Origin of the sequence: Kribbella sp. NPDC026611 (assembly GCF_040638345.1) — a bacterium.
GTDB lineage: Bacteria > Actinomycetota > Actinomycetes > Propionibacteriales > Kribbellaceae > Kribbella.
The window spans coordinates 972072-1084476 of record NZ_JBEZYC010000002.1; the positions used below are offsets into that span (position 1 = coordinate 972072).

The window sequence follows — 112405 nt, forward strand, 5'->3', positions numbered from 1 at the left end:
GGTGGCTGGGATTGGCTGGGCGGCTTATGACGCTGCTCGCGTGCTGGACGATACCGGGCTGGCAAAGCGTGCACTTGTCGTCCTTCGAGGGGCACTGGCTGGGCGGCAGGAGTTGTCGAACGAGCTGATTGCTGGGCGTTCCGGGCTGGTTGTAGCGGCGTTGTCCACGCAGGACGACGAGCTGCTGGAGAGTGCTGTGCGGCTCGGTGAGCAGCTCTTGGTTGACGAGGAGCCGGCCGGAAACGAGCCGCGATGGTGTGGGCTCGGTCATGGGCGGTCCGGGCCGTTGCTCGCCTGCGCGGACCTGGCGCGGTTGACCGGAGACCAGCGGTACGTCGACGCGATGCTCGAGCAGTGGCGCGCCGAGCGAGCGTGGTTCGGTACGGCGGGATGGCCGGACCTGCGCGAGTTCGACCGCGCGGCGCTGAGCTCCGGCGTACGGCCGACGTACCCGGATATGTGGTGCCACGGCAGCATCGGAATCGGGCTGGCCAGGCTCGCCGCCTGGAAGTCGACCGGGCAGCCCGGGCTCTTGGCGGACGCGACCGCCGCGCTCCATCACGCCGAGCTCGCGACGGCTGCGTTGTTGCAGTCGGTCCCCGGGGGCTACGCGGCCAACTTCTCCCTTTGCCACGGCGCCGCCGGACTGATCGAGCTGTTCATCGTGGCAGCGAACACGCTGAACGATCCGTCCTGGCTCTCCGCGGCCGCCGCAGTGGTATCGACCGGTCGGGTCCACCAAGAACTGGGACACGCCTGGCGCTGCGGGGTCGAGCCCGGAGCCGAAGTACCCGGCCTGATGCTCGGCCTCGCCGGTACCGGCGCCGCGCTCCTCCGGCTCGCCCAAGCAATGGACGAGCGCCCGACGATGCCTTCGCCGCTGGTGCTCGGCGCCGACGATCGACGTACGCTCGACGCATGACTGACGAGAGCGGCCGGCTGAACCGGGTGATCGTGAAGATCGCGCCCCACGCGACGGCAGCTGCGATCGCTTCCGAACTGGTCGCAGCGGTCGACGGCTCCGAGCTCGTCCGCGTCTCGCCGTCCGGCCGCGTGGTCCTGTCGCTGCCCACATCCTCGGACGCCGCCGAGGTAGCGGCCCGACTCTCGGAGCGCGACGACGTCACGTACGCCGAAGCCGACGTAGTGGACCGCGCGCAGCCTGACGCTTGATCAACAGGACAGCGCGGGGAGCAGACGGGTGAGGGCCGCAGTCGGCGGGACGCCGAGCTCGCGGTTCAGCAGCTTGGCGTAGCGGTGGTAGTGGCGGACCGCTTCGTTGACATTGCCTTCGGCCAGGTGGAGCTCGATGACCTCCGCATGTGCAGATTCGCGCAACGGCTCGGCCTCAACGGCGACCATCGCAGCCTCGAGCGACGCGGCGTACCGTCCGGCGAGCCGGAGGGACCTGCAGAGTACGTCGAGAGCATGCAGCCGCAGTTGCCGATATCGCTCGCGAGACGCCAGCACCCAGTCGTCGTACCAACCGTCGAGCAGATCACGCGACAGCTCGTCGGGCGAGAGATCCGCCCCGTCGCCCTCGCACAACCGCCGCACCCGCGGCACCATCTCGCGGAAGTCGACCCGCACCCCGTCGGCCAGCCACAGATCACTCGCCGACCCGTCGAGCAACCGAGCCGCCCGATGACAGCGCCACAAGGCCGTCCGCAACCGCGCGTGCGCCCGCACCTCACTGATATCGGGCCAGATCGACGCCGCGACAAACGTCCGATTGACCGCCCGCCCCTGCCACGCAACGAACGCAATGACCCGCTGCTCAACCGGATTGAGCACCACCGGCACGCCGTCACAAGCCACCCCGAAACACCCCAGCAACACCACACACCGCTCCGGCGCCACAAATCCCCCCAAGGCCGCCGCACCCCTCCGACCACCTCAGGATCTGGCCCCCGTCACACAGTGTCAAGAACCCGTCCCAACGGTTCGTTGGCCGGGAAAGATGCGTAAGGCAACTATCAGAGCCGGATTCACAGCGCCGGTCCGGCCGGGGTGAACCTCGGGTGGGTAGCCTGGGGCCCGCGCCAGCCTGTCAGTAGTCGGGGGGTACGGCGTCATCAACATTGGTGATTTCGTCGTCCGGGGAGGGACCGAGCATGTCGATCGTGAGTCCCGTCTTCGTGGCGCGGGGGCCGGAAACGGCCGCGATCGAGGCGGCGTACGCCCAGGCGGTACGGCGTGAGCCGGCCACCGTGCTCGTGTCCGGCGAGGCCGGGATCGGCAAGTCCCGACTCGTCGGCACCGCGACGGCCGGCCTGCCCGGCGACCCGCTGGTCCTCACCGGCGGCTGTCTCGAGCTCGGGTCCGACGAGACGCCGTACGTCCCGTTCGCCGGTATCTTCCGTCGGCTGGTCGACCACCTCGGCCGCGACCGCGTGCACGAGCTGCTGCCGCTGGATCGATCTGCCATCGCCGCCTGGTTGCCCGGGTTCGCGCCGCCGGACATCCCCTTCGGCCGGACCCGGCTGTTCGAGGAGCTCCTGCTCCTCATCGGCGAGGTCGCGCGCGACCGACCGGTCGTTCTCGTGGTCGAGGACCTGCAGTGGGCCGACGCCTCCAGCCGTGAGCTCTTCGTCTACCTCACCCGGAACCTGACCAGCCTCCCGGTTCTGCTGATCGGCACGATCCGTAGCGGCACACTGCCCGAGACGCATCCGAACCGGCGGATCATCGCCGAGCTCGGCCGCCGCGCCGACGTCACCGAGCTCCGCCTCGCCGCGCTGGACGTGGCCGCGGTCGCGGACCTGGTCGCCGCGATCGAGGGCAGCCGCCCGGATCCGGTCCGGGTCCGCGAGATCCATCACCGCAGCAGCGGGAACCCGCTCTTCGTCGAAGCCTTGAGCACCAGCGGTACGACGATGCCGGACACCCTCCGGGCCATGCTCCGGCACCGGGTCAGCGAGCTGCCTCAGACGGCGCAGGAGGTCCTCGCGATCGTGGCGGTGGCGTCCACGGACGTCGCCGAGGACCTGCTGTGTGCGGTGGTCGGTCGCGCGGAGATCGACGTACGGAACGATCTGCGGCGGCTGATCGCGCACGACCAGATCGTCGTCCGCGATCTGAGGTTCGGTTTGCGGCACGACCTGATCCGCCAGGTCGTGTACGACGAACTGCTGCCGGGCGAGCGTCGCGAGTACCACACGCGCTGGGCGGAGCAGTTGGGCAACGATCCGGAGGCGGCCGGTGTCGTCGCCGCGCACTGGGCCGCGGCGGGCCGCCCCGAACTAGCCCTTCCCGCGGCGTGGGGCTCAGCGCAAGAGGCCGGTCGGCGGTACGCCTACGACGAGCAACTCCACTCGCTGGAGCGCGTTCTGGATCTGTGGGACAGCGCCGACCTCGGCGTCGATCGCGTCACCGTGCACGAGCAAGCGGCGCTCGCGGCGTTCTCCGCCGGACGGTCGGCGGACGGCCTCCGGCATGCGACCGCTGCCCTCGACGGGCTCGACGATGCGAACCGCCGAGCGCGGTTGCTGTCCTTGCGCGGCCGGACGCAGAACCGCATCGACGCTCGCGGCGACACGGACATCGAGGCCGCGCTGGCCCTGGTGCCACCCGGCCGCGACGACGCGCTGCGGGCGGGCATCTTGTCCGACCTGGCGTTCGTCCGGCTCGTGGCAGAGCAGCCCGAGCGGGTGTCCGATGTCGTCGCGGAGGCCCTCGAGATCGCCGAACGCCTGGACGACGACGCGCTGCGCGCTCCGGCCCTGCTGGCGGAGGGATTTTGCCTCGCCGCCGGCGGCGAGGTCGACCAGGCGCAGCAGCAGTACGCCGCCAGCCGCCGGGCCGCCGAACGCGCCGGCGACCGCGAGACGTTGCTGACCGCCTACCAGTGGGAGGCTGCTTCCCTCGGATTCGCCGGCCGGTACGCCGACTCGTTGCACATCGCCGCGCAGGGATATCAACTCGCCCAGCGGTCGGGACTGGAGCGGACCCGCGGGGCGATGCTTGCCAACAACTGCGCCCGCATGCTGGCGCGGCTCGGGCGGTGGGACGAGGCGGAGCAGCTCATGGAGGGCACGCTGGCGAGCGACCCGCCGCCGTACTACGCGGCGGGCATGTGGGAGGTGATCGCCTCGATCGCCGTCCAGCGCGGCGACCTCGACAGGTACGACGAGGTCGCGGCGCGGCGTGCGAAGTACCTGAAGGAGTATCCGGGTGCGGTCGCGGTGCAGCTCGACGCCGACCTGACCGCGATCACCCGGTTCCTGGCCGGTGGCGACCTCGATCGGGCCGACGAGCTCGTCGGCGCCCGGCTGGCCGATCCGGTCGAGCTCAACGGGAACACGTCGATGTGGCTCTGGCTCGCGGTGCACGGGGCACAGGTCGTCCGCGCCCGGATTGCCGCGGCGCCGCGCGACCGGAACGTCGTGGCGGCGGCAGCCGAGCGGATGGCGGAGCTGAGCGCCATCATGGAGCGGTTCCGGCAGGACTCCCCGGAGGGCACCGTCCTCCAGCTCATGTTCGACGCGCTGTCCGGCCCCGGCGACCTGCCGGCCTGGGACCGGGTGGCGGCCGCGTGGCGGGACGCGGGGAACCCGTACCAGCTCGCGTCCGCGCTGATCTGCGGCGCCGAGTCAGCGCTTGCCTCCAGCAACCAGTACGGCGCCCGGCTGCGGCTGAACGAAGCCCACGAGCTGGCCACCAGGCTCGGCGCCAAGGGTCTGGTACGCCGGATCGAGCAGCTCACCGCGCGGGTTCACCTCGACGACGCGCCGGTTGCCGTCGACAACGACTTCGGTCTGACCCGGCGCGAGCTCGACGTCCTTGCGGCGTTGACGCGGGGGCTGTCGAACGCCGACATCGCCGCCGAGCTGTTCATCTCGACGAACACCGTCGCGACCCACGTCGCGCGGATCCTGACCAAGCTCGGCGTCAGCAGCCGCACCCAAGCCGCCACCACCGCCCACCGCACCGGCCTCATCACACCGTGAGCATCTGTTAGAACGCCCAGGCCACCATCCGCGGGAACTCCTCCCGCCAGAACGGGTCGCCGTGGTCGCCGACCCGCTCGGTGAGGACAACCTCCGCGTCGGCGTCCTGCAGTGCGTCCCGCCAGCGGGCGGCGTTCTCCATGAACCACGGCTCGAGCGTGCCGGCCAGGAGGTAGGTGCGCGGCAGCGCGCTCGGCAACTCTTCGGGCGGTTGGTAGCCGCCACCCGGTGACGCGGCGAAGACCGCGCCGAAGATGTCTGGGTGCCGCATGCCCATCGCCAAGGAGAGCTCGGCGCTCGCCGACACCCCACACACCGCGGTCCTTTCAGCGGGGAGCGCGACGCCGAAACGCGACTGCACCCAGCCGCGGACGTCCTCGACGAAGAACCGCTCGTGCGCCGCGAACCGTTCGGCGTCGAACGACGGCGAGTACTCGTGGATGCGCGCCATCTCGTCCGGATCGTCCGTGCGGTAGGCGCCGACCACCATCGTCGGCGGAACGTCGGCCGCCTCCAGATCCGGACCCCATTGCGAGATCAACTGCCCGTCACCGGCGTACACCACCACCTCCGGTGGGACCGGCGGCACGTACACCCGCACCTGCCGGCCACCGTCGTACTCGAACGTCTCGGTTACGAACTCACCGTCCATCACCCCATCCAACCACTACCCGGCGTCCTGATAGGCGGGTAAGCCAAGGAGGTCGTCGACGGTGGTGAAGTCGTAGCCCTGGTCGCGGAGGCGTGGGACGAGCAGTTTGACGGCCGCGACGGTCGCGGCCCGGTCGCCGCCTTTGCCGTCGAACCCGTCGTGAAAGATGGTGATCGAGCCAGGGCGGGTGGTGCGAAGCGCTTGCCGGGCGATGCGTTCTGGGCTGGGTTGAGCGACCTCGAGCAGGTGGCAGAACTCGCCGGAGATCACCTGGAGTCCGTGCTGTTTCAGCAGGCCGGGGAGGGCGGGGATCCGCAGCAGCCAGGGTGGTCGGTAGAGCGCCGGGCGGATCCCGAGCTCGGCGAAGGCCGCCATGCCCTGGCCCAGCTCGGCGGCGAGCGTGCGTTGCCGCAGGTACTGCGTGAACTCGTGGGTGTGACCGTGCAGGCCGACCACGTGCCCGGCGTCGACGAGCCGCTTGGTCACCTCGGGGTGACGCTGGACCGCGCGGCCGACCTGGAAGAAGGTGGCCGGGATGCCTTCGCGCTCGAGGTAGTCCGCGAGCTCCGAGGTGTACGGCTCGTTCGGTCCGTCGTCGAAGGTGAGCGCAACCTGGCGGCGGTCGGCAGGCCCGCGGTACGGGAACGGGCCGATCGTCTGCGAGTACGGCGACATCATGAACCAGTACGCCGTACCGACGGCCGCGGCCGCCAGCGCCGGGGGTGCGAGGCGGCGCGCCCTCATCGTTTCGCCACCCACGAATTCTCGACCAGCTCGGCCCCCACGAGCGTCAGCGCGACGATCGCTGCCAGCCAGGCCAGGCCGACCAGCCGCGCGCGGAACCGCGGCCGGTCGGAGTTCCGGAAGGCGGGTGCCGTGCCGATCAGCGGTCGGCCGGTGACGCGGTTCAAGGTGACAGCGAGCGCGTAGTAGAAGAACCACGACACCACGAGGTTGTACACCAGCCCGCGCGTCAACCGCCGCGCCGAGGTGAAGGTGGGATTCGTCCGGTCGAAGGTCACCCGGCCGCGAGCTCGCAACTGACAGAGCAACCCGAGCTCGTCAGCCCCTTGCGTGCCTCTCAGGTCGTACCCCGACCACGCGTCCTTGCGGAACGCGATGTTGGTCGCGGTGACGTAGAGGACGCGCCCAGTCAGCCGGTACACGAAGTGCACCAGCTCGAACAGAATGCCGGCATACACCCGGCCCCACCACGGGCCACCGACATACCGGCAGGGACCCGCCACCGCCACTCGATCAGGCTCCCGCCGAAAGCTCTGGTCGATCCGGGACAGCCAGCCGGCGTCGAAGACCGTGTCCGCATCGCTCGACACCACGATCTCACCCCGGGCCGCCACACTCCCCCGATGCCGAGCCGGACAGACACCCGGCTGCGCCTCCGCGACGACGACCGCACCGTGCTGCCGGGCGATCTCCGCCGTACCGTCGGTGCAGTTGTTGTCAACCACAACCACTTCGTACTCACCCGCGAAGTCCTGCAGCGCGAGCGAGCGCAGGCAGTCTCCGATGAACCGCTCCTCGTTGTATGCCGGGATCACCACAGTGAACCTGGGCGCACGATCCACGCTCATCTCGCGCGTCCTTCCGTAGGGCTCCAACCAGACCTGGCCACGAACACGACCAGCGTGCCGCCCGGATGCTGGCTTGGGTGAACCCCACCCCAACAACAGGCAAAACCGTCAAGGCGGAACCGCGATACTAACGACATGCCCCCACGCTAGAAACCCACCCCCCAACCAACGATGGTGCTAGCTCCCGTATTCGGAGTTGGGTTAACCCCCCAACGCCGGCGTTCGTCGGCGGCGCTCCACCGGCTGGGCGGTGTGCGACGGTAAGATCACACGTATGGCGAACGAGTCGATTCCTGCTACGCGGTTGATTCCGCGGCGGCTTCCGGTGGGGCGGCTCGGGGTGTCGGTGGTGGCCGAGCTCGTGGACCTGATTGTGACCGGGCGGTTGAAGGAGGGCGATCTGCTGCCGCCGGAAGGGCCGCTGAGCGAGCACTTCGGCGTCAGCCGGACGGTGTTGCGTGAGTCGGTGAAGCGGCTCGAGGAGAAGGGTCTGGTGACCGTCTCGCAGGGTCGGGGCACGCAGGTGCGGGCGCCGGGCTACTGGAACATGCTCGATCCGGTGGTGCTGTCGGCCTTGATCGACAACGACGAGAGCCTCGGCGTCCTCGACGAGCTGACGATCGTGCGCGCGAGCCTCGAGTCGGCGATGGCCAAAGCTGTCGCCGGCGCTCACACCGCGGAAGAGCTCAGGCGGCTCGAGAACGCGTTGACAGCCATGCGGGAGAGCGAGTCGGAAACGGACTCGTTCCGGCAGGCGGACGTGATCTTCCACTACGCGGTGATGGAGATCTCCGGCAACCGGCTGGCGGAGAACATCGCCAAGCAGGTCTACAAACGGGCCGTCGAGTCCAGCCGGTACCAGGGCATCAACCCGCCCGACGCGGTAGCGGTCACGCTCAAGGAGCACGAAGCGATCGTGAAGGCGATCGCGCGCAAGGACGGCGCGGCCGCCGAGAAGGCGATGCACGACCACATCCACGGGTCGTGGGAGCGCCGCCGGCTGTCCGACCACGCTCCCCGACCGCGCGGGCGCAAGCGGAGTCAGAAAAAGCAGTAGACCTCGGCAGCGTTGCCGCCGAACACCCGCGCCCGCTCCGCCGCCGACAGCCCACTGAACAAGCTGTCCGCAGCGGCCTTCCAGGCCACTGCTCCCCCGCCGAGTTCCGCCAGCGGCCAGTCGGACCCGTACAGCAGGCGATCCGGCCCGAACGCCTCGAGCGCGATCAGCACCCGATCGGCAAGATCCTCGGCACGCCAGGACCCCGGCGCCAGACCGGACACAAGACCCGACACCTTCGCGACGACGTTCGGTCGGCGAGCGAGCTCCCGCAGGCCGGCTGCCCACGCCGTGGTGTCCTCCCCGGGAGGCGGCGGACCACCCAGGTGATCGAGGATGAACTGCAGCTCCTCGTGACGACCGCTCACCAGCGCCGCCTGAGACAGTTGCCAATCGCGGACGACGAGGTCGAAGCAGAGCCCCTCGCGATCGAGTACGGCGAAGCCCTGCGCAACATCGTCCCGCAACAACCACTCCGGATCTGGATCGATGTGCGCCAGATGCCGCACGCCCACAACGGGTACGGCAGCAGGTCGGTGGATCCGCTCGAGCTGCGCAGCGACGTCCGCGGTGAGATCGACCCACCCGACGACGCCCGCGACCACCGACGAATCCAGTTGGGCCAGCCGGACGCTCTCTTCCAGGCTGTTGCTCGACTGGACGACGATCGCACGATCGAGACCTGTCGAGGCGAGCATCTCCTTCAGGTCGGCCGTGCCGAAGTCGCGCGCGATCGGCGCCATGGTCCGCGGATCGATCCAGTCCTGCGGGTCCAGCGCCCGGTCCCACAGGTGCACGTGCGCGTCGATCCCCAGGCTCATTCGAGGTGCCACACTTCGTCGATGGGCTGCCACAAAGCGCCCGGATTGCGCTCTTCGGCGATCCGCACCTGGCACGGATCGGTGTGCGTCCACCACTCCTGCGAGACCGGGTCGTCCGCGATCCGTCGCATGTCGGCGTCGTGGTCGTCGCCGACGTACTCGTAGTACGCGAACAAGATGTCGCCGAAGACGAAGATGCTGTAGTTGCGAATGTTGCACTCGACGAGCTTCTGCTCGACGCCCGGCCAGACCGCGCTGTGCAACGTCAGGTACTCCTCGCGCTTCTCGGGCCGCACCCCGACGACGAACGCCCGGCGTTCCGGCGGGCGCGTCACGAGACCGGCCTCAGCGGTACGGCGGGAACGTCGATCACGTCCGGCTCGGCCACGAGCCGCAATGCAGCGCGCCCGGGCCGGATGTGTGGACCTGCCGGTCCCGGATCGGCCGCGGCGGAACCTGCCGGTGACAGCTGCGACTCGTGCACCACGATGCCGATCCCGGGGCGGTCGCCCAGGATGATCCCGCCGTCGTCGAACTCCTGGTCGACGTCCAGACCGACCGGGAAGTGCAGGTCCTGGACCTCGTAGGTCAGCAGGTTCGGTACGGCGGCGGCCGCGTGGGCGATCGGGTTCGTGTTGTACGCGACCGGGCTCACCGGGAGGTCGTGACCGTGCGCCAGCGTCGCCACCCGGAGGAAGTGGGTGATTCCCCACACGTTGCCCACCTGGACGATGTCGACGGCCTTGGCGTCGAGCAGCGGACGGTACTGCTCGAGGCCGGTGAGGTTCTCGCCGCTGGCAATGGCCGCACGCACCTTCCCGCGCAGGGCGGCCATTCCGGCAGCGTCCCAGCGCCGTAGCGGCTCCTCCACCCAGGTGAGGTCCATCCGCTCCTCGATGGCCGCCACGTACCGGGTCGCCTGCGCCTGGTTCCACGACTCGTTGGCGTCGAACATGAGCGCGGGCCGGCGGGAGTTCCGGCTGAGCACGTCCCGGACGATCTCCAGCCGGGGCAGGTCACGGTCCAGGTCACGGCCGCCCTTGAGCTTGCCCGCCTTGAACCCGCGGGCCGCGAACCGGCCGTACAGCTCGCCGAGCTCCTCGTCGGTCAGACCGTACTCGAGGCCGGAGGCGTAGCCGGGGACGAAGCGTTCGCGCGCCCCGAGGGTCCGCCAGAGCGGCTCGTCGGCCGCCTTGGCCTTGAGGTCCCACAGCGCCGTGTCGACGGCTCCGATCGTGCCGAACACCGGTCCCGAATGACCGGTTTTGAACACCCAGTCGAGCATTCGGTCATAAAGCGCCACAACCGATCGTGGGTCCTCACCCTCGACGGCCGGAAAGACGCGGGCGATGTCGGCGTGCGGGCCGACACCGACTCCTTCGATCCCGGCGTCGGTCTCTATGACGAGCACGGGGACCGGAGTGGTGTTGCCGCTCTGTACGCCGTTGACGTCGCCGGTGACTCTGCCCCAGTCGTGCACCGTGGTCAGGCTGCGATAGCCAGTGATCTTCATAGGTGGTTCTCCTTGAGTGCCGGAACAGTCATTCCTTGGTCCCTCCCGCTGTCATTCCCGCAACCAGGAAGCGTTGGGAGAAGAGGAAGACGATCAGTACCGGCAGGATCGACACGATCGTCGCCAGCGCCAGGGTGGGCAACTGGATGGAGTCCGATCCTGCCGAACTGGGGTTGAACGCGGGGGTCGCGGCCAGCAGCGACGTGAGTCCGACCTGCACGGGGTAGCCGTCACTGGAGGGCAGCATCACGAACGGCAGGAAGAAGTTGTTCCAGTTCTGCACGAAGCTGAAGAAGGCGACCAGGGCAACGATCGGCGCGGCCAGCGGCAGCGCGACCCGGGAGAAGACCTGCAACTCGCTGCACCCGTCGATGCGGGCCGCCGCGAGCAGGTCCCGGGGGATGCTCGTCGAGAAGTAGATGTAGGTCAGGTAGACGCCGAACGGGAAGAACGACATCGGCAGGATCACCGACAGCGGACTGCCGATCAGGCCGACGCTGTTCAGCTCCAGGAAGATCGGCAGCACCAGCGCGGTGCTGGGGATGAGCATCACGACCAGGGTCAGCACCAGGAGTGCCCGGCGCAGCTTGAACTCGGTGAGCGCGAGCGCGTAGCCGGCGGGGATGCCCGCGACGAGCGTGATCACCAGCGCGCCGACGGCATAGACCGCCGAGTTGCCGATCCAGGTCGTGACCGCGCCGTCCTGGAAGTCGAACAACTGGTTCCAGTTGGCGACGAAGTCACCCCACGAACCCACCGAGAACGGGTTCGAGACGGTCAGCGCCTTGGCGGACTTGGTGACCGCGAAGAGCAGCCAGACGATCGGGATCGCGAAGAACAGGACGAACAGCGTCACCACGACGCCCGCGATCGAGCGCCCGCTCCACCCGCGGAGGTTCGCGCGGCGGCGTTCACTGGAGAGAGCCGACATATTCATTCCTTGTCGAAGAGGCCGCCGCGGGTCACGAACACCCAGGACAGCAGGAGCGCGACGACCAGCAGGATCAGGGAGATGGCGGCCGCACCGTTGAAGTCGTTCTGCTGGAACGCGTACTGGTAGGCGAGCTGGTTCAGCGAGTAGTCGTTGGGGACCACTGCATTGCTGGCCTGGCTGAGCAACTGCGGCTCGACGAACAGCTGCGTGCCGGCCGCGAGGGACATGACGCCCATGTACGCGATCCACTTGCGGAGCATCGGCAGCTGGATCCGCAGCGCGATCTGTATGGCGCTCGCGCCGTCGACCTGGGCCGCCTCGAGCATCTCCGTGCTGATGTTGTTCAGCGCGCCGTACATGATGACGATCCAGCCACCGGCTCCGGTCCAGAACGCGATGATCGCGAAGATCGCCGGCAGGTTCCCGGGCTGGATGACCGCGACGAAGCTGTCGAACCCGAGCCCCCGGAGCAACCCGCTGACCGGACTGGCGGTGGGGTCGAGGACGAACAGCCAGAGCAGCACACTGGACGCGCCGGCGAGAGCGCCTGGGAGGTAGTAGACAAACCGCAGAGCTGTGCTCGCCCAACGGACCCGTACGGCGTGGACGATCAAGGCCAGACCCACGACGAAGACCACGAGCCCGACGAGCCAGATGACGAGGTAGATGGTCACGTGGAGCACGGCCGGCCAGAACCTGAAGTCCCCGACGACCTTCGTGAAGTTGCCGAGGCCGGCGAATCCGCCGTCCGCGTTGGTGAACGCGAGCACCACGGCGTACAGCGAAGGGACCACCCCGAAGGCCAGGGCGAGCAGTGCGTAGAGCGAGACGAAGACGTAGCCGATCGGCGTTCGGCCGGGTGCTCGTCCGTCGGGCCGAGCCGGCCGCCGGCGCTCGGGGGCGCCGGCGGTCAGCTGGTCGCTCGGTGGAGCGATGGTCATGTCAGTTCACCGAGTATCCGTTGACCTTGGCCTGGTTCTCGATTGCCTGCTGCCACGTCGGCAGCAGCTCGACGATCGACTTGCCACCGGTGATCGCCGTCGTCATCGTCTTCGCCCAGATCGCTTCCTGGCTGAAGACGCCGTAGCCCCAGCCGTCCCACACCTGTGAGGCCGCGGTGACGATCGGCTGCAGCGAGGTCGCGAAGTACTTGGCGGACTCCTGCTTCGCGACCCACTTCTCCGCCGCTGGTGCGTACGCGGGGTACCCCGGTGCGACGTTCACCTGGTAGTCGTCGGCGGTCGTGACGAACTGGACGAACTTCTCGGCCGCGGCGAGGTTCTTGGAGTGGCTGGAGATGAACCAGGTGCCGCCACCCACGTTGCCGGTGACAGCCTTGTCCTCACCCTTCCACGGCAGCGGCGCGGCGATGCCGAGCTGGCCGGCCGGCACGTTCAGGGACTGCGGGTTGTTGAAGATCGCCCCGGCGTACCAGGCCGGGCCGGGCATCATCAGCACCTTGCCGGCGTACTTCTTCACGAACTCCGGGGTGAAGACGCTCACGACGGGGACGGTGCCGTTCCCGCGGAGCGTGTCGAGCATCCCGGCCGCCCGCTTGCACTCCGTGGAGTCCGTCTTGACCGTGACCGCCTTGGGTCCGGTGATGCCGTTGGCCTGGCACTTGCTGGCCCACATGAAGACCTCTGGCGTCCAGGCGTCGCCGGCGGTGCCGATGATGTAGCCGGGATGCTGCTTGGCCACCTTCTCCCCGAGCGCCTGGTACTCCTCCCAGGTGGTCGGGACGGCGTACCCGAACTGGTCCAGCAGCTTCTTGTTGTACCAGAGCACGGCCTGGGCGAGGTCGTTGCGGACGCAGTACACATGGCCGTCCACCGTGCACGGGTTGAGCGAGCCTTGAGTGAACTTCGCGAGCGTGTCACCAGGAACCAGACCTTTGTCCAGCACGGCCGCGAAGGCGTCCTTACCACCACTCTTCTGACTGGCCCACGCCGCGTCGTTGTTCTGCGTGGAGAACACGACGTCGGGCCAGCCGCTGCCGGCCCGGTCGAACAGCTGCGTCTTCGTCCGGAACGAATTCGACCCGTTCGCCGACCCGTCGTAGGCGACGACCTGGATCTTCGTGTCCGGGTTGGCCTTCTGGAACGCCTTCGCAGCGGCCTGCCGGTCCGCGTCCACCCAGACGGTGATCGTCGACGACGTGTCCTGCTTGGCTTCGGGGAAGCCGTACGACCCGGCCGCGGAGCTGGTACCGCTTCCGCATCCGGCGAGAGCCAGGACCGCGGTGACTGCGCAGGCCCCGGCGACGCCCAGCGCCGACCTGCGGCGGCGAACCCCGTTGTGGATTCCGACCATGAGATGTCCTTGTCTTGGCGACTCCGTTGACGAGCCGGTGTGGATCTTGAGGGCAGACTATAGAGCATACGTATGACGTTTCACCATGGCTGCGAGCGCACGAAAATGCGCGCTGCGACGGGTCAGCGGGCGAGCCAGCCGCCGTCGACCGGAAGGATCGCCCCGGTGACGTAGCGGGCGGCGTCCGAGGCCAGGTAGACGGCCGCGCCGGCGACGTCCTCCGCCGTACCCCATCGGCCCGCAGGGATCCGCTCGAGGATGGCGCGTGAGCGGTCGGGGTCGTCCTGGAGCGCCTGCGTGTTGTCGGTGGCGATGTAGCCGGGAGCGATGCCGTTCACCGTCACGCCGCGACCCGCCCACTCGTTGGACAGCGCGCGGACCAGCCCCGCCGCACCGGACTTGGCGGCTGCGTAGCCCGGCACGTTGATACCGCCCTGGAACGACAACAGCGAAGCGGTGAAGACGATCCGTCCGTACTCCGCCTGCACCATCCGCCGCCCGAGGATCTGACTGAGCACGAACGCGCTGGTGAGATCGACCTCGAGCACCTCGTCGAACCAGTCGAGCGGATGCTCCGCGGCCGGCGCGCGGCGGATGGTTCCGGCGTTGTTGACCAGCACGTCCACCCGGCGATCGTCCGCGGCGAGCGTCTCGGCGAACTCGATCACCTGGGTGCGGTCGGCAAAGTCCACGCGGTACCCCGTGAAGTGGCGACCGAGCTGACGCACGCGGTCCCCGATCGCGGACGACGCGGGGTCGAGAGTGGCCGAAACCCCGACGATGTCGGCACCGGCAGCCGCCAGCGCCTCGGCGACAGCGAAACCGATGCCCCGCTTCGCGCCCGTCACCACCGCGAGACGCCCAGTCAGATCGAACGCGTTCATGAGGCGTTCAGCTCGACGAGCAGCTTCATCGCGCGGCCGGTCTCGAGGACGCCGAACGCCTCCTGAACCTCGGCCAGCGGTACGACACCGGTCACCAGTCGCTCCGCCGGTATGGTGCCATCGGCAACGAGTTCCGCGGCGCGCTCGAAGTCCCGCCGCTGGTAGACCCGCGCCCCGAGGATCCGCAGCTCCCTCCAGAACACCCGGTGCAGGTCCAGCGGGCGCGGTTGCGAATGGATGGCCACCACCACGAGGGTCCCGCGAACCTTGACCAGATCGGTGGCAGCCCGAACGGCGGCGGCAGCGCCCGAGACCTCGAAGACGACGTCGGCGCCCGCCCCACTTGTCCACTCTTCCACCCAGGCGGTCTGATCCACCGCCGAAGGGTCCAGCGTCGCGAGTCCGAGTTCTGCCGCGGTGGCCCGGCGGGCAGCGTCGATCTCCGCGATCACGACGTCAGCACCGAACGCGGCGGCGACGGTCGCGATCAACACACCGATCGGGCCTGCCCCGATGACGACGGCCTTGTCTCCCGGCGCAAGCTCTGACCGCCGTACGTCGTGGACCGCGACCGCTACCGGCTCCACCAGCGCGGCATCTCGCAGCGACACCTCGGACGGCAGTCGCACCAGGGTCGACGCCGGCACGTTCCAGTACTGCTGCAGAGCCCCAGGGCTGTCGATTCCGATGAAGTCCAGGTGCTGGCAGATGTGCTCGTTCCCGGCACGGCAGGCGGGACAGCTGCCGTCCCAGACGAGCGGCATCACGGTCACCGGCTCCCCGACCGACCAGCCGTCCACGCCGGCACCGACCTCGGCGATCGTGCCCGACATCTCGTGCCCGATGGTCGCCGGCGTGCGGACGCGGCCGTCCAGGTCGCCGTGGAACACGTGCAGGTCGGTGCCACAGATGCCGACATACGCCACCGCGATACGGACCTCGCCCGCGCGCAGCTCGGCCGGTGCCCGCTCCTCGAGCGTCATCGTCCGGTCACCCACATAGTTCACCGCGAACATCCCTGTTTCCTCCTCGCTGCAGAACCGCAAACATAATACGTATGCTGAAAACATGTCCAGACCCCCACTTGCCACCAGGCCGCTGCGCAGCGGCCACCACCTCACCGAGCTCGGGCTGGGTGCGGCCCAGTTCGGCAACCTGTTCATGGAAACGACCGACGAGCAGGCGACCCGCGCCGTCACGGCAGCGCTCGACGAGGGGATCCGCTACTTCGACACCGCACCGCACTACGGCCTGGGTCTCTCCGAACACCGGCTCGGACATGCACTGGACGGCCTCACCGCCGACGTTCTCGTCTCGTCGAAGGTGGGGCGTCTGCTGGTCGACAGCCCGGAGACGGCCGACCGGCTCGACGACGACGGGTTCGTCGTACCTGCGGCCAAGAGACGCGTCTGGGACTTCAGCCGGGACGGGATCCTCCGTTCCGTGGAGCAGTCGCTGGCCAGGCTTGGTACGGATCGGCTCGACATCGCCTACCTGCACGATCCGGACGACCATTGGGACGCGGCCGCGTCCAGCGGGGTCGCAGCCCTGGTGCAGCTGCGGGATCAGGGCGTTGTCGGTGCGATCGGCGCCGGCATGAACCAGTCGGCGATGCTGGCCGAGTTCGTCCGGCGGACGGACGTCGACGTGGTCATGGTCGCCGGACGGTTCACCCTGCTCGACCAGTCGGCCCTTGCCGACCTGCTGCCGATCGCGCACGAGCGCGGTGTCGGTGTTGTCGCCGCGGCGGTCTACAACTCCGGCCTCCTCAGTACGGCGACACCGGACAGCTCGGCGTACTACGACTATGGACGCGCACCGACCGCCGTCGTCGACCGAGCCGAACGTGTCGCCGAGACCTGCGAACGGCATGGCGTAAGCCTTCCCGCGGCAGCGATCCAGTACCCCCTGCGTCATCCCGCGATCGTCTCCGTGGTCACCGGGATGCGCACCGAGGAACACGTTCGGAGTACCGCGATCCGCTACCAGCAAGAGATCCCGGAGTCGCTGTGGGAAGAACTCGACGCGAACGGCCTCGCTCCCGACCCGGCCCGGACGAAGTAGGCGTACGACCTCTTGTCGCAAACATCATACGTATGCTAACTCTGTTCCGGGGTATCGACGCCCCCTTCAACAGGAAGCGATCGAACATGACATTGACGTCTGCATCGCGACGCTCGATGACCACACCCGGGTTCCGCAGATCGGCAGTCCTCGCGCTGCTCGGCGCCGGCGCCGTCATCGCCTCGGCCCTCAGCCCGCTGAGTGCGCAGGCCTCGCCCGCGACGATGTACTACGCAGCGCCGGACGGCAAGGACTCCGGACACTGCAGCCAGGCCAAGCCGTGTTCGCTGGAGCGGGCGCAGAAGGTGATCCGGCCGGCCGTGAAGCACGGGGACGTGACCGTACAACTTGCCGATGGCAACTACCGCCTCGCTGCTCCGCTCCGGTTCGGGGCCGAGGACAGCGGCGGCGACCACACTGTCCGCTGGACTGCCGCGCCGGACACTCATCCCGTCATCACCGGCGCTTCGCAGGTCACCGGCTGGGCAAAGTCCGACGCCGGACCGGGGATCTGGGAGGCGAGCACCCCGACCGGACTCGACACCCGTCAGCTGTACGTGAACGGTGTGATCGCGCCGCGTGCGTCCATCCGGCTCGCCAACGCCGACGTCACGCCCACGGCAACGGGCCTCACCCTCAAGAACCCTGCCCTGAGCTACCTCGCGAACCTTCCGGACCAGTCCCGGATCGAGTTCGAGTCGCTGGGTGACTTCACCAACCGGTACTCGCCGGTCCAGAGCATCAGCGCGACCGAGATCACGATGGCGCAGCCGGCCTGGAACAACAACACCTGGGGCTGGGACACGGTCCAGCGGTCCTTCCTGGCGGGGCCGAGCTGGTACCTCGACAACTCGCTGAGCTTCCTCACCCAGGTCGGTCAGTGGTACCTCGACCCGACCGGCGGCAAGCTCTACTACAAGCCGGCCGACGGCGTGGACCCGAACCAGCTCGACGTCGAGCTCCCGCGGCTGCAGTCGCTCATCAGCGTTGGGGGCACCTACGACCAGCCGGTCACCGGGCTCACCTTCGAGGGCATCCAGTTCTCCGGGACGTCGTGGCTCGGCCCGTCCGTCGACGGGTATGCCGACCAGCAGAACGGCCTGTTCATCAAGGGCACCTACGACTACCGCCCCGCCGACGCCTTCACGAGCTGCTCGCGCGGTTGTGAGATGTTCGAACGGGCGCGCACCAGCTGGTACCAGGAACCCGCCGCGGTGCAGGTGTCGGCCGCCAGCCGCATCTCGTTCTCCGGGAACACGTTCACCAACCTCGGCCAGTCGGCGCTCGGGATCGGCAACGACGCGAACGCCACCGTGACCGGGGTCGGCCTCGGCGCCAGCGATATCGATGTCGTCGGCAACCGCTTCGTGGAGAACAGCGGGCACGGCGTCGCGGTCGGCGGCGTACTGCCCGACGCGCACCACCCGAGCGACCCGCGGATGACCAACCAGGACGTCCTGATCGAGAACAACACGATCAACCGGGTCGGAGTGGACTACAAGGACAACAGCGGCATCCTCAGCACCTACGTCACCGGCGCCCGGATCCTCCACAACGAGGTCTCCAACGTCCCGTACGACGGCATCGACACCGGCTACGGCTGGGGTATCAACGACGCGGGCGGGTCGAACGACTACGTCGACCGCGGCTACTACAACTGGAACCCCAAGTACTCGACGCCGACCACGCTCAAGGACACCCAGGTCGAGGGCAACCTCGTCCACAACACGAAGGCACGCTTCGCCGACGGCGGCTCGGTCTACAACCTGTCGGCGAACCCCGGCGCAGTGGTCAGCAAGAACTACCTGTTCAACATCTCCGGTGTCGGGCTGTACCTCGACGAGGGTTCACGCTCGATGACGTACGAGAACAACGTGGTCCAGGGCGGTTCGTTCGTCTTCACCAACGCGGGCAGCCTGCGCAACAACACCAGCGACAACGTCATCCAGAACAACTGGTACAACTCCGGTGGAGTCTCCGCGCCGAACGCCGCGGCCCACAACAACAAGCTGATCAACAACGTGAAGATCAGCGGCGCCAACTGGCCCGCCGGCGCGCGTGACGTGATCTGTGCCGCGGGGGTCGCACCGCAGTACCGGACGTCGCTCAACGCCAACCAGTTCGGCTTCACCGGCTGCTCGGTCCCTGCTCCGGTCGCCTCCGGGTTCGCCACCACCGGGGCGTCCGCGGTCAGCTCGTACACCGGCCAGAACGACGGGGTGTTCGGGATCGCGGCCGCCGGCGCCGACGTCTGGGGCGCGGGCGGTCAGCACGACGACCAGTTCGCCTCGATCTACCGGGCGGGCTCGTTCGGTCCGCAGGCGAGCGTCTCCACGCGGGTGGTTTCGATCAATGACGCCAACGTGTGGGCCAAGTCCGGAATCATGGTCCGCAACGACCTCACGAAGGCCGGATCCTCCGCCGGGTACGCAGTCGTCGCCGCCACCGCCCGCAACGGCGTCGTCTTCGAGTGGGACGCCAACGGCGACGGCTACCTGGACACCGACGCCCGCGCGTCGGTCGACAACTACCGCCCTGTCTGGGTGCAACTCACCCGATCCGGTACGTCGTACAGCGCCGCGTACTCCTACGACGGCAAGAACTACGTCCCGATCGGAACCTCGGTCACCCTGCCCTCGGCCGCCACCCAACAGGACGCCGGAATCTTCTCCACCTCACACGACGTCACCCAGTCCGCCATTAACCAGTTCGACGCGGTGACCTTCACCAGCTGACCCCCAACCACCACCGCAGGCCTTCCGCTCCCCGCGCGGAAGGCCTGCTGGCGTTGAAATGGTCGTATGAAGCAAGCAAATGCTGAGTTTGCTGCCGGAATTGCCGGGTACCCGAAGTTTTTCTGGCACTTGGTGGTGAAGGAAATGCGAGTACTGCGCGGATTCGGCGGCGCCGGGATCTTTCTCGTGGCTACCCTGCTCATGCTGGTCGCGCTGATTCTCTGCGTGACGATCCTGCTGCTCCCGGTAGGGATTCCGCTGTTCGCCGTCGGCTTCCGGCTGTATATGAAAGGCGTGAAGCTCTTCCTGCCGCGCCCGAAAGACGTCGGCACGGCCGCCAGGCAAACCACGAAGGACCTGGGCAAGAAAGCGCACCGGGCCAAGAAAGACCTCGGCAAGCAGGCGAACCGGACCAAGAAGAAGGTCCGCAAGCGGACCCACCGATTGCGGTCGTCCGTCGCCGGCCACTGAGTCGGCCACTGAGGGGACGTCATGAGACTCGTGGTGAAACTCGTCGTCAACGCGATCGCACTCGCGGTGGCCACCTGGTTGCTGGCCGGCATCACCCTGCGCGGCTCGAGCACGACCGCGCGGGTCGTGACGCTGCTCGTCGTCGCCGCGATCTTCGCGGTGATCAACTCGTTCGTGAAGCCCCTCGCCAAGCTGCTCTCGTTGCCGTTCATCGTGCTGACGCTGGGACTGCTGATCTTCGTCATCAACGCGCTGATGCTCCTGCTCACGTCCTGGATCAGCGGCGCACTCAATCTCGCGTTCCACGTCAGCGGCTTCTGGCCTGCCTTGATCGGTTCGCTGATCATCACCGTCGTGAGCTGGTTGCTCAACGTCTTCCTGCCCGACGACCTCGAAACCTCATGAAGGAGTGACCATGGCCAAGAAATCCCTGGGCGACAAGCTGGAGAAGCAAGTGGGCAACCTGACGGGTGGTCTCAAGGACCTCGCCGAGAAGTTCACCACCGCCGACACCGAACCCCGCACCGACGCGATGGCCGGCCGCCGCAGCGGCACCCGGCCCCCCGCCCAGCCCGAAAAGACCAAGGACGAGCTGTACGCCGAGGCCCAACGCCTCGACATCAAGGGCCGCTCAGCCATGACCAAGTCCGAACTGGCCGCCGCCGTCCGTGCCAAGCACCGGTGAGTCCGGCCCCGATCCGGGTACCGACGGGGCATGACGACTCACGAATCGGTCTGGTTGGCGTCCGCGACCATGCCGCAGTACGACGTCCTGCCTGCTGATCGCGACGCTGAGGTACTCGTGGTCGGTGGTGGGCTGATCGGGCTGACGACCGCGCTCTACCTGCAGCAAGAGGGGCTCGCCGTCGTGCTGCTGGAGGGTGGCCGCATCGGCGGGCGGACGAGCGGGAACACGACCGGCAAGGTCACCTCGCAGCACGGGGCTTTGTACGCCGATCTGCTGCAGCGCCACGGCCACGAGAAAGCTCTGCAGTACGCGACCGCCAACCAGCGGGCCGTTGACGACGTCGAGCAGCTCGTTCAACGACTCGGCATCGACTGCGAGCTTCGCCGTACGCCGTCGTTCGTCTATTCGACCGACGCTGCCAAGCTGCAGCGGGAAGCGGACGCCGCCGAACAGCTCGGCCTGCCCGCGCACCTCGTCGGACCCGAGGAACTCGACTTCCCGGTCGACGCGGCAGCCGCCGTACGGTTCGACGATCAAGTCCTCCTGCACCCAGCTCGCTACCTGGCCGGCCTCGCCGACGCATTCACGCAAGCAGGCGGCCAGATCTTCGAGCAGACGCGCGTAACCAAGCTGGACGGCACCGAGGCGCACACCGCGACCGGATCGCGAGTCCGTGCCGAGCACACGGTCGTCGCGACGCTCCTCCCGATCGGCATCCTCGGCGGGTACTTCGCCCGGACCCGCCCGAACCAGTCGCACGGAATCGCCGTCCAGCTGCCGGTCCAGGCGCCGACGACGATGACGATCTCCGCCGACGACCCGGTCCACTCGACCCGGCCCTGGCCAGGCGGCGGCCCGAGCGGCCTGATCGTCGTCGGCGGCGGCCACGAGACCGGGGCCAACGAAGACACCGACGCCGCCTACCAAGGCCTCGTCGACTGGGTCAACGAAGTCTGGGACGCGAAGGTGCAACCGGAGTACCGCTGGTCGGCCGAGGACTACAGCACGCCCGACCAGCTCCCGTACGTCGGCAAGGCGCCCGGCTCACCCGTCCTCGTTGCCACCGGCATGCACAAGTGGGGTCTCACCAACGGAACTGTTGCCGCCGGCATCCTTCGGGACACGATCCTGGACCGCCCGAACGCGTCGAGCGAGCTGTACGCCGCCGGCCGGATCGGTGACGCGCACGCGGTCGCGAAACTGGTGACGGACAACCTCAAGGTCGGCAAGGAGTTCGCCACCGGCCATCTCCGCCGCTTCCTCGCGCACGGGCTCGATCACCTGGAGGTCGGCGAGGGCGGCCTTTTCAACCTCGACGGCACAACGGTCGGCGGGTACTGCGACCACGACGGCACGCTGCACACCGTCGTACCGGTCTGCACGCACCTCGGCTGCCCACTCCGCTGGAACCAGGCCGACACCACCTGGGACTGCAACTGCCACGGCTCGCGCTTCTCGCCCACCGGCGCGGTGCTGGACGGCCCGGCCACCACTCCGCTGGCCCGGCCCTAGCGTCGGCGCTGCTTAATGACCTCGATCGCGACGGGGATCAGCGACACCACCACGATGATCGCGATGATCGGCAGCAGATAGTGGTCGATGTTCGGGATCCGGCTGCCCAGCGCGTGGCCGGCCAGGACCACGCCGATGGTCCACACCAGGCCGCCGATGATCTGCCACTGGGTGAAGACCTTGGCGTCGACCCGCAGCGCGCCGGCGAGCGGATTCATCACGGTCCGGACGGCCGGGATGAACCGGGCGAGGACGACCGCGCGACCGACGCCGTACGACTCCAGCTGGTGCTTGGCCCGCTCAGCCGTCTTCGCGAGCCGCGGCCGGTGCGGGTTCTCGACCAGCGAAGGCCCGGCCCGCCGGCCGATCAGGTAACCCACCTGCGCTCCCGCCAACGCACCCAGCGGAGCCAGGATCAAGGTCCAAGTCAACGACAGATGGACACCGGTGGTCGTCAACAACCCGGCAGTGAACAGCAGCGAGTCACCCGGCAGCACAATGCCGATCAGCAACCCGGTCTCGGCAAACATCGCCAGCAGCACCGCCCACGGCCCCAGATGCGTCAGCAGACTGTTCGGATCCAACGGATTCATCAGCCGAACCCCGGCCACAGGCAGCACTCACTCATAGACCACCCGGTGCCCGCCGACTACTCCTCTACTCCGGGTCGGGGTTCGAGGCTCTGGCGAGGTTGATCAGGCCTTCAGCTACTGCTCCGCAGCGGTCCTCGGCGCGGGACTGGGCCGGGCCGGCGTAACGCAGGCGGGCGGTGGCGGTCAGGGGCTCAGAGCGGACCTCGATCAGGCAGCCGCCCGGCCGCGGCTGGAGCGCGATCGCCAGTCGCACCCATCCGCCCAGTCCGCTGCGCAGACGGCAGACCAGCTCGACATCCGGCGTCCAGGTCTCGACGATCGCGACGATCAGGTGCCGGTTGTACTTGTGCCGCCCGCGCGTCTCCTGACCGTCGTACCGCTGGACGAAGCTGCCGGCCGCCGGCCACCTCAGGTCGGCGTGCAGCCGCTCCGGTACGCCGACCATCCACTGCGCGAGCAGCGCCGGGTCGCGGATGACATCGGTAACGGCCGCGGCATCGACCAGCCCGAACCGCCAAGCCATCACCATCCGAGCCGCTCCCGAAGCCGTCGTCAGCTTGCCTCACCGCGCGTTGGTACCCGCATCACCTCCAACGCATCCCTCACCCGAGCATGCTTCACCGCGATCTAGGGCACCGAGAAGAGTACGGCGACGCCGAACGGTTGGACCAACAGCCTGCGATCGGATCGCCGCGGACTGTGAAAGAGGGCCGTCATGCAGCAGGCCACCTGCGTCAAGGAAGCCAGACTGATGCTGACCACGTCGTTCGGTCTCGATGCCGTCGCCTGCGACGAGCTGCTCCGGACGTGGTCGACGGAGGCGCACACTCCGGTCGGCAAGATCGCGGACGTCCTCGTCCACCAGATCTGGGAAGGCGATCAGCCCACGCAGGACCGCGCCCTCGTCCGCTTCCTGGAAACGCGCCTGCGCAACCTCCCGCACGAGCGGGCCGCTGTGTCCTGACCTCCGGGTCCTGAGCTACGGCGCCGCCGCGGTGGTACGGCGGCTGAGGTCGCTGTCGCGGATCTCGTCCGTGGTCTCGACCAGCAAGCTGATCTCACCGGCCAGCCGCGCATGACCGGCACGCAACGACCGGGCCACGTCGGACAACGGTTGGATCAGCTCCGCGACGTCGTCGCTGCCGAGCACCTTCCGGATCCGCTCGATGACCACGCGGGCTTCGGCTGCCAACGCATCGACCGGAAGCGCCGCAACCTGGCCGGCGAGCTGCCGCAGGGTCGCCGCGTTGCCGCGCGCCCAGTCGGCGACCGCCCGATCAGCCGAACGCTGGTTGCGGGTCGCGTCGACGCGCTCCTCCCGAGTCATGCCTGGTTCGTCCACGGCCTGCGGCTTGAGCCGCAGGTACCGCCGCTCGGCGGCCTGGCGACTACCCACCCCGAGCGCCGGAGCGATCTGCGCCCACGTCAGGCCGTGCGCCCGCGCCGCGTCGATGAGCACCGGCTCCCAGTGGTCGAGGCTCCGCCGCACGCGACTCAGCGCGCCCAGCGCAACCAGCAGCTGCTCCGCGTCCGCCGACTGCAGCGACCCCGGCTGCTCGAGCAGCTCGAGTCCGTCGAAGAGTCCGTCGTTCGTCAATCACATCACCCGTCATCCAGTTGATGACGACAAATCTTGTCATCGGTTCGTTGACATGCTACAACCGTCACGCGAGTTGAACCAACCCCGGTGTGTGAATCACGCGTCAGACGTACAGGAGGAGAACGATGACGCATGCGACCCCGATCCCGCCGCCGACCGATCCGGTCGACAGCTCGTTACCGACTCTCGATCCGGCCGAGACCACCCAGGCCGACGTCTTCGCGCGGCTGGCGGTCGAGATGCACCAGGCCGACGGTGTCGAGGAGACCGTCGAAGCGGTGGTGCGCTTCGCGCTGCAGGCGCTCGACTGCAGCTACGCCGGCGTCGCGCTGAACACCCGCGGCCGGCAGCCCGAGATCCCCGCCGTCACCGACCCGGTGGTGGCCGAGATCTTCCAGGTGCAGCTCGACAAGCATGACGGTCCGTTGATTGCCTCCCTGCGGGACCGGTCCATGCTGCTGATCCGCGACACGACGACGGACAAGCGCTGGCCCGAGTGGGCGGCGAAGGTCGCGAGTCTCGGCGTCCGCAGCGTGCTCGACGTCCCGTTGCACGTCCGCGGAGACTCGCCCACGGTCGGCGTGCTCGGGCTGTACAGCCGGGTCCCGAACGGATTCAGCGCTGACGACGAAGCGATCGCGGACATCCTGGCTCGCCATGTCTCGGTGGCCCTGGCGACCGCGCGCCGCGAAGAGAGCCTGGCCGCGGCCGTGGATGCCCGCAAGCTCGTCGGCCAGGCGATGGGGATCCTGATGGAGCGCTTCGACGTCGACAGCGACCGCGCGTTCGAGATCCTCAAGCGCTACTCCCAGACCACCAACACCAAGCTCCGCGATGTCGCCGAGGTCCTGATCGCCACCCGCAAACTCCCCCGCTGACGGTTTCGGCCGTGGGTACGGCTCTGGTGTGATTGATCGCGACGTGGAGCCTACGGTGATCGCCGGGCGGTATCGCCTGGGCGTCCGGCTGGGCCGTGGCGGGATGGGCGAGGTGTACCGCGCGACGGACGAGCTGCTGGGCCGGCCGGTCGCGGTCAAGGTGATGCTGCCCGTGGTGGACACGCTCGCGAGCGAGGAACGCTTCCGGCGCGAGGCGCGGGCCGCCGCGAAGATCACCGATCCGCACGTGGTGGCGGCGTACGACTTCGGCCCGCACGGCGACGGCTTCTACCTCGCGATGGAGCTCGTCGAGGGCCCGACGGTCAGTGAGGCGCTGCGTGAGTACGGGCCCTTTCCGCCGGAGCGAGCCCTCGACCTGATCCGGCAGGCGGCCGGCGGGCTCGCCGCGGCGCATCGCTGCGGCGTCGTGCACCGCGACATCAAACCCGGCAACCTGCTCCTGTCCGCGGACGGACAGCTGAAGATCACCGACTTCGGCATCGTCCGGCTCCTGCAGGACAGTACGACGACGCTCACGTCGACCGGCCAGATCGTCGGCTCCAGCCACTACCTGGCCCCCGAACGCATTACCGGCAAGCCCGCCCAGGCTTCCTCCGACGTCTACGCGCTGGGCTGCGTCCTGTACCAAATGCTCACCGGCAAGCCACCGTTCGTGGGCGACGAGCCGGCTGCTGTCATGTACCAACACCTCCAGGCGGAACCGGCGCGACTCAGCGAACTGCGAGCGGCCATCTGCCCGGACCTCGAGGGCCTCCTCTTCTGGATGCTCGAGAAGGACCCGGCGCAGCGGCCGACCGCGCAGCAGGTAGCGGACGGTGAAACGCCACCGGTCGCCGCGGACACCGCCGTACACATCGCTCCGATACGACAGCGCCTGTCCCGGCGGCAGGTGGTGACGGCCGCCGGAGCGACGCTCGCCGTTGCGATGGCAACGACCTTAGGCATCCTCCTCGACAAGACCGACGTACCACTCCCGGCCACGGACAACCTCCCCGCGAAGATCGACCCGGTCGTGCCGACGTCTCCGCACCCCACACCGGTCCGCCAGACGACCGCGCCGCGGACCACGCACCCAACGTCCGCGCAGGAACCGGCCAACACTCGCCCGCGCGTCACCTCGACCAAGCCCCGCCCTCAGGTGAAGACGTCAGCCGCCAAAGGCCACCAGAAGACCAAGGCCCATCCACACAAGAAGAAGGCGTGACTCAGACGGCGCGAGCCACCCCGCCGGTCACCTCGAGCCTCGCTCCGGTCGTGAATCCCGCCACCGGCGAACTCAGAAACACAATGGCCGCCGCGGCCTCGTCCGGCTCGCCGACGCGATCCATCGGGATCCCCTTGTCACGGGCGACGCCGATCAACCAGTCCGCCTCGCTCTGCTCCGGATTCGGCAAGGCGGCATACCGGCGGTGCCATTGACCGCTGCGGACGGTGCCGATCAGGACGGTGTTGACGCGCACCGTCGGCGCGAACTCCCGGCTCATCGTCTTGACGAGGTTGAGTACGCCGGCGCGCGCCGCCGAGGTCGCGACCATCTCGGGATCGGGCTCCCGCGCCCACAACGAGTTCACGACCACGATCGAGCCGGCATCGCTCGCCTGGAGCAGCGGCAACAGGGCGCGAGTCGGCCGGATGACCGAGAAGTACTTCAGGTGCAGCTCCGCCTGCCAGTCGTCGTCCGTCGTACTGGTGAACCGGCCGAACCGCCCCTGCCCGGCGTTGTTCACCAGAATGTCCAGCGCACCGAACCGATCGCGGACGTGACCCGCCAGCTCCTCGACAGCCTGCGCGTCGGTGACATCGCAGACCACCGTCGTCAGCCGCTCCACCGGCAAGCCTTCGTCCTCGAGTTGCTGCACGGACGCCTCCAGCCGGTCGCGGCCGCGCGAACAACTCACTACGTTGACCCCCTCGGCCAGCAGCAGCCGCACCGTAGCCAGCCCGATTCCCGACGACCCACCCGTGACAACGGCGGTCCGGTCCCTCAATCGCAAGTCCATACCAGGAAGACAGGCGAGGGCCGCCGGGTGTGACCGGGTCTACCGGTCGTGCCAGCGGAAGTCGCAGATGACGGCGCGATGATCCGACGGGAAGACGCCGTCGACCGCGTCGCCGGCGATGAACGCCGACTCGACGTTGACCAGTTGGTCCTCGTGACCTGGGCGGAAGAAGATGTGGTCGATGCGCTGATCGACCAGCTCCGGTCCCGCTTCCAAAGGCGCCGACGGATGCGTTGACGGCAGCGTCACCGCGTCCGCGGCACCTCCGCCGGCGGTCCACGCGTCAACGAGTACGTCGCGCAGCGGCCGCAGTACGGCGCTGTCCGCGGCCGCGTTGAGATCGCCGACGGCCAGCGACGGGCACGGGCCGTCCGTCTTGGGGTCGGTCGCGAGGTCGGCGAGCAGCGCAGCCTGGGCCTGGCGATCATCGCTGTAGGTCACGGCGTGCTCGAGGCATGCCACCTGGATCGGCAGCGGGCCGGCCGGATGCTCGACCACCGCGGACAGGATCACCGGATCCCAGGCCCGATGCCGAGCCGGCATCACGACCGCCTCCTGCTGCAGGATCGGCCAGCGGCTCACCAGAGCCACACCCAGCTCGACCCGGGCGTCCGGCGAGACTGGGTACGACGGCGCCGCGAACGCCGCGTGGTACCCCAACGCGTCGGCCAACTCGTCCGCCTGCGTCCGCCCGTCCGCGCTCCACGCCTCCTGCAACGCCAGCAGGTCAGGCGTGAACCGCTCGATCGTTGCCTGGATCCCCGGTTGCCGCTCGCGCCATCGCGGCCCGAACCGCCACCACACGTTCCATGTCATCACCCGCACTTGATGGTCCATGGTCGTACCAGTGCCCAATGGTTCGGGATGGGTACCGGCCGGACGTGTTCGAGGACTTCACGCTGAAACAACTCGACGTCGACGGTCAAAGCATCCGGGTCCGGTACGGCGGCAGCGGACCCGCCGTCGTACTGCTCCACGGCCATCCCCGCACGCACACGACCTGGTACGCCGTCGCGCCGGAGCTCGCCGCGGCGGGGTACACGGTGGTGTGTCCGGACCTGCGTGGCTACGGCCAGTCCGGTAAGCCCGTCACCGACGCCGACCACACGCCGTACTCCAAACGTGCGATGGCCCTCGACGTCGTCGGTCTGATGGACGCGCTCGGTCATCAAAGCTTCGCCGTCGCCGGCCACGACCGCGGCTCGTACGTCGCCTACCGGACTGCGCTCGACCATCCGGACCGGGTGAGCAAACTCGTCGTCATGGACAGCGTCCCGGCCGTCGAGGCGCTCGAACGCTGCGGCGCCGAATTCGCCGCCGCCTGGTGGCACTGGTGGTTCTTCGCCCAGAGCGAGAAGCCGGCCGAACGCGTGATCTGCGCCGACCCGGAGACCTGGTACAACGCGTGGACCAGCAACTCACCGCAGGCCCTCGGCCCCGAGAACCACGCCGATTTCCTGGCCGCGATCCGCAACCCGGCCACGGTCCACGCAATGCTCGAGGACTATCGAGCCGGCCTCACCATCGACCGCTACAACGACGAGGTCGACCGCTCCGAAGGCCGCCGCATCACCTGTCCTACCCTGGCCCTCTGGTCGACCGACGACGACATGGAACAGATCTACGGCGATGTCGTAGCCGTCTGGCGCCCGTGGTGCCACGAGGTCGACGGCTACGGCATCAAATCCACTCACCACATTGCCGAACGCAATCCGAAGGACCTGGTCCGTGCGCTCCGCTCATTCCTCTAGGTTTGGGATTACCAGGTTGCTTCGGTGACCTGGCCGCTGTGCACATTGATTGTGAGGTGGACCGGGCCTTCGGGGAGCAGGTGCAGGTGGTAGCGGCCTTCGGGTACGTCGAAGAAGACGGCGGAATAGACGGTCTCGCCCACGGGTGACGGGCGGGGAACGACCGCCACATGCGGGTAGTGGGCGTGGCTCGCGCCGTCGTGGTGATGGTGGGGCGGCGGTGAGCCGTCGGCGGGGCGGCGCTCGATCTCGGCGTCCTCCAGCGCCGCCGGGAGGGTGAGGACGATCGCGCCGACGCCGTCCCCGATGTCGAGCAGTACCGAGGATCCCTTGCCGGCGTGCGGGTTCTCCTCGGCGTTGGTGAGTGGCCTGGTCACGAGACCGCGGGTACGCCGGGCTTGGACGAGTACCCGCCGGCCGGCGTGCCGAGGTACGGGAACCAGCTCAGGTAGCCGGAGTTGGTGTTCGACGTACCGTCCTTGATCGCACCCGCGGCGTCATCGGGCTTGAACGTTGGGTCGACCAACGGAATGGTGATCCCCGCGACCGCGCGCAGCTCGACGGTGACGACGTCGTCGAAGACCCGGCGTCCGTTCGGGAAGCCGGCTGCATCGCCGGCCACCAGACCGAGCGGGTTCGGCGACTTCGACGGCGGTACGGCGACGTTCAGCCGCAGCATGTCCGCCTGCACCGGGCCGGTGTAGTTCTGGAACCCGGGGACGATGCCCTTCGGGATCCCGGTCAGCAGGATCGCCGCCAGGTCCGCCCGTGGCTTCTTGTACGCCGCCAGCCGCGGGAAGACCCCCGGATACAGCGCCGGGAGCAGTCCAGCCAGCTCGGGCTTGGTGACATACCCGGCGAACCGCTTGTCCTGGTCCGGCGGGAGGCTGTTCCACTTGTCCTTCTCGGCCATCGGCACGATGACCTCGTTGAACAGTGGGTTCCCGAGCCGCGACACCTGCTTGTACGGACCGTGCCACACCGGGACGCCGAGGACGTCGTCGAGGATCCGCGACTGCCGCCGGCTCGCGGTCGCGTAGACCCCGATCACGGACCGGGCGTCGAGCACGTGCTTCGGCGTCCGCCCGTCGCGGGTGAGGTCGCTGATCGGCACCTGCAGCGCGATCGTGTGCACGTTCGAACCCTGCAGGCCGTTGACGCCCATCGCCGCCGCCGACGGGATCAGGTGTGCCATCTGGAACGGCCGGAGCGTGCCGAGGTCGAAGATGCTGCCGAGGTCGGCGAAGAACCCGTCGGCGCGCTGGCCGGCGAACACCTTCCGGTGGGTGCCGATGGTGTGGATCGCCTGACCCGCGAGCTTGGCGTAGTTCGGCGTACTGCGCACTCCCACGTTGACCGGGGGCGCGGCGAGCTCGCGGGCGAGGATGCGGGACCGGCCGTGCTGGACGCGGGTGACCGAGTAGAACTGCGGGCGGTTCCAGTTCGGGTCCTTGATCGAGGCGATCGGGCCGGTGTTGTACAGGAAGGTCCGCTTGTTCCGGATCTCGGCGTGGAACCGGAACTGGTAGCTGATGTCGGCTTTGCCGGTACCGCTGTTGGAGATGTGGATCTGGTAGAGCACGTCGTCGCCGAACTCGTAGAAGTTCGGCCCGCCGTACGGGTTCTGGAACGGGATGAAGTTGGCGATGATCGTGACCGTGTCCGGCTTGTCCGGGGACACGAACGCGTACACATCGGTGTTGTCGGCGACCGGGTCCTTCGAGATCTCCGGCGCTTCGCGGTGCGAAGACATGGCGGTGTTCCTCCACTGATCTGGGATTCGAGCGGGGTGCCGGGACGCGAGCCCGGGCTGGGCCGGACCGCTGGAACGCGGTGCCGGTTGCGGCGACTCAGGCGGTGGTGGTCACGCCCGCAAGACGGGCGGCGAGCTCGCGATCGGTGACCAGCACTTCGCGCTCACCGACCAGGATCGCCAGCTCCCCCTTCCGCACGTCCTTGACATGGACGACGAACGACTCCACGCCGGCCAGGTCGGCCGGCTCGATCCCGGCCGCTGCGTCCACGGCGTCCACGGATCTGTCCCCGAAGATGCTCGAACCCGCAACCGCTCCGGCCGCGGCCGCCGTACCCACCCCGGCAAACACCAGGAACCCACGGCGTGTGGCTTCACTCATGACTCTTCCTCCCTCTGCTGAACCAACCACCCCTTCTTCGGCACCCAAGCCCCACCGGATGGGTCGCCCGGGGTCGCTACGGCGCTGGGCGGCGTGATCTTTGCTGGCGGCAACCTGGGTTTGGTTGCGCTTCGTGAGGTCTGGACATCTCCTGCCGGGACCTGTTAGCTCGCCTTTGGCAGCCGCGAGGGGAAGGTTATGACCGGGATCAGACTGGATTCGGTGTCCAAGGTGTACGACAGCAGGCACCTCGCCGTGGACAAGGTCTCCCTGGAAGTGGCGGCCGGCGAGTTCATGGTGCTGCTCGGTCCGTCGGGCTGTGGCAAGACCACTTTGCTTCGAATGATCGCCGGTCTGGAGGAGCTCACCGACGGCGAACTATGGCTGGGACGCACGAGGGCGTCGGGTCTGGCGCCGAAGGACCGGGGCATCGCGCTGGTCTTCCAGAGCGGTGCGCTGTACCCGAACCGGACGGCCCGCGACAACATCAAGTTCCCTTTACAGATCGCGAAGCAGGACCCTGTCGAGGTCAACGAGAAGGTCTCCGGGCTGGCGCGGATCCTGAAGATCGGTGCCGCGCTGGACCGATTCCCGCGAACATTGTCCGGCGGCGAGCGGCAACGGGTCGCCATCGGCCGGGCGATCGTCCGGGAGCCGCAGATCTTCCTGATGGACGAGCCGCTGTCGAACCTCGACGCGACCATGCGGACGGAGTTGCGGCAGGAGATCGGTGCGATGGCCCGCGATCTGAACGTCACGACCGTCTACGTCACGCACGACCAGGTCGAGGCCCTCACCCTGGCGGACCGGATCGCCATCATGCGCGACGGCCGGATCGAAGACGTGGGGACACCAGCACAGGTCTACAGCGATCCGGCCACGGCCTTCGTGGCCGGCTTCCTGGGGACGCCGCGGATCAATCTGATGTCCGCGACCGTTCGGGTGACCGCCCGGCACCGGGTGAGCCTCGATCTCGGTGGTCAATCGATCGCCCTGCCGACCATTGATCGCCGATCGATCATCCTGAGCAAACACGACGGCATCCGGGTCATCGTCGGCGGCCGCTCCGACGCCTTCACCGTGTCCGCCGATGGCGGCGTCGACGGCCTGGCGGGTCGGCTGCGAGCGCTCGAGTTCCATGGTGATCGATGGATCGCGTACGTCGAGAGCGGGATCGAAATGGTCAACCCCGATCTGGTCGGCGTCGACGCAGCTGCGCGCAGACGATCGCAACGGACGACGCACGACGGCCGGCACACGAAGCACGCCGTACCCGACTCGGAGCCGGCTGCGCCTGTTTCAGCTCTCCGGCGACTGACCAAGGCTTTCCGGCAGTCCAAGGACGCAGCCGCGGCTCCGCCGGCTGAGCCCACCCATCGCCGTGCCGACCTGGTCCTGGAGGTCGACCCCGCCGCCGGACTCACGGCCGGCGCCAAAGTGACCTTCGCGGTGGACACCGCCCGCCTCCACATCTTCGACGAAGAAGGCCACCGCGTCGACCGAGTCACCCACTAGCCGGGCACTTCTCCAGCAGGGATCGGCGGGAAGGTCAGCCCGAAGCGGGCGCACACCTCACCCGTGCGGTCGGTGTCCACCTCGTTCCGGTAGCGCGCCGCGAGCACCTCCGGGGATTCTCCGGCGGCGGCCTCGAAGAAGTAGTGCTCGAACCCCGCTGGTGAGATCAGCTCCAGGATGCGGCACGGCGCCTTCCCGGCGTTCCAGAACGTGTGCCACTGCCCACGCGGCTTGAAGACCAGATCACCAGGCTCGGCATACACCACGTCGTCACCCAGCAGCGCCCCGAGCCTGCCCTCGAGGACATAGCTGTATTCGTCCTCGTTGCGGTGCCGATGGACCGGGGCGGCGAGGTGCCGCGGCGGTATCGGATGCTCAACCATCGAGAACCCACCCCCGGACTCCTCCCCCGCAATCATCATCCGCGCGCCACAAGCCCCCAGCTCGGCAAACGCCCCATCGCCCGGACGAACGATCCGAGGCCCCTGAGAACCATCGAACCGCGAAGAGTTCTGCATCATGCCCATCCTCCACTCGGGTTCGAGCTCAAGCTACGCCGAGCTCCTTCAGGGCTGAGGCGGTTGGTTGGCGGTGTTGGTGAGGTCTTGGAGGAGTTTCTTGCCTTCGGGCCAGGGGCCGAAGCCGGCTTCGGCGTTGACGTGGCCGGCGTTTCCGAGGTCGACGAAGCGGGCGCCCCAGCGCTTGGCGAGGAGCCGGGACCAAGCCAACTCCGCCCACGGGTCGTTGCTGCTGGCCGCCAGGACGGTCGGGAACGGCAACGCGATCGTCGGGATGAGTCCGAAGTCGGCGATCGGCGCACCTTGGGCGACCGAGTGATCGACGTCGGGCGGTGCGACCAGGAGGGCCGCGCGGACCGGTACGTCGTCGTATTGCGTGGCCCAGTGCGCGACGGTATGGCAGCCGAGACTGTGTGCGACCAGGATGACCGGGCCCGTGGCGCGCCGCGCCGCAGCGTCCAACGCTGGGACCCATTCGTCGCGGCGCGGCTGGTCCCAGTCCCGCTGCTCGACGCGGACGCCGTCCGGGTCTTCTCGCAACCAGTACGACTGCCAGTGATCCGGCCCGGACCCGCCAAGCCCCGGAACAACGATCATGGTCACTTCGCGCCCTTTCGCCGGGTTGTGAGCACTTCGACCCTATCTTTGACAAAGTGACCGTGCGCGGCAGACCGCCGTACTCCGCCGAGGAGGTGCCGCTCCGATGAGCGTTGACGTGATCGTGGTCGGTCTCGGGTTCGGCGCCGACTTCGCGCCGATCTACCAGGCGCACCCGGACGTCGGTCGGGTGGCTGTGGTCGACGCGGATCCGGCGCGTACGGCATCCGTCGCGGACCGGCTCGGGATCACGGAGCGGTTCGCCGGCCTGGACGAGGCGCTGGCCGCCCCGGGTTGGGACGCCGTACACCTGCTCACGCCGGTCCGGTTTCACGCCGAGCAGGTCCAGCAGGTCCTGACGTCGGGCCGGCACTGTGCCTCCGCGGTGCCGATGGCAACGACCCTGGCAGACCTCGACGTGCTAATCGCGGCCCAGGACAATGCCCGGCGCAACTACATGATGATGGAGACCGCGGTCTACTCCCGCGAGTACTTCCACGCCAGGCAGTTGCTGGACACCGGCAAGCTCGGCCGGCTCAGCTACTTCAAGGGTGATCATCTGCAGAACCTCGACGGCTTCCCGGAGTACTGGCGCGGATACCCGCCGATGCACTACGTCACGCACGCGCTGTCCCCCGCGCTCGCGTTGGCGGACACGCGGGTCGAGTCCGTCCGTTGTCTCGGCTCCAGCCGGCTCACTCCCGATCACATCGGTGTCGCGGGCGACGGATTTGGTACCGAGGCCGCTCTGTTCAAGCTTGCGGGTGCCGACCTGGTGGCCAACGTGACGATGTCGTTCTTCCAGCTCGGCCGCAGCTACCTCGAGGGGTTCTCCGTGTACGGCGACGAAGGCGCTCTGGAGTGGCCGCAGCTCGAGGGCGGCCCGATGAAGGAATTCCAGCTGCAACCACTCGCCGAGGGCCGCCGCGGACGGGCCGTGACCGAGACCGACATCAGACCGCCTGGCGCGCCCGAACTGCTCCCCGAGGCTCTTCGCCCGTTCACCAGCGGCGGGCACGGCGGCTCACATCCGCACCTCGTCCACGAGTTCGTCTCCAGCATCGGCGAGAGCCGCACGCCCCGGGTCGACGCCCGCATCGCGGCGACCTGGACCGCTCCAGGGATCTGTGCCCACCAATCAGCCCTGCAGGGTGGCGCCGAGATCCAGGTCCCGGACTACGGAGCCCGCTGACGACGCGTACTACCGGTGGAGTACGCCGTTGTAGTAGTGGAGGCCGTGCCTTGCTGCGCCGGGAGGATGCTCTGGCGTGGATGTCGGCGAACACTCGCTGGTATGTCTACCTCAGCTGAGCATCGTCGTGGAGCTGGTTTTCTGATCGCTTGTTGCGCGGGTGCGGGTGCCGCGCTTGTCGTGCTGGTCTGTCTGCCGCAGCTCATGCGACTCGGCAGCCCTGCGGCGGTGTTGCTGTCGGTACTTGCTGTCGCCGAGCTCGTTGCCGTAGTGACGGTGATGATTCGTCCGGGGTGGCGCTGGCTGATCACCGCCGCGGCGGGAGCGGTCGTGCTGCTATGGCTGGTCACGGAGGTCGGGCGCGTCGGGCCGGATCCTTGGTTTCCGGTGAACGCCACAGTCGGCCTGACCAGCCGGATCGTGATCGCGCTACAACTCCTGGCAGTGGTCGGCTCGCTGATCAGGCGACGCACCGGTTGGTGGCGTTGGCTGATCGCCGCGCCGATCGTGGCGCTCAGCCTGATCGCCTCCGCCGTGGGCCTGATCGCGGCCAGCAACGGCTTCAACGGATCCCCACTCCCGATCGCCAAAGGTACGCCGACCACGATGGAGTACTGCCGTCTCGACGGCCTACCGCTGGCGATGGATCTCTACCGGCCACCAGGATCGCGACCCGAGCCAGTCGTGCTCTACGTCCACGGCGGCGGCTTCATGCTGGGCAACCGCACCCTCCGCGGCCCGTGGTCCTCAGCCCACGACGAGGCACTGTTCACGCCGGTCCGAGAACGACTGAACGCGCGTGCGATCGCCGTCGCCTCGATCGACTACCGGCTCCTGCCGGCGTCGGATTGGCGGGCGCCCGTCGAGGACGCAAAGTGCGCCGTCCGGTTCCTGCGCGCGCACGCGACCCAGCTCGGCATCGACGGCAGCCATATCGGCGTCTGGGGCAGTAGCGCCGGCGGCACGATCGTCTCGCTGCTCGCGCTCAGTCCAGACTTCACGACTTCGCAGTACGGCGAGCAGCCGAGCACCGTCCAAGCCGTCGTCGACATGTTCGGCCCGTCCGACCTCACCAATCTCAACGACTCGGGCGGATTCGCCCGCACCGTCGCGCGTCTCGCCCTCGGCCGCGACCAGAACACGCGCCGCGCCTTGAGCCCACTCCACCAGGTCGCCGAGGGCGCGCCGCCGTTCCTCATCCTGCACGGGCAGGAGGACACGGACATGCCGATCCGGCACTCGCAGCAACTCGCGACGCGCCTCACCCAGGCCGGCGTACCGGTGACGTTCATTCCGGTCGAGGGAACCGGACACGCCCTCTCGGCCTCGACCGAGACGCCCGCTCCGGGCGAACTCGCCGACACCGTGACCAGCTTCCTCGCCCGTACCCTGCGGTGAACCATGGTCGCTTATCGTGGGAAAGTGCCCGCGCAGGAACGACCAGGCTCCCGGCTGACCGACGCCGGTCTGTCCGCGGTCGTCTTGGTCGCGGCCGAGCTCGCGATCGTCGCAAGCCGTGAGCCTGGGTCGATCAGCAGGAGCTGGCTCGCCTACGCCCTAGGCGCCGCGATGGCACTGCCGGTCCTTCTGCGCCGCCGCGCTCCGCTGCTGGAGGTGTACCTCGTAGGCCTGGCCCTGCTGGTGTACTACGCCATCGGCTACCCCGGCTTCCCGCCCGCGGTCGTGCTGGCAGTCCCCCTGTACGACGCGGCGTACGCCGGCCGCGCTTGGCGCGCCTTGCCGGTACCTTTGCTGCTGCTGGGAACCGGCGTGATCGTTGCCTTGCGCAAGGGAACCGCTCCGCTCGATGCGGTCGATGTGTTCCTGCCGCAGTTCGCGTTGGTCGCCGTCGCCCTGCTGCTGGGTGCACTCGTCCGCAGCAGGCAGGCGTACGCCGCCGAATCGCAGGAGCGGCTGCGCGCCGTGGCCGCCGAGCAGGAGCGCGAGTCTGAGCGACGCGTGGCGGCGGAACGGTTGCGGATTGCCCGAGAGCTGCACGACACGGTCGCGCACGCGCTCTCCACCATCACCGTGCAGTCCGGTACGGCGCTGTTCATGCTCGACCAGCAACCGGACAAGGCCCGCGAGGCGTTGACCGCGATCCGCCAGACCGGCAAGGAAGCACTCGGCGAGATGCGAACGACGCTCGGCGTACTTCGATCACCGGGCGAACCGGCCGTGACTCCGGAACACAACGCCGGACTCGGCCGCCTGCCCGCGTTGCTGACCGCGGTCGCTTCCGCCGGCCTCGAGGTCGACCTGACCAACGACCTGACCGCTGACGTGACCGCTGCGCTGCCGGCGCCGGTCGACCATGCGGCGTACCGGATCGTTCAAGAGGCGCTGACGAATGTCCTCCGGCATGCTGGCCCGTCGGCGCGAGCACAGGTGCAGCTGCGGCGCTCACAGGACAATCTCGAGGTCGAAGTGACCGACGACGGCACCGGACCGGCCGACGGACATACCGGCGGCCACGGGCTGAAGGGAATGGCCGAGCGCACCGCCGCGCTAGGTGGTCGCCTGCAGAGCGGCGCTGCGGCGGGCGGCGGCTTCCGGATCCATGCGACGCTTCCGCTGGGAGGTGACGAATGATCCGGGTCCTGTTGGTGGACGACCAAGCCTTGGTACGAGCTGGTTTCCGCGGCCTGCTCGACAACGCCGAGGACATCTCGGTGGTCGGCGAAGCCTCGAACGGTGGTGAAGCGGTCGCCAGCACCCGAGCTCTCCTGCCGGACCTCGTGCTGATGGATCTGCGGATGCCCGAGGTGGACGGAGTGACCGCGACTCGACGGATCACCGACGATGCGCGGCTCAGCCAGGTCCGGATTCTCGTCCTGACCACGTTCACCGATGAGGACGACGTGTTCGCCGCCCTGCGGGCCGGCGCCAGCGGCTTCCTGGTCAAGGATGCCGAGCCCGAGGAACTGTTGCAGGCCATCCGCACCGTGGCCGGCGGGGAGTCGTTGCTCTCACCGCGCGTGACGCGTGCAGTGATCGAGCGCTTCACCGCGACCGAATCCGGTCCTCCGAAGCGAGTCGAGACTCCGGAGCTGTCCCTGCTGACCCAGCGCGAGCGCGAGGTTGTCCAGCTCGTCGCGGCCGGCCTCTCCAACGACGCCATCGCGCGTCGTCTGGTCGTCAGCCCGCTCACCGCGAAGACGCACGTCTCTCGGGCCATGGCGAAGGTCGGCGCTCGTGACCGAGCGCAGCTGGTGGTCTTCGGGTACGAGAGCGGCCTGGTCGTACCCGGCGGCTCCTCCCCGGGCAGCTACTCCTCCGGCAGTACGCCGCCGCAGTAGCTGACCGAACCGACTGTCTACGCCAGGCGGACGATCGGGCAGCTCGTTGTCCCGACCATCCTGGTATGACTCGACTCGCAACCTTCTGCTACCGCCACCGACTCATCGTCCTGCTGTGCTGGGTCGTGCTGACCATCACGTCGATCGGACTCGCCAAGCAGTACGGCGGCCGGCCGGCCACCGAGCTCGGCACCGGCTCGTCCCAGTCCGCTCAAGCGCTGGCACAGCTCAAGCAGCACCTGCCGGCGCTCGCGTCCGACTCCCTCACCCTTGCAGTACACGCCGATCGATCGATCACCGATCCGGTCATCCGATCGAATGTGCGCCAGGCGATCGATCGGCTGAAGGCCACAGATCACATCGCTTCGGTCGTCGGTCCCTACGACAACCCGCGGCAGATCTCCGCGGACGGTCACACCGCGTACGCCACGGCGACGCTCGACGTACCGTCCGACAAGATGCCGGCGGCAAGCGTCAAGTCTCTGATCGCATCGCTTCCGTCGAGCGACGGGTTGCAGTTCGCGCTGGGCGGCAAGGCAGTCGACGCGGCCGAGACGCCGGGTGGAGGTCCGGCCGACGCGGTCGGGCTGGTCGCGGCCGCCGTCGTACTGCTGATTGCCTTCGGTTCGGCACTCGCGATGGGGCTGCCGATCGTCACAGCACTGTTCGGCATCGCGGTTGGCCTGTCCGGGCTGTCGCTGCTGCAGAACCTCTCCCCTGCCCCCAGCTTCGCTCCGATCCTCGCCACCATGATCGGGCTCGGCGTCGGGATCGACTACGCGCTGATCATCGTCACCCGGTTCCGGGACGCGCTCACCACCGGCGTACCGGCGGAGGAGGCGGTGGCCGTTGCCGCGGACACCGCCGGACGCAACGTGTTGTTCGCCGGCGTCACGGTCGTCATCGCGTTGTCCGGGTTGCTGCTGCTCGGTCTCGACTTCCTCCGCGGCGTCGGTCTCGGCTCCGCGCTGACCGTCGCGATGACGATGGCCGCTTCGCTCACCCTGCTCCCGGCGCTCCTCGGCTTCACCAAACGCCGGCTCACGGTACGGCGGCAGCCGTCGAAACGGCCGTGGTCAGCACGCTGGGCCGACGTGATCGCCCGTCGTCCCGTCGTGGCCACGATCGCCTCGGCCGCCGTACTCCTGCTGCTGACCGCCCCCGTGCTCAGCCTGCGCTTCGGCCTTCCGGACGGGAGCACTCAACCTCGTGACACGAGCGGATATGCCACGCACAAGATCCTCGCCGACGGCTTCGGGCCCGGAGCCGACGCGCCGCTGATCGTGACCATGCCACTCGCGACGACCGATCCCGGATCGATCGCTGCTCACCTTGTCCACCTGCCGGGAGTCGCTTCGGTGAGCCGTCCGCAGGTCAGCCCGGACGGCGCGATCGCCGTACTCGCTGTTCAGCCCACGACCGGCACCCAGGATCCGGCGACGACAGAGCTCGTACACCGGCTACGTGCAGCCGAGCCGGAGGTCCTCGTGGGCGGCTCGGTTGCTGCGTCGGTCGACTTTGCGAGCCTCACCGCGCATCGGCTGCCACTGATCATCGTGGTCGTTGTTGGTCTGTCGCTTCTCCTCCTGATCGTCGTCTTTCGGTCGATCACGCTCGCGGTGAAAGCGGGACTGATGAACCTGCTCTCGATCGGCGCCGCCTTCGGTGTGCTGGTCGCCGTACTCCAGTGGGGCTGGCTGCACCGGGCCCTCGGCTTCCCGGCGACGATGCCGGTCACCGCGTGGGTGCCGCTGATCATGTTCCCGGTGCTGTTCGGGATCTCGATGGATTACGAGGTGTTCCTCATCTCCCGGATCCGCGAGTCGTACGGTGCCCACGGCAACACCCGGTACGCCGTACAGGATGGTCTGACCCGCACTGCCCGGCTGATCACCGCCGGCGCCGCGATCATGATCACCGTCTTCCTCTCCGTGATGCTCGGCGCCGACCTCGGCGTCAAACAACTCGGCTTCGGCCTCGCGATCGCCGTCTTCGTGGACGCGACCGTCATCCGCCTCGTCCTGGTCCCCGCCTCGATGGAGCTCCTCGGCCACCTCAACTGGTGGCTCCCCCGCTGGCTCGACCGCCTGCTGCCAGCGCTCCAGGTCGAGACCAGCTCCTGACGCCGGCTCCACGCAGTAGGACGAGTACCGAGCGGACCGAGTGGAACGCGGAGCGTGATCAGGGAAGTCGTTATGATCGGGACATTGTCTGGGAAATCGATTTCTGCGACACTCCGTCGGGTGTGCAGCCTTGTGAACCCAGCTGTGGCCGAGTCGTCGGCCAGGACCTCGGCTCGATGCACCAAGCACCATCCATCGCAGAACCAAGGAGCACGGACATGCGTCTTCGGAGACTGAGGATCCTCGTCGCAGCAACAGCAGCGGCCACGTCGCTCGTCCTCGCCGGCTGCAACTCGGACTCCGGCAGCGCGAGCTCGAGCGGCAAGGGCGGCGGGCCGGCCGAGGTCACCTTCTGGCAGTCGCAGTTCGAGCCGTACCAGCAGAAGTGGTTCAAGACGTACGTCGACAAGTTCAACGCGTCGCAGTCCGACGTGAAGGTGAAGTACCAGGTCGTCCCGGGCGACACCTGGCAGCAGAAGCTGAAGGCCGCGCAGGCCGCCGGCACCCAGCCCGATGTCGCGACGACGAACTACGGCGGCATCCCGGCCGGTGTCGCGAACGGCCAGTTCGCCGAGCTCGACAAGTTGCTGCCGGAGAAGGCGTGGAGCGACCTCAAGTCCAACGTCTCCGGGTTCGTCCAGGTCGGCGGCAAGCACTACGCCTACCCGATGCTCGTCGAGCCGTCGACCGTGCTCTACTACCGCACCGACCTGGTCAAGGCCGCCGGTCTCGACCCGGCCGCACCGCCCAAGACCTGGGACGAGCTGCTCACGTGGGCCGAGAAGCTGACCAAGGGCAAGGTCAAGGGCATGACGATCGCCTCCGCCGCGCCCGACCTCGGCTGGTCGAGCTGGGGCCTGCAGTACAACGCGTGCGGCCACCTGCCGATCAACGACGACTGGTCCGCCGCGAACGCCAAGGACCCGTGCTACACGAAGCTCTTCGAGCTCTACCAGACCCTGTTCCAGAAGGGCTGGATGCCGCAGCAGCCGAAGGTCGGGTACGCCGACGCGTCGCCGTACGGCCAGGGCCAGGTCGCGATGATGGCAGACGGCTCGTGGGCGGTCGGCCAGCTCAAGCAGAGCTTCCCGGCGATGATCAAGAACACCGCGGTCGCGCCGTTCCCGTCGGTCGACGGCGATCCCAGCAAGCCGACCGCCACGCTCGGCGGCTGGACGCTCACCGTCGACGCCAAGTCGAAGCACAAGGAGGCGGCGGCGAAGTTCATCGAGTACCTGCTCGCCGGCGACCCGGCCGTCATGGCCGACTTCTTCCGGCAGAGCGGCTTCTCGAAGTACACCGTCCGGACCTCCGTCGACCAGGCCCTCGCCAACGACCCGGCCGCCACGTCCGACCCGTTCATGAAGATCATCAGTGAGAAGGTCGTCGCGACCGGGAAGGCCGAGCCGGCGTACCCGTTCGACATCTCGCTCGCCTTCGGGACGGCGATCGAATCCGTGATGAAGGGCAAGTCCGACATCCCGGGAGCGACCCAGAAGGCGAGCGACGCGATCGACCGCGTCATCAAGCAGCAGCGCCTGAAAGGCACCGCGCCGAAGAGCTGACGCAGGACCACGACGAGGCAGGACCCGGAGAACAGCATGTCCATGATCGACACCTCGACCCAGCCGACGGCCCAGGCCACCGCCGTGACCGACCCGGGCGGTACGTCGCCCCGGCGCCGGCGCCGCGGGAAGGTGACCGAGCGGGTCCCGCGGCATTTGCGGGCGCACTTGACGGCGTACCTGATGATCACGCCGATGGTCGTGCTGCTCGGGATCTTCGTCATCTGGCCGCTCGTCTACGCCTGCTACCTCAGCTTCTTCAAGATGAGCTTCTACAAGGACGCCGAGTTCGTAGGGTTCGACTTCTACCAGTACGTGCTCACCGACCCCGACTTCTACAGCTCGCTGCTGGTCGGTCTCAAGCTCGCTGTGATGGTCGTCCCGACGGTCCTCGTGCTCGCCCTGCTCCTCGCGAGCTTCCTCGCGACGTTGTCGAAGCGGCTGGCGGCCTTCATGAAGACCACCGTGTACGTGCCGGCCGTCGTGTCCAGCGTCGTCGCGGCGATCATCTTCGTCTTCATCTACCAGGACGAGGGCTTCGCGAACTGGTTCATCGGGCTGTTCGGCGCCGGCCCGCTCGCCTGGCTGAACACGGCCGGGACCGCCCTGCCGGCGGTGGCGATCCCCGCCGTCTGGCTCGGCTTCGGCGTCTCGACGCTGATCATGCTGGCCGGCATCCTCGACATCCCGGACAGCTACTTCGAGTCGGCCCGCCTCGACGGCGCCAACTTCTGGCAGCGCACCCGCTACATCACCGTTCCGTCGCTGCGGAACGTCATCCTCTTCCTGCTCGTCTCCGGCCTGACGCTGACGATCCAGGAGTTCCAGCTTCCGCTGGTGATGACGAACGGAGGTCCGGTCAACGCGACGAACACCCCGAATCTCTACATCTTCAACAGCTTCCGCGACGGTACGCCGTACGCGACCAGCTACTCGCTGACGGCCGCGCTGCTGCTGTTCGTTGTCATCGGCACCATCTCGATCATCATCTTCCGGGTGGTCAGCTCCGAGAAGTCGACGGACGCCTGAGCCGGCGTCGCTGAAAGGAATCCGATGAACCGCTCGTGGTACGCCCCGCGCCGGCTCCTGTCGTACCTGCTCGTCGCCCTGATCGCCGTGACCGCGCTCTTCCCGCTCGCGTGGATGGCGATCTCCGGCTTCAAGGGCCAGGAGGAGGTACTGCGCAGCCCGTTCCAGTTCTTCCCCGACGTCTGGCGGTTCGACAACTACCGCCTGATCCTGGCGGACCCGCCGTTCGTGCGCGCGATGGCGATCACGTTCGCCGGCGCGGTCATCTTCACCGTCGCGAGCCTGGTGGTGAACTCGATGGCGGCGTACGCGTTCGCCCGGCTCGACTTCGCCGGCAAGCAGCTGTGGTGGATCGTCTGCATCACGCCGATGTTCATCCCGGCGATGGCGATCCTGCTCACGTCGTTCGTGGTGGTGAGCAAGCTCGGCATGCTCGACACCCTGGCGGTGCTGATCATCCCCGGCGTCGCGGCGAGCGCGCAGATGTTCTTCCTCCGGCAGTTCTACCTCAACATGCCGGCCGCGGTGGAGGAGGCCGCGCTCATCGACGGCGCCACCCGCTGGCAGATCTTCGTGCAGATCTTCGTGCCGCAGTCGCTCGGGCCTTTCGTCGTCGTCGGCATCGCGTCGTTCCTCGGGTACTGGAACTCCTATGTGTGGCCGGTGCTCGTCGTGTCGAACCCCGACCTGACCCAGATCATGCAGTACCTCGCGACGTTCCGGTCGGCGCGCGGCAACGAGTGGGGCATGCTCATGGCCGGTTCGACACTGGCGGCGCTGCCGACGATCCTGCTCGTCCTCATCTTCCAGCGCTTCATCGTCAACGGTGTCCGCCTGGCCGGCCTCAAGTAGCCCGACCCACAGCCACGCGGTGGATGGTTAGCGTTAAAACTTCTGGGTCGGTGCTCGCTCTTGACGGGCACTGGCTTGGCTCAATAGCCTGCGTTTGGAGTTTTTAACGTTAATACCGAGCTTACTCAAGGGAGGCCGTGGCGTGGTTGAGCCGGTGCAGCAGGGTGGGCGGGGGCCGATGCCGCACGGGCACGTGACCTTGGTGCAGGTGGCGCGGCGGGCCGGAGTGTCGGCGCAGTCGGTGTCGAACGCGCTAAACAACCCGGATCGGGTGGCGGCAGAGACGCGGAAGCGGATTCTGGCCGCAGTCGAGGAGCTGGGGTACGAGCCGAACCTCTCGGCGCGCGCGCTGCGGAACCGGAGCTCGTCGCTGATCGCGTTCAAGATGCGGCCGGCGCGGCCGGACAAGGCGTCGATGCTGATGGACGACTTCCTCTACGTGCTCAACGCGTCCGCGGTCGAGGCCGGCTACCACCTGATCCTGTGTCACGCCGAGGACGGCCCGGCGGGCGAGATCAAGGCGTACCGGGACCTGTTGAAGAAGACCTCCATCGACGCCTTCGTCCTCGCCGAGACGCACCGCAACGACGACCGGGTCGCGGCGCTCCGTTCGTGGGGCGTGCCGTTCGCCTCGTTCGGCCGGTCCTGGGACGGCGACGAAGACGTGTCGTGGGTCGACGTCGACGGCCGCGCCGGTACTCGCGCCGCGACCGCTCACGTCGCCGCGCAAGGTCACACCCGGATCGGCCACATCGGCTGGCTCGCGGAGTCCGAGCTCGGTCAGGACCGCCGCGAGGGCTGGCTGGACGCCTGCCGCGAACGCGAGCTCGACACCGATCTCCAAGCCGCCGTCGCCGACTCGCTCGAGAACGGGCGGCAGGCCGCGCACCGCATGCTCGACGCCGCGCGCCCCGCCACCGCACTCGTCTGCGCCTCGGACACGCTGGCGCTCGGCGTCTTCCGCGCCCTGCACGAGCGCGGCCTGCGGCCGGGCGTCGACGTCGCTATCACGGGGTACGACGACTCGCCGACCGCCGCTCTGGTCAGTCCCGGACTGACGACCTTGCGGCAACCGATCGACGAGGTCGCACGGCAACTGATCCAGGCCGTCGACCACCTGATGGCCGGCGATCCCCGCACGCCGCAGCACCTGCTGCTCGAACCGGAACTGATCGTCCGCGACTCCAGCCTGCCAGGCCGAAGGGACCCAAGATGAGGCACGGAACTGCACTGCTCTCGGCCGTAGCTCTGGTGGCGACAGCACTGATCTCGGCACCGACAGCACCGGCCGCACCGGCCGCCGCCACGCCCGCCGGCCAGTTCGTCGTGAACGTCGAGAACCTCCCGAGCGGTCGCGGAGTCGCCGGCGCGATGGACCTCACGTCGTACGGCGACCTGGACTGGGTGCACCTGATCGGGACCGGGATCGATCGAAAGGCCGCTGACCGATCGATCCTCGGGGTCGACGACCTGAATCCTGCCGGTGGTCGTACGACGCTCGACGACAGCCCTGTCTCGTTCACGTGGGACGGTGCGTCGGCCGGCGTCACCACGGGCGGCGTCTTCAACTACGACACGACGACCGTCGGCGCGACCACAGCGCACGACGCCGGCTACCGGATCACAGTGCCGGCTGCGGCCTCGCCCCGGCGCCTGGTCTTCGTGGGTGGGATCTGGCAGGCCACCGGTGCCGTGACCGTCGCCGCGAGCGATGGCAGCAACTCGTACACCACCCAGATCAACGCAGGCGGTACGGCGTCCGTGAAGCGCTACACCGTGACGATCCGCCCGGGTTCCGGCGTCGTCGTAACGGGCAGATTCGCGAGCAAGCTGCAACCCGGCGGCAACCTGTCCTTGTCAGCCGCGGCGCTCTCCACACTCGAGACCAACTTCTCCGCGACCGCCGCACCGGTCTCGATGAACCTGACTGCCGAGGGCGTCGACGACTGGATGCACCTCGACGGAGCGACGATCAACCGGCGGGCCGGCGTACCGGACACGACGCCGCGGCTCGCGGTGACGAACCGGCAGACCGGCGGCGCGATCGGCTCGCAGAACGACAACGCCGTGAGCTACTCGTGGACGAACGGCACCCCGACCGCGTCCGAGCCGGGAACTCGCCACGGCGGCATCTTCTTCGCCGACGGCGCGAACACCAAGGTGGCTCTCACCGATCCGTACGGGTACGACCTGACGGTCCCGCCGGCAGCGGAGCCGCGGACCTTGCGCTTCACCTCCGGTGTCTGGCGGGCCGCGGCGACGATCTCCGTGTACCTGAACGGCTCGTCGACACCGTCTGCCGTGAACACCGACTTGGTGAGCAGCGATCCGTCGGTCACCAAGGCATTCGAGCTCCATCTTGCCGCCGGTGACTCGGCGCGGATCAGCGCGCAGCTGACCCGCAAGACGGATGCCTCCGGCAACGTGACGCTCGCCGGTGTGGCACTGGCGCAGACGACGGTCGACGGGTACCGGAAGTTGACGCAGAACGTGCTGGACCAAGCCGCGGCGGCCGATGTGTACGCCGCGAGCGAGTCGGCGCAACGTCAGCTGGACGACGAGGTCGCTGCGGCGAAGGCGACGCTCGCGGACGGTTCAGCGCCGCGGGATGCCTTGCGGCTCGCGTACGTCTTCGTCAAGGCGGCGCTCGACGAGGCGTTGTCGTCGGCGGCGAACGCGCAGTACACCTCGGTCACCAACCCCGGGCTGACGTCGTCGTTCGGGTGGGAGGGTGACAAGAACGCACCGATCGCCTTCATCGACGGGAGTTACCGGCTGCGCAGCCGGGGCGACGCGATGATCACGTTCGGCGTACCGAACATCCCGGGCAAGATCGCGTGGTCGAACGCCGAGGGGTACCTGCCGGCGTTCGTCAGCGAGTACGCCAAGGACGGCCTGCGGGTGCGGGTGGAGAACTTCGCCGACCTGGCCGTTGTCGGCGGCAACCGGTTCGAGATCGCGTACTCGCGGATGACGGTCACCAACACCACGACGTCCGAGGCCCGGCTCCCGCGTGTGTCCGGTCTGCTCACGCCGCTGAACGACGGCGGTACAACGGTCGGCGCCGGGCAGACCGTCGTACGGGACTACGCAGTGGCCGCGGACCGGTTCGACGGAACCTACGACTGGCCGACCGCGGAACAGCTGCAGCAACTCGGCGGGTTCGACCAGCACTACCGGCACATGCGGCAGTACTGGAACAACCGGCTGTCCGCGATCGCGAACATCACCGATCTGCCGGACAAGCGGCTCATCAACGCCTACAAGGCCGGGTACATCTACACGCTGATCATCCGGGACGACCTCAACGGCACAAAGGAACTGCACGTCGGTGAGAACGGGTACGACGAGATGTTCGACCACGACACGATCGGGATCGTGTCGACACTCCTCACCATCGGCGACTTCACCTACGCCCGCGACTACCTGACGTCGCTGCCGGCCCAGCTGCAGTACGACGACGCGAAGTGGAAGTACAGCTGGCCGTACGCGCTCTACCTGCAGCGCACCGGCGACAAGGACTTCCTCCGCAGCCGGTTCGAGACGATCAAGAAGAACACCCACACGATCGAGATCGACCGCATCGACGGCGGCAAGGGGATCATCAAGCAGACCGACGCGATCGACTCGCACGGGTACTGGACGATCGACGACTGGTCCGCGCTGACCGGGCTCACCACGTACCGCTACCTGGCCACCGCGCTCGGCGAGACCGCTGAGGCGGCGTGGGCGAAGGCGCAGTACGACGATCTGTTGCGGGTGGCCACCGCGCAGCTCGAGCAGACGATGCGCACGTACCACCTGGACTACATCCCGATCTCGATGGTCGAGCCGAACGAGACCGGTCCGCGCAAGGACCCGCGGGACGCGAACTGGGCCTCGATGTTCCTGTTCGGCCGCTGGGCGTGGGACGGCTACCTGTTCGGCGCGGAGCAGAGCGGGACGATGATCGACAAGATCGACGACACCTACACGCACGGGTTCGAGCGGCGGGCCGGGATCTCGGACACGATCTACAACTTCGGCGGGTACCCGCACAGGTACTTCTCGAGCGCCTACAACGCCGGGTACGGCAGCGCGGCGCTGCGCGGTGAGCGGTACCGCGACCTCGGAATCAAGGCGTACCAGTTCATGATCGGCAAGAGCATGAGTGGACCGTTCGGCTGGTGGGAGGGCGTCGACTACCCGAGTACGACGTCACCGTGGAACATCGACCACGCGGCCGGGGGCGGCGGCTCGAACCAGCACATGTGGGGTCAGTCGACCGCCACCAAGGTGCTGTTCGACTCCCTGATCGCGGAGAAGTCCGACGGCACCGTGATCATCGGTCGCGGCGTCCCGAACGAATGGATCCGCACCCACCAGAAGATCGCCCTCGACAGCTACCCCGTCACCAACGGCGGCCGCATCGGCTACGCGCTCACCACCGCAGGCAAGACCGTCACCCTCAAATTCACCGGCAACACCACCGCGTACAGCATCGAACTACCAGCCCTCAGGGGAAACATCGCCAACGTCTCGGTGAAACAGGCAACGATCAACCAGTCCGCCGGCACCATCCACCTACCCACCGGCACAAAGCAGGTCACCATCACCCTGCGGCACCCCATGTAGGGCTATGCCAGGTCTGCGGAGTACGCCGTCGCGAGGTCGTCGTCCCACGGCTCGGTTTCGGCGGCCAGCGAGTCGAGAACCGTTGCCGGTCGCGTCGCGCCCGAAACGACCGACATGACCGGAGAAGACGCGAGGAGGGCTCGCAGGAGGAGGCGCTGGAGGGAGACTCCTCGGGACTCGGCCACCGCCGTCAGGTGCGGGGCGGCGGCCGAGTGTCGCAGCGGTGAGTAGGCGAAGAACGGCACGTCGTGGGCTTCGCACCAGGCGAGGACGTCCGCGGATTCCCGTCCCATGGCGGTGTGCCGGTTCTGTACTGCGTCGATGTGTGCGACCGTGATCGCTCGGTCGAGTTCGTTCACGGTGACGTTCGACAGACCGATCCGCGTCACCTTGCCCGCATCACGCAGCGCGGCGAGCGCCGACACGCCCTCCTCCACCGGCTGCTCGGCCAGGTCGACTCGGTGGAGGTAGTAGAGATCGAGCTGTTCGCGCCCGAACACCCGCAGGCTCGTCTCGACGTCGCTCCGGATCCGGTCCGCGCTGAGGTCGGCGTCCCAGGTGGTCGCGCTCGTTCGCGAATGACCACCCTTCGTCCCGACCAGGACATGCGTACCGCGGGCCGCTTCCGCCGCCAGCTCCTCGCCGTACCACGGCTCGTCGACGCGTGTGTACGCGCGGGCCGTGTCGAGGATCGTGGTGCCGGCGGCGATGCCGGCGCGGATCGTGGCGAGATCCGCGGAGCGGTCGCGGGGCTCGAACGACAGCCCCGCGACTCCGAGAGCGACTCGGCCGGCCAGCCTCACGACCCGGCCTTGTAGTCGGCGTCCATTGCCTTCAGCACCTTGTCCGGCGTGGACTGGCCGCTGAAGATCTCCTGCAGACCGCTCAGCATCGTCTGCTGCACCTTCGGGTTCGGCCAGAGCTGATCCATGAACGGCACCGTCCTGTTCTCGCTGATGTACTTCGACAGCTCGGCCAGCGACGGGTCGGGAGAGAATCCGGTGCCGGGAAGCGACGGCAGCCCACCCTGCTTGGTGACGAACAAATTCATCCCCTCGGGCGACATGACGAAGTTGACGAACTTCAGCGCGAGCTCCTTGTTCTTCGCCTTGACGTTCACACCGTACCCGGCACCCGCCGCGGCGGGCATCACGAACTCGCTCGGATTGTCGGTGGCCGGCAGCGCCGTCAGGGTGAACTTGCCGGCCGGGTTCTTCCCCTTGAGCAGCGCGATCACCCAGTTGCCCTGGATGATGCCCAGCGTCTTGCCACTGGCGGCCAGCGTCTGGCTGGCTTCGTAGCTGGTACCGAGCGGATTCTTCTGGAAGCACCCGGCCTTCTGCATCTCCAGGTACTTGCTCATGGCAAGGGTCCACTGCGAGTCCGCGAAGGTGGCCTGGCCGGAGCGCAGCTTCTGGTCGAAGTCCCGGTCCGGACCGAAGACGGTGGTCGCGGCGAGCGCGTACAGCACGATCTGGGTCACCCAGTTGTCCTGGATACCCAGCGCATAGGCCGGTGTGCCTTTGCTCGCCGCGGCCTTGCAGAAGCCGAGGAGCTCGGTCCACGTGCCCGGTGGGGTCAACCCGGCCTTCTGCATGGCTCCCTGGTTGTACACCGCGCCGATACCGTTCTGCCCGAAGACGCCGGTGTAGGTCTTCCCGTCGTACTGCGCAACACTCTTCATTGCCGGAGGCAACTTGCTCGCCCAGGGCTGGTCGGACAGGTCCATCAGGTAACCCGCCTTGGCGAGGACGTACGTCGCGCCCGGGTTGCCATTGCCCGGCCACACCGTCATCACGTCGGGCGCGGTGCCCGAGGCGAGCTGGGTGCGGATCTGCTGCTGGTACTGATCGGCTCCGCTGGTCGTGAACCGTACGTCGACACCGGGGTTGGCCTTCTCGAACGCCTTCACGACGTCTTCGATCGAGCCCTGGTCCACGGAGGCGAGCGTCAGGACGCTCGATTGCGTGCTGCCGCCGCCGCTTGCCTTGCCGGCGTTGGTACCACCGCTGCAGGCGGCGAGCAGGCCGGCTGCGGTGATCGCGGCGATCAGGGCGGCCGCTCTGGTTCTCCTCATGATGTCTCCCGAAGGTTGGTGGATGTCATCCCTTGAGTCCGCCCGCGAAGCCGTTGATGATGCTGCGCTGCAGCGCGAAGTAGACGGCGAGGATCGGCACGATGCTGATCGCCAGTGCGGCGAAGACCAGGTTCCAGTCGGTCACGTACTGACCGACGAAGCCGGCGATGGCGACCGGCATGGTTTGCTGTCCGCTGCCGCTCAGGTACAGCAGCGGGGTGAAGAAGTCGTTCCACACCGCGACCGCGTTGAGGACCAGGGCGGTGACGGTGATCGGCTTCAGCATCGGGAACACGACGTACCGGAAACCTTGCGTCGGCGTGCATCCGTCGATCAGGGCGGCATCCTCGAAGTCGCGCGGCAGCGCACGCAGGAAGCCGAGGTACAGGAAGGTGGTGAACGGCACCTGGAGTCCGGAGTAGAACAGGACCAGCGCCCACGGCGTACCGAGCAGGCCGAGGTCGCGCATCGTTTGGTACAGCGGCAACGCGGCCAACTGGAACGGCAAGGCCAGGCCGAGCATGATCAGCAGGAACATCCCGCGTGACCACCGTGCGGTGGCGCGCGCCAGCGGATAGGCGGCGCATGACGACACCGCCAGCACGATGACGACGCTCGCGGCAGTCACCAGCACGCTGTTGAGCAGCGCGCCACCGAGCGCGCCGCGCTGCCACGCCTCGGTGAAGTTGTTCAGGGTGGGTGAGGTGGTGGGCCGCAGCGGCGAGGACGTGTCGGATGGTACCCGTACGGCGAGGTTGACCAAGACGTACAACGGGAAGCCGACGACCAGGGCGACCGCGATCATGACCAGTTCGAGCCCGAACGTACGGCGGTGGTAACGGGTCACGAAGCTGCCCTCTCGTTCCGCGCGAGGACGACGTACTGGCCGGTGGAGGCGACCGCGACGATGATCGTGAGCACCACCGCTAGCGCGATGCTGTAGCCGAACTCGCCGAGCGTGAAGGCGTCCTTGTAGATCAACGTCGACAACGTGTCGGTGGCGTGGCCGGGACCGCCGCCGGTCAAGGCGTAGACCTGGTCGAAGAGCTTGATCCCGCCGATGATCGACAGCATCAGGTTGATCGTGAACGCCGGCGCGAGCAGCGGTCGGACGACCGACCAGAAGCGCCGTACCTGACCCGCGCCGTCGATGTCGGCGGCCTCGTAGATCTCCTGCGGGATCGACTGCAGGCCCGCGAGGAAGATGACCATCGAGTAGCCGGCGAACTGCCACACGATCACGCCGACGATCGACCAGAGGGCGACACCGGGGTTGCCCAGCCAGTCCTGCTGCCAGCCGGTCAGTCCGACGGCACCCAGCAGGCTGTTCACCGCGCCGTCCGGACCGAGCAGGTTCCGCCACAGGTACGCCGTCACGATCGGGGTGACTACCGCGGGGGCGAAGAGGAACACCCGCAGCACGTTGCGGGACTTGATCGCGCTGTTCACTCCTAACGCCAACAAGAGGCCGATGCCGTTCTGGATGATCGTGATCGCGACGGCGATCAGCAACGTGTGCCAGATCGCCTGCAGCGCGTCCGGGTCGCGGAACATCGCGGTGAAGTTGTCCAGGCCGATGTACGAGTAGGCGGGGTCGAGGCCGTCCCAGTTCGTGAAGGCGTAGTACACACCGCGCGCGCTCGGAATCAGGACGACGAACGCGAACAGAACCATGGCCGGCAGTGCGAACCACCACGGTGGAGTGTTGCTCAGCCTGCGTGGTGCGGAGGTCACAGCCACTCGCTCTCCTGAAACGTTTCATCGATTATGGGTAACGTTCCCCAAAAAGTTCTCCAGACTGTAGGAGCGGGTCGTCCGCGACGTCAACAGGTCAACCGTCTATCCTCTGGGTAACGTTCCCCATCTGTAACCAACGCCGGAGGATCCACGCATGGAGGTGCCCACGCCACCACGACGGGTCACCATCGTCGACGTCGCCCGGCACGCCCAGGTCTCCACGACCGCCGTCTCGAAGGTGCTGCGGAACGCGTACGGAGCCAGCCCTGCCATGCGGGCGAAGGTGCAGCAAGCGATCACCGAGCTCGGCTACCGGCCGAACGCCGCGGCCCGGGGCCTGCGCGGCCAGACCTACACCATCGGCGTGATGCTCCCCGACATCCGCAACCCGTTCTTCCCCGACATCGTCGACGGATTGACGGACGCGCTCCGGGACACGCCGTACCAGGTCCTGCTCGGGCCGGGCGGCTGCAACGACGAACACGCCGAGGCGTGCGTGACCGAGGCGATGATCGACCGCGGCATGGACGCGATGGTCCTGGTCGCCCCGATCTCACCGCGCTCGCACCTCGAACACATCGCCACCTCGGTGCCGACGGTGGTCGTCGGCAGGCACGGACACTCCTCCTGGTACGACGTCGTGTCGGACGACGACCAGGCCGGGGCCGCCCTCGTCGTCGATCACCTGGTCGGTCTTGGACATCGCCGGATCGCCCACATCGAGCACGCCGAGACCGACCCCGACCGGCTGGCGGAGATGCCCAACGCGATCCGCGCCGAGGGGTACAAACAGGCGATGCGAGCGCACGGCCTGGGCGCCGAGATCGACATCGTCTCCACGACGTACACCCAGGAAGGCGGGTACGTCGGCGCGCGGCAGCTACTCGCCCGCCCGGAACGGCCCACGGCCGTGTTCGCCGGGGCCGATGTGGTCGCCATGGGCGTTCTCGAGGCCTTCACGGAAGCCGGTGTCTCGGTCCCGGAGGACATCTCCGTCGCCGGCTACGACAACACCACGTTCGCCGCGCTCGGCCCGGTCTCACTCACCAGCGTCGACCAGGCCGGCCACCACATCGGCGCCGAAACCGCACGCCTCCTACTGGACCGAATCGCCGACCGGAACCGCCCGTCGGTCCAGGTCAAGCTCTCCCCCACCCTGGTCACCCGCCACACCACGGCCCCTCCACCCTGAGACGGCCTCGAGCGCTGGAACTGGCAACGCGAACCCCTTGGCGATCAACCAGGTCGGCAGGACCACGAACTCGAACAGTCCACCCGGCGCCAGCAGTACCAGCCCTGGCCCCGCGTTCAGGTCCAGAACGCCGAGGAAGTCGAGGGGCACTCCTACGGTGAGCCAGAGATATCCGACGAAGCCGAGGACCGCGATGGGCCGAGGTACCAGCCGGCCGGCAAACAGCAAGTAGGTAAGGACAAGACCGCCGAGACCGGTCGGGATGTAGACCCAGAGCAGGTGGTTGGAAACCACCTCCAGCTGCGTCAACAGGTAGATCCCGCACCCGGCCGAGACGGCCAACTCGACGACCCTGAGCACCGGGTACCAGAAAGCAAGTCTGCGACTGACGTCCTTCAGGACCGGGTACATCAGCAGCCCGATGCCCGCGACGGCGACGCCGGAACACAACATCAGGACGACGCCGGTAGTCAGTGGCGCGCGGTCGGTGTCACCGTCCACGAACGCCTGGATCAACGAGGTGCCGACCATGGCGGTGACCATCTGGACGACGAACAGGATGCCGACGGTGACCGCGATCTTCCTTCTGGACATGACTCTCCTTCGATGGAGCATCGAGACGCGGAATCAGTGGCGTGCTAGGTGTGCTAGGAGATAGTGATGGCGAGCTTGCCCCGGGCGTGGCCGTCGAGGAGGTAGCGGATGGCCTTCGGGGTTTCCTCGAGGGGGTAGGTGCGGTCGATGGCCGGAGTGACGTCGCCGGACTCGAGGAGCGGGGTGAGGTCGAGGAGCAGTTCGTGCTTCTCGGAGTTGACGAAGGTGCCGAGTTTCTGGCTGACGAAGGGGGACAGCGCCATCGCGCGGAGCTGGCGGTCGCTGCCGCCGAGCCACTTTCCGTCCGTCTCGCCGCCCATGATGACCAGCGTCCCGTTCGGCGTCAGGGTACGGCGGAGTCGCGCAAGAGGCGTGTTCCCGGCGATGTCGAGGATGACGTCGTACCGGTCGCCGGACGCCGTGAAGTCCTCCTGGGTGTAGTCGACGATGTGGTCGGCGCCCAGGGAGCGGACCAGGTCGAGCTTGGTGGTGCTGCACACGGCGGTGACCTCCGCGCCGAACACCTTCGCCAGCTGAACCGCGTAGCTGCCGACACCACCGGACGCGCCGGTGATCAGGACCTTGTCGCCGGACTGGACGTGCCCGTGGTCGCGCACACCCTGCAGGGCCGTCATCGCCGAGATCGGGATCACCGCAGCCTGTTCGAAGGTGAGGTTCACCGGCTTCTTGGCGAGCTTGGCCTCGCTGGCTCGGGCGTACTGCGCGAAGGCGCCCTGCGCGATACCGAACACCTCGTCACCGGCCGCGAATCTGGTGACGTTCTTGCCGATCGCCTCGACGACGCCGGCGACATCCGCACCGAGCACCGGGTTCTTCGGCGCGCGGACGCCGTACCCCGCGAGCCGGATCGGATAGGGCAACCCGGCCATCACGTGCCACACGCCACGGTCCACGCCGGCCGCACGGACCCGGATCAGTACGTCGCCGTCGCCGATCGTGGGCTTGTCGATGTCGCGGAGCTCGAGAACCTCGGTCGAGCCGTAACTCTCCTGGGTGATGGCCAGCATGGTGTTTCCCCCTGTGGACACGCCGGTTCCGACCGGCTGCGAAGCGTACTTACGTTGTATGCTTACTTTGTAAGCTACGCGCATTAGATAAATACGTCCAGAGTGGAATTCAGACCAATCACCAGGAGGAGCTCGATGCCCCGCGCCGCACTGAACAGGGAGCTGGTCCTGCGGGCGGCGATCGCCCTCGCGGACCGGGACGGGAGCGCGTCGCTGACGATGCGGAAACTCGGTCAGGCCCTCGGCGTCGAGGCGATGTCGCTCTACAACCACGTCCGGAACAAGGACGACATCCTCGACGGCATCGTCGACCTGGTCCTCGGTGACATCGACGTACCGCCGGCCGGGACGCACTGGAAGACCGCCATGCGGCGGAGGTCGATCTCCGCGCACGAGGCCCTGCTGCGGCATCCCTGGGCGGCGATGCTGATCATGTCCCGTTTCAACATCGGCCCCGGGATGACCCGCTACCTGAACGCGACGCTCGGGCGGTTGCGCGAGGGCGGCTTCTCGATCACCGGCGCGCTCGACGCCTGGCACACCCTCGACAGTCACCTGTTCGGGTTCACGCTCCAGCAGCTCAACCTGCCGTTCGGGGCGGACGAGGCCCCGCAGGTGTCGGCCGACGTCCTCGGCGGGATCGCGGTGGCCGAGTACCCGTACGTCGCCGAGGTGATCGGCCACGTCATGCGGTCCGGCCGGGTGGAGGACTTCGAGCTCGGTCTCGACCTGATCCTCGACGGCCTGGAAAGGACTCTGGACCAGCCCTGAGCCAGCCTTCAACCAGCAGAGACCCGAGCGCCCATCCCCTGGCCTACCCCCACCCGGGGCCAGAGGACAGGGCCGGTGCGCGCCTTCGCGCCATCCGTCCTGCCGCCACAGCCTGACCGGCTCTGCAGCCGACGACCATCCGACAACGGAGACAGCCCCGGTGCACTGACTGCTTAGACACCGGCGCCTGGCGACCGAGGCTTCTGCAGTAACACCGGTCGCTTACTGCGGAGAGTACGCCCTATCCCTGCCGCCGTACACCACCGAAAACAGTCTCTCAAAAAGTTGCTCATGGCAACTGACAGGCCAGGGCGTGGAGCGAGTTCGGGCGAAACTGAAAGTCTTACCTGTGTCTGATGGAACATCGGCTTGCGATTGGCCATGATCAGGGCATGGCACCGGACGGTGCCTGGAGAAGTCGAGGGCCCTTGACCAGGGCCCTCACCGTGGTACGCCCCTGCCTGCTTTCCGGAGCGCTGCGACGCTCGAGACCTGGAAAGAAACTTCGTCATGCCTCGTTACCGGCTTTCCGCACGTGTCCGCGGCCCGGCCGCCCGCCTGGCCTGGTTCCTCCTCTACACCGACCTGTTGCTCATCCCGCTGCTGCTGACCTGGGCGGCGATCGGCCCGCCCGGCATCACCGACGGCGAGGCCGTTGTGCTCAGCTCGGGGCTGGTCGGACTGTCCGCCCTGGTCGTGGCCGTCGCACTCCCGGCCCGACTCCCCCACCTGATCGCCGCCTTCGGGATCGAGACGATCCTCGGCGTGCACCGATTGATCGCGCTGATCGCGACCGCCATGATCGTCGTACACCTCATATCCGTCCTCTTCGTCGATCCACGCGGTCTGTCGATCCTCGACCTCGCGCACACCACCTGGGCCGCCCGCGCCGCGATCACCTCCACGATCGCGCTGGTGCTCGTCGTCGTCCTCGCGCTCCGGCGTACCCGCCGACAGCCGAGGTACGAAGGGTGGCGACTGGTGCACAACGGTCTGGTCATGGTCGTCCTCGTCACCGCGTGGCTGCACGTCTGGTTCCTACGGCACCTCATCTCGCACGTCGCGGTCGCAGTCTGGTTCGTCGGTTCTGCGCTACTGATACTCGCGTTGTTCGCCCGGCGCTGGATCTTGCTGCCGCTGCGCGCACGCAAGCACAGGTACGTCGTCGAGTCGGTGCGGCGCGTACCGGGTGACGGCGTCACGCTCACGATCCGCGCGGCCGGCCACGCCGGGCTGCGCTTCGAGGCGGGCCAGTTCGTCTGGCTCAAGATCGGCTCGACACCGTTCGTCTTCGAGGAGCACCCGTTCAGCATCGCGTCCACGGCGGCGCACCCGGAGCGGATGGAGTTCACCATCAAGGCGCTCGGCGACTTCACCGAACTGCTCGCCGCGCTCCGGCCCGGACGCCAGGTCTTCCTCGACGGCCCGTACGGCGGGTTCACGATCGCGGGCCACGAGGACGCGCCCGGCTTCGTGATGATCGCCGCCGGGGTGGGCATCACGCCACTGCTCAGCATGCTCCGGACACTGGCCGACCGCGGCGACCGCCGGGTGCACCGGCTGATCCTCGCCGCCCGGACCGAGGACGACCTGATGCTCCGCCGGGAGGTCGCCGAGCTCCGAAGCCGGCTCACCGTGCTGGTCACCGAGGTGCTGAGTCGCCCAGGCCCTGGCTGGGTCGGCGAGACCGGCCGGGTCACCCAGAGCCTGCTCCGCCGGCATCTCCCCCGCCGCCCGCAGCGATCTCACTACTTCCTCTGCGGCCCGCAGCCGATGGTCGGCGCGGTGAGCGCGGCTTTGATCTCCCTCGGCATACCACCCCGCAAGATCCACACCGAACGCTTCGGCGCTGTCTGACCGAAGCGTTCGCGTGGGCCGTTCGAGGTGCCGGCACCGCCCCAGCCGGCACCTCGACCCCGGCCGTCGGGCCGAACCGAGGTGTCGAAATAGGGTGTCGAAGCGGTTCGACTAGGTAAGACTGGGGGACTACAGGGAAGGGGTGGCGGATGGCGACGATTGCGGATGTGGCAAAGCATGCGGGGGTTGCGGCCAGCACCGTGTCGTATGTATTGAGTGGCAAGCGGTCGATCTCCGCCGACACGCGCGAGCGGGTGCAGCAGAGCGTTCGCGCACTCGGCTACCGGCCGAACGCGAGCGCCCGCGCGCTGGCCAGTCAGCGGTCCAACGTGCTCGCGCTGGTCATCCCGCTCCGCACCGGGATGCATGTGCCGGTGATGATGCAGTTCGCCGCCGCGATCGTCACGACCGCCCGCAGGTTCGACCACGACGTACTTCTGCTGACCGCCGACGAAGGACCGGACGGGCTGCAGCGGGTTGCCCAGAGCTCGCTGGTGGACGCGCTGATCGTGATGGACGTCGAGTTGCACGACGAGCGGGTTCCGGTCCTGCGGGAGCTGCCGCTGCCGGCCGTGCTGATCGGGTACCCGGACCGCGCCGAGGGACTGACCTGCATCGACCTCGACTTCGTCGCGGCCGGCGAGCTGTGCGTCGACCATCTCGTCGATCAGGGCCACAGCTCCCTGGCCCTGCTCGGTACGCCGTCCGCGGTCTACGAGCGACAGACCGGCTTCGCGCAGCGAACGCTCACCGGCTTCACGCGAGCCACCGAGCGCCGCGGGGTACTCGGGGTCGAAACGCCCTGCGAGCACACCTTCGAAGCGGTCCTGCACACCGTCGAGCAGCTGCTCCGGGACCACCCGGACATCAGCGGTCTGGTAGTGCAGAACGAGCCGATCATCGGCCCGTTGCTGGACGTCCTGCGGCGGCTCGGCCGCCGGGTCCCGGAGGACATGTCACTGGTCGCGATCTGCGCGGACGACGTCGCCGAGCGGCAGATCCCCCGGCTGTCCTCGGTCACGATCCCGGCGGAGCGGATCGGCGGTCAGGCCGTCGAGTCGCTGATCACCAAGCTCGAGGACGGTGTCGTCCCCGAGCTGACGTTGGTGCCGCCCACGTTGACCGCCCGCGACAGCACTGCGCCTCATCGCGACCTGACCACCGCGTAGCCGCCCGCGGGCACCCGCAACTGCCCCTCGACAGGGGTTCCGGAGACGAGCTCGATGCCGTCGGCAAGTACGTCGGCATCCTCCGCGCCGTGGTTCAACAGGAACGTCCACGTGGTCCCGCCGGCACTCCGCCGTACCGTTTCCACCCGCGACGGGGACCAGCCGGCAAGACGTGCGACAGTACTGTCGTCGAGCTCCGTGGAGACGTACCACGCGGCGCCGGCGCCGACCTGGTGCCGAGTGATCGCGGGCTTGCCGTCCAGCACACCACCGGCGTACCGGTCGACCACCTCGGCGGAGAGCACCTGGACCTCCTCGCTCCACAGCCGGCCGCGACCGCCCGACGCCAACCCCACCTCGCCGTCGGGCGGCAGCGGATGGAACTCCTCGACCCGGATCCCCAGCAACTCCGCCAACGCTCCGCCATACCCGCCGAGCCGGACCCGGAGGTCGGGGTCGACGATGCCGCTGAAGTAACCGACCACCAGCTGGCCACCACCGTGCACGTACCGGGCCATCGTCTCGATCGCTTCGTCCGAAACGAGATAGAGCGACGGCACGACGACGACCGGGTACGCCGACAACTCGGTGCCTGGAGCAACGAAGTCGACGGTGACGCCGGCCCGGAAGAACTGCCGGTGCGCGGCCCGTACCGCGGTGAGGTAGTCGAGCGCCGACGACGGCAGGTGCGTACCCTGCATGGCCCACCAGCACTCGGCATCCCACAGAATCGCCGCACCGGCCTCGACCGTGCTGTCACCGATCTCGGCGAGCCGCGGCAGGACCGACCCCAGCTCCACCACCTCGCGGAACCGCCGAGTGTCCGGCCCCGAGTGCGGAACCATCGCCGAATGGAACATCTCCGACCCACCGCGCGAGGCGCGCCACTGGAAGAAGAGCGCTCCTCGCGAGCCGCGCGCGAGGTGCGAGAGGCTGTGCCGAGCCATCCGGCCCGGCTCCTTCGTGTGCATCCGGTGCCCGTCGTTCACGGTCCCGGCCGACTGCTCCATCAGCAGCCAAGGTTTGTCGCCGGCCCACGACCGCGCCAGATCAGCGCCGCACGCGGTCTGCTCCTCGGCGCCGTCGCCGGCCTGGTCCGGGTAGTGGTCGATGGCAACGAGATCGACCTCCGCGGCCCAACGGGCGTGATTCACCGGCACCCAGCCGCCGAACACGAAGTTGGTCGTGACCGGCGCGTCCGAGAACTCGCGCAGGACGGTCTTCTGCTCCCGGAAAGCCGCGAGCAGCTCGTCGGACCAGAACCGCCGGTAGTCCAGGAAGTGCGTCGGGTTGACCAGGTACTGCGTCTTTCGCGGCGGCTCGACGTCGCACCAATCGGCGTACCCCTGGCTCTAGAAGGCGGTGGTCCACGCCTCGTTCAGCCGGTCCAGCGAGCCGTACCGCTGCCGCAGCCACGCGCGGAAGCGTTCGGCCGCGAGGTCGCAGTAGCACGTCGTCCCGTACTCGTTGTGCACGTGCCACATCGCCAGCGCAGGATGGTCGTGGTACCGCTCCGCCAACGCATGGGCGATCCCGCGCGCGGCCTCGCGGTACGCCGGCGCGCACACGCAGTATGTGTCGCGGCTGCCATGGGTGAGCCGTACGCCGTCCGCCGTCACCGGCAAGGCCTCCGGGTGCCGCCGGCTGAACCACGGTGGCGGCGAGGCCGTCGGCGTCGCCAGGTCCACCTGTACGCCGCCGTCGTGCAAACCGTCGAGCACCCGGTCCAGCCAGCCGAACTCGTACCGCCCCGGCGCCGGCTCGAGACTCGACCAGGAGAACACGCCGACCGTCACGAGGTTGACCCCGGCCTGCTGCATCAGGTCGATGTCTTCCTTCCACATCGCCGGATCCCACTGCTCGGGGTTGAAGTCGCCGCCGTACCACAGTGTCATGAGGTCAGCCTTCCACGGTTGATCCCAGAATTAGTTGGGCTTCAAGCCAAACAAATTAGCGTAGCGCCCAGCCTGGAGCAAGGCGGGTGACGGCGAGGTCTTGACCTGGCCTGTACGGAGTGCGACCCTCTGTTCACGTCATTCGTCGAAGCGCTTCGATTCCGCCACCGGTTCGAAGGGCCCGAGACCGCCGCACGGGAGCCGATCGCCGATGACCCCTTCCGCCCAGCCTGTCCCGTTCCGAGACCCGTCCCGGTCCGTCCGCGACCGGGTCGACGACCTGCTCGCGCGCCTCCGGCCGGAGGAGAAGGTCGCGTTACTGCACCAGCACCAAGCGCCGGTGGAGCGTCTCGGGCTGGCCGCGTTCCGGACCGGCACCGAGGCCTTGCACGGCGTCGCCTGGCTGGGTCCCGCTACGGTGTTCCCCCAGGCCGTCGGGCTGGCCACGAGCTGGAACCCGGACCTGGTCCGCGCGGTCGGCAGTGCGGTCGGCGACGAGGTACGGATCTTCCACCACAAGGACCCGGCCGGTGTCGGCCTCAACGTCTGGGCGCCGGTGGTCAACCCGCTGCGCGACCCGCGCTGGGGCCGCAACGAGGAGGGGTACGCCGAGGATCCCTGGCTGACCGGGGTCATCGCGACCGCGTACGGCGGTGGGCTGGCCGGCGACGACCCGCGGTACCTGAAGACGGCGCCGACCCTCAAGCACTTCCTTGCCTACAACAACGAAACGGACCGCTGCACAACCTCGAGCAACCTGCCGCCGCGGGTCCTGCACGACTACGAACTGCCCGCCTTCCGCGCCCCGATCGAGGCGGGCGCAGCGGTCGCGGTGATGCCGTCGTACAACCTGGTGAACGGACGGCCCGCCCATCTCAGCCCGCTGATCAACGAGGCGCTTCGCACCTGGACCACGGACGACGTGCTCGTGGTCAGCGACGCGTACGCGCCGGGCAACCTCTTCGGGCTGCAGCGGTACCACCCGGACGCCGCGACCGCGTACGCCGCCGCGCTCCGCGCCGGGGTCGACAGCTTCACCCAGGACGACTCCGACTCCGGCCCGACCATCGAGCGGATCCAGCACGCTCTCGAACGTGGGCTGCTCACGGACGACGACATCGACGCCGCCGCTCGCCGGGTGCTCGCCGTCCGGCTGCGGCTGGGTGAGTTCGATCCGCCGGAGCTCGACCCGTACCGCAGGCTCGAACCGGAACTGGTGAATTGCCCCGCCCATCAGCAGCTCGCCCAAGAGGCGGCCCGCCAGGCGATCGTGCTGCTCGAGCACGACGGCCGGGTGCTCCCGCTGGACCCCGCGACGACCCATCGGGTCGCGGTCATCGGCCCGCTGGCCGGCACGCTCTCCGCGGACTGGTACGCCGGAACACTCCCCTATCAGGTGACCGCGGTGGACGGCATCGCCGAGCGGCTGGGCGCCGATCGTGTGGAGTACTGCGAGGGAGTCGACCGGATGGCGCTGCGGGTCGCGGAAACTTCGACGTACCTGACCGTGGGCGCGGACGCCGTGCTCCGCGCGGAGCCACTACCGGCGGAAGGGGACGAGTTCGACCTGTTCGACTGGGGTGGTGACGCGTGGGCGCTGCGCTCGGTGCGCAACGGGCAGCACCTGACGGTCACCGATGACGGCGAGTTGGTGGCCGACCAGCCCGGGCCGAACGGATGGGAGGTCAAGCAAACGTTCCGGCTGGTGCCGTCCGGCGGCCAGCTCCTGATCCTTCACCTGCACAGCGGCCAATATCTCGCGGTCGACGGCTCGGGCAACGTCACTCTGACCCGCGACGGTACGCCGTTCGAGCTCGAGACCCGGATCGACGGCGCAGCCCGGGCCGCCGAGGCGGCAGCGCGCGCCGACGTCGCGATCGTGGTGCTCGGCAACCATCCGCTGGTGAACGGGCGCGAGACCGAGGACCGGGCGAGCCTCGACCTGCCCGCCGCCCAGGATCGGTTGATCCGGCAGGTGCGGGCGGCCAACGCCAGTACCGTCCTGGTGCTGAGCAGCAGCTACCCGTTCGCGATCCGCTGGGCTCAGCGGGAGCTCCCGGCAGTCTTGTGGTCGGCCCACGGTGGCCAGGAGTACGGCCGGGCGCTGGCCGACGTACTCTTCGGCGACAGCGATCCGTGCGGACGGCTGACGCAGACCTGGTACCACTCCGCGGCCGACCTGCCGGACCTGCTCGACTACGACATCGTCGCCACCGACGCGACGTACCTCTACTTCCGTGGCACCCCGCTGTACCCGTTCGGCCACGGCCTCAGCTACACCACCTTCAAGTACGGCGACCTGCGGCTCAGCACGCCCTCGATCGCCGCCGACGGCGAGGTTCAGGTGTCGTTCACGGTGACCAACACCGGCGATCGGCCCGGCTGCGAGGTCGCCCAGCTGTACACGCACCAACTGCGCTCGCGGGTCAAACAACCGCTGAGGCAGCTGCGCGGGTTCGAGCGGATCTCGCTGCTGCCGGGCGAGAGCAAGGTCGTCGAACTGACCATCGCCGGCCACGACCTGGGCAGTTGGGACGTGACCCGCGACCGGCACTGCGTGGAGACCGCCGCCCACAGGATCATGGTTGGTCGGTCGTGCACCGACCTTCGAATGATCGCAACGCTCGACGTCGTCGGGGAGGACATCCCGCCCCGCACGCTCGATCACCTGATCGCCACGAGCTTCGACGAGTACTGCGGAACCACGCTGACGACCGCGACGCCGGAGTACGGCGAGGCGGTCATCGCGGTCGAACCGGGCGCCTGGCTGGCGTTTCACGACGTGCTGCTCGATGCGCATGGCAACTATCTGCTGTGGGCCGCGAACCGGGGTACTGCGACCGCCGAGATCGAGCTCCGGCTGGACGACCCGCTGCACGGGCGCGTCCTGGGCAGCGTGCAGGTGCCGCCCGGTTCGGCGCCTGCTCCCCTCCCGGTGGAGATCGAGGACCTCGGGCAGTCGGCCGAGGTCCACAGCGTCTACGCGATGTTCTCCGCCGCCGGCGTCGTACTGACCAGCTTGACGGTGTAACGCTCGCAGGTTCCCTCGACCACGCGCGACTGGACCTCTCCGTCGCGGACGCTCAACTCGATCACCGCGGCCACTCCCCCGTCCTGAGCGGGCAATCTGACGGTCGCCGACGCGTCAGCGGCCGGGGCGAACCAGCGCAGCTCCACGTCGTCGGCCCAGTCGTACTCCGGCCGGTCGTCCACTGCGCCGACCGCGATCACCGCACCCTCGCGCACGAAGAGCGGCAGGCTGTCGAAGCCGTACTCCGCCTCGACCCAGCGTGGTCCAGCCAGTTGCTCGCCGCTGAGCAGGTGCGTCCACGTCCCCGCGGGCAGGTAGAACGACACCTTGCCGTCGAAGCTCATCACCGGCGCCACGAGGAGGTCCGGCCCGAGCATGTACTGGCGGTCCAGGTAGGCCACCGCGGGGTCGCCAGGGAACTCGAGAACCATCGGCCGCATCATCGGGATGCCCTCGCGGTGCGCCTCGCCGGCAGCGGTCATCAGGTACGGCATCAGCGAGAGCTTCAACTTGGTGAACCTCCGCAGTACGCCGACCGCCTCGTCGTCGAACGCCCACGGGACCCGGTACGACGACGAACCGTGTAGCCGGGAGTGCGACGAGAGCAGCCCGAACTGCACCCAGCGCTTGAAGATCGCCGCGTCCGGCGTGCCCTCGAACCCGCCGATGTCGTGGCTCCAGTAGCCGAACCCCGACGCCGCCAGCGAGAGCCCGCCGCGCAACGACTCGGCCATCGCCTCGAACGTGGACTCGCAGTCGCCACCCCAGTGCACGGGGAACTGCTGACCGCCCGCCGTCGCCGACCGCGCGAACAGCACCGCCTCACCCGTGCCACGGTTCTCTTCCAGGAGACCGAAGACGGCAGCGTTGTAGAGCTGCGGGTAGTAGTTGTGCATCCGCTCCGGATCGGAACCGTCGTACCAGGCGACGTCGGTCGGGATCCGTTCGCCGAAGTCGGTCTTGAAGCAGTCGACGCCCAGGTCGATCAGCTCCTGCAGCTTCGCGCGGTACCACGCGGTCGCCGCCGGGTTGGTGAAGTCGACGATCGCCATCCCGGCCTGCCACAGGTCCCACTGCCAGACCGACCCATCCGAACGTTTGAGCAGGTAGCCGAGCCGGCGTCCTTCCTCGAACAGGACCGACCGCTGCGCGACGTACGGGTTGATCCACAGGCTGACCCGGAGGCCGCGCTCCTTCAGCCGCCGCACCATGCCGGCCGGATCCGGGAACGCGGCCGGGTCCCACTGGAAGTCGCACCAGTGGAACTGCCGCATCCAGAAACAGTCGAAGTGGAACACGCTCAACGGCAGGTCGCGCTCGGCCATCCCGGCGACGAACTCGCTGGTCGTCTCCTCGGTGTAGTCAGTGGTGAACGACGTCGACAGCCACAACCCCATCGACCAGGCGGGCACGCGCGCCGGCCTGCCGATGAGGGCCGTGTAGCGGCTCAGCACGTCCTTGGGCGTCGGGCCGGCGAGGACGTAGTACTGCAGTTCCTGACCCGCGACGCTGAACTGGTTGCGCGACGTCACTTCCGACCCGACCTCGAACGACACGTGGGCCGGGCTGTCGACGAAGACGCCGTACCCCTTGCTGCTCAGGAAGAACGGCACACTCTTGTACGCCTGCTCGCTGGAGGTGCCGCCGTCGGCGTTCCAGATGTCGACGACCTGCCCGTTCTTCACCAACGGCCCGAACCGCTCGCCCAGGCCGTAGATCGTCTCGCCGACCCCGAGCGCGAGCTGCTCGTGCAGGTAGTGCTTGCCGTCGGCATCGGTGATCAGACCGACGCTGCGCTCACCCGAGTTCGTCAGCGGCTGCCCGTCCTGCTCGAAGCGCACGTCCCACGGACCGTCCAGGCCGACCACGACGCTGAGCTCACCCGACGTCAGCCGGGCCTCGGTCGCACCCGCCTCGACCTTGACCGGGTGGTCGTCGTCGACAACCAGCTCGTACGCCGGGTGCGCCGGCAGGCCACCGAGGTGATGGGCGATCCGGACCCCGATCACGCCCCGGGCCGGCGACGAGAACGTCACCGTGAACATCGGCTGGTTGAGCGAGTCGCCCCGGCGCTCCACCCGGCGGGCCGGCGCGAACACGGTCAGCTCGCGCTCCCCCACCAGCACGCTCTCGATCTCGGCGGGCCGCAACCGCGACCTCCCCGCCCGCAACTGCCAGTACCCGTCGGTGAACTTCATCGGGCGGCCACTCTCCTCAGTCGAAGCGCTTCGACAACGCTAGATCCCGCCGTCACACCCGTCAAGCCGAACCCACCCGCGGCGGAAATGCCAAACCGGTCTGCACAACTCAATGCCGCTGATTCCGTGGGAAGAACGTGAATCCGAAAAGCCTTATCTACTTGACGAATCAGTCGATTCAGCGAACTGTCGGTCTGATGCCCGCGACTTACTGAACCGGTGTGTCCACAAGTCCGCACCTGCCCTACTATGACCTCAAGAACTCCCCGACCAAGAAGGCTTTGCCGATGGCGACTTCAGACGCTCCGGATGCCACTCCGAGCTTCGACACTTCCCAACCGACCATCGCCCGCGTCTATGACGCTCTGCTCGGTGGCAAGGACAATTTCGCCGCCGACCGGGAAGGCGCCGCACTGTATTTGAAGTACGTGCCGGACGCCGGCCGCTGCGCGATCGAGAACCGCGAGGCCTTGGTGAAGGGCGTTCACTACCTCGCCCGCACCGCCGGGATCGACCAGTTCCTCGACATCGGCAGCGGTCTGCCGACGCAGAAGAACACCCACGAGGCGGCGCAGGAGATCAACCCGGACGCCAAGGTGGTGTACGTCGACATCGACCCGATCGTGCTCGCACACGGTCAGGCCCTGCTCGCCACCAACGACAGCACCATCGTCGTCACCGCGGACCTCCGGAACCCGCAGGCGATCCTCGACAACGAGGAGATCAAGCAGCACCTCGACTTCAGCCGCCCGATCGCGCTGATGATTGTCGGCATCCACATGCACTTCCACGACGACGAGAAGCCGGACGAGTGGGTGCGCACGCTGATGGACGCCCTCGTCCCCGGCAGCTACCTGTTCATCACCGACTTCGTCGACACCGGTGAGCCGCTGCAGAAGAACATGGAGCGGGCCGGTTTGGAGAGCCTCGGCAACGGCTGGATCCGGACCCCGGAGCGGATCGAGCAGCACTTCCTCGGACTGCCGCTGATTCCTCCGGGCCTGGACTTCCTCGCCCGCTGGTTCCCGGAGGACCCCGACGCCGACATCCCGGACGTCGCGGACCTGAAGCCGTGGCAGCGGATCCTGATGGCGGGTATCGCCAAGAAGGCCTGACCATGGTGCCGCGCCGTGCGCGCGCGTGTCCGAACGCAGGATGCGCGCGCGGACGGTGCGGTAAGATTTCGCACGCTGGGTGTCTATCGCGTGATGACGGCGCATGCCGATGAGGCCGCCGCTGATTGAGACGCTGGGGCCTGGGAGGTGGGTGTGACGGAGTCGGGCGCGCAGAGCGGACCGACCGCGCTTCGCATCATCCTCGGGGCGCATCTACGCCGGATGCGGGAGGCCGCAGGTTACAGCCGGTCGGACGCAGGCTGGGAGATCCGCTCGTCGGAGTCCAAGGTCAGCCGGATGGAGCTCGGCCGCGTCGGGTTCAAGGAACGCGACGTCAGCGACCTGCTGCATTTGTACGGCCTCGACGACGGCGAGGAACGCGAGCGTTTGCTCGCGCTGGCTCGCGAGGCGAACAACCCGGGCTGGTGGCACCGGTACGGCGACGTGCTGCCGAGCTGGTTCCACTCGTACCTCGATCTCGAGGCCGCTGCCTCGATGATCCGTACCTACGAGCTGCAGTTCGTCCCGGGTCTGCTGCAGACCGAGGACTACATCCGCGCCGTCGTCCAGCTCGGTCGCGGACTGATTCCCGCCGACGAGGTCGACCGGAGGGTCGCGCTCCGGGTCGGCCGGCAGACCATCCTGAGAAAGCAGAACCCGGTACGACTCTGGGCCGTGGTCGACGAGGCCGCGCTGCGGCGGCCGATCGGTGGAGCGAAGGCGATGGTGCTGCAGCTCGAGCACCTGATCGACATGACCCAGCTGCCGAATGTCACGCTGCAGGTGATGCCGTTCAAGACCGGCGGCCACTCGGGGACCGGCGGCGCGTACTCCATCCTCCGGTTCGCGGAGCAGGACCTGCCGGACATCGTGTACATCGAGCACCTGACCAGCGCGCTCTACCTGGACAAGCTCGAGGACCTCGACCAGTACACCGAAACAATGGAAGCCCTCTGTGTCGCGGCGCCCTCGCCGAACAAGACCCGCGACTTCCTGTTCAACATCCTCAAAACCACAGGCGCCGCGAGCCGGTCGTTCGCGACGCCCTCGTCTTTGAGCGCGACAAGCTGATGAGGCTCGTGGTGTGAACGAATTGCTCGTTGCCTCGACGCCTTCACTGGAGATCGCGTACGACGCCGCCGGACCGTTGGACGGTCCAACGGCTGTGTTCCTTCACGGTTTCCCGTACGACGTGCGGTGCTACGACGAAGTCGCCGGAATTCTCGCCCGGGCGGGGATGCGCGTGCTGACGCCGTACCTGCGGGGATTCGGCAGGACGCGCTATCGCGACCCGGACGTCATGCGCTCGGGTCAGCAAGCGGCGCTCGGCCAGGATCTCCTCGACCTGCTCGATGCACTCGAGATCGAGCGCGCCGTGGTCGGCGGGTTCGACTGGGGCGGCCGAGCTGCCTGCATCGCGGCGGCGGTAGCACCCGAGCGGGTCGCGGGGCTGGTGACGGTCGGCGGGTACAACATCCAGAACATCGCCCGTTCCGGAGAGCCTCACCCTCCGGAGGCCGAGAGTGCCGCGTGGTACACCCACTACTTCCTGACCGACCGTGGACGCGCCGGGCTCGAGCGCTACACCGACGAGCTGTGCGGACTGCTGTGGCGGCAGTGGTCGCCGACGTGGGCAGACTGCGACGCCGCGTTCGCGGCCAGCGCGCCGAGCTTGCACAACCCCGACTTCGTCGCCACCGTCATCCACTCCTACCGGCACCGCCGCAACGCCGTACCGGGTGACCCGCGCTACGACAACCTCGAGATGATCCTGGCGACGAGGCCGGCCATCACCGTCCCGACCATCTCCCTCGACGCCCTCGCCGACGGCCTCGGCGCCGACGACTCGCGCGGCGACGCCCCGCTGTTCACCGGCAGCTTCGACCGACGCGAACTGCCGGGGATCGGCCACAATCCCCCGCAAGAAGATCCGCCGACCTTCGCCCAAGCGGTCCTGGACGTCGCCGGTTGAGCCTGCGCTGTTCGGGTACCGGCTGATCATGTTTGCGGCGGAGAATCTGAGCAACTGGATCGGTCAGAAGGTCATCTCCGACTCGGGCGACAAGATCGGCGACCTCGAGGCGGTGTACGTCGACACCGCAACCGACGAACCGGCGTTCGTCACCGTCAAGATCGGCATGCTCAACCACCGACTGGCCTTCGTCCCGGTCGCCGGCGCCACGGTCACGCCCCAGACCGTCCGCGTCCGCTACCCCAAGAAGCTTGTCCAGGACGCCCCGTCCATCGACACCGACGGCGAACTGGCCGCGGCCGACGAGGCCGCAATCTTCGCCCACTACCACCTCCCCTACACCGCCACCACCAACGAACGCCGCCTCGGCAGACGCTGACCCCTGACCCCGGCTCAGCTCCGCTCGGCTCGGCTCGGCTCAGGAGTAGAACCTGACCTCCGGATACCTGGGCGAAGGTCCGCGGAAGATCTGCGTCGACCGGTCGCGCAACCAGAGATCGAAGAACGCCCGGACATAGTGGCGGATCGCTGCCACCGCACGTCCAGCATCGAGGCCAACGCCGACCTGAGGAGCAGCCGGTATCACCTTCGCGGCCGCAAGGTCCGTGAGCAACGGCAACAGATCGGTGTAGGTGAAGTGCGTCGAGCCGACGATCGACAAGAACCGCTTCCAGCCGGTGAGGCCGCGCCAGAAGCCCGTCACCATGTCGCCGAAGTAGTCCGGGCCGAAACCACCGGAGGCCAGGTGCAGGAACGGACGGTCGCCGAGTCGGCGGGCGATCTCAGCGAGCGCCTTTCCGACCTCGTCCGGACCGGTCGTGAGGGGATCGAAGTCGGGCCAGTAGCTGCCGTCGAGATTGAGGCCGGCGATGACGCGCTCGTCGTTGGCCATCGTCTGCGCGGTGGTGGCTCCACCGAGGGAGTGACCGAACATGCCGATCCTGCTCAGGTCGAGACTCTCTGCCAGACCCTGGGGAAGGTGCTGCCTCCGTCCAGATGCCCGGCCGCCGGCGTTGAGTTCGCCGAGGGTACTGATGACGAACCTCGCGTCGTCGCGGCGGATCTGCATGGCGCGATGGCCGAGTACGTCGAAGTCGTGCCGGCCCAACTCGACCCGGCCACCGGGGAACTCGACCTCCGCCGCGTCGTAGGTGTGGCCGAGGGTGACGACGGCATAGCCATGGCTCGCGAGGTCCTCGGCGAGGTACGTTCCGTACTCGCGGTCGAGCTTGTACCCCGGTGAGAACAGTACGACCGGAAGCCTGCGTACGCTCCGAGCGACCGGGGCGAACCGTCGGGCATGAGTGTTCGGGAACTGCACGCGGTCGAGTGAGATCGGTGCCGAGTCTGCGGCGGTGGCGGTGGCGGTGGCGGTCGCGGTGGCGGTCGGCGGCCGGCTTGGCGAACCGTCGGGACCCGTCGGCTCGTTGAGGAATGCGGTCAGTTCCGGCCGCAGGTACGACAGGGCCCGTGGCGTCATCCAAGGGGCCACGGGCTCGGGGTTTGTCGCCTGGGCCGGATACCACAAGGTCACCATGAGCTCCCGTGGGCGTGAGCCGGCCAGCCACGGGTCTTGGCGCCCGGTATCGACGAGCCGCAGCGAGGCCGCGCCGACGTCGTACTGGCCCGTCGGTCTCGGCAAGGTCAACCAGATTCGCCGGGACGCACTGGCTCGGGCGCTGCCGGCGGTGACGGTCGGCAGCGCGAGGCCGAGGGCGATCGCCGCTGAGCTGCCCAGGAAGTGACGTCGGCTCGTCCTGGTCGCGGCCGACCGGGGTTGTGTCGTTGCCATGTCTTCTCTCCATTTCAACTGATGAGGTGTTCAGGGAGTTGCGAGGGCTTCGGTCGGCGACAGCCGGGCGGCGCGGACGGCTGGGTAGAGACCAGCGATCATCCCGATGAGCAACGTGGCACCGAGAGCACCGGCCGTTGCCCAGGCCGGGACGACTGCCGGCCAGGCCTGCGTCGACGCGTAGAGGGTGGTCACGACGATGCCGATCAGCACGCCGCCGACTCCGCCGATCGTCGACAGGAGAACGGCTTCGGCGAGGAACTGAACGCGAATCTGTCCGCGCGTCGCGCCGAGGGAGCGGCGCAGCCCGATCTCAGGACGACGTTCGAGAACGGAGATGACCATCGTGTTGGCGACGCCGACGCCGCCCACGAGCAAGGCCACCGCCCCCAGACCGAGCAGCAGGCCGGTGAATGCCTTGGCGGTCGCCTGCCTGGCCGCCCAGGCATCGGACGGCCGGGAGACCTTGACCTCATTGGGTCGTTGCGGGTTGGCGGTAGCCGGGAGTACAGCGCGAACGGCTGCGACGGCAGCGTCCTCGGACCGGGTGTAGATCGTGGTCGGATGTCCGTCGAACCCGAGATAGGTGTGGGCGGCCGGCCAGCCGATCAGCGCTGCGGAATCGACTTCCGGCGCGAGCGGCGTCGCCGTCAGGATGCCGATAACGGTGAACCAGCGCCGGCCGATGAAGACCTGGATCCCGGTGCCGACAGTATCGATGCCGAGCCGCCGGGCTGCGGCAGCCCCGAGCACGACGGTGGGGTAGTTTGCGGTCGCCGCGTTGAGCCAGGTGCCGCGCGCGATCGACGCACCGATGGTTCGCGGCAGCTCGAGGCCGGCTGCTTGCACGGACAGTCCTCCGGTCTCGACCTCGGGAATCCGGTCGCTGCGATAGACGTTGGTGCCCGCGAGCTCGCCGGTCGCCGCGGCGTCGAGGATCGGACCGATTCTGGAGATCATCCGCACCGATTCGAGCGGAAGTTTCGCGCTCTTCCCGTCGATGGACGTACCGGCCTGGACCGTCAGCAGGTTCGTCCCGAGCTCGGCAAGCTGACGGTCGACCTCCGCACGGCTCGACGACGAGATGCCGACCACCGACGTCATCGCGGCGATGCCGATCGCGATGCCGAGCGCCGACAGGAAGACCCGCAGCGGACGAGTGCGCAGACCCGCGCTGCCGACGCGGATCACGTCCGACGGATGCAGCTTGGCAGGGGCTGGAGTGACGGCCATCTCAGATCACCGATCCGTCCCGCAGGGCAACCTGCCGCGGCAGACCGGCGGCGATCGCTCGGTCGTGGGTGATGACCAGAACGGTCGTCCCCGCCGCATTCAACTCGTGCAGCAACGCCATCACCCGCGCACCTGAGGAGGTGTCGAGGTTTCCGGTCGGTTCGTCGGCGAGCAGAATCGCCGGCCCGCCGACGATCGCCCGGGCGATCGCGACCCGCTGCCGTTCACCACCGGACAACTCGTGCGGCAGATGGTCGACTCTTCCCGCCAGGCCGACGCGCTCGAGCGTTTCCTCGGCGAGGCGTTTGCGTCGTTTTGCCGGCGCACCGGCGTACAGCAACCCGTCCGCGACGTTGTCGCGCGCCGTTTGACCCGGGGCGAGATGGAACTGCTGGAAGACGAACCCGATCCGCCGTGCGCGCAGCGCCGACAGGGCGCGGTCCGGCAAGGTCGCGACCGCGTGTCCGTCGATGACGACCGACCCTGAGGACGGACGGTCGAGCGTACCGATCAGGTGCAGCATGGTCGACTTCCCGGATCCGGACGGCCCGACGATCGCCGTCATCTCGCCGTACCCGATGCTGAGGGAGACGTCGCGGAGGGCCGTCACGCCTCCTGAGTACGACTTGGTGACCCGATCGAGCGTGACCACGGCGCTCACGACGGCACCCCGACCGTCATACCTGCGGCCAGCCCTTGCCCGGTCACCTCGACCCGCCCGTCGGCGAACATCCCGGTGCGCACCGCAACGATCCGGCTGGTCGATCCGCTGATGACCTCGACACCGTAGCCACCTTCGGCCAGTGCGAGCAGAGCAGCGACAGGAACTGTCAGCACACCCACCCGAGCGGACGCGGCGAACTCGACGTCGGCCGTCGCCGCCTCGAGGCCGACCGCTGCCTTGTTGCCGAGCGCAACTGTCACCCGGAGCTTGGTCGTCGAGTCGTCCGATCCGCTGTTGTCCCCACCTTGACCGGTGACGACAACCGTCGCGGCCCCGACGACCTTCCCCGGTATCTCTTTACCGTCGGGCAGGACGACTCGTACGGCCGCACCAACGCGCACGAGACGACGGTCGGAGAGCTCCAGATCTGCCGTGACGACCCGAGCGGTGCCCGTGTACGTCAGCAGCGCCCCGCCTTGCGCGTTGTCACCGACGGAAACCTTGACAGTGTCGACCCGGATCGGACCTGGGGCGTAGATGGCGCGACCGAGCTCCACCGTGCCCGTCTTGTCCAGGCCCAGGTCGTGCTGCCACTGCTTGACAGCCTTGGCCGTCGCGGCCGAGAACTTGGTGTCGACGGTGAACCCGTCGTACCCCAGCGCCGCGAGATTCTGCTCGAACTGCAGGACGTCGGCGCCTTTCATACCGACGGACAGGGCCCGATAGGCAGGCAGGCTGCCATACAGCAAGATGATCGGCTTGTCGTCCGCGCGATACACGACCTGGCCACGGTGCAGGACCGACCCGGCGGCAGGCAGTCCCGTGACTGTTCCACCGAGCTTGCCGAGAACGTTCTTTGCTTCGCCGTACCCCAACTGGCCGGCCACCTTCTGGGTGTCGACAAGCGTCCCTTTGGTCACCTTTGCGGTCGCCGTGGGCGTCGCGACGGCCGCATGGTCGTCACCCCGGGAGTCGGCCAGGCCGAGTCCTCGCGCGGCGACCGCGGCGGATCCGAGTGCCGCGACCAGAACACCCGCCGTGGCCGCCTTGCGGGCGCGGCGCCGACGTACGGTCGTTCTCATCCGTGACTCTCCACCGAGGACCCGGGTGGGAGGTCCTTCTGGCACTTCTGCTGAGCCGACTTGAACGCGGTGGAGTTCGGATCGACTCCCTCGATCTTGATCCCACCGTCGGGGCCGGGGTCCGGATAGTTCGGCACCCCGTTCTGCCGCATGCACTTCGCCAGCGCACGGTTCTTCTCGATCTGCTGGGGATCGATCTTTCCGGCCGTCCCACCGCCCGGGAGCAGGTCCTTGCACTTTGCCATGGCGGCGTCGGCCTGAGCCTGACTGACGCCGTCCGGGAGATCGATGGCGACACCGCCATCTCCCGGCTTCGGGTCCTTGAAGCCCGGAATTCCGTTCGCGCGCATGCATTGCGCGAACTTCACGGCGCGATCCTGGTCGGACAGGGTACCGCTCGGACTCGGCGTCGCCGTCGCGGTGCCGGTCGCGGTCCCGGTCGAGCCTGCCGCCGAGGCGACACCGGTGTCGTGGCCGGCGTCGCTGCGCCCGCAACCTGTGCCACCCAGGGCGACCGCCAGACAGAACAGCGACGCCAGTCCAACTCTCACGTTGCCCATCACAACCTCCCGAAAACCGGTCGTTCGCCGGCCTCGAAAGCAGTACAGCGGTCAGGTCGTCACGTGGTGGTAACCGTCGAGTTGACGTCGAGTTGACACGGAGTTGACGGGGCAAGGGTCCAGCATGGAGCCATGAGGATCCTGGTGGTCGAGGACGAGCCGTTACTGGCGGCTGCTGTCGCGGAGTGGCTCCGCAGCGACGCTCACGCCGTCGACGTCGCCCACGACGGTGCTGCCGCTCTCGAGCGGGTCGGATTCACGGAGTACGACGTGGTGGTCCTCGATCGGGACCTCCCGGTGATCCATGGTGATCGGGTGTGCCGCGAGATCGTCACCGGCCATCCCGAGATCCGGGTGCTGATGCTGACGGCGGCCACGGAAGTCGACGACCGAGTCGCAGGACTTGCACTCGGCGCGGACGACTATTTGCCGAAGCCCTTTGCCTTCGTCGAGCTTTCCGCGCGCATCCAAGCACTCGTCCGGCGTGGACGCTCGGTCGCACCGCCGTCGTTGCACCGTGCCGGCATCCGAATGGACCTGCATCGCCGCGAGGTGCATCGCGACGGTCGCTATGTCCCATTGTCCCGCAAGGAGTTCGCGGTCCTGGCCGAACTGCTGCGCGCCGACGGCGCGGCCGTCTCGGCCGAGCAGCTCCTGGAGAAGGCCTGGGACGAGAACGCGGACCCGTTCACTCAGGTCGTGCGCATGACGATTCTGAAGCTCCGGCGCAAACTCGGCGACCCACCGATCGTGGAAACCGATCCCGGAGTGGGGTATCGGATCAGATGAAGGTTCAGAAGCTGCCCCGGTTCACCATCCGCGGACGATTCACCCTGGCATACGGCGGCCTCGTACTGCTCGCCGGAATCGTGTTCCTCGCCTTGACCTACCTGCTCGTCTCCCAGCGGCTGCACGCCGATCAGCCAATGGTCGACACGGTCAGATCTGCTACTCCCGCGCCGTCCGGGGCGGCACCACAACCGACGGTTGGTGCACCTTCGAGCCCTTCGGGGAGTCAGCTCGATGTCCGTGGCGTGACCGACAATGCCCTCGACAGCCTCCTCGGATTCGGAGCGCTGGTGCTGGCGGTCGTCGTCGCGGCCGCGACCGCCATCGCCTGGCTGATCGCGGGCCAGATGCTGCAGCCGCTCCAACGAGTCACGGAGACCGCCCGCCGAATCGCCGGCGCTCCCCCGGCGGACCCGGGACTGCACGAACGGCTGGCGTTCGAGGGTCCGAACGACGAACTCAAGGAGCTGGCGGACACCTTCGACCTGATGCTCGGGCGCCTGGACCAGGCGTTCGACAGCCAGCGTCGTTTCATCGCCAACGCCTCTCACGAGCTGCGCAGTCCGCTCGCCGTCAATCGAGCGCTTCTGGAGATCGCGGTCCATCGCCAGTCCGCCTCGGCCGACCTGCGTGAGCTCAGCGAGACACTCCTCGAGGTCAACGGCCGGCATGAGCGATTGATCGATGGATTGCTCGTTCTTGCTCGTTCGAAGGTCGAGCTGACCGCGGAGTCGTACGTCGACCTCGCCGACATCGCCGAACACGTCACGGAGCAGCACGTCGGGGCATCGGTCACCTTGATCGACGAACTCGAGGAGGCTCCAACGACCGGCAGCGCCGTGCTGCTCGAACGCCTGGTCCACAATCTCGTCGACAACGCCATCCGCTACAACGTCCCGGACGGATGGGTGCGGGTCACCACCGGCAAGCGATCGAACGATCGCGCGATGATCGTTGTCTCCAACACCGGACCGACCGTCCGCCGCTACGAGATCCCCACGATCTTCGAACCGTTCAGCCGACTGGACCATGATCGACCGAACAAACCGACGGGCGTCGGCCTCGGCCTGTCGATCGTCGAGGCAATCGCCCACGCCCACGGCGGCACAGTAGAAGCAGAACCCCGACCCGACGGCGGCTTGACAGTGCAGGTGACCTTCCCCGCCCACTCATCCACAACTCCCGACGACTGACTCCGCACCAACCGCACTGGAGCTTTGGCTTCAACCGGCGGCTGCGGGCCCGACTGTCGCCGCACGCGCGGGATGAAGATCAGGTGAAGCCGGGATTGGTCACCATGGGCGGGCCAGGGGACGTCCCCGTCCCGCGCCCATCGGGAGGTCAATCATGCCTGCAGTGTCTGAGCTCATCACCCGCGAACTGAAGTCACCGCCGACGCAACGAGCGGACCGGACCTGGTGAGCAACCGCACCGGCAAGCGAGATCGGTAATGCCGGGGCCGGGCGGATCGGATCGGATCAGCTCGCCCGGCCCGCGGCGCAGCAGCTACACGGAGGTTCTCGCGCTGGCCGAGTTCCGGGCGATGCTCTTGGTCGGTCTGGGCGAGGGCTGCGAGGTGTTCGTGCACAGCGTCGCCGACTATGCCGCTGGAACGTTGGTCTGGACCTGTGGTGAGATCGGGCTCGCGACAATGTTCGGCGCCACCTTCGCCGCACTTGCTCCGGCCGACCTGCGCGGCCGGTACCTCGGCCTGGCGGGCACAGCGTGCTGGGGCGTGGGAGCAGTCATCGGCCCGCTAGTCGGTAGCACAGTGTTCGATCGCGCCGGACCAACAGCACTCTGGAGCAGCGCCGCGGCGCTCGGAGCCCTGCTGGCGCTCATCCAACTCTGCCTCGCTACACCCCTTCGTCGCCGCCTGATCAGCCGATCCGGACTCGCCTGACCTGCCTCCCTTCATTGGTGTCACCCGCAGAGTGAAGGCGATCTGAAGCCGGGCCTGCATAGCCTGCCTTCCGCCGTCCAGGACAGGAGTGGGGTTCGATGACAAGACTTTTTGGTAGCCGCCGCCGAGCGGTCGGTCTGGTCACGGTTCCGGTCGTGCTCGCCAGTGGACTGCTCGTGGCGGGCGGGATGACACCGGTGGCCGCGGCTCCCCGGACAACCGCGACTTCGATCAGCTGGTCCACCTGTACCGACCCCGACCTCCAGAGCGCCGGTGCTGAGTGCGGAATGTTGCCGGTACCCCTCGACTACGCCGATCCGGGTGGTCCGAAGATCGAGATCGCGGTCTCACGAGTCAAGCACACGGTGCCCGACGCACAAGCCCAGGGCGTGATGCTCATCAACCCCGGCGGACCGGGTGGATCGGGCCTCGGGCTGTCGACGTGGGGCCAGCTGGTACCCAACGGCGCCGGAGGTTACTACGACTGGATCGGGTTCGATCCGCGCGGCGTCGGCTCATCCCGACCGGCCCTTTCGTGTGACCCGAACTACTTCGGCTTCAACCGGCCGACGTACATCCCGCTGCTGCCGTCCACAGTCGACCAATGGCTCGATCGCGCGAAGCAGTACGCCGCTGCCTGCAAGGCGAACGGTCCGCTGCTCTCGCACATGACCACGATCGAGAACGCCAAGGACCTGGACAGCATCCGCGCCGCACTCGGCGTCGCCCAGCTCAACTACTACGGATACTCGTACGGCACGTACCTCGGGCAGGTCTACAGCACCATGTTCCCGTCCCACGTCCGCCGCATGGTGCTCGACAGCAACGTCGACCCCCGCAACGTCTTCTACCAGGCCAACTTGAACCAGGACGTCGCCTTCAACACGATCATCAAGATCTGGTTCGGGTGGTTGGCCAAGTACGACGCCGTCTATCACCTGGGCAGGACCGAGAAGGCCGTCGAGACGCTGTTCTACCGAACCGAGGCGCGGCTGAGTCTGCACCCAGCCGACGGCAAGATCGGTGGTGACGAATGGGTCGACATCTTCCTCCCGACCGGCTACAAGCAGGCCTCCTGGACCCTCCTCGGTGACGCGTTCGCGCGCTTCGTGCACAACGGCGACGTCGCGAACCTCGAGAACCTGTACCTGATCATCGACGGTCTCGGCAACGACAACTCCTACGCCGTCTACAACGCCGTACAGTGCACGGACGCCCAGTGGCCGACCCAGTGGTCGACCTGGGCCCGGGACAACTGGGCGACCTTCGCCAAGGCACCGTTCGAGACCTGGGCAAACGCCTGGTACAACGCGCCGTGCCTCACCTGGCCGGCGCCCGCGCACAAGCCGTTGAAGATCGACGGGAGCAAGGTCGACAGTGCGCTGCTGATCGACCAGACCCTCGACGGCCCAACACCCTTCGAGGGCAGTCTCGAGGTACGGCGGCTCTACCCGCACTCGAGTCTGATCGCGCTGCCCGGTGGCACTGTGCACGGCAGTTCGTTGTCGGGGGACGCCTGCCTCGACAACCAGGTCGCCGCCTACCTTGCGGACGGAACCCTGCCACCCCGCAGATCCGGTGACGGCGCAGACACCACGTGCGCGCCGTTGCCATTCCCAGTTCCCGGGGCGGCAACGAACGCTCGAGGCGGCTTCGGCGCGGTTCGGTGAGCTGAAGCCGAGGTGAAGGCGGCCGGTGCTTCGATGATGCCACTCGGATTGTGAGGTGGTCCTGATGGCGAACACGATCGAGGTGGGCGTACGCAGCCGGCGCCTGCAAGTAAGTCTGCTGGCCGCGGCCGCCGCCTGGTTGGCGGCCGCGGTGGCCCTGAGCGCCGCCGGACGGTTGGACCAGCCGCATCGACCACCCCTGCTGTTCGCTCTCTTCATCGTGGCGCCGGTCACCGGTGCCCTGGTTGCGTACGCGATCAGCCGGCAGTTTCGAACGCTGGTGTTGCAGCTGCCGCTCGCGTGGGTCACCGCAGTTCACATCTGTCGCCTCGTCGGCGTCGTCTTCGTCATCGGCGTTGCGGCCGGAACCTATCCGGCCAACTTCGGACTCCCCGCCGGGATCGGTGACATGGTCTCGGCCCTCGTCGCCGTACCACTGACGATCGCTCTCCTGCGTGGTTCGCGATCGAGCGGTCTGCGTGCTCGTTATGTCGTCTGGAACGTCTTCGGCCTCGTCGACCTGGTGTCGGCCATCCTCCTCGGACTGCTGTACTCCGACAGCGCGGCCGGCGTACTGCGCGGGGAATCGTCGACCGCCGCTCTTGCCGATCTCCCGGTCAGCCTGATTCCGACCGTCTACGTCCCCGGGCTGATCATGCTGCACCTACTGGCATTCCGGCGAAACGCAGAGACAGCAGGCGGCCAAGCGCGCAACGCACCGTCCGCGTGAGTACTTCGCGGCCGGACGTCCACCACCCGCGCTTCCGGGACGCCGTACGCCGCCTGCCGGCTCAGGTATGGATCCTCAGTCTCGGCATCCTCGTGAATCGCGCCGGCGACTTCCTGCCGGTGTTCATCGTGCTCTACCTGACCGGGCGCGGCTTCTCCGCCGCTGCTGCCGGGGTCGTGCTCGGTGTCTCGGGTCTGGGCAACATCCTCGGCAACGCCGTCGGTGGTTATCTCGCCGACAGGATCGGCCGGAAATGGACCATCGTGCTGTCCAGCGTGCCAACCGCCGGCCTGACGGCAAGTGTGCCGATCGTCGGCCCGTTCCCGATCCTCGTCGCCGTCGTCGGTCTGATCGGCGTGGTGTCGCAGGTCTACCGTCCGGCCGCGTCGGCAGTGCTCCTCGACTCCGTCGTGACGGCCCAACAGCGGCTGGCCGCCTTCGCGGTGTTCCGGTTCGCGGTCAACGTCGGCTCTGCCTTGGGCGGTGTCGTCGGCGGTGTCCTGGCCTCGAACTCCTACCCGGAGCTCTTCCTGGCCAATGCGGGGGCATGCCTGCTGTTCGGGGTGATCGTGGCGGTACTGGTCCGGGATTCGCCACGCGGGCGCCTCGAGCGGGGCGACCCTGCCATGCCGACGGACCAGGCAGTGGGGTACCGCCGTGCGCTCGCGGACCGCGCCTTGGTGCGGTTCCTGCTGATGACCGTCGTCGGTGGGTTCGTCTACATCCAGTCCAGTGTCGGCCTGCCGCTGCACGTCAGCGACCTGGGACTGAGCGCACGCGACTTCGGTCTCCTCTTTGCCCTCAACGGTCTGGTCGTGCTCGTGTTCGAGCTGCCCGTCACCGGGGTGGTCTCGCGCTACCGGCCGGAGTACGTGCTTGCCATCGGCAACCTGCTGATCGGCGTCGGCCTCGCGCTGACCGGCTTCACGGCGGGCATGGTCCTGCTGTCCGGCACGGTACTGATGTGGACTCTCGGAGAGATGGTGGCCACCTCCGTCGCTGCCGCCTACCTCGGAGGTTTGGCTCCGCCGCAGCTCGTCGGCCGTTACCAAGGGCTGTACGGCGTCGCCTACACAATAGGCACGAGCGCCGGGCCGCTGATCGGCGGCGCCGCGTACGCGATCCGGCCGTGGGTGTTGTGGGTACTGATTGCCGCCGGCGGCATGCTGTCCGCACTGCTCTGCCTACCCCGCCGAGGGGCAGCTGTTCATGAGACTCCGTAGATCAGCCGCAGGAGTCCGCCGGTGAGTTGCTCGACCTTCAGCAACTCCAGGCCGTGGCGTTGCTCCGTCGTGGCAAAGAGGGCTCGTCCCTCGCCGGCCACCAGCGGGTAGACGATCAGCCGGATCTCGTCGACCAGCCCGGCGTCCACCAGACTCGCGGTGACGACCGGACCTCCCATCAGATAGATGTCCAAGCCCTCCTGCTGCTTCAGATCTCTGACGTCGTCGAGCCCGCGCAGGAAACGCGTCTCCGGCCACAGCGCCGAGGTCACCTTGCTGGACAACACATAGTGCGGCGTGTGCGCGGCGAAGCGCGCCCACTCGACCTCGCCTGAGGTGGGTACCGCGCGGGTCAGCGGATGGAGAGCGTTCGGCTGCTCCTGAATGTGTGTCCAGTACTGCTCATACCCCGGATACATGCCGCCACCGAGCAGACAAGCATCGATCTGTGGCGTCAGACCGTAGTCCTCGGACCAGGCGTCCACCCAGTCGGCAATGCCGTCCGGCCCCTCGATCTTGCCGTCGACAGACATCTTCATTCCGGCGATCAACTTCCGCATCTCAGCTCCTGACAATCGCATCCGCCGACTGGCCAGGCATTGGCCAGGGCTGCACGCTAGTCATCCCCGGCTTCAGATCGTCTTCACCTCGGCTGTGCGGTCGGGCCCGCCGGTACGGTTTCCATCATGAGGAGGGCGCCGTTGCCGTCGCCGTCGACGTTGCTCAGGGCGCTGCAGACCAGCCTGAGCGTGATGATTCGGCCGCGGCGGTTGATCGCCTCGAGCCGGAGCTCGCCGACGTACGTCTGATCGCTGAGAGCGTTCTGCGCGACCGACCGAACCTCTGCCATCGGCAAGCCGATGTCGAGGTCGAGCAGCTGCCGTCCCTGCGCCTCGGCGGCGCGCAAGCCCCACAGCTCCTCGGCACCGGCGTTCCAGGCGACGACCTGCATGGCGTGGTCGATGACGACGACGCCGGCGTTGATGCCGGTCAGGATGGACTGCAGGAAGTCGTTGACCTGGTTCAGCTCCGCGCTGCGCTCACCGAGGGCGTCGTTGATCACCTTGAGCTCGTCGTTGGTGGACTGGAGCTCTTCGTTGATCGTCTCGAGTTCTTCGTTGGTGGACTGGAGTTCTTCGTTGGTGGTCTCCAGCTCCTCGACGGTCGACTGGAGTTCTTCGTTCGTGGTTTCGAGTTCTTCGTTGGTGGACTGGAGCTCCTCGTTGGTCGTCTCCAGCTGGCGGTTCGTCCGTTCCAGCTCGCGCCGCAGGGTGCGCGCGGTCGTCACGTCGTCGAAGACGAACGACACGCCCAGGAGGTCCGCGCCGTCGAGCAGCGGGTTGACCTGCACTTCGAACCACTGAACGACGCCGTTGGGCCGCTGCCACTCGACGTCGGTGATCCTGACCGGCTCGTGCCGGCTCTTGACCTCAGCCAGATGGGTGCGCAGCTCGGCGGGCCGGTACGAGATCTCCAGGTCCCGCAGGGGACTCCCGAGGTCGTTGGGGTGCAGTCCGAAGGTCTCGCGCGCCTGGTCGTTGAACACCGCCAGGTCGTCGGTCGGCGTGACCACGAACTGCGCGACCGGGCTGCTGGAAAAGCCACGTGATCGCAGCTCACCCAGGATGTCGGCTGCCGGTAGGCCGCCGGTGGCGGTGGGACGGCCTGGCCGGGAAGCAGGCGGAGCTGCAGCCTGCGCCCGGCGGAAGATCCGGCGCTTGAGGTCGAGAGGCTCGAAGATGTCGCCGTGGCTCAGCAGCATCTCGGCCTTGCCCAGGAACAGTACGCCGTCGGGGACGACGGCGAAGTGGAACCGGCCGAGGATGCGGGCCTGCGCCTCGGCGTTGAAGTACATGAGCGTGTTCCGGCAGATCAGCAGGTCGATCCGGGAGATGGGGGCATCCTGGACCAGGTCGTTGCGGCCGAAGATGATGGTACGGCGCAGGTCGTGCCGGAAGGCGTACCTGCGGTCGCGGCGCTCGAAGTACCTGTCCCGGAAACCGTCCGGGACCCCGCGCATCTCGGTGTCGTCGAACGTGGCGTGCCGCGCCTGGGCAAGGGCCTCCTGGTCCACGTCGGTCGCGTAGATCTTGACCTGGGAGAGGAATCGCTCGGGGCCGAGCGCCTCGGCCAGCAGGATCGCGATGCTGTAGGCCTCCTGGCCGGACGAGCAGCCGGCGCTCCACACCCGGATCGGATCGCCCGGCCGCTTGTCCGCGACGAGCTTCGGGATCACGTCGGACCCGAGCACGTCCCACGCCTCGGGGTCGCGGAAGAAACCGGTGACGTTGATCAGGATGGTGTTGAAGAGCGCCGTGAACTCGTCGACATCGATCTGCAGCCGGTCGATGTACTCGCCGTACGAGCCGATCTCGAGCTGGTCCAGCCGATGCTGGATCCGGCGCAGCAGGCTGGTCCGCTTGTAGCCCCGGAAGTCGAAGCCGCGAGCCTCGCGGAGGTGGTCGAGCAGATCTTCGACATCACCGTTCGGACCGGTCCCGGATGCGTCCACGGAGCTCAACCTAGCGGTCCGATCCGGCCGACGGGATGCTGCACGCCGGTCGGTAGCCGCAGCACTGCCCAGACAACCTTGCCGCCGTCGCTGGTCGGGCCCCAGCCCCACGTCGTGCTGAGGGACTCGATGATGCGCAGACCGAAACCACCCGGCCTGACCTCATCGCCTCCGACCGATGGCGTCGGCCACCTCGGCTGCAACGGACTGCCGTCGCTGACGGCCACCGTGAGCAAGCCGCGGCGAAGCTCGAGCCGGAGCACAGAGTCGGTCCCCGCGTGCAGCACGACATTTGCCACCAGCTCGGACACCACGGCGGCGGCATCGTCGGCGAGCTCGATGCAGTTCCAGAGCTCGCAGGTCGCGACGACGACCCTTCGCGCAGTCAATGCGCTGTGTGGCGTCGCCGCGAGCCGGAGCCGGGTGATCCGCCGAGTCGGCGGCCGGTGAATCGACGCGACCGCTGCGGCCAGGTCTGGATAGACCGGCAGGAATCGGGCGATCGCCTTCGTGTGCAGGTCCAGCCGGGAGCCGTCACCCGGTCGCGCGACCAGGATCAGCGGTACGCCGGACCATTCCGCGGTCCGGCGGGCAACTACCGCGAACACAGTGAGCGTGTAGGCCTTGCGCAGCTCCATCAGGGTCAGGTCCGCAATGACCGCCGTGGGCTGGTCGGCGATGCACTTGAGCAGGGCGTCGCGCAGTCGTGGTGCCGTGGCGACGTCCAGGATGCCGGTCAGACCGACGATCGTCGCGCCGGATCGCGACGAGACGTCGATGTCCAGCTGCGGCCTGCTCATCGCTCGCTGGTTCTCGTGTCGCCGGCGGTTTCGTCGGTGCGATGGGTGTCTTGAGCGGTGAGCTGGTCACGCAGTACTCCGGCAGCGTGGCTGGTCTCCTCGGCAGTCTGCTCGTACGTGATGGCGAGGTGCTTGCTGCCGCGGTTGTGCGCGCTGATCGCCATCTGCGCGGCGAGTGTCGCCTTCTCCTCCAGCGAGCGCAGAGCGGTCCACAGCGCGGCCTGCATCCGGTCGTCGGCAGTGGCCAGCAACGCGTCCGCGGTCCAGGCGTGGCCGACCGGGCAGCGGAACCGGTCCTGGCCGGGCTCGAGGGCCAGCAGGGACCCCTGGCACTCCGGACAGGTCAGCTTGGCGTAGCGGCCGATCCGGTCCCGGTCGAACGCGGTCACCAACTGGTTGCGGGCCACGGCGTCCTCGTAGCGCAGCAGCAGTGGCGGGTCCGGCACGATGTCTGACGCGAGCGGTTTGCGTACCAACGTATCGAGCTGCGAACCCATCTCCCGGGCAGCCAGCACGTGGTCGGCACGGACGGTCCGCAACGCGCTCTCCGGCATCCCGGCGTACTGCGCGTCGGCTGGGTCCTGCACGATCGCCAGCCCTCCGCGGGACTTGATTGCCACCAAGCCCGCCGTCCCGTCGTCGAGTACGCCGGACAGCACCACTCCGATCACCCGCGGGCCGCGGGCGAGTGCCGCGGAGCGGAACAGTGCGTCGACCGCCGGTCGGTGGCCGTTCTCGGTCGGGCCGCGGGACAGTGCAGACCAGTCCCCCTCCACCAGCAGATGGCTGTCCGGCGGGGCGACGTACACGTGACCCAGCTCGATTCGGTTGCCGTGCGCGGCGGTCCCGACCGGCAACGCGCCGGCCCGATCCAGGATCTCGGCCAGTGCACTGGTGCCGCCGGCCGGAAGATGCAGGACGACAAGGACAGCGGCAGGCAGGTCGGGCGGCAGTCCCGACACGAGTTCACGCAGCGCTTCCACGCCGCCGGCCGACGCACCGACCACGACGAGATCCCGATGGTGCTGTCGCTCCGGGGCGGATCTGTGCTCGGTCTCAGCTGTCAGCGGAATCACCCGCTGGGTGGAATGCGGTCGGCCAGCGCCGCGGCGACTGTCGGGTAGCTGCGGAAATGCGCGTCGACGCCGGCAATCTCCATCGGCCGGAGCACCGACCGGCGTACCCCGACCAATCCGAGCTCGATCCCGTGTGCAGCGGCGTGAGCAGCCGCATCGATCAGTACCCGTAAACCCGACGAGCTACAGAACGTCACGCCGGACAGCTCAAGCAACACCATCCGCCCCGACGAACCGATGTTCTCGCGAACCGCCTCGAAGGCGGTCTCGTAACTGCCCAGATCGAGGTCCCCGCTGAGCCGCAGCACATAGACGTCCTGGCCGACTGCCTCCCGCTCGGCCTCGAACGGCGTAGCGGCGAACCAGCCAAGCGCTTGATGCGGGGGCGTCGCAGCCATGCGGCACCTCCCAGAGATATGCCGACTTCTCGTCACACTAGGCCCACCCCGGCGCTACCTCAAGGCCCCTCACCGGCCGGCACCACTGCGCCCTCGAGTCATTACGACGCCAGGGGGATCTCGCCGCTGCCGCGCGGTACCAAAGTGGGGGCGAGTACGACGTGGTTCGGTGGAGCGGTGTCCCCGGAGAGGCGGGCGAGGAGGATCCGGCCGACCTCGCCGCCGATGCGGCGGACGTCCTGCCGGATCACGGTGAGCGCGGGCTCGACCAGGTCGGCCATCGGGAAGTCGTCGAAACCGACCAGGCCGACCTGGCGCGACAGCCCGGCTGAGCGCAGCGCGCGGACGGCGCCGATGGTGAGGATGTTTCGTCCGGTCACGAACGCCGTCGGTGGATCGGCGCGGCTCAGCAAACCGGCGACCACCCGCGCCGCCTCGGCCTCGCTCCGGACGCTCGGCACGAGCAATGCCGGATCGAAGCTGACGTCCGCTTCCGCGAGCGCCGCCCGGTAGCCTGCGATCCGCTCCGCGGCGGTCTCGATCTCCTCGAGGTCGCTCAGCATGGCGATCCGGCGGTGCGACCCCGCAACCAGGTGAGCGGTCGCCATCCGGGCGCCGAGGACGTTGTCGATGGTGACCGAGTCGCAGTCCAGGCCGTGCGGTTTGCGGTCGACGAAGACGATCGGCAGGCCGGCTCGATGCTCGCTCAGCAGGTACTCATGGCGGCGCGACGCGGGCATCAGCACCAGACCGTCAGCCCGCCGCGTCACGAGATCCGCGACCACGCCGCGCTCCCGCTCCGGCTCCTCGTCCAGGCTCACGGCCAGCACCGACACCCCGGAATCCCGCAGCGCGTCCTCCAGCGCGCGGAGCAGGCCGGCAGAGAAGCTGTTGCCGATGTCCTGCAGCAATGCACCGACGATGCCCGACCGGGCGTCCTTCCGCCGCAGCGTGCTGGCGCCGAGGTTGTGCCGGTAGTCGAGCCGGTCCACGGCCTGCAGGACCCGCTCACGCACCTCGACGGAGGCTCCAGGCTCGCCGTTCACCACCCGGGACACCGTCTTCACGCTGACACCGGCCAACTGGGCGACGTCCTTCATCGTGGACCGGGCCGGCCGCTCCGGCCCTGAACTCGACTGCGTCAACGTTGTCGGCACGATCGCAGTATTTCTCATTGAACCCTTGACCACAAGCATTCTGAGTGGTCCTCTTCTTACGTCAACGTTGACGTAAACACATACTTTCACCGCCCCCCGGGGAGGACCACTCATGCACTTCACCACCCGAACGGCACGCCTGAGCGTCGTCGCAGCCGCCGTGACCGGGCTGCTCGCCCTGTCGGCCTGTGGCGGCTCCGACAACGGCACCGCGAGCTCGACCGACAAGATCGGTGTCTCGCTGATCACCAAGGACTCCACGAACCCCTTCTTCGTCGCCATGCAGAAGGGCGCCAAGGAAGAGGCTGCGAAGAACAACGTCGACCTGACAGTCGCCTCCGGGAAGGCCGACGGCGACGAGCAGGGCCAGGTGCAGGCGATCGAGAACGCCATCGCGCAGGGCCAGAAGGGCATCCTGATCACCCCGAACGGCCCGGGCGTCAACAGCGCGATCAAGAAGGCGCGCGACGCCGGCCTCTACGTGATCGCGCTGGACACCCCGCCGGACCCGGCCGACACGGTCGACATCACCTTCGCGACCGACAACTTCGAGGCCGGCAAGCTGATCGGCCAGTGGACCGGCAAGCAGCTGGCCGGCAAACCCGCGACCATCGCGCTGCTCGACCTGTTCAACGACAAGGTCGTCTCCGTCGACTACAACCGTGACCAGGGATTCCTCACCGGACTCGGTATCGACACCAAGGACGCCAAGAAGAACGGCGACGAGGCCAAGTCGGGCTCGTACTCCGGCGGCTCGTACTCGATCGTCTGCAACGAACCCACCCAGGGCGCCGAGGACGGCGGGCGCTCCGCGATGGAGAACTGCCTGACCAAGAACTCGAACATCAACGTCGTCTACACGATCAACGAGCCGGCCGCGGTCGGCGCCTACAACGCGCTCAAGGCGGCCGGGAAGACCAGCGGAGTGCTCGTGGTGTCCGTCGACGGCGGTTGCGCGGGCGTGAAGTCGGTGAAGGACAGCGTGATCGGCGCGACCTCCCAGCAGTACCCGCTGAAGATGGCCTCGCTCGGCGTCGAGTCGATCGCCAAGATCGCCCGCGGCGGCGACAAACCCAAGAACACCGAGGGGCTCGACTTCTACAACACCGGCGTCGCCCTCGTCACCGACAAGGCGGTCGCCGGCGTGACCAGCATCGACACCGCCAAGGCCGGCACGTTGTGCTGGGGATGACCGCCCGCTCCCGGAACCGGAGGTGATCAGATGACCGTGCAATCCACCACTCCCGGCGCGGCGGCCAAGGAACTCGCCCGGAGAGAACACACGACGAGCCAGCGGGTCCAGCACCTGCTGCACCAGCATCCCGCGCTCAGTCCCGCCATCATCCTGCTGCTCACGGTCGTGTGCTTCACCGCGGTCAACAGCAGGTTCTCCAACCCCGCCGCGCTGTCGCTGCTCGTGCAGCAGACAGCCGTCGTCGCAGCGCTCGCGGTCGGTCAGACCCTGATCATCCTGACCGCGGGGATCGACCTGTCGGTCGGCGCGATCACGATCCTGTCGACCATGGTGATGGCGACGCTGGCCGCCGAGAACGGCTGGCCGGCCGGTCTCGCCCTGGCGGCCGGCATCGTCCTCGGCCTGGCCGCCGGCGTGCTGAACGGGCTCCTGGTGACCCGCATCGGCCTGCCGCCGTTCATCGTCACCCTCGGCACCCTGAGCATCTTCACCGCGATCGCGCTGCTCTACTCCGGTGGCCAGAGCATCCAGAACAACCGGCTGCCCGGCCTGCTCAACTGGACCGGTGACGGTTTCGCGATCGGCCGGTTCCGCGTCACCACCGGCGTGCTGATCGTCATCGCCTTGTACGTCGTCGTCGGGTTCGCCCTCAGCCAGACGTCGTGGGGCCGGCACGTGTACGCCGTCGGCGACGACCCGGAGGCTGCGCGACTGAGCGGCGTACGCTCGCGCCGGGTGCTGTTCAGCGTGTACGCCGTCGCCGGACTCATCTACGGCATCGCCGGCTGGGTGCTCATCGGCCGGGCCGGAGCCGCCAGCCCGAACGCGATCGTCGACGCCAACCTGGACAGCATCACGGCCGTCGTCATCGGCGGCACCAGCCTGTTCGGCGGCCGTGGCGGTCTGCTCGGCACGTTGCTCGGGGCCCTGATCGTGCAGGCCTTCACCGTCGGGCTGTCGCTGGCCGGTGTCGATGCGCAGTACCGGCTGCTCGCGGTCGGCGTACTCGTCATCGTCGCGGTATCCGTGGACCAGTGGATCAGGAAGGTGCGCTCATGACCGCGACCGTCGGCAACGCCGAGGCGACCGCTCTGCGCGTGCCGGTGCTGTCTGCCCGCGGACTGGTCAAGACCTTTGGGCGGGTGGTCGGGCTCGACGGCGTCGACCTCGACCTGTACGCCGGTGAAGTCCTCGCCGTGATCGGTGACAACGGCGCCGGCAAATCCACCTTGATCAAATGCCTCACCGGCGCACACATCCCGGATGCCGGGCAACTGATGCTCGAGCAGACGCCGGTGACCTTCCGCGGACCTCAGGACGCCCGGGCCGCGGGGATCGAGACCGTCTACCAGACCCTCGCGGTGGCACCCGCGCTGGACATCGCCAGCAACCTCTACCTGGGTCGCGAGGAGCGCCGGCGCGGGCCGCTCGGCTCAGTACTGCGGATGCTCGACCACCGCGGCATGCGGGACCGGGCCGCGGCCGCCGTTCGCGAGCTCGGCATCCAGACCATCCAGAACATCCAGCAACCGGTCGAGACGCTGTCCGGAGGGCAGCGCCAGGCGGTGGCGGTCGCCCGCGCCGCGGCCTTCGGGAGCAAAGTCGTCGTACTCGACGAGCCCACCGCGGCGCTCGGGGTCAAGGAGTCCAACCAGGTCCTGGAGATGATCAAGGGCCTGCGGGAACGCGGACTCCCGGTCATCCTGATCAGCCACAACATGCCCCACGTCTGGGAAGTTGCCGACCGCATCCACATCCAGCGACTCGGTCGCTGCGCCGGCGTCATCACCCCGCAGTCTCACACCATGAGCGAAGGAGTAGCCATCATGACCGGAGCGACGACCCTCCCCGCTCCGGAGTCGACCACCTGACTTCACCGCGTCCGCACGGCCCGGTCGGACATCCCCCGACCGGGCCGTGCTCCGCTATGTCGGGTCGCCGTTGACTATTGCGGTCATGATGTGGCGGGTGCGTTCGCGGAGCAGTTGATGGGCTCGGTCGTGGTGGTTGCGTGGATGCCATGCCATGCCGATCGTCAGGGGTGGCAGCTCCAGAGGGATCGGGAAGCTGCGCAGCCCGAGGGTGCTCAGCAGCGACTGTCCCAGTCGGTGCGGGGCAACGCTGACGACATCGGTTTCGCGCGCCAGAAACAGCGCGGTCGCCACACTGGGGACCACGGCGACCACCCGCCGGCTGAGGCCGAGCCCGGCGAGCTGCTCGTCGATCGGACCGTACGCGCGGCCTCGCCGCGAGACCACGACATGGTCGGCGGCGGCGAACCGCCGCGGCGTGACGGTCTTAACTCTTGCCCAGGGATGGTCCGGACGCGCGACGCCGATCAAGGTCTCGGTGAGCAGTGTCTCCGAGCGAATTTCCGGATCAACAGGGCGGACGGCCCCGATCTCCAGATCCACTCCGCCTTCGCGCAGCGCCGGGGTGTCCTGCAGGCTCTCCGGGCGCAGTCTCAGCGAGATGCCTGGCGCTTGCACCCGCAGATCGTCGATCAGGGCCGGTACGAACGTCGTGGACAGTATGTCGCTGATCTGGAGGTCGAAGGTGCGAACCGTGGTTCGCGGGTCCGTGGTGTTCGACTGTGCGAACAGCGCTCGCGCCCGGGAGGCGACTGCGTGCACCTCGCCCCGCAACTCCAGGGCTCGGGGCGTCGGAACGAGCTCACGCCCGGCCCGCACAAGCAGCGGATCGCCGAAGGCGCGCCGCAACCTCGCCAGCGCGCGGCTCATCGCCGGTGGCGAGGTGTGCAGGCGCTCGGCGGCCTTGGTCACGCTGTTCTCGGCGAGTAACGCGTCCAGCGCTTCGACGAGGTTCAGATCGACGTAGTCCACCTATGGATTATCACTTGCGAAAGAAGTATGTACCAAGGTTGCACTGGAGTAAATCGGCCGTACTTCCTAGTTTGGGTCTCAGCCGAAGAAGGGAGCTGGGATGCGAGCGGTCGTGATCGGCGCCGGGATCGTGGGCCTGACCACCAGCCTCGCGCTGCGTCAGGCCGGATTCGAGGTGGTGGTCTACGAGCAGGCGCCGGCGATCCGCGCCGCCGGGGCCTCGCTCGGCCTGTGGGCGAACGCGCTGGCGGTCCTCGACGATCTCTCCGTCGGCGAGGAGTTGCGCTGCATCGGCGTACCCACCGAGATGTACTTCCACGATCCGGCCGGACGGCTGCTCGACTCCCCGGGGTTCGGCGTGGAGGACCATCAATACCTGCTCGCGCACCGGGCCAAGTTGAACGAACTGCTCGCCGACGCCGTGGGGCGGGACCGCATCCGCCTGGCCACCGGGTTCCGTGCGTACGACGAGCACGAGGACCATGTCACCGTCCACCTGTCCGACGGCAGCCGTGCGGACGCCGACGTCCTGGTCGGAGCGGACGGGGCGTACTCGGCGGTGCGGGCACAGCTGGTGCCGGGCACTCCGGCGGAGGAACACGCGGGGCATCACGCCTGGCGAGCAGTCATCCCGGCGACCGGCATCGCGGTGCCCGAGAACCGGCTGATCCTGGGCACCAACGGCTGTCGAGGCGGCTACGTACGTACCCACGACGGCCGCACGTACTGGCTGGTGAACCAGTTCAAATCTCCCCCGCCGACAGGGACTCTCAAGCAGCAGGCACTGGCACGGGTCGGCTATCTGGAAGAGGAGCGCGACGGGATTCTCGCCCAGCTGGTCGCAGCCACGCCGGAGGACCTGATCCTGCACAACCAGGTCATGCTCGTGCCGCCACTGCCGCACTGGGTTTCCGCACGGGTCGTACTGGCCGGCGACGCGGCCCATGCGATGTCTCCGCACATCACCGCCGGCGCCACGCTGGGCATTGAGGACGCCGCGCTGCTTGGTCGCCTGCTCGCTTCCACCGATGACGTCCCGGCTGCGCTGGCCGCCTACCAGGCCGCCCAGCTCCCGCGGTACGAGCAGGTCGCGCGACTGTCCGCAGCGGTGGAAGAGGCCTCAACACCACAGGAGTTCGCGCAGAACTACGTGGCCTTCACGCACTGGATGCTCACCGAGCGACCGCAGTACCCGGGCGCATGACGTTCGTCGTCGATGTCGACGTACAGGTGCCGATGCGCGACGGCACCGCGCTCGCGACCAACGTGTGGCTGCCGGACGGTCCGGGCCCGTTTCCGACGTTGCTCATCCGAACGCCGTACGGCAAGGACGACGCCGGGACCTTCGGCAACCCGAAGCTGCCGGACGTGTTCGCCTTCGTGCAGGCCGGTTATGCGGTGGTGGCTCAGGATGTCCGCGGTACCGGCCGCTCGGCGGGAGTGTTCGTTCCGCACGCAAACGAGGGCTGCGACGGCGCCGATACTCTCGCATGGCTGTCCGGACAGTTGTGGTGCGACGGCCGGGTCGGGATGTGGGGCGGGTCTTACATGGGATTCGCGCAGTGGCAGGCGGCCGTGCAGAACAGCTCGGTACTGCGTGCGATCGCGCCGGTGATGACGTCTGCCGACCCGTACGCCGCGCCCTGGCGCTCCCCGGGCGGAGCGCTGTCCCAGGATGCTGTCCTGAGCTGGGGCACACTGTCGGCCCTCCGCAACCTGGCCCGCAGTAGCGCCGATCCGGACGAGGCGCACGAGCTCATGTCCGGACTGTCCGAGCCGCGGCAACTGCACGATTCGCTGCCGCTCGCCGACCGCGGCGCGATCACGCGTCAGTTGCCGTGGGCCGGCGACGTCCTCGCCCATCCGGAGCGGGACGCGTTCTGGCAGGAGATCTCCTCGATCGACCGCTGTGCCGACATCACTGTCCCTGCGCTTCACGTGGGCGGTTGGTACGACGTGTTCATCGGCGAAACCGTGCGGTCCTACACGATGATGCGTCGCCACGGCGGCAGCAGCGCCGCCCGCGACGGTCAACGGCTGCTCGTCGGCCCCTGGTCGCATGCCGATGGCACCGATCTCGGCACCTTTCCCGACCGGTCGTTCGGACTCCGCAGCAGCATCAAGGCCGCCGATATCACCGGAGCGCACCTGCGGTTCTTCGACCGCTGGGTCCGCGGCCTGACGCATGTCCCCGACGACAGGGTCCGGATCTTCGTCATGGGCGTCGACGAGTGGCGCACCGAGGCTGACTGGCCGCTGCCCGCTACCCGTTACACCGACTTCTTCCTCGGTGGCGACGGTCGCGCCAACACCTCCGCCGGTGACGGCGTTCTCACGCGCAACGTTGGGTCGACCGACGCGGCGGACACGTTCCGCTACGATCCACGTCGGCCGGTTCCGAGCGTGGGTGGCAACGTGCTCGCAGTCGCATCCGGCGCGTACCCCGGACCGGCAGACCAGTCGGTCGTCGAGGTGCGGGACGACGTGTTGTGCTTCACCACGCCCGTCCTCGAGCATCCCGTCGAGGTCATCGGCCACGTCACCCTGGTCCTGCACGTTTCCTCCTCGGCGCCGGATACCGACTTCACCGGCAAGCTCGTTGACGTACACCCCGACGGCCGGGCGATCCTGCTGTGCGAAGGCATCCAGCGGGCCCGGTATCGCACCTCCCTCACCGATCCGGAGTTGCTGGAGCCGGGTACGGCGTACGAGCTGACCATCGACCTCAGCGTCACCGCGAACGTGTTCCTGCCCGGGCACCGCATCTTGCTCGAAGTTGCCAGCAGCAACTTCCCCCGTTACGACCGCAACACCAATACCGGCGGCACGATCGCGACCGACACCGAGTACGACCTGACCGTCGCGGTCAATCGGGTCCACCATGGCCCGGCCCATCCCAGCCGTCTGGTTCTGCCACTGATCGAATCGCCCGGGAACCCGTCATGAGCGCACTACAAGGTCTGATGGACCGCGCAGCCATCGCCGAGGTTGTCGCTGGTCTCGCCCATACCCAGGATGACCAGGACTGGACCGCCCTGCGGCAACTGTTCGCAGACGTCGTGCGATTGGATTTGTCGACCCACTACTACGGCAACCCGCCGATGCAGGTGCCGGCCGCCGAACTGGTCGAGCTAGCCCGTAGAACTCGGGAGGGCTTCGACGCCACTCACCACTCGGCCACCGACCTTCTCATCCAGGTATCGGGCGACGAAGCCGAGTGCCGCGCACATGTAGTTGCCTACCACCACATCTCCGCGGAGCCCGGTGCTCCGGACTACTGCACGATGCGCGGCTTCTGGCGACTCCTCCTCCGCAGGTCCGGCGAGCGCTGGCTGATTCACCACTGGACCGTGGCGCGGACAGCTCCGTGGGAGGGCTCTCCCGAAATCTACGACCATGCCGCCCGTCCCTAATCCTGATGGAGACCTATGTTTTACGAGATACGTACGGAGCACGCCCGCGCTGTTCGCGGCACCGAACTCGCCCAGCTCATGGACGAGACAGTCATCCCGCTGCACCAGGAACTGGGGATGCAGGTGGTGGGATCATTCACCGTCGCCGGCGACGAGGACACCTTCCTCTGGATCCGGCGTTTCGAGGACGACGCCGAGCGCGAACGCGTCGTGGACGCCGTACATCACGACCCACGATGCGCAGCCGTCATCAAGACCCTCTCCACGCTGTCCGGTGGGACGGCATCCACGCTCCGGCTGGAACCTGCGCCGCAGTCCGGACTGCGATGATCCCGCCGCTCAGCTGCCCGGACGACCCGAAGAGAGGTGTCGAATGGCTCGGCATGAACTGACCGCGACACGGGAAACCGTCGTCAACGTCTTCGATCGGGACACCCCAGCGGTCCTCACCGTGGACGCCGGTGACGTGGTGGTGGTCGATTCGCTGGACGCCGCGGGGTACCTGGAACCGTTGCGAACCCCCGGTGAAACTCCGCCGACGATGTTCGGGGACCGCAGCGGACACTGCCTGACCGGACCGATCGCGGTACGAGGTGCGGAACCGGGCATGGTCCTCGAAGTACGCTTCGACTCCCTCACGACCGGAAGCTGGGGATGGACCCGCACCGGAGTGAACGACACCCCGCTGACGCGTCGGCTCGGCGTCGCTGACGGACCGGCAACGTCGCTGTTGTGGGACATCGACGAGCAGACAGCCACCAACGATCGCGGGCACACCGTCGACGTCGCACCATTCCTGGGTGTGGTCGGCGTTCCTCCCGTCGAACCCGGTCCACACTCCACTTTCCCGCCGCGAGCCGGCAGCGGCGGGAACGTCGACTGCCGAGAACTCGTCGCAGGTTCGACGCTGTACCTGCCGGTGACCGTCCCCGGCGCGCTGCTCCATCTCGGCGACGGACACGCGGCTCAGGGCAACGGTGAGGTCGCCGGCACCGCGATCGAGTGCCAGATGACGACCGAGGTGACACTCAACCTGCGGCAGCACGCCCCCGTCCCCGGCCTGCATGCCGAGACCCCCGAAGGGTGGGTCACCTTCGGCTTCGACGAGAACCTCAACACGGCAACCGGGGATGCACTGGACGCCATGCTGACCTGGATGGCTTCCCTGTTCGACCTGGACCGGACAACCGCCCTGGCGTTGGCCGGCGCAGTCGTCGATCTGCGCATCACCCAGGTGGCCGGCCCCACCTTCGGAGTCCACGCCGTACTCCCGTACGACGCCATCCACTGACAGATCACCTTGCCGACAGCAACTAACGAATTCTCGTGAGCACGATGACCAGAACCCACGACCTCTCCGTCACCCGTCCGCGCCGCGTTTCCTTTGCGGAGGTGCGGGCCCGGATCGGAGAACCCGACGACCTGATCAAGGCGAAGGCGCACGACCGGATCGACCGTCATGCGCGACGCTTCATTGCCCACTCCCCCTTTCTGGCGATGGCCACGGCGGACGCGACCGGCCTCCCCGACAACTCACCCCGCGGCGACTATCCGGGATTCGTGAAGGTGCTCGACGAGCGCATGCTCGCCATTCCGGACCGCCCGGGCAACAAGCTGGCCGACTCCTTTCGCAACCTGGCCGAGAACGACGGGATCGGGCTGATGTTCGTTGTCCCCGGCATGCGCGAGGTCCTGCGGATCAACGGTCGCGCCTATCCCACCGACGAGCCCGACGTACTCGCCCGCATGCGGACGGAGGGAAAGGACGCCGAGCTGGCGATCGTCGTGGACGTGGCGGAGGTCTTCTTCCACTGCGGCCGCGCGCTGATCCGCTCTCGCCTGTGGGAGCCGGCGAGTCAGGCTCTGGCCGACGAAGTGCCGTCGATCGGTGAGATCGCCGCCGACCAGTTCGGGCTCGACGCCGATCCCAGGATGCTGACGGACCTGCTCGAAGCCGACTACCGGCATCTGTACTGAGGTGGAATGATCATGCAGACAACAGTTCTCGAGAAGATCGAGCCGGTCGCCGACGGCGTCGTGTCTCTCCACCTGCGCGGCACCGGCGGCCCGCTGGCTCCCTGGGATCCGGGCGCGCACGTCGACCTGGCCCTCCCCAACTGGCTGACCCGGCAGTACTCGCTATGTGGGGATCCGGCCGACCGCGCCAAGTACCGGGTCGCTGTCCGGCACGATCGGCTCAGCCGTGGCGGCTCGGAGTACATTCATCTGTTCCTCACCGAGGGCCACGCAGTTGACGTCTCCGTGCCCCGCAACAACTTTCCGCTGCGGCCGGCACCGGAGTACCTGTTCGTCGCCGGCGGGATCGGCATCACGCCCATCCTCCCGATGCTGGCGGCAGCGGTCGAAGCCGGGGCCTCGGCGACCTTGATGTACGTCGGGCGGTCGGTGGCCACGATGCCGTTCACCGAGGAACTCCGGGCCACGCACGGCGACCGGGTCCACGTCCACGCCACCGAGGAGCACGGCAGGCCCGACTTCACCGCGCTGGCTGCCACCCTGAGCAGCCGGGCGCTGGTGTACGCCTGCGGCCCTGAGTCGATGCTCGACGCGGTCGAGGCGGCGTTTCCCGCGCAGCGGCTGCAGGTCGAGCGTTTCCGTCCGGTGGCCAAGGAGTGGGCACCCAGCAAACCGTTCGCCGTGCACTGCGCCCGCTCGAACCGAACCGTTCAGGTCGGTGCGGACGAATCGGTCCTGGATGCACTGAACCACGCGGGATACCGAGTCCCGTCCGGCTGCCGCGAAGGAGTCTGCGGCAGTTGCGAGATCGGCGTACTGGGCGGGGAGCCCGAGCACCGCGACGACATCGGCGCAGCTCCCGGCCGGATGTACTGCTGTGTCTCACGAGCGCTGTCGCCCGACCTCACGCTCGACCTCTGACTCACCCTGGCTGTTGGTCATCGGCAGGCTTGGTAAGAAAAGCCGCAGGGAGTTCATCATCTTGCGAAGCATGCGGCGAAGCTCCAGTTGTTCGTCAGCCGACAGGGCGGCGAGGTTGCGTTCGTCGACGACTGCCGTGGCAGCCTGAGCCCTCGCCAGCAGTGCTTTCCCCTCGTCAGTGATGCGGACATCCAGCCGCCGGCCGTGTTCCGGATTCGGAGCCCGGACCACCAGACCTCGGTCGAGCAGCGATGCGATTGCCGTTGACATCGACTGAGCAGTCACCCCCGCGCGCCGACCCAGCGTGGCCCCGGACAGGGCCTCCGGGTCCTCGATCCCCAGTTGGGCCAGCGCGGCCAGTTGGGCATGGGTGAGACCAAAGGGGCGTAGCTCAGCCTCGAGTTCCTGGGACAGCGCCGCGCTGACCATCCGCATCATGTACGGCACCCGCTGCCCGAAATCTTCGGCCACTCGTGTCCTCCCACCTTCCTAAGATATCAGTTAACTGATAAGCTACCTTATATCTCGGGCCGCTGGGCGAGCAACCGCTGGCCCTGGTCGGTGTTCAGCGACGCCACCCTCGCCTGTCACCCCCACGCTTCAGCTCCACCAGCGACGCCGCTGAGTCGCGCGCCGGCCTCCCCAGGAAGGACTCACCACCATGCACCTCACCGCACTCGTGATCGCGGTCGCCGCCTGCGTCGCCATCATCGTCCTCGGCACCAGATTCCTCTTCACGCCTCAACGCGCGACCCGCGACTTCGGCGTCGCCGCCGACAACCTCCGCGCCCTCACCGCAATCAAGGGCGTCCGCGACATCACCTCCGGAGTGGTGCTGCTAGTCGTCTGGGCAGCCGCCGGCCCCAAGCCCTTCGGCTGGGCCCTAGTCGCCGCAGCCCTCACCCCAGCCGCCGACGCCATCATCGTCCACACCAACTGCGGCAAACTCACCACCGCACTCCCCATCCACGCCCTAACAGCCGCAGTACTCGTCGCCGCAGGCCTCACCCTTGCGCTCGGCTGATCCCCTGATTCACGGCGTGTAGATCGCTTGGATGGTGGTGAGTTTCCCGTTCGCAACGGTCATCTGCCAATAGGTGGTGCCTGATCTACGGACGGTTGCGAGCCATTGGGCGGCAGGTACGGCGTGCTGCTTCATCGTCGAGTAGTTGTAGACCTGCGGTCTCGTCGCGGCATCGATGGGGTTGCGGTACTGCGCCGGGTTCTTGTCGCGGACGTAGTAGTCGGTGCACAACTCGTCGCGCGGTACGACGTGATCTTCCTGACAGGCCTTGGCAGCGTGCTTGTAGTCGAAGTACTGGACCTTGTTGAAGGTCACCAGGTTTCCGGAGATTCCCGTCACCACTGCCTGGAACGATTCGTCGCCGGACGGCGCAGGTCCGGCAGGTTCCTGAATCGGCGGCCCGATCGAGACAACGCCCCAGCCGCCGGCGCCCTTGCGCTCCAGGAGCTCGGCGGTCAGTTCCGGTGCCTTCGCACTCTTCAGTGTGCAGCGCGCTCCGGAGACCTTGAGGGTGCCGAGCTGGATGCGCGTGCAGACCGGAGCGACACCCTTCAGACTGCGAGCGTCGTACGTCGAGGACAGCTGCTTCCAAACGTCGTCACGGTCGGCTTGGTCGGGTTGCTTGTTCTCCGGGAAGGTGTCGGCGGCAAGTCTGCGCCAAGCCGTCTTGAGTTGCTTGCCTGCCGCCGCGCTGACGAGGTCGGTAAGAGCGGCCTCAGGTGTCGTCGCCGGCGCCACGAATGGACCGATGTCCCCAGCTTTGCCACCACACTGGTACCCGCCCAATCCGGGGAGCCAAGGCCGATGCGTTTCGGCCCGTCCAGCCGCCGTCGACGTATCCCGAACCGCTCCGAGCCGCTCGCCGGTCGGGGTGATACGGCCGCCGTCGATCCTGTACAAGTCGAGCTGGAGATGATCGAGCGTGTCTGGCGCGTCCTCGCGACCTGCCGATGCGAGCAGCTCCTGCCCGCCCTCGGTCACGCAGCCGTAGTCGCTCGAGTAGGCGACTGCGCCGCCGATCGGCAGCTGGAACGGCTTTCCGCTCGGTTCGGTCAGTACATGCAACCGCCGATCCTGCGGGACTCCGAACAGCAGGTACCAGTTCGTCGAACTACCCTCCTGCACCTGCACCTTCACGTAGTTCCGGCCGCCCGGTCCGACCAGTGGGGTCGGGTCCTCGTCACCGTACGGGACGGTCTCGCTTCCCGCCCGGAAGACGGGCTCCTCCAGCAGGTGAAACGTGTTGTCGTCGAGGTACGCGACGGCACCGAACCGGTACCTGTCCTTCGTGTTCTCGTTGTACGTCGTCGGACGCCGCCAGATGATCATCCTGTCGTCGTGTCCGTTCGCGTCCAGGTCGGTGGCGACAGTGCACAGCTGGTCCGAGGTCGCCGGCGCACCCGCCGGCAGGAACTTGTCCGGGTCCGGCGGAGCGCAACCGCTCGGCAGCGCACGAGTCTCGTCGACACTCATCACCCGAACCGGCCGGATATGCATACCAAGATCGACGCCGCCCGCCGTGCCGAGGAGGTTGAAGAGCGCGTCCAGCTCCTCGCGCGCGATCGACATGTACTCACCGATCTGCAACACCATCTTGGCGCGGTCGAAGAGGTTGCCGACGACGGCCTTCACCTGGCCCAGGTTCGACTGATCGGCCTTCTTACCAGCGATCGCTGTCAGCACGGACTCAGCTGCGTCAGCGATCGTCGACTTGCAGTCCCACAACGCGGAGCCGGCGGCCTTGACCAGGCCGGTCGGCGCGAAGCCGTGCTTGTGGATCTGACCGACCATGGTGTTGGCCGCCTTCGTCAGGCAGTCGCCGAGATCGGCCCCTGACGACAACGCCGCGAGAGCTGCGCGGAGCTGCGTCGGATCCTTACCGTCCTCGCCGAGCATCGCAGTGAGGATGTGGAAGGCAAGCTGCGTGATTGTCGCCGGCCAGGATACGTCGCCGCGGATCTCCACAGCCGGCGTTGGCAGCGCGTCGCCGGTGAACAAGAAGGCGATTCGACCATGCGGCGGAAGTATCTGGTCTCCCTTCTGCGGTCGTGCGACAGCGTTGATCACGTCGTCGAACGTCGGAAGCAGCTCCGGCTCTCCGTCGATCCGGAAGCCGTCCGGTGCATGGACGAGCAGCGGTGTGTCCGTCTGGTTGGCCACCGAGAGCCGATAGCTGCCATCATCGCTGACCTCTTCGCACACTTGGGTAGGGCTCTGCGAGACGTTGACCTCGAACCGCAACTTCGCCGGAAGCAGCAGGCGCTTCGGGTCGCAGGCCGCACTCCGGCTGGGTCCGTACATCGTTCGCAGCAGCGAACCGCTGAGTCCCTTCGTCAGCGCCTCGGTCTGCCGGAACGCCGCCTCGTAGGCATCAGGGTCGGTCTCGGCCACCACCCAGTCGGACAGGTGCGAAGTCCGAACCGTGATCCGATGCGCCACGGTGTTGACCTCGCCGCCGACCGGAACCCAGAGCCCGTACTCCGGCGCGTACGTCAGCACCGTCAACTGGCTCGGCGACTTGACCTTCGCCGGGTCGTACCCCAGCGTCAGGGTCCCGGTCCCACCGCCAAAAGGCTTCGCCTCGATCCGCAACGGCGAACCCACGGCCTTGAATCCCGGCGAGATTCCATCCTTGGGCGCGGGCAGAGCGGAGAACTGGGGCTTGCCGGCTCTTCCCGGCAGCGACACCACGACCGGCGGAGCATCACCCCCACCCGCCCACGCGAACCGCCGATCACCGGTGCGCGTAAGCAACACCCCGACGACGCTCCCCACAACTCCCAGCACGACCAGCACCCCGACCACAACAGCGATCCGGCGCCGAGACGTGATCCCCCCGAGCACATCCATCTGGCCCCCCAGCCATCTAACCCACGCCCCTTTATCGCGCGAATCCCCCCAGCGTTACGCTCAATTGCCAGCAAGCCCTTTCCCCATCGGTATTACGAGTGATGGCCGGTCGAGCCGGCCTCGCCGCTCTCGGTCGAGCAACGCACCACCGGCAGGCAACTGCCGCAGTTTGCAGGATCTGTTGACCCGTGGTTGAGCAGGTGTCAGTCTTTTCCATCGGATCGCCGATGGAAGGGGATCGTGCAGGCGCACGGAATCGGCGACAGTTTCTGCCCGGCCGGGCGGGGGGAGCAGTTGTGAATATCGACGCGATTGCGTTTCGTCACGTTCCGATCGGTAAGACTTTGACGTCACGCCTTCACCGGACCGGCGTACCGGTAACGGCTGAGCCGCTCTCATGAACCGGGCGGCCCGCGGGCGCTGGCTACCTGTCGCCCTGGGAATCCTGATCGAGACCGGCGCAGGAATCGAGATCAACCTGGCCTCGGACAAGGTGCCGAAGATCCTTGGTCGGACCGGAGTAGTGCTGGCGGGACTGGTGCTCACGTTCGGCCTGGCCGCTATCCTTCAGCTCCGCGACCAACGCCGACGAGTACCAGCCCTCAGCCATCTCATCCGAGTACGCCTCATCAACCGCGCCAAGGTCGCACTCGCCGAGATGGCGAGTGCCGTCCTCGACGAGTCTGGCGTCGGCCAGCTGGACCTGCGGGTGACCGTCAAACTCCCGGAACAGGCAAGCCTGAAACGATTCGTCCAGGCCCCCGCGCAGAGTGCCGAGATGAGACTGGGTGCCCTGCCCGACTATGTGGACCAGCATCTCGACGGCCGTGCGCTCATCGTCGGTCCTCCTGGGGGCGGGAAGTCGACGCTGATGCGGGCGATCGCGCGAAGGTCGATCGAGCGAAGCGAGGGCAACGCAACTCAGGTACCGCTGTGGCTGGACATGGAAGAGTGGCCTGACGGAACGAGTCTGGAGAGTTGGGTCCGGGATTCCCTCGCCGCCCGAAAGGTCAGCGGCGAGAACGCCCAGTTGATGCTCGAGAACAATGACCTCTACCTCTTCCTCGACGGCCTTGACCAGATACCGACGCAGGACGGGCAGCGGCGTGCGTTCAAAGCTGCCGAGGAATTCCTGGAGCGGTACGAGTTCTGCCATCTGGTGATGACCTCGCGGTCCGAGGCCTATGCAGCGCTCGGCGCAGCAGCCGAGCATCTTGCGCTGGTGAAGATCAGCCCACTCACGCCCATCGAGGTGGGTGCCCAGCTTCGGCGTGCGGGCGCGCTCGCCGCGGGACTTCGTCAAGCAGCGGCTCAGAGCGACGCCCTGGCGGAAGCTCTGAACACGCCGCTGTTCCTGAAGGCGGCCCTCCGCGCATTCCGCGGATGGCGAACCCAGACAATCCTCGACCTCCATCGAACCGGTGGCTGGGACGACGTGATCCTTGCCGAGCTCGTCCGGCTCGTACTGATCGAACGAAAAGCCGCGGCGATCGAGCCGCAGTCACTCCTCAGCTATCTGACGTGGCTGGCCCGTGTCTTCGTCGAGGCCGGAGCTACATCGTTCTACGGTTTTGTCCCACCCCGACGGCTCCTCGACAGCGCCAACAGGAATCCCCGGACAGTGGGGCCGCGGACGGTCGCAACTGTCCTGGCAGGTGCTGTCGCCGGAGGTAGCGCGGGCTGGTTGCTCGTCGGTCCCCTGACCGCAGTCGTGACCGGTCTCTTGTCCGGAGTAGGGATCTGCGTGTGGCTCCGGGTCGCGCGCAGCCGTCTAGATCTCGAGATGACCGAGTCCAGGGACGAGGTGGTTTGGTCCACCGCCGCCTTGCGCGCGGCCGCACCCCGGTTGGCTGTACGGCTGTGCATGGCGGTCGCGGTCGCGAGCCTCGCCCAGTTCATCGCAACCTACGAGATCAATCGAATCGCACAACTAGGGCAGATGACTACGGCGGCAAAGACTTCCGCGCGCTTTTATGTGGCCGCCATCCTGGTCGTGCTCCTGATCCGATACCTCGCAGGCGCCGTGACCAAGGCTGGGCGTGTCGTCAAGACCACGTCAGTTTCGCAAGACATCCCGGTGGATCATCGCAGGGCGCAGGCCGCCTGGTGGCTGCGACCGCCAGAGCTGTCCTTGGCATTTCTCAGTAGCGGGGCGTTCCTGCTCTGGGCCCTGACGTGGACGAGCGGCTATCAGTTGCTTGCCACTCTCAAGGATGCACATCTCCGCTATAGCACGATTCAGTCCATCTTCCGCGAACTGCTGGGGTTCATGGACTTCTCTGCCCGATCCCCTCTGCATCGGCACGCGGATCCGCTCTGGGCCGGTGTGGCCACTGCTATCGGGTTCGGACTCGGCCTCGTGATCACGTGGCTCGATCCCCTGGGAGACTGGAGCCGGGCGAGCGCCGCGGCGTACGAACGCGACGCCGGGCACAGCCAGAAGGACATGGTCGACATGCTCGACTACGGCGTACAACTCTCGCTCCTCACCCAGGTCCAAGGCCGATACTCCTTCTACCATCCACGACTCCTGGAGTTCTTCAGCGGAAACGGTCCCCGCGCCATAGAAGTCTCCACTCGGACAGAAACGCAGTACTAGCCGAAGTACCTTACAGACAAGTTATCTTCGAAGATTTCGAGGAGCTTGCGGGTGTTGCGGTTGGTGGATTGATTGCCCCGCGCGTGAGACTGGCTGACCTCGTCGCTGGGCACCGCCGACCGATGAGTAGGAGTCGGCAGCGACCTTGCCGGCTCCATCGCCACCACCCAGTTCGCGCGGCGCACCTCCTCAGCTCGCTCCTCCTCACCTACGTCGCCTCGATCACCAACAGTTCTGGATTGGGCATGGGCTCTGCGACGACCCGGTGCCTGGTTCAGGTGCTGGTTAGGTGGTAGGTGGTGCCGCTGCTGCTGGGTAGCCAGGCGTTGGGGAGGGCGGCGGCTAGGGTGTGTTGGGCTCGCCAGCCTGTGCAGTGTCCCGGTGCGATCAGTTGTGGTGCGAGCTCGGTCAGCGCGGCGACGGTGGGGGCGATGACGGGTTCGAACGCCGGGCCGCTGAGGTGCAGTCCGCCGATCACCGCATGGACACGGTCAACGCTGGTCAGTCGTTGCGCATGCCGCAGGATGTTGACCACTCCAGCGTGGCCGCATCCGGTGAGGACTACCAGCCCGTGGCCGCGCAGATGTACGACGATCGCTTGATCATCGATGACCAAGGGATCGTGCCGCCACTCGGCGCCGGTCCAGGCTTGGTGGTGAGCCGGCATGCCGTGTTCGAAATCGGTCGTACGATCGATCTCGCCGGTGATCAAAACGCTGCCGTCCACCAGCAGCGACGGTTGCCGTCGCTCGATGACATCGAATCCCTCGCCGGTCAGGGCTCGTCTGCTGAGCGTCGGCATCTCGTATTCACCGCCCGGCGACAGCAGTCTGCGTCGGGTCCAGACTTCGGGGTGGAGGACCATCGGCATCTTGTTCGGGCCGAGTCGTCCCGCCATCCCTGCCAGGCCGCCGGCATGGTCGAAGTGGCCATGACTGAGCACAACGCCTTGGATGGTGGTCAGGTCGATCTCCAGCCGGTCGGCGTTGCTCACCATCGCCGTCGGTGAGAGGCCGGAATCGAACAGCAGCGTCGTTTCCCGCTCCCCACGACGAACCGTCAGCAGCGCGGAGAATCCGTGCTCGGCCATCAGACCGACCGAGGTGTGACCGGCCTCGAACACGCCGACCGGAGTAGCGGCCGGCCCGAAACCGGTGCGGGTGGCCCTCGCGTCACTGGTCAGCAACGCGTCAAAGGTGTTGTCGACCAGCGTCGTGATCCGGACTTCGTCGACCGGCACAAGACTGATCGGATCCACCGCCGCCCCCTCGACCGCCCGCGGCGCGGATTCGGCAGCCTCCCGCGGAGTCGCGTTCGTTGAGTCGCACATGCTTCCTGCTTCCGTGGTTGAGCGCAGTACTCCACTGGCCGCGCCGGAAAGCGAGCCAGATCCGTCATACCGCAATCGCTACGGGTGTACCAGATTCCACTCCCCTGCACATCCGCCAGCCGCATTCGCCTCACCCAACTCGAGTCCCACCACGTACGCCGAACCGACACGCAGGCCCCGAACAGCCCAGAATGCCTTGCAGACAAGCCTATTTTCAGCTCCGCCGACGTCTTCCCAAGCAGGCGCCGGGCAACAATCAACTGCTTTGTTGGGTGCTTCGAAGATGTTGAGGATCTTTCGCCGTTGAGCACTGCGAGCGGCGAGAACCCGCAAACCTTGCGCTGACCTGGGCTTTTGCCGCTCAACGACACCCATCGGTGATCGACCTTTGTCAGCGTCCGACGGAGCAATGACGGAGCAGAGGGCGCTCCCCAGCCTCTTACCGGCCTGGGGGCCGCGCCGGAGCCGATCGCCCGACGCCGGCCTGGATGTTGCAAACCGTTGGTGAACCGACTTCCTCCGCTGATGTACTGATGTGCGACCGTGAGCCTGCCCCGTATCGGAGGTAGTAGTTGTGACGAGCTATGACGCGCTTGCCGAGGTGTACGAGTGGCTCATCTCGGATGCCAAGCTGAACCCGGCCGAGTTTGCTGCGTCGTTCGACGACGCCCTGAGTCTCCTGCCGTCGAACGCTCACGTCCTCGATTGTTCGTGCGGAACCGGACAGTTGGCGGTCGGCCTCGCCGGTCTTGGTATACAGGTGGTCGCAACTGACGCCAGCGAAGCGATGGTTCGTCGGACTGCGGAGTTGTCTGAGGAATTCAAGGCACCTGTACGGACGCTGCGGGCGGACTGGCAAGAGTTGCCCGACCATTTCGATGACGACACCTTCGACATGGTGTTCTGCGTTGGCAACTCGCTGCACCATGCCGTGGGCGCGAGAGGCAGGGTTGCTGCTCTGGAGTCGATGTCACGGCTTCTGCGCCGCGACGGGCGCCTGGTACTTACCTCCCGCACCTGGGAACTCGTGAGGGCCAGAGGTTCCCGGCTGGACATCAGTGACCGTCTTGTCCGCCGGAACGGCCGCAATGCCGTCGTGATCTACCGCTGGGAGATTGCGTCACAGTGGGAGGAGGAGCACCACATCGAGATTGCGGTCGCGCAAGTTGATGCGGCTGGGTCGGTTCTTGTCCGCTCGGAACTGCTGTCGTGCTGGCCCTACCAATACGACGAACTCACAGCCGAGCTGCACAGGTCGGACTCCGGACGGAAAGGAGCACGTACAACCCTGAGGCCGAGAACTACCTGGTGGTGGCGAGCAAGGTATAGACAACGGGCTCACAGACCCTGACCGGACCGCGCGGTTGCTCGCAGAAGGCTTGCGTTTGCAGCACCGGGAGTCCTCCTGTTGATCTTGACCTTCATGCTTCTCCTCATGCGCAGCACGAACGAGGAATGGTCCGTTTGGGTGGCGTGGGGATTCGCGCTCAGGAGCGGATCGTTCCGATATCTCCGATCCTGGCGGGCCGCAGTGAAGGACCACCTCGACCGGTTCGGGACCAGACGATCTCGTTGCCGTGGGAGACGATCGACGGTGAGACGCAGGTCCACGAGCTGATGCTCCCGTCCTCGTGCGACCGTGCTCGGCAGGCTGTGGACCGTCGGCTGAGCCGGGTTGCTCCGTGGGCGACGGAGCAGGGACGGAGCAGGGCCGATCGCGACGTCGGCTACAGCCGTCCCGAGGACGGCCCGGACCTCCTCTGAGGAGACGTCACTACAGGCCCGGACGCCTTACAGATAAGGCTATTTGAGCTCGGACGAGGTCAAGCCGAGGAGTCGCCGCGCGACTATTAGTTGTTGGATTTGTTGGGTGCCTTCGAAGATGTCGAGGATTTTGGTGTCTCGGGACCATTTTTCCAGGAGGTGGTGTTCGGTGTAGCCGAGGGGGGCGGTGAGTTCTACGCAGCGGAGGGTTATGTCGTTGGCGGAGCGGCCGGCTTTGGCTTTGGCCATGGAGGCCTGGAGGGAGTTGGGGTGGGCGTTGTCGGCCATCCAGGCGGCCTGGAGGGTCAGGAGGTAGGCGGCTTCCCAGTCGGCTTCCAGGGACAGGTAGGTGGCGGCGGCCGCGGGCTGTTGGTGGACGGGGCGGTCGTAGTCGATTTCGATGCCAGCCTCGGTCAGGAGATCTCGGGTCAGTTCCAGAGCGGCTCGGGCCACGCCTACCGCCATCGCGGCGACCAGTGGGCGGGTGTTGTCGAAGGTTTGCATGACGCCCGCGAAACCCTTGTCGATGTCGGCGGTGCCGAGGAGGTTCTCGCGCGGGACGCGGCAGTTGTCGAGGCGGAGGGTGGCGGTGTCGGAGGCGCGGATACCGAGTTTGTGTTCCAGGCGTTCGACCGTCAGGCCGGGGGTGTCCTTCATGACGACGAAGGACTTGATGGCGGCGCGGCCGAGGGACTTGTCGAGGGTGGCCCAGACGACGACGGCGTCGCAGCGGGCGCCGGCGGTGACGAAGATCTTCTCGCCGTTCAGCACGTAGGCGTCGCCGTCCAGGCGGGCGGTGGTCTGGATGTTGGCCGAGTCGGAGCCGCAGTCGGGTTCGGTGATCGCCATCGCGGCCCAGACGCCGTCGAAACGCTGCAGTTGCTCGTCGGACGCTACGGACGCGATCGCCGAGTTCCCGAGGCCCTGCCGCGGCATCGACAGCAGCAACCCGACGTCGCCCCAGCACATTTCCATGATCGACAGCACCGACGAAAGGTTCGACCCGTTCACCACGCCATCGGCGGCAGCGGTACGCCGTACTCCGGCCGCGCCCGCTCCGGAACCGGTGCCCGAGGCACCCAACCCGTCAACGAGAGCGGCCAGCATGTCCAGCTCGACCGGGTACTCGTGCTCGGCCAGGTCGTACCGCCGCGAGTTCGGCCGCAGCATCTCCGCCGCGACCTGATGCGCCTGGTTGACGAAGGCCTTGAACTTCCGAGGCGTCTCCAGATTGATCATCAGACCAGCACCGCGCCTTCCATCACGCCGATCGCCCGCAGGTCGCGGTACCAGCGCTCCACCGGATGTTCCTTCACGAACCCGTGCCCGCCGAGCAGCTGTACGCCGTCGGTCCCGATCTGCATGCCCTTGTCCGTGCACAACCGACGCGCCAACGCGACCTCGCGGGCGAACGGAAGCCCTTGCTCCGCCCGCGATCCGGCTCGGTACGTGACCAGCTTCATCCCCTCGAGCTCGATCCCGATGTTCGCGACCATGAACGCCACCGACTGCCGATGACTGATCGGCTCACCGAAAGCGAACCGCGAGTTCACGTACGGCGTCACATAGTCCAGCACCGCCCGCGCCGTACCGAGCGCCAGCGCGCACCAGCCCAGCCGCGACAACCGCACACACTCCGCGTAGTCCTCGATCGTCCCCAGCTGCACCGCCGGTACGTCGGCCAGGAGCACCCGGCTGAGCGACGCCGCGCGCAACCCCATCGACGGCTCAGCCTCGATCGTTACGCCCGAATGATCAGATTCGACCAAAAACAATCCCGGCCCGGCATCCGTCTGCGCACCGATCACGAACAGCTCCGCCTCCGCGCCACGCGGGACGAGCGACTTGACCCCGTTCAGCACGCCGGCCCGGAAACGGGTCTGCAGCGTGAACGGATCGAACAACGGTCGCGGTTCGAGCAACGCCAGTGCCGCCGCCGGCACTGATGACCCGGTAAAGGCAGGCAGGTACGTCGCCTGCTGCGTCTCGTCGCCCCACAACGAAATCGCTGTCGAAACCGCGGCCGGCGCCAAACACGCAACCGCCTGACCCATGTCCCCGTGCGCCATCGCCTCGGCCACGAGCACACCGGTCATCGCCGATCGCTCGGTCACGATCCCACCGAGCTCCTCAGGTACTTCGATCAGACTCAGCCCGAGCTCGGCCGACGAGGACAGAGCGCTCTCCGAGGTCGCGCACGCGGTGTCCGCCTCGGCGGCAGCGGGCCGCAGTACCTCGGCGGCGAACTCCTGGACGACCGAAACGACCATCTGCTGGTCCTCGGTCGGCGTCAGGTCGAACCTCCCGGTCCCCCGCGCCGCGGGCAGCCGCGACGGAGCCGCCAGCTTGGACGCGGCCGTGAAACTCCGAGAGAGCGCTCCCGCGGTCCGGAAACCGGTCTTGGTCGCCTCGAACACGACCCGCTCGGCCGGCTTCCGCAGCCCGAACCGGTCCATCGCTCGCAGCTTGGCCAGCCGGTTCAGCAGTGCGACACCCATCCCGATCGCGTCCCGCCGCCCGCGCGTTCGCTCCTGAAGGCTCATAACAGCCACTGTAAACCGAAGTTACAACCCGGGTCACCCCCACCCCGGAGTTGGTAGCCTGCTGAGCACCAGCCAGGAGCAAGGGAGCAGCAGTGGCGGTCAGCATGTCCGACGTGGCCCGCCACGCCGGGGTGTCCCAGCGGACGGTCTCCAACGTGGTCAACAACTACGTGCACGTCTCCCCCGCCACCCGGGCCCGCGTCCAGGCCAGCCTCGACGCCCTCGGCTACCGCCCGAACACCGCCGCCCGCCGGCTCCGCAGCGGCCGCACCGGCACCGTGACGCTCGCCGTCCCGACCTTCCGCGAGCGGTACTTCGCCGACCTCGCCGAAGCCGTCATCGCCGCCGCCCGGGACCGCGGTACGACGGTGCTCGTCGAGACCACCGGCGGCCGCCACGAGACCGAGGTCGAACTGCTCCGCGGCGGCGGTGACGTGCTGACCGACGGCGTGATCATGAGCGCGGTGACGCTCGAGCGCACCGACGTACGCAGCAAGCACCCAGTCGTCCTGGTCGGCGATCGCGAGCCGGGCAGCGCGATCGACCACGTCGGGATCCGGAACCGCGAGGCGGCGCAGGCCGCGGTCACGCACCTGCTCGAGACCGGACGCCGGCGGATCCTGCTGCTCGGCGCGAACCACGGCCCGAAGCGCTCGTACCAACTCCGCCGCCAGGGGTACCAGGCCGCGCTCAAGAAGTACGGGATCACAGACCAGCTGCTGGTCGACTGCGACTGGACCACGACCGCCGCCGAGGAAGCGCTCACGAAAGCCCTCCCCGAGCTGCGTCCCGACGGGATCTTCGCGATGAACGACTCGGCGGCCCTCGGCGCGCTCCGGGCGCTGCACCACGCGCAAAGAGCCGTTCCGCAGCAGGTCGCGGTGATCGGATTCGACGACATCGTCGAGGCGGCGCTCGCCACGCCCGCTCTGAGCACGGTCGCACCACTGCTGGACGAGCTCGCCGGCACCGCACTCGATCTCCTCGAGGAACAGCTCGACGAGGATCACGTACCTCAGCACCGGATGGCCGGCTACGAGCTCCGGCTCCGCGAAAGCTCCTAGAAATCCCTGGCCGCGAGCTCTTGCCGCGCAAATTTGCTACGTAGTAAATTCCGGCACCATGATGCGTACCGCGCTCGCCCCCGTGTTCGCCGGAGCCGGCACCATCGAGTTCGCGGACCACGAGTACCCGGACCCGGGCCCCGGTCAGCTCCTGCTCGCCGTCCAGGCCAACGCCCTCTGCGGCACCGACCGTCACCAGTACTACGACGGCTCCCAAGTCGTCCCCGGCCACGAAGCCGCCGGTACAGTAATCCGAACCGGCGAAGGCACACAGACAACCGTCGATACTCGCGGCGTCGTGTTCCTGATGGACTTCTGCGGCGAGTGCCGAAGCTGCAAGTACGGCGCCACCAACCAATGCCTGGCCAAGCGCGCCGACATGGGCTTCACCCACGACGGCGGCTACGGCCCGTACGAACTCGTCCACGAGAGCAATTTCTTCCCGATCACCGACGACATCGAGATCGGCAACGCGACGCTGCTGCTGGACGTGATGGGCACCAGCAGCCACGCGCTCGGCCGCGCCGCCCTGGTCCGCCAGGACGTCGAGAGCGTGTACATCGCCGGCGCCGGCCCGATCGGCCTCGGCCTGACCGTGATGAGCAAGCTCAAGTACGACGTTCCGGTCTACATCTCCGACGTGTCGCCGTGGCGGCTCGAGTTCGCGGAGACCTTCGGCGCGATCCCGCTCCGAGCCGACGACGTCCGAGCCGCCGGCAAGCCCGATATCGCGTTCGATGCGTCCGGCAAGGAGTCCGCGCGCCGGGGCGCCCTCGACATCCTCAGCCAGCGCGGCGCTTTGATCTGCGTGGGCCACGGCGAAGGCGTCACGCTGGACGTCTCCGACGACCTGATCACCCCGGAGCACGCCATCCTCGGCAGCGAGTACTTCCGGTACGACGAGCTGCCCGGCAACCTCGCGATCCTTCGCGAGCACCAGGACCTGATCAGCAGAGTCATCAGCCACCGTTTCCCGGTCTCCGAGATCGCGGAAGCCTTCCGGCTCTTCGTGGCCGGCGAGACCGGCAAGGTCGTCATCACTCAGGAGGGTGCCGCATGAAGGTCGCTGTCGTAGGCGCGGGCGGCTGGGGTGAGCATCATGCCCGGATCTTCTCCCGGCGCCCGGACACCGAGCTGGTCGCGATCTTCGGCCGCACGCCGGAGCGCACCCGGGCCCGAGCGGAGCGGTACGGCGCAACGCCGTACACCGATCTCGACGCCATGCTGGAGACGGAGCAGCCTGAGCTCGTGACGGTCTGTCTGCCGAACGAGGAGCACTACGAGATCACGCTGAAGCTGGTGCGCACCGGCGTACCGCTGCTGGTCGAGAAACCGCTCGTCTTCGATCTCGCCGAGGCGGACACGTTGCTCGCCGAGGCCGGAGAACGTTTCTTTGCGATCAACTTCAACCATCGGTACGCCGAACCGGTCGAACGCGCGAAGGCGCTCATCGACGCCGGTGAACTCGGCGAGATCGTGTTCGCGACCTGGCGGTTCGGCGGCGAGGCGAACCGCGGCAACTCCCCGCACGCGAACCTGATCGAGACCCAGTGCCACGGTTTCGACATGCTCGAGCACTTGATCGGCCCGATCACAGCGATCTCCGCACACATGACCGACAAGACGTACGGCGCCTTCAGCACGATCGCGCTCGCCCTCGACTTCGAGAACCGCGCCGTCGGCACGATGCTCGGCACCTACGACTCGTCGTACGCCTACCAGGACACCCAGCGGATCGAGATCAACGGCACCGCAGGCCGGCTCGTCATCCACGACACAGTCCGCGCGCTCAGTTTCAGCAAGGCCGGCGACCCGGTCGAGCAACGCTGGCACTCGACGTACTTCGACGACGAGGCCCGCAACTTCGCCGGTACCTTCGACCGCCACGTCGAGGCGATCCTGACAGCACTGAAGGCGAACGCAGAGCCCCCGGTCCACGCCCGAGCCGGCCGCCGCGCCCTCCAGCTCGCCCACGCCGCCATCGAGTCCCACGCAACAGGTCGCCGCGTCGCGACGTGAGTCAGGCCTCGCGCGGCAGCAGCTGCGCCTTGAGCGCGACCCGGGCCCGGCTGATCCGGGACTTGACCGTGCCGACCGGGATGCCGACCTGGACAGCGATCTCTTCGTAGCTGAGTTCGTAGACGTCGCGCAGTACCACCGCTGTGACCGTCTCGGGCAGATCGGTCTCCA

105 protein-coding genes and 1 pseudogene (2 of these 106 only partly in view) are annotated in these 112405 nt (G+C 67.8%); 57 read left to right on the forward strand and 49 right to left on the reverse strand.

Translation table 11 applies throughout. The annotated features are described in order from the left end of the window. On the forward strand, positions 1-922 hold the 3' portion of the coding sequence (locus AB0E69_RS10645) for a lanthionine synthetase LanC family protein (protein ID WP_360142532.1). Its footprint begins 335 nt before the window's first position; only the last 922 of its 1257 coding nucleotides appear in the window; the start codon falls outside the window, past its left edge; its stop codon occupies positions 920-922. Next, positions 919-1173: a hypothetical protein gene (locus AB0E69_RS10650; protein ID WP_360142534.1), complete on the forward strand. Its 255-nt coding sequence runs from the start codon at positions 919-921 to the stop codon at positions 1171-1173. The genes AB0E69_RS10645 and AB0E69_RS10650 overlap by 4 nt, the downstream gene beginning before the upstream one ends. On the opposite strand, the gene AB0E69_RS10655 is transcribed toward AB0E69_RS10650, so the two are convergent. Beyond that, positions 1174-1818 carry a bacterial transcriptional activator domain-containing protein gene (locus AB0E69_RS10655; RefSeq protein ID WP_360142536.1) on the reverse strand — a complete coding sequence of 215 codons (645 nt, stop codon included), beginning with the start codon at positions 1816-1818 and terminating at the stop codon, positions 1174-1176. 296 nt (positions 1819-2114) lie between these two features. Between AB0E69_RS10655 and AB0E69_RS10660 the strand changes: the two genes are divergently transcribed. Then, positions 2115-4949, forward strand: coding sequence for an AAA family ATPase (locus AB0E69_RS10660; protein ID WP_360142538.1), 2835 nt, complete (start codon positions 2115-2117; stop codon positions 4947-4949). Positions 4950-4956: 7 nt separating this feature from the next. Here the strand turns inward: AB0E69_RS10660 and AB0E69_RS10665 are convergent, their stop codons facing one another. From AB0E69_RS10665 to AB0E69_RS10675, 3 genes are read right to left on the reverse strand one after another with little or no spacing between them, the layout of a single operon-like run. After that, on the reverse strand, positions 4957-5601 hold the full coding sequence (locus tag AB0E69_RS10665; protein WP_360142540.1) for an alpha/beta hydrolase-fold protein: 645 nt from the start codon (positions 5599-5601) through the stop codon (positions 4957-4959). Between the two features lie 15 nt (positions 5602-5616). Continuing rightward, positions 5617-6345: a polysaccharide deacetylase family protein gene (locus AB0E69_RS10670; RefSeq protein WP_360142542.1), complete on the reverse strand. Its 729-nt coding sequence runs from the start codon at positions 6343-6345 to the stop codon at positions 5617-5619. Next, positions 6342-7193 (reverse strand): glycosyltransferase family 2 protein, encoded by an 852-nt coding sequence (locus AB0E69_RS10675; RefSeq protein ID WP_360142544.1) that lies wholly within the window; start codon positions 7191-7193, stop codon positions 6342-6344. Before AB0E69_RS10675 ends, AB0E69_RS10670 begins: the two co-directional genes overlap by 4 nt. A 274-nt stretch (positions 7194-7467) precedes the next feature. Here AB0E69_RS10675 and AB0E69_RS10680 point away from each other — a divergent pair, with 274 nt between their 5' ends. Continuing rightward, on the forward strand, positions 7468-8250 hold the full coding sequence (locus AB0E69_RS10680; RefSeq protein WP_360142546.1) for a FadR/GntR family transcriptional regulator: 783 nt from the start codon (positions 7468-7470) through the stop codon (positions 8248-8250). Here the strand turns inward: AB0E69_RS10680 and AB0E69_RS10685 are convergent. The 8 genes from AB0E69_RS10685 to AB0E69_RS10720 all read right to left on the reverse strand — a co-directional run bounded on the left by AB0E69_RS10685 (position 8235) and on the right by AB0E69_RS10720 (position 15731). Beyond that, a complete protein-coding gene (locus AB0E69_RS10685; RefSeq protein ID WP_360142548.1) occupies positions 8235-9071 on the reverse strand; it encodes an amidohydrolase family protein in 837 nt (278 codons plus the stop codon). The two genes, AB0E69_RS10680 and AB0E69_RS10685, sit on opposite strands and share 16 nt — an antisense overlap. Continuing rightward, positions 9068-9406: an L-rhamnose mutarotase gene (locus AB0E69_RS10690; RefSeq protein WP_360142550.1), complete on the reverse strand. Its 339-nt coding sequence runs from the start codon at positions 9404-9406 to the stop codon at positions 9068-9070. Before AB0E69_RS10690 ends, AB0E69_RS10685 begins: the two co-directional genes overlap by 4 nt. Continuing rightward, entirely contained in the window at positions 9403-10584 is a 1182-nt protein-coding gene (locus AB0E69_RS10695) for a mandelate racemase/muconate lactonizing enzyme family protein (RefSeq protein ID WP_360142552.1), read from the reverse strand. Before AB0E69_RS10695 ends, AB0E69_RS10690 begins: the two co-directional genes overlap by 4 nt. Before the next feature lie 28 nt (positions 10585-10612). Beyond that, positions 10613-11515 (reverse strand): carbohydrate ABC transporter permease, encoded by a 903-nt coding sequence (locus AB0E69_RS10700; RefSeq protein ID WP_360142554.1) that lies wholly within the window; start codon positions 11513-11515, stop codon positions 10613-10615. A gap of 2 nt (positions 11516-11517) precedes the next feature. Beyond that, a complete protein-coding gene (locus AB0E69_RS10705) occupies positions 11518-12459 on the reverse strand; it encodes a sugar ABC transporter permease (RefSeq protein ID WP_360142556.1) in 942 nt (313 codons plus the stop codon). A 1-nt stretch (position 12460) separates the two neighbouring features. Then, complete coding sequence (locus AB0E69_RS10710) at positions 12461-13831, reverse strand: ABC transporter substrate-binding protein (RefSeq protein WP_360142558.1); 1371 nt, start codon at positions 13829-13831, stop codon at positions 12461-12463. Positions 13832-13953: 122 nt separating this feature from the next. Next, the gene (locus AB0E69_RS10715; protein ID WP_360142560.1) at positions 13954-14715 is read right to left on the reverse strand and encodes an SDR family oxidoreductase; all 762 of its coding nucleotides are present in this window, start codon (positions 14713-14715) and stop codon (positions 13954-13956) included. Beyond that, entirely contained in the window at positions 14712-15731 is a 1020-nt protein-coding gene (locus AB0E69_RS10720; protein WP_360142562.1) for an alcohol dehydrogenase catalytic domain-containing protein, read from the reverse strand. The genes AB0E69_RS10715 and AB0E69_RS10720 overlap by 4 nt, the downstream gene beginning before the upstream one ends. A 52-nt stretch (positions 15732-15783) precedes the next feature. Here AB0E69_RS10720 and AB0E69_RS10725 point away from each other — a divergent pair, with 52 nt between their 5' ends. From AB0E69_RS10725 to AB0E69_RS10750, 6 genes are all read left to right on the forward strand, one after another. Next, positions 15784-16779, forward strand: coding sequence for an aldo/keto reductase (locus AB0E69_RS10725; RefSeq protein ID WP_360142564.1), 996 nt, complete (start codon positions 15784-15786; stop codon positions 16777-16779). An 86-nt stretch (positions 16780-16865) separates the two neighbouring features. Beyond that, positions 16866-19514, forward strand: coding sequence for a hypothetical protein (locus AB0E69_RS10730; protein WP_360142566.1), 2649 nt, complete (start codon positions 16866-16868; stop codon positions 19512-19514). Positions 19515-19580: 66 nt separating this feature from the next. Then, positions 19581-19985 (forward strand): hypothetical protein, encoded by a 405-nt coding sequence (locus tag AB0E69_RS10735; RefSeq protein WP_360142568.1) that lies wholly within the window; start codon positions 19581-19583, stop codon positions 19983-19985. Between the two features lie 21 nt (positions 19986-20006). Further along, positions 20007-20390 carry a phage holin family protein gene (locus AB0E69_RS10740; RefSeq protein WP_360142570.1) on the forward strand — a complete coding sequence of 128 codons (384 nt, stop codon included), beginning with the start codon at positions 20007-20009 and terminating at the stop codon, positions 20388-20390. 10 nt (positions 20391-20400) lie between these two features. Further along, positions 20401-20670 (forward strand): Rho termination factor N-terminal domain-containing protein, encoded by a 270-nt coding sequence (locus AB0E69_RS10745; RefSeq protein ID WP_360142572.1) that lies wholly within the window; start codon positions 20401-20403, stop codon positions 20668-20670. 30 nt (positions 20671-20700) lie between these two features. Next, a complete protein-coding gene (locus tag AB0E69_RS10750; RefSeq protein WP_360142574.1) occupies positions 20701-22185 on the forward strand; it encodes an FAD-dependent oxidoreductase in 1485 nt (494 codons plus the stop codon). Here the strand turns inward: AB0E69_RS10750 and AB0E69_RS10755 are convergent. Together AB0E69_RS10755 and AB0E69_RS10760 are read right to left on the reverse strand one after the other, a co-directional pair. Then, positions 22182-22778 carry a DedA family protein gene (locus tag AB0E69_RS10755; protein WP_360142576.1) on the reverse strand — a complete coding sequence of 199 codons (597 nt, stop codon included), beginning with the start codon at positions 22776-22778 and terminating at the stop codon, positions 22182-22184. The genes AB0E69_RS10750 and AB0E69_RS10755 overlap by 4 nt on opposite strands. A 64-nt stretch (positions 22779-22842) precedes the next feature. Beyond that, a complete protein-coding gene (locus AB0E69_RS10760; RefSeq protein ID WP_360142578.1) occupies positions 22843-23307 on the reverse strand; it encodes a hypothetical protein in 465 nt (154 codons plus the stop codon). 186 nt (positions 23308-23493) lie between these two features. On the opposite strand from AB0E69_RS10760, the gene AB0E69_RS10765 reads away from it, so the two are divergent. Then, positions 23494-23742: a hypothetical protein gene (locus tag AB0E69_RS10765; RefSeq protein WP_360142580.1), complete on the forward strand. Its 249-nt coding sequence runs from the start codon at positions 23494-23496 to the stop codon at positions 23740-23742. Between the two features lie 15 nt (positions 23743-23757). Here the strand turns inward: AB0E69_RS10765 and AB0E69_RS10770 are convergent, their stop codons facing one another. Further along, complete coding sequence (locus tag AB0E69_RS10770; protein ID WP_360142582.1) at positions 23758-24375, reverse strand: hypothetical protein; 618 nt, start codon at positions 24373-24375, stop codon at positions 23758-23760. Positions 24376-24503: 128 nt separating this feature from the next. Here AB0E69_RS10770 and AB0E69_RS10775 point away from each other — a divergent pair, with 128 nt between their 5' ends. Together AB0E69_RS10775 and AB0E69_RS10780 are read left to right on the forward strand one after the other, a co-directional pair. Further along, positions 24504-25256 carry a GAF and ANTAR domain-containing protein gene (locus tag AB0E69_RS10775; protein ID WP_360142584.1) on the forward strand — a complete coding sequence of 251 codons (753 nt, stop codon included), beginning with the start codon at positions 24504-24506 and terminating at the stop codon, positions 25254-25256. A gap of 43 nt (positions 25257-25299) precedes the next feature. Then, a complete protein-coding gene (locus AB0E69_RS10780) occupies positions 25300-26481 on the forward strand; it encodes a serine/threonine-protein kinase (RefSeq protein WP_360142586.1) in 1182 nt (393 codons plus the stop codon). 1 nt (position 26482) lies between these two features. Here AB0E69_RS10780 and AB0E69_RS10785 read toward each other — a convergent pair whose 3' ends face one another. Together AB0E69_RS10785 and AB0E69_RS10790 are read right to left on the reverse strand one after the other, a co-directional pair. Continuing rightward, the gene (locus AB0E69_RS10785) at positions 26483-27277 is read right to left on the reverse strand and encodes an SDR family oxidoreductase (protein WP_360142588.1); all 795 of its coding nucleotides are present in this window, start codon (positions 27275-27277) and stop codon (positions 26483-26485) included. 39 nt (positions 27278-27316) lie between these two features. Continuing rightward, positions 27317-28093 carry an endonuclease/exonuclease/phosphatase family protein gene (locus AB0E69_RS10790; RefSeq protein ID WP_360142590.1) on the reverse strand — a complete coding sequence of 259 codons (777 nt, stop codon included), beginning with the start codon at positions 28091-28093 and terminating at the stop codon, positions 27317-27319. A gap of 38 nt (positions 28094-28131) precedes the next feature. On the opposite strand from AB0E69_RS10790, the gene AB0E69_RS10795 reads away from it, so the two are divergent. Further along, a complete protein-coding gene (locus AB0E69_RS10795) occupies positions 28132-29028 on the forward strand; it encodes an alpha/beta hydrolase (protein WP_360142592.1) in 897 nt (298 codons plus the stop codon). A gap of 8 nt (positions 29029-29036) precedes the next feature. Here AB0E69_RS10795 and AB0E69_RS10800 read toward each other — a convergent pair whose 3' ends face one another. From AB0E69_RS10800 to AB0E69_RS10810, 3 genes are all read right to left on the reverse strand, one after another. Continuing rightward, positions 29037-29405, reverse strand: coding sequence for a hypothetical protein (locus AB0E69_RS10800; RefSeq protein WP_360142594.1), 369 nt, complete (start codon positions 29403-29405; stop codon positions 29037-29039). Beyond that, positions 29402-30781, reverse strand: a complete 1380-nt coding sequence (locus tag AB0E69_RS10805) for a DUF4331 domain-containing protein (protein ID WP_360142596.1) — start codon at positions 30779-30781, stop codon at positions 29402-29404. The genes AB0E69_RS10800 and AB0E69_RS10805 overlap by 4 nt, the downstream gene beginning before the upstream one ends. 97 nt (positions 30782-30878) lie before the next feature. After that, positions 30879-31163 (reverse strand): twin-arginine translocation signal domain-containing protein, encoded by a 285-nt coding sequence (locus AB0E69_RS10810; RefSeq protein ID WP_360142598.1) that lies wholly within the window; start codon positions 31161-31163, stop codon positions 30879-30881. 198 nt (positions 31164-31361) lie between these two features. Here AB0E69_RS10810 and AB0E69_RS10815 point away from each other — a divergent pair, with 198 nt between their 5' ends. Next, positions 31362-32678, forward strand: coding sequence for an ABC transporter ATP-binding protein (locus tag AB0E69_RS10815; RefSeq protein WP_360142600.1), 1317 nt, complete (start codon positions 31362-31364; stop codon positions 32676-32678). Here the strand turns inward: AB0E69_RS10815 and AB0E69_RS10820 are convergent. After that, on the reverse strand, positions 32675-33061 hold the full coding sequence (locus AB0E69_RS10820) for a cupin domain-containing protein (RefSeq protein WP_360142602.1): 387 nt from the start codon (positions 33059-33061) through the stop codon (positions 32675-32677). The two genes, AB0E69_RS10815 and AB0E69_RS10820, sit on opposite strands and share 4 nt — an antisense overlap. A gap of 183 nt (positions 33062-33244) precedes the next feature. Then, positions 33245-33793 (reverse strand): alpha/beta hydrolase, encoded by a 549-nt coding sequence (locus AB0E69_RS10825; RefSeq protein ID WP_360142604.1) that lies wholly within the window; start codon positions 33791-33793, stop codon positions 33245-33247. Between the two features lie 106 nt (positions 33794-33899). Between AB0E69_RS10825 and AB0E69_RS10830 the strand changes: the two genes are divergently transcribed. From AB0E69_RS10830 to AB0E69_RS10875, 10 genes are all read left to right on the forward strand, one after another. Beyond that, positions 33900-34985: a Gfo/Idh/MocA family oxidoreductase gene (locus AB0E69_RS10830; protein WP_360142606.1), complete on the forward strand. Its 1086-nt coding sequence runs from the start codon at positions 33900-33902 to the stop codon at positions 34983-34985. Between the two features lie 102 nt (positions 34986-35087). Then, complete coding sequence (locus tag AB0E69_RS10835) at positions 35088-36383, forward strand: alpha/beta hydrolase (RefSeq protein WP_360142608.1); 1296 nt, start codon at positions 35088-35090, stop codon at positions 36381-36383. 3 nt (positions 36384-36386) lie between these two features. Continuing rightward, positions 36387-37577, forward strand: a complete 1191-nt coding sequence (locus AB0E69_RS10840) for a sensor histidine kinase (RefSeq protein WP_360142610.1) — start codon at positions 36387-36389, stop codon at positions 37575-37577. Next, positions 37574-38284 (forward strand): response regulator transcription factor, encoded by a 711-nt coding sequence (locus AB0E69_RS10845; protein ID WP_360142612.1) that lies wholly within the window; start codon positions 37574-37576, stop codon positions 38282-38284. Before AB0E69_RS10840 ends, AB0E69_RS10845 begins: the two co-directional genes overlap by 4 nt. Before the next feature lie 65 nt (positions 38285-38349). Continuing rightward, on the forward strand, positions 38350-40407 hold the full coding sequence (locus AB0E69_RS10850) for an MMPL family transporter (RefSeq protein WP_360142614.1): 2058 nt from the start codon (positions 38350-38352) through the stop codon (positions 40405-40407). A gap of 218 nt (positions 40408-40625) precedes the next feature. Further along, the gene (locus AB0E69_RS10855; protein WP_360142616.1) at positions 40626-41972 is read left to right on the forward strand and encodes an extracellular solute-binding protein; all 1347 of its coding nucleotides are present in this window, start codon (positions 40626-40628) and stop codon (positions 41970-41972) included. A gap of 36 nt (positions 41973-42008) precedes the next feature. Next, positions 42009-43001 carry a sugar ABC transporter permease gene (locus tag AB0E69_RS10860; RefSeq protein WP_360142618.1) on the forward strand — a complete coding sequence of 331 codons (993 nt, stop codon included), beginning with the start codon at positions 42009-42011 and terminating at the stop codon, positions 42999-43001. 24 nt (positions 43002-43025) lie between these two features. Next, entirely contained in the window at positions 43026-43853 is an 828-nt protein-coding gene (locus AB0E69_RS10865) for a carbohydrate ABC transporter permease (protein WP_360142620.1), read from the forward strand. Positions 43854-43995: 142 nt separating this feature from the next. Next, positions 43996-45069, forward strand: a complete 1074-nt coding sequence (locus tag AB0E69_RS10870) for a LacI family DNA-binding transcriptional regulator (RefSeq protein ID WP_360142622.1) — start codon at positions 43996-43998, stop codon at positions 45067-45069. Next, positions 45066-48467 (forward strand): sugar-binding protein, encoded by a 3402-nt coding sequence (locus tag AB0E69_RS10875; protein ID WP_360142623.1) that lies wholly within the window; start codon positions 45066-45068, stop codon positions 48465-48467. Before AB0E69_RS10870 ends, AB0E69_RS10875 begins: the two co-directional genes overlap by 4 nt. A gap of 2 nt (positions 48468-48469) precedes the next feature. Here the strand turns inward: AB0E69_RS10875 and AB0E69_RS10880 are convergent, their stop codons facing one another. The 4 genes from AB0E69_RS10880 to AB0E69_RS10895 are packed head-to-tail and all read right to left on the reverse strand — an operon-like array spanning position 48470 to position 52284. Next, a complete protein-coding gene (locus AB0E69_RS10880; protein WP_360142625.1) occupies positions 48470-49270 on the reverse strand; it encodes an aldo/keto reductase in 801 nt (266 codons plus the stop codon). After that, positions 49267-50544, reverse strand: a complete 1278-nt coding sequence (locus AB0E69_RS10885; protein WP_360142627.1) for an extracellular solute-binding protein — start codon at positions 50542-50544, stop codon at positions 49267-49269. The genes AB0E69_RS10880 and AB0E69_RS10885 overlap by 4 nt, the downstream gene beginning before the upstream one ends. 25 nt (positions 50545-50569) lie before the next feature. Next, positions 50570-51391: a carbohydrate ABC transporter permease gene (locus tag AB0E69_RS10890; RefSeq protein ID WP_360142629.1), complete on the reverse strand. Its 822-nt coding sequence runs from the start codon at positions 51389-51391 to the stop codon at positions 50570-50572. Next, positions 51388-52284 (reverse strand): sugar ABC transporter permease, encoded by an 897-nt coding sequence (locus AB0E69_RS10895; RefSeq protein WP_360142631.1) that lies wholly within the window; start codon positions 52282-52284, stop codon positions 51388-51390. Before AB0E69_RS10895 ends, AB0E69_RS10890 begins: the two co-directional genes overlap by 4 nt. Positions 52285-52435: 151 nt before the next feature. On the opposite strand from AB0E69_RS10895, the gene AB0E69_RS10900 reads away from it, so the two are divergent. After that, entirely contained in the window at positions 52436-53473 is a 1038-nt protein-coding gene (locus tag AB0E69_RS10900) for a LacI family DNA-binding transcriptional regulator (protein WP_360142633.1), read from the forward strand. Here AB0E69_RS10900 and AB0E69_RS10905 read toward each other — a convergent pair. Beyond that, entirely contained in the window at positions 53378-54067 is a 690-nt protein-coding gene (locus AB0E69_RS10905; RefSeq protein ID WP_360142635.1) for a DUF4386 domain-containing protein, read from the reverse strand. The two genes, AB0E69_RS10900 and AB0E69_RS10905, sit on opposite strands and share 96 nt — an antisense overlap. 53 nt (positions 54068-54120) lie before the next feature. After that, positions 54121-55095 (reverse strand): NAD(P)-dependent alcohol dehydrogenase, encoded by a 975-nt coding sequence (locus tag AB0E69_RS10910; protein ID WP_360142637.1) that lies wholly within the window; start codon positions 55093-55095, stop codon positions 54121-54123. A gap of 135 nt (positions 55096-55230) precedes the next feature. Here AB0E69_RS10910 and AB0E69_RS10915 point away from each other — a divergent pair, with 135 nt between their 5' ends. The 3 genes from AB0E69_RS10915 to AB0E69_RS10925 all read left to right on the forward strand — a co-directional run bounded on the left by AB0E69_RS10915 (position 55231) and on the right by AB0E69_RS10925 (position 58892). Continuing rightward, on the forward strand, positions 55231-55866 hold the full coding sequence (locus AB0E69_RS10915; protein ID WP_360142639.1) for a TetR/AcrR family transcriptional regulator C-terminal domain-containing protein: 636 nt from the start codon (positions 55231-55233) through the stop codon (positions 55864-55866). A gap of 510 nt (positions 55867-56376) precedes the next feature. Continuing rightward, positions 56377-57723 carry a ferredoxin reductase family protein gene (locus AB0E69_RS10920; RefSeq protein ID WP_360142641.1) on the forward strand — a complete coding sequence of 449 codons (1347 nt, stop codon included), beginning with the start codon at positions 56377-56379 and terminating at the stop codon, positions 57721-57723. A 149-nt stretch (positions 57724-57872) separates the two neighbouring features. Further along, positions 57873-58892, forward strand: a complete 1020-nt coding sequence (locus tag AB0E69_RS10925) for a LacI family DNA-binding transcriptional regulator (protein ID WP_360142643.1) — start codon at positions 57873-57875, stop codon at positions 58890-58892. Here AB0E69_RS10925 and AB0E69_RS10930 read toward each other — a convergent pair. Together AB0E69_RS10930 and AB0E69_RS10935 are read right to left on the reverse strand one after the other, a co-directional pair. Continuing rightward, positions 58868-59695: a beta-galactosidase trimerization domain-containing protein gene (locus AB0E69_RS10930; RefSeq protein ID WP_360143022.1), complete on the reverse strand. Its 828-nt coding sequence runs from the start codon at positions 59693-59695 to the stop codon at positions 58868-58870. The genes AB0E69_RS10925 and AB0E69_RS10930 overlap by 25 nt on opposite strands. After that, positions 59684-60787 (reverse strand): annotated as a pseudogene (locus AB0E69_RS10935) (beta-galactosidase); the annotation flags it as partial. The pseudogene AB0E69_RS10935 and the gene AB0E69_RS10930, both read right to left, overlap by 12 nt. Before the next feature lie 211 nt (positions 60788-60998). Here AB0E69_RS10935 and AB0E69_RS10940 point away from each other — a divergent pair. Further along, positions 60999-63818 carry a glycoside hydrolase family 3 C-terminal domain-containing protein gene (locus AB0E69_RS10940; protein ID WP_360142645.1) on the forward strand — a complete coding sequence of 940 codons (2820 nt, stop codon included), beginning with the start codon at positions 60999-61001 and terminating at the stop codon, positions 63816-63818. Here the strand turns inward: AB0E69_RS10940 and yicI are convergent. Further along, positions 63767-66016 carry an alpha-xylosidase gene (gene yicI / locus AB0E69_RS10945; RefSeq protein ID WP_360142647.1) on the reverse strand — a complete coding sequence of 750 codons (2250 nt, stop codon included), beginning with the start codon at positions 66014-66016 and terminating at the stop codon, positions 63767-63769. The two genes, AB0E69_RS10940 and yicI, sit on opposite strands and share 52 nt — an antisense overlap. 287 nt (positions 66017-66303) lie before the next feature. Between yicI and AB0E69_RS10950 the strand changes: the two genes are divergently transcribed. The 4 genes from AB0E69_RS10950 (at position 66304) to AB0E69_RS10965 (ending at position 69482) form a co-directional block, all read left to right on the forward strand. Next, complete coding sequence (locus tag AB0E69_RS10950) at positions 66304-67131, forward strand: SAM-dependent methyltransferase (RefSeq protein WP_360142649.1); 828 nt, start codon at positions 66304-66306, stop codon at positions 67129-67131. 153 nt (positions 67132-67284) lie between these two features. Next, positions 67285-68202, forward strand: a complete 918-nt coding sequence (locus AB0E69_RS10955) for a helix-turn-helix transcriptional regulator (RefSeq protein WP_360142651.1) — start codon at positions 67285-67287, stop codon at positions 68200-68202. 13 nt (positions 68203-68215) lie between these two features. Then, complete coding sequence (locus tag AB0E69_RS10960) at positions 68216-69103, forward strand: alpha/beta hydrolase (RefSeq protein ID WP_360142652.1); 888 nt, start codon at positions 68216-68218, stop codon at positions 69101-69103. A 28-nt stretch (positions 69104-69131) separates the two neighbouring features. Further along, positions 69132-69482 carry a PRC-barrel domain-containing protein gene (locus AB0E69_RS10965; protein WP_360142654.1) on the forward strand — a complete coding sequence of 117 codons (351 nt, stop codon included), beginning with the start codon at positions 69132-69134 and terminating at the stop codon, positions 69480-69482. A gap of 39 nt (positions 69483-69521) precedes the next feature. Here the strand turns inward: AB0E69_RS10965 and AB0E69_RS10970 are convergent, their stop codons facing one another. The 5 genes from AB0E69_RS10970 to AB0E69_RS10990 are packed head-to-tail and all read right to left on the reverse strand — an operon-like array spanning position 69522 to position 74434. Continuing rightward, a complete protein-coding gene (locus AB0E69_RS10970; RefSeq protein WP_360142656.1) occupies positions 69522-70895 on the reverse strand; it encodes a hypothetical protein in 1374 nt (457 codons plus the stop codon). Positions 70896-70925: 30 nt separating this feature from the next. Beyond that, the gene (locus AB0E69_RS10975; protein WP_360142658.1) at positions 70926-72128 is read right to left on the reverse strand and encodes an ABC transporter permease; all 1203 of its coding nucleotides are present in this window, start codon (positions 72126-72128) and stop codon (positions 70926-70928) included. Position 72129: 1 nt separating this feature from the next. After that, positions 72130-72780, reverse strand: a complete 651-nt coding sequence (locus tag AB0E69_RS10980) for an ABC transporter ATP-binding protein (RefSeq protein ID WP_360143024.1) — start codon at positions 72778-72780, stop codon at positions 72130-72132. Between the two features lie 5 nt (positions 72781-72785). Then, entirely contained in the window at positions 72786-73874 is a 1089-nt protein-coding gene (locus tag AB0E69_RS10985) for a peptidoglycan-binding protein (RefSeq protein WP_360142660.1), read from the reverse strand. Beyond that, complete coding sequence (locus tag AB0E69_RS10990) at positions 73871-74434, reverse strand: hypothetical protein (protein WP_360142662.1); 564 nt, start codon at positions 74432-74434, stop codon at positions 73871-73873. Before AB0E69_RS10990 ends, AB0E69_RS10985 begins: the two co-directional genes overlap by 4 nt. Positions 74435-74566: 132 nt before the next feature. Here AB0E69_RS10990 and AB0E69_RS10995 point away from each other — a divergent pair, with 132 nt between their 5' ends. From AB0E69_RS10995 to AB0E69_RS11020, 6 genes are all read left to right on the forward strand, one after another. Continuing rightward, positions 74567-75223 carry a response regulator transcription factor gene (locus AB0E69_RS10995; protein WP_360142664.1) on the forward strand — a complete coding sequence of 219 codons (657 nt, stop codon included), beginning with the start codon at positions 74567-74569 and terminating at the stop codon, positions 75221-75223. After that, a complete protein-coding gene (locus AB0E69_RS11000; protein ID WP_360142666.1) occupies positions 75220-76416 on the forward strand; it encodes a HAMP domain-containing sensor histidine kinase in 1197 nt (398 codons plus the stop codon). Before AB0E69_RS10995 ends, AB0E69_RS11000 begins: the two co-directional genes overlap by 4 nt. A 257-nt stretch (positions 76417-76673) precedes the next feature. Continuing rightward, positions 76674-77126 (forward strand): hypothetical protein, encoded by a 453-nt coding sequence (locus tag AB0E69_RS11005; protein WP_360142668.1) that lies wholly within the window; start codon positions 76674-76676, stop codon positions 77124-77126. 98 nt (positions 77127-77224) lie between these two features. Further along, complete coding sequence (locus AB0E69_RS11010) at positions 77225-78796, forward strand: alpha/beta fold hydrolase (protein ID WP_360142670.1); 1572 nt, start codon at positions 77225-77227, stop codon at positions 78794-78796. Positions 78797-78860: 64 nt separating this feature from the next. Next, on the forward strand, positions 78861-79526 hold the full coding sequence (locus AB0E69_RS11015; RefSeq protein ID WP_360142672.1) for a hypothetical protein: 666 nt from the start codon (positions 78861-78863) through the stop codon (positions 79524-79526). After that, complete coding sequence (locus AB0E69_RS11020; RefSeq protein WP_360142674.1) at positions 79523-80749, forward strand: MFS transporter; 1227 nt, start codon at positions 79523-79525, stop codon at positions 80747-80749. Before AB0E69_RS11015 ends, AB0E69_RS11020 begins: the two co-directional genes overlap by 4 nt. Here the strand turns inward: AB0E69_RS11020 and AB0E69_RS11025 are convergent. The 6 genes from AB0E69_RS11025 to AB0E69_RS11050 all read right to left on the reverse strand — a co-directional run bounded on the left by AB0E69_RS11025 (position 80734) and on the right by AB0E69_RS11050 (position 86692). Continuing rightward, complete coding sequence (locus tag AB0E69_RS11025; protein WP_360142676.1) at positions 80734-81309, reverse strand: dihydrofolate reductase family protein; 576 nt, start codon at positions 81307-81309, stop codon at positions 80734-80736. The two genes, AB0E69_RS11020 and AB0E69_RS11025, sit on opposite strands and share 16 nt — an antisense overlap. An 83-nt stretch (positions 81310-81392) precedes the next feature. Continuing rightward, positions 81393-83261: a CheR family methyltransferase gene (locus AB0E69_RS11030; protein ID WP_360142678.1), complete on the reverse strand. Its 1869-nt coding sequence runs from the start codon at positions 83259-83261 to the stop codon at positions 81393-81395. A 5-nt stretch (positions 83262-83266) separates the two neighbouring features. Continuing rightward, positions 83267-84061: an ATP-binding protein gene (locus AB0E69_RS11035; RefSeq protein WP_360142680.1), complete on the reverse strand. Its 795-nt coding sequence runs from the start codon at positions 84059-84061 to the stop codon at positions 83267-83269. Then, positions 84058-85068, reverse strand: a complete 1011-nt coding sequence (locus AB0E69_RS11040; protein WP_360142682.1) for a chemotaxis protein CheB — start codon at positions 85066-85068, stop codon at positions 84058-84060. Before AB0E69_RS11040 ends, AB0E69_RS11035 begins: the two co-directional genes overlap by 4 nt. A 65-nt stretch (positions 85069-85133) precedes the next feature. Further along, positions 85134-85535 carry an STAS domain-containing protein gene (locus AB0E69_RS11045; RefSeq protein ID WP_360142684.1) on the reverse strand — a complete coding sequence of 134 codons (402 nt, stop codon included), beginning with the start codon at positions 85533-85535 and terminating at the stop codon, positions 85134-85136. Positions 85536-85636: 101 nt separating this feature from the next. Next, positions 85637-86692 carry a LacI family DNA-binding transcriptional regulator gene (locus AB0E69_RS11050; RefSeq protein ID WP_360142686.1) on the reverse strand — a complete coding sequence of 352 codons (1056 nt, stop codon included), beginning with the start codon at positions 86690-86692 and terminating at the stop codon, positions 85637-85639. A 112-nt stretch (positions 86693-86804) separates the two neighbouring features. On the opposite strand from AB0E69_RS11050, the gene AB0E69_RS11055 reads away from it, so the two are divergent. From AB0E69_RS11055 to AB0E69_RS11065, 3 genes are read left to right on the forward strand one after another with little or no spacing between them, the layout of a single operon-like run. Further along, complete coding sequence (locus tag AB0E69_RS11055; RefSeq protein ID WP_360142688.1) at positions 86805-87884, forward strand: substrate-binding domain-containing protein; 1080 nt, start codon at positions 86805-86807, stop codon at positions 87882-87884. Positions 87885-87914: 30 nt separating this feature from the next. Continuing rightward, entirely contained in the window at positions 87915-88946 is a 1032-nt protein-coding gene (locus AB0E69_RS11060; protein ID WP_360142690.1) for an ABC transporter permease, read from the forward strand. Further along, positions 88943-89758 (forward strand): ATP-binding cassette domain-containing protein, encoded by an 816-nt coding sequence (locus AB0E69_RS11065; RefSeq protein ID WP_360142692.1) that lies wholly within the window; start codon positions 88943-88945, stop codon positions 89756-89758. The genes AB0E69_RS11060 and AB0E69_RS11065 overlap by 4 nt, the downstream gene beginning before the upstream one ends. A 54-nt stretch (positions 89759-89812) precedes the next feature. On the opposite strand, the gene AB0E69_RS11070 is transcribed toward AB0E69_RS11065, so the two are convergent. Then, on the reverse strand, positions 89813-90730 hold the full coding sequence (locus AB0E69_RS11070; RefSeq protein WP_360142694.1) for a LysR family transcriptional regulator: 918 nt from the start codon (positions 90728-90730) through the stop codon (positions 89813-89815). A 100-nt stretch (positions 90731-90830) separates the two neighbouring features. Here AB0E69_RS11070 and AB0E69_RS11075 point away from each other — a divergent pair, with 100 nt between their 5' ends. The 7 genes from AB0E69_RS11075 to AB0E69_RS11105 are packed head-to-tail and all read left to right on the forward strand — an operon-like array spanning position 90831 to position 97041. Continuing rightward, positions 90831-91934, forward strand: a complete 1104-nt coding sequence (locus AB0E69_RS11075) for an FAD-dependent oxidoreductase (RefSeq protein ID WP_360142696.1) — start codon at positions 90831-90833, stop codon at positions 91932-91934. Next, positions 91931-93676, forward strand: coding sequence for a CocE/NonD family hydrolase (locus AB0E69_RS11080; RefSeq protein WP_360142698.1), 1746 nt, complete (start codon positions 91931-91933; stop codon positions 93674-93676). Before AB0E69_RS11075 ends, AB0E69_RS11080 begins: the two co-directional genes overlap by 4 nt. After that, positions 93673-94143: a nuclear transport factor 2 family protein gene (locus AB0E69_RS11085; protein WP_360142700.1), complete on the forward strand. Its 471-nt coding sequence runs from the start codon at positions 93673-93675 to the stop codon at positions 94141-94143. Before AB0E69_RS11080 ends, AB0E69_RS11085 begins: the two co-directional genes overlap by 4 nt. Before the next feature lie 15 nt (positions 94144-94158). Next, a complete protein-coding gene (locus AB0E69_RS11090) occupies positions 94159-94473 on the forward strand; it encodes an NIPSNAP family protein (protein ID WP_360142702.1) in 315 nt (104 codons plus the stop codon). 43 nt (positions 94474-94516) lie between these two features. Then, the gene (locus tag AB0E69_RS11095) at positions 94517-95434 is read left to right on the forward strand and encodes an acetamidase/formamidase family protein (RefSeq protein ID WP_360142704.1); all 918 of its coding nucleotides are present in this window, start codon (positions 94517-94519) and stop codon (positions 95432-95434) included. A 44-nt stretch (positions 95435-95478) separates the two neighbouring features. Next, the gene (locus tag AB0E69_RS11100; protein WP_360142706.1) at positions 95479-96120 is read left to right on the forward strand and encodes an MSMEG_1061 family FMN-dependent PPOX-type flavoprotein; all 642 of its coding nucleotides are present in this window, start codon (positions 95479-95481) and stop codon (positions 96118-96120) included. A gap of 12 nt (positions 96121-96132) precedes the next feature. After that, positions 96133-97041, forward strand: coding sequence for a PDR/VanB family oxidoreductase (locus tag AB0E69_RS11105; RefSeq protein ID WP_360142708.1), 909 nt, complete (start codon positions 96133-96135; stop codon positions 97039-97041). Here the strand turns inward: AB0E69_RS11105 and AB0E69_RS11110 are convergent. Next, a complete protein-coding gene (locus AB0E69_RS11110; RefSeq protein WP_360142710.1) occupies positions 97003-97512 on the reverse strand; it encodes a MarR family transcriptional regulator in 510 nt (169 codons plus the stop codon). The genes AB0E69_RS11105 and AB0E69_RS11110 overlap by 39 nt on opposite strands. Positions 97513-97702: 190 nt before the next feature. Between AB0E69_RS11110 and AB0E69_RS11115 the strand changes: the two genes are divergently transcribed. Then, positions 97703-98065, forward strand: coding sequence for a DUF4267 domain-containing protein (locus tag AB0E69_RS11115; RefSeq protein WP_360142712.1), 363 nt, complete (start codon positions 97703-97705; stop codon positions 98063-98065). A 9-nt stretch (positions 98066-98074) separates the two neighbouring features. Here the strand turns inward: AB0E69_RS11115 and AB0E69_RS11120 are convergent, their stop codons facing one another. Continuing rightward, positions 98075-100915 (reverse strand): hypothetical protein, encoded by a 2841-nt coding sequence (locus tag AB0E69_RS11120; RefSeq protein WP_360142714.1) that lies wholly within the window; start codon positions 100913-100915, stop codon positions 98075-98077. A gap of 397 nt (positions 100916-101312) precedes the next feature. Between AB0E69_RS11120 and AB0E69_RS11125 the strand changes: the two genes are divergently transcribed. Beyond that, a complete protein-coding gene (locus AB0E69_RS11125; RefSeq protein WP_360142716.1) occupies positions 101313-103514 on the forward strand; it encodes an NACHT domain-containing protein in 2202 nt (733 codons plus the stop codon). 274 nt (positions 103515-103788) lie between these two features. On the opposite strand, the gene AB0E69_RS11130 is transcribed toward AB0E69_RS11125, so the two are convergent. Next, positions 103789-104844 (reverse strand): MBL fold metallo-hydrolase, encoded by a 1056-nt coding sequence (locus AB0E69_RS11130; protein WP_360142718.1) that lies wholly within the window; start codon positions 104842-104844, stop codon positions 103789-103791. 574 nt (positions 104845-105418) lie between these two features. On the opposite strand from AB0E69_RS11130, the gene AB0E69_RS11135 reads away from it, so the two are divergent. Together AB0E69_RS11135 and AB0E69_RS11140 are read left to right on the forward strand one after the other, a co-directional pair. After that, positions 105419-106195, forward strand: coding sequence for a class I SAM-dependent methyltransferase (locus tag AB0E69_RS11135; protein ID WP_360142720.1), 777 nt, complete (start codon positions 105419-105421; stop codon positions 106193-106195). Between the two features lie 122 nt (positions 106196-106317). Beyond that, on the forward strand, positions 106318-106608 hold the full coding sequence (locus AB0E69_RS11140) for a hypothetical protein (protein WP_360142722.1): 291 nt from the start codon (positions 106318-106320) through the stop codon (positions 106606-106608). Between the two features lie 39 nt (positions 106609-106647). On the opposite strand, the gene AB0E69_RS11145 is transcribed toward AB0E69_RS11140, so the two are convergent. Together AB0E69_RS11145 and AB0E69_RS11150 are read right to left on the reverse strand one after the other, a co-directional pair. Then, positions 106648-107847, reverse strand: a complete 1200-nt coding sequence (locus AB0E69_RS11145; protein ID WP_360142724.1) for an acyl-CoA dehydrogenase family protein — start codon at positions 107845-107847, stop codon at positions 106648-106650. After that, the gene (locus AB0E69_RS11150; protein ID WP_360142726.1) at positions 107847-109151 is read right to left on the reverse strand and encodes an acyl-CoA dehydrogenase family protein; all 1305 of its coding nucleotides are present in this window, start codon (positions 109149-109151) and stop codon (positions 107847-107849) included. Before AB0E69_RS11150 ends, AB0E69_RS11145 begins: the two co-directional genes overlap by 1 nt. Positions 109152-109243: 92 nt before the next feature. On the opposite strand from AB0E69_RS11150, the gene AB0E69_RS11155 reads away from it, so the two are divergent. The 3 genes from AB0E69_RS11155 to AB0E69_RS11165 are packed head-to-tail and all read left to right on the forward strand — an operon-like array spanning position 109244 to position 112234. Further along, a complete protein-coding gene (locus tag AB0E69_RS11155; protein ID WP_360142728.1) occupies positions 109244-110215 on the forward strand; it encodes a LacI family DNA-binding transcriptional regulator in 972 nt (323 codons plus the stop codon). 58 nt (positions 110216-110273) lie between these two features. Continuing rightward, complete coding sequence (locus tag AB0E69_RS11160; protein WP_360142730.1) at positions 110274-111275, forward strand: alcohol dehydrogenase catalytic domain-containing protein; 1002 nt, start codon at positions 110274-110276, stop codon at positions 111273-111275. Further along, a complete protein-coding gene (locus AB0E69_RS11165; protein WP_360142732.1) occupies positions 111272-112234 on the forward strand; it encodes a Gfo/Idh/MocA family oxidoreductase in 963 nt (320 codons plus the stop codon). Before AB0E69_RS11160 ends, AB0E69_RS11165 begins: the two co-directional genes overlap by 4 nt. Before the next feature lies 1 nt (position 112235). Here the strand turns inward: AB0E69_RS11165 and AB0E69_RS11170 are convergent, their stop codons facing one another. Continuing rightward, on the reverse strand, positions 112236-112405 hold the 3' portion of the coding sequence (locus AB0E69_RS11170; RefSeq protein ID WP_360142734.1) for an RNA polymerase sigma factor. It continues 403 nt past the right edge of the window; the window shows 170 of its 573 coding nt (coding positions 404-573); its start codon lies beyond the right edge, outside the window; its stop codon occupies positions 112236-112238.

What these genes read in the sequence shown, in the direction of transcription:
- AB0E69_RS10650 (WP_360142534.1), top strand. Translation starts at nt 919, where the DNA reads ATGACTGACGAGAGCGGCCGGCTGAACCGGGTGATCGTGAAGATCGCG.
- AB0E69_RS10660 (WP_360142538.1), top strand. Translation starts at nt 2,115, where the DNA reads ATGTCGATCGTGAGTCCCGTCTTCGTGGCGCGGGGGCCGGAAACGGCC.
- AB0E69_RS10665 (WP_360142540.1), bottom strand. Translation starts at nt 5,601, where the DNA reads ATGGACGGTGAGTTCGTAACCGAGACGTTCGAGTACGACGGTGGCCGG.
- AB0E69_RS10670 (WP_360142542.1), bottom strand. Translation starts at nt 6,345, where the DNA reads ATGAGGGCGCGCCGCCTCGCACCCCCGGCGCTGGCGGCCGCGGCCGTC.
- AB0E69_RS10675 (WP_360142544.1), bottom strand. Translation starts at nt 7,193, where the DNA reads ATGAGCGTGGATCGTGCGCCCAGGTTCACTGTGGTGATCCCGGCATAC.
- AB0E69_RS10680 (WP_360142546.1), top strand. Translation starts at nt 7,468, where the DNA reads ATGGCGAACGAGTCGATTCCTGCTACGCGGTTGATTCCGCGGCGGCTT.
- AB0E69_RS10685 (WP_360142548.1), bottom strand. Translation starts at nt 9,071, where the DNA reads ATGAGCCTGGGGATCGACGCGCACGTGCACCTGTGGGACCGGGCGCTG.
- AB0E69_RS10695 (WP_360142552.1), bottom strand. Translation starts at nt 10,584, where the DNA reads ATGAAGATCACTGGCTATCGCAGCCTGACCACGGTGCACGACTGGGGC.
- AB0E69_RS10700 (WP_360142554.1), bottom strand. Translation starts at nt 11,515, where the DNA reads ATGTCGGCTCTCTCCAGTGAACGCCGCCGCGCGAACCTCCGCGGGTGG.
- AB0E69_RS10705 (WP_360142556.1), bottom strand. Translation starts at nt 12,459, where the DNA reads ATGACCATCGCTCCACCGAGCGACCAGCTGACCGCCGGCGCCCCCGAG.
- AB0E69_RS10710 (WP_360142558.1), bottom strand. Translation starts at nt 13,831, where the DNA reads ATGGTCGGAATCCACAACGGGGTTCGCCGCCGCAGGTCGGCGCTGGGC.
- AB0E69_RS10715 (WP_360142560.1), bottom strand. Translation starts at nt 14,715, where the DNA reads ATGAACGCGTTCGATCTGACTGGGCGTCTCGCGGTGGTGACGGGCGCG.
- AB0E69_RS10720 (WP_360142562.1), bottom strand. Translation starts at nt 15,731, where the DNA reads ATGTTCGCGGTGAACTATGTGGGTGACCGGACGATGACGCTCGAGGAG.
- AB0E69_RS10725 (WP_360142564.1), top strand. Translation starts at nt 15,784, where the DNA reads ATGTCCAGACCCCCACTTGCCACCAGGCCGCTGCGCAGCGGCCACCAC.
- AB0E69_RS10730 (WP_360142566.1), top strand. Translation starts at nt 16,866, where the DNA reads ATGACATTGACGTCTGCATCGCGACGCTCGATGACCACACCCGGGTTC.
- AB0E69_RS10735 (WP_360142568.1), top strand. Translation starts at nt 19,581, where the DNA reads ATGAAGCAAGCAAATGCTGAGTTTGCTGCCGGAATTGCCGGGTACCCG.
- AB0E69_RS10740 (WP_360142570.1), top strand. Translation starts at nt 20,007, where the DNA reads ATGAGACTCGTGGTGAAACTCGTCGTCAACGCGATCGCACTCGCGGTG.
- AB0E69_RS10745 (WP_360142572.1), top strand. Translation starts at nt 20,401, where the DNA reads ATGGCCAAGAAATCCCTGGGCGACAAGCTGGAGAAGCAAGTGGGCAAC.
- AB0E69_RS10750 (WP_360142574.1), top strand. Translation starts at nt 20,701, where the DNA reads ATGACGACTCACGAATCGGTCTGGTTGGCGTCCGCGACCATGCCGCAG.
- AB0E69_RS10755 (WP_360142576.1), bottom strand. Translation starts at nt 22,778, where the DNA reads ATGAATCCGTTGGATCCGAACAGTCTGCTGACGCATCTGGGGCCGTGG.
- AB0E69_RS10760 (WP_360142578.1), bottom strand. Translation starts at nt 23,307, where the DNA reads ATGGTGATGGCTTGGCGGTTCGGGCTGGTCGATGCCGCGGCCGTTACC.
- AB0E69_RS10765 (WP_360142580.1), top strand. Translation starts at nt 23,494, where the DNA reads ATGCAGCAGGCCACCTGCGTCAAGGAAGCCAGACTGATGCTGACCACG.
- AB0E69_RS10775 (WP_360142584.1), top strand. Translation starts at nt 24,504, where the DNA reads ATGACGCATGCGACCCCGATCCCGCCGCCGACCGATCCGGTCGACAGC.
- AB0E69_RS10785 (WP_360142588.1), bottom strand. Translation starts at nt 27,277, where the DNA reads ATGGACTTGCGATTGAGGGACCGGACCGCCGTTGTCACGGGTGGGTCG.
- AB0E69_RS10790 (WP_360142590.1), bottom strand. Translation starts at nt 28,093, where the DNA reads ATGACATGGAACGTGTGGTGGCGGTTCGGGCCGCGATGGCGCGAGCGG.
- AB0E69_RS10795 (WP_360142592.1), top strand. Translation starts at nt 28,132, where the DNA reads ATGGTTCGGGATGGGTACCGGCCGGACGTGTTCGAGGACTTCACGCTG.
- AB0E69_RS10805 (WP_360142596.1), bottom strand. Translation starts at nt 30,781, where the DNA reads ATGTCTTCGCACCGCGAAGCGCCGGAGATCTCGAAGGACCCGGTCGCC.
- AB0E69_RS10810 (WP_360142598.1), bottom strand. Translation starts at nt 31,163, where the DNA reads ATGAGTGAAGCCACACGCCGTGGGTTCCTGGTGTTTGCCGGGGTGGGT.
- AB0E69_RS10815 (WP_360142600.1), top strand. Translation starts at nt 31,362, where the DNA reads ATGACCGGGATCAGACTGGATTCGGTGTCCAAGGTGTACGACAGCAGG.
- AB0E69_RS10820 (WP_360142602.1), bottom strand. Translation starts at nt 33,061, where the DNA reads ATGGTTGAGCATCCGATACCGCCGCGGCACCTCGCCGCCCCGGTCCAT.
- AB0E69_RS10825 (WP_360142604.1), bottom strand. Translation starts at nt 33,793, where the DNA reads ATGATCGTTGTTCCGGGGCTTGGCGGGTCCGGGCCGGATCACTGGCAG.
- AB0E69_RS10830 (WP_360142606.1), top strand. Translation starts at nt 33,900, where the DNA reads ATGAGCGTTGACGTGATCGTGGTCGGTCTCGGGTTCGGCGCCGACTTC.
- AB0E69_RS10835 (WP_360142608.1), top strand. Translation starts at nt 35,088, where the DNA reads ATGTCTACCTCAGCTGAGCATCGTCGTGGAGCTGGTTTTCTGATCGCT.
- AB0E69_RS10840 (WP_360142610.1), top strand. Translation starts at nt 36,387, where the DNA reads ATGGTCGCTTATCGTGGGAAAGTGCCCGCGCAGGAACGACCAGGCTCC.
- AB0E69_RS10845 (WP_360142612.1), top strand. Translation starts at nt 37,574, where the DNA reads ATGATCCGGGTCCTGTTGGTGGACGACCAAGCCTTGGTACGAGCTGGT.
- AB0E69_RS10850 (WP_360142614.1), top strand. Translation starts at nt 38,350, where the DNA reads ATGACTCGACTCGCAACCTTCTGCTACCGCCACCGACTCATCGTCCTG.
- AB0E69_RS10855 (WP_360142616.1), top strand. Translation starts at nt 40,626, where the DNA reads ATGCGTCTTCGGAGACTGAGGATCCTCGTCGCAGCAACAGCAGCGGCC.
- AB0E69_RS10860 (WP_360142618.1), top strand. Translation starts at nt 42,009, where the DNA reads ATGTCCATGATCGACACCTCGACCCAGCCGACGGCCCAGGCCACCGCC.
- AB0E69_RS10865 (WP_360142620.1), top strand. Translation starts at nt 43,026, where the DNA reads ATGAACCGCTCGTGGTACGCCCCGCGCCGGCTCCTGTCGTACCTGCTC.
- AB0E69_RS10875 (WP_360142623.1), top strand. Translation starts at nt 45,066, where the DNA reads ATGAGGCACGGAACTGCACTGCTCTCGGCCGTAGCTCTGGTGGCGACA.
- AB0E69_RS10885 (WP_360142627.1), bottom strand. Translation starts at nt 50,544, where the DNA reads ATGAGGAGAACCAGAGCGGCCGCCCTGATCGCCGCGATCACCGCAGCC.
- AB0E69_RS10900 (WP_360142633.1), top strand. Translation starts at nt 52,436, where the DNA reads ATGGAGGTGCCCACGCCACCACGACGGGTCACCATCGTCGACGTCGCC.
- AB0E69_RS10905 (WP_360142635.1), bottom strand. Translation starts at nt 54,067, where the DNA reads ATGTCCAGAAGGAAGATCGCGGTCACCGTCGGCATCCTGTTCGTCGTC.
- AB0E69_RS10910 (WP_360142637.1), bottom strand. Translation starts at nt 55,095, where the DNA reads ATGCTGGCCATCACCCAGGAGAGTTACGGCTCGACCGAGGTTCTCGAG.
- AB0E69_RS10915 (WP_360142639.1), top strand. Translation starts at nt 55,231, where the DNA reads ATGCCCCGCGCCGCACTGAACAGGGAGCTGGTCCTGCGGGCGGCGATC.
- AB0E69_RS10920 (WP_360142641.1), top strand. Translation starts at nt 56,377, where the DNA reads ATGCCTCGTTACCGGCTTTCCGCACGTGTCCGCGGCCCGGCCGCCCGC.
- AB0E69_RS10925 (WP_360142643.1), top strand. Translation starts at nt 57,873, where the DNA reads ATGGCGACGATTGCGGATGTGGCAAAGCATGCGGGGGTTGCGGCCAGC.
- AB0E69_RS10940 (WP_360142645.1), top strand. Translation starts at nt 60,999, where the DNA reads ATGACCCCTTCCGCCCAGCCTGTCCCGTTCCGAGACCCGTCCCGGTCC.
- yicI (WP_360142647.1), bottom strand. Translation starts at nt 66,016, where the DNA reads ATGAAGTTCACCGACGGGTACTGGCAGTTGCGGGCGGGGAGGTCGCGG.
- AB0E69_RS10950 (WP_360142649.1), top strand. Translation starts at nt 66,304, where the DNA reads ATGGCGACTTCAGACGCTCCGGATGCCACTCCGAGCTTCGACACTTCC.
- AB0E69_RS10965 (WP_360142654.1), top strand. Translation starts at nt 69,132, where the DNA reads ATGTTTGCGGCGGAGAATCTGAGCAACTGGATCGGTCAGAAGGTCATC.
- AB0E69_RS10970 (WP_360142656.1), bottom strand. Translation starts at nt 70,895, where the DNA reads ATGGCAACGACACAACCCCGGTCGGCCGCGACCAGGACGAGCCGACGT.
- AB0E69_RS10975 (WP_360142658.1), bottom strand. Translation starts at nt 72,128, where the DNA reads ATGGCCGTCACTCCAGCCCCTGCCAAGCTGCATCCGTCGGACGTGATC.
- AB0E69_RS10985 (WP_360142660.1), bottom strand. Translation starts at nt 73,874, where the DNA reads ATGAGAACGACCGTACGTCGGCGCCGCGCCCGCAAGGCGGCCACGGCG.
- AB0E69_RS10990 (WP_360142662.1), bottom strand. Translation starts at nt 74,434, where the DNA reads ATGGGCAACGTGAGAGTTGGACTGGCGTCGCTGTTCTGTCTGGCGGTC.
- AB0E69_RS10995 (WP_360142664.1), top strand. Translation starts at nt 74,567, where the DNA reads ATGAGGATCCTGGTGGTCGAGGACGAGCCGTTACTGGCGGCTGCTGTC.
- AB0E69_RS11000 (WP_360142666.1), top strand. Translation starts at nt 75,220, where the DNA reads ATGAAGGTTCAGAAGCTGCCCCGGTTCACCATCCGCGGACGATTCACC.
- AB0E69_RS11005 (WP_360142668.1), top strand. Translation starts at nt 76,674, where the DNA reads ATGCCGGGGCCGGGCGGATCGGATCGGATCAGCTCGCCCGGCCCGCGG.
- AB0E69_RS11010 (WP_360142670.1), top strand. Translation starts at nt 77,225, where the DNA reads ATGACAAGACTTTTTGGTAGCCGCCGCCGAGCGGTCGGTCTGGTCACG.
- AB0E69_RS11015 (WP_360142672.1), top strand. Translation starts at nt 78,861, where the DNA reads ATGGCGAACACGATCGAGGTGGGCGTACGCAGCCGGCGCCTGCAAGTA.
- AB0E69_RS11025 (WP_360142676.1), bottom strand. Translation starts at nt 81,309, where the DNA reads ATGCGGAAGTTGATCGCCGGAATGAAGATGTCTGTCGACGGCAAGATC.
- AB0E69_RS11035 (WP_360142680.1), bottom strand. Translation starts at nt 84,061, where the DNA reads ATGAGCAGGCCGCAGCTGGACATCGACGTCTCGTCGCGATCCGGCGCG.
- AB0E69_RS11045 (WP_360142684.1), bottom strand. Translation starts at nt 85,535, where the DNA reads ATGGCTGCGACGCCCCCGCATCAAGCGCTTGGCTGGTTCGCCGCTACG.
- AB0E69_RS11055 (WP_360142688.1), top strand. Translation starts at nt 86,805, where the DNA reads ATGCACTTCACCACCCGAACGGCACGCCTGAGCGTCGTCGCAGCCGCC.
- AB0E69_RS11060 (WP_360142690.1), top strand. Translation starts at nt 87,915, where the DNA reads ATGACCGTGCAATCCACCACTCCCGGCGCGGCGGCCAAGGAACTCGCC.
- AB0E69_RS11065 (WP_360142692.1), top strand. Translation starts at nt 88,943, where the DNA reads ATGACCGCGACCGTCGGCAACGCCGAGGCGACCGCTCTGCGCGTGCCG.
- AB0E69_RS11075 (WP_360142696.1), top strand. Translation starts at nt 90,831, where the DNA reads ATGCGAGCGGTCGTGATCGGCGCCGGGATCGTGGGCCTGACCACCAGC.
- AB0E69_RS11080 (WP_360142698.1), top strand. Translation starts at nt 91,931, where the DNA reads ATGACGTTCGTCGTCGATGTCGACGTACAGGTGCCGATGCGCGACGGC.
- AB0E69_RS11085 (WP_360142700.1), top strand. Translation starts at nt 93,673, where the DNA reads ATGAGCGCACTACAAGGTCTGATGGACCGCGCAGCCATCGCCGAGGTT.
- AB0E69_RS11090 (WP_360142702.1), top strand. Translation starts at nt 94,159, where the DNA reads ATGTTTTACGAGATACGTACGGAGCACGCCCGCGCTGTTCGCGGCACC.
- AB0E69_RS11095 (WP_360142704.1), top strand. Translation starts at nt 94,517, where the DNA reads ATGGCTCGGCATGAACTGACCGCGACACGGGAAACCGTCGTCAACGTC.
- AB0E69_RS11100 (WP_360142706.1), top strand. Translation starts at nt 95,479, where the DNA reads ATGACCAGAACCCACGACCTCTCCGTCACCCGTCCGCGCCGCGTTTCC.
- AB0E69_RS11105 (WP_360142708.1), top strand. Translation starts at nt 96,133, where the DNA reads ATGCAGACAACAGTTCTCGAGAAGATCGAGCCGGTCGCCGACGGCGTC.
- AB0E69_RS11115 (WP_360142712.1), top strand. Translation starts at nt 97,703, where the DNA reads ATGCACCTCACCGCACTCGTGATCGCGGTCGCCGCCTGCGTCGCCATC.
- AB0E69_RS11120 (WP_360142714.1), bottom strand. Translation starts at nt 100,915, where the DNA reads ATGGATGTGCTCGGGGGGATCACGTCTCGGCGCCGGATCGCTGTTGTG.
- AB0E69_RS11125 (WP_360142716.1), top strand. Translation starts at nt 101,313, where the DNA reads ATGAACCGGGCGGCCCGCGGGCGCTGGCTACCTGTCGCCCTGGGAATC.
- AB0E69_RS11130 (WP_360142718.1), bottom strand. Translation starts at nt 104,844, where the DNA reads ATGTGCGACTCAACGAACGCGACTCCGCGGGAGGCTGCCGAATCCGCG.
- AB0E69_RS11145 (WP_360142724.1), bottom strand. Translation starts at nt 107,847, where the DNA reads ATGATCAATCTGGAGACGCCTCGGAAGTTCAAGGCCTTCGTCAACCAG.
- AB0E69_RS11150 (WP_360142726.1), bottom strand. Translation starts at nt 109,151, where the DNA reads ATGAGCCTTCAGGAGCGAACGCGCGGGCGGCGGGACGCGATCGGGATG.
- AB0E69_RS11160 (WP_360142730.1), top strand. Translation starts at nt 110,274, where the DNA reads ATGATGCGTACCGCGCTCGCCCCCGTGTTCGCCGGAGCCGGCACCATC.
- AB0E69_RS11165 (WP_360142732.1), top strand. Translation starts at nt 111,272, where the DNA reads ATGAAGGTCGCTGTCGTAGGCGCGGGCGGCTGGGGTGAGCATCATGCC.